Annotated in this window: 96 protein-coding genes, 1 tRNA gene and 3 riboswitches; of the genes, 81 read left to right on the forward strand and 16 right to left on the reverse strand. The window is 29.8% G+C overall.

What is annotated here, in order from left to right; genetic code table 11:
* The coding region (locus tag T514_RS0121985; protein ID WP_027626666.1) for a transposase at positions 1-253 on the reverse strand (253 nt) is incomplete at its 3' end.
* 126 nt (positions 254-379) lie between these two features.
* A complete protein-coding gene (abc-f, locus tag T514_RS0121990; protein ID WP_027626667.1) occupies positions 380-2,296 on the reverse strand; it encodes a ribosomal protection-like ABC-F family protein in 1,917 nt (638 codons plus the stop codon).
* A 173-nt stretch (positions 2,297-2,469) separates the two neighbouring features.
* Here abc-f and T514_RS0121995 point away from each other — a divergent pair, with 173 nt between their 5' ends.
* The 15 genes from T514_RS0121995 to T514_RS0122065 all read left to right on the forward strand — a co-directional run bounded on the left by T514_RS0121995 (position 2,470) and on the right by T514_RS0122065 (position 19,703).
* Positions 2,470-3,099, forward strand: a complete 630-nt coding sequence (locus T514_RS0121995) for a redox-sensing transcriptional repressor Rex (RefSeq protein WP_027626668.1) — start codon at positions 2,470-2,472, stop codon at positions 3,097-3,099.
* Positions 3,100-3,385: 286 nt separating this feature from the next.
* Positions 3,386-4,165, forward strand: a complete 780-nt coding sequence (locus T514_RS0122000) for a short-chain-enoyl-CoA hydratase (RefSeq protein ID WP_027626669.1) — start codon at positions 3,386-3,388, stop codon at positions 4,163-4,165.
* A 13-nt stretch (positions 4,166-4,178) separates the two neighbouring features.
* Positions 4,179-5,318 (forward strand): acyl-CoA dehydrogenase, encoded by a 1,140-nt coding sequence (locus T514_RS0122005; RefSeq protein WP_027626670.1) that lies wholly within the window; start codon positions 4,179-4,181, stop codon positions 5,316-5,318.
* Between the two features lie 18 nt (positions 5,319-5,336).
* Positions 5,337-6,116: an electron transfer flavoprotein subunit beta/FixA family protein gene (locus T514_RS0122010; RefSeq protein ID WP_027626671.1), complete on the forward strand. Its 780-nt coding sequence runs from the start codon at positions 5,337-5,339 to the stop codon at positions 6,114-6,116.
* Positions 6,117-6,133: 17 nt separating this feature from the next.
* A complete protein-coding gene (locus tag T514_RS0122015; protein WP_027626672.1) occupies positions 6,134-7,138 on the forward strand; it encodes an electron transfer flavoprotein subunit alpha/FixB family protein in 1,005 nt (334 codons plus the stop codon).
* A 112-nt stretch (positions 7,139-7,250) separates the two neighbouring features.
* A complete protein-coding gene (locus T514_RS0122020; protein WP_027626673.1) occupies positions 7,251-8,099 on the forward strand; it encodes a 3-hydroxybutyryl-CoA dehydrogenase in 849 nt (282 codons plus the stop codon).
* A gap of 120 nt (positions 8,100-8,219) precedes the next feature.
* A complete protein-coding gene (locus T514_RS25380) occupies positions 8,220-9,224 on the forward strand; it encodes a sigma-54 interaction domain-containing protein (RefSeq protein ID WP_051542257.1) in 1,005 nt (334 codons plus the stop codon).
* Between the two features lie 260 nt (positions 9,225-9,484).
* Positions 9,485-10,654: an iron-containing alcohol dehydrogenase gene (locus T514_RS0122030; RefSeq protein WP_027626674.1), complete on the forward strand. Its 1,170-nt coding sequence runs from the start codon at positions 9,485-9,487 to the stop codon at positions 10,652-10,654.
* A 194-nt stretch (positions 10,655-10,848) separates the two neighbouring features.
* A complete protein-coding gene (locus tag T514_RS0122035) occupies positions 10,849-11,739 on the forward strand; it encodes a sulfide/dihydroorotate dehydrogenase-like FAD/NAD-binding protein (RefSeq protein ID WP_027626675.1) in 891 nt (296 codons plus the stop codon).
* Positions 11,739-13,124, forward strand: coding sequence for an NADPH-dependent glutamate synthase (gltA, locus tag T514_RS0122040; protein ID WP_027626676.1), 1,386 nt, complete (start codon positions 11,739-11,741; stop codon positions 13,122-13,124). Before T514_RS0122035 ends, gltA begins: the two co-directional genes overlap by 1 nt.
* A 222-nt stretch (positions 13,125-13,346) precedes the next feature.
* The gene (locus tag T514_RS0122045) at positions 13,347-14,267 is read left to right on the forward strand and encodes a DNA-3-methyladenine glycosylase family protein (RefSeq protein ID WP_027626677.1); all 921 of its coding nucleotides are present in this window, start codon (positions 13,347-13,349) and stop codon (positions 14,265-14,267) included.
* Positions 14,268-14,490: 223 nt separating this feature from the next.
* Positions 14,491-15,978 carry a 4Fe-4S dicluster domain-containing protein gene (locus T514_RS0122050; RefSeq protein WP_027626678.1) on the forward strand — a complete coding sequence of 496 codons (1,488 nt, stop codon included), beginning with the start codon at positions 14,491-14,493 and terminating at the stop codon, positions 15,976-15,978.
* A gap of 348 nt (positions 15,979-16,326) precedes the next feature.
* Entirely contained in the window at positions 16,327-17,031 is a 705-nt protein-coding gene (locus tag T514_RS0122055; protein WP_027626679.1) for an MIP/aquaporin family protein, read from the forward strand.
* Between the two features lie 115 nt (positions 17,032-17,146).
* Positions 17,147-18,643 carry a glycerol kinase GlpK gene (gene glpK / locus T514_RS0122060; protein ID WP_034870048.1) on the forward strand — a complete coding sequence of 499 codons (1,497 nt, stop codon included), beginning with the start codon at positions 17,147-17,149 and terminating at the stop codon, positions 18,641-18,643.
* A 316-nt stretch (positions 18,644-18,959) separates the two neighbouring features.
* Positions 18,960-19,703 carry a TVP38/TMEM64 family protein gene (locus T514_RS0122065; RefSeq protein WP_027626681.1) on the forward strand — a complete coding sequence of 248 codons (744 nt, stop codon included), beginning with the start codon at positions 18,960-18,962 and terminating at the stop codon, positions 19,701-19,703.
* Between the two features lie 11 nt (positions 19,704-19,714).
* On the opposite strand, the gene T514_RS0122070 is transcribed toward T514_RS0122065, so the two are convergent.
* Positions 19,715-20,350, reverse strand: a complete 636-nt coding sequence (locus T514_RS0122070) for a TIGR01906 family membrane protein (protein ID WP_034870052.1) — start codon at positions 20,348-20,350, stop codon at positions 19,715-19,717.
* 330 nt (positions 20,351-20,680) lie between these two features.
* Here T514_RS0122070 and groES point away from each other — a divergent pair, with 330 nt between their 5' ends.
* Both groES and groL read left to right on the forward strand, forming a co-directional pair.
* Entirely contained in the window at positions 20,681-20,965 is a 285-nt protein-coding gene (groES, locus tag T514_RS0122075) for a co-chaperone GroES (RefSeq protein ID WP_027626683.1), read from the forward strand.
* A 56-nt stretch (positions 20,966-21,021) separates the two neighbouring features.
* Positions 21,022-22,650 carry a chaperonin GroEL gene (groL, locus tag T514_RS0122080; RefSeq protein WP_027626684.1) on the forward strand — a complete coding sequence of 543 codons (1,629 nt, stop codon included), beginning with the start codon at positions 21,022-21,024 and terminating at the stop codon, positions 22,648-22,650.
* 195 nt (positions 22,651-22,845) lie between these two features.
* On the opposite strand, the gene T514_RS0122085 is transcribed toward groL, so the two are convergent.
* Positions 22,846-23,574 carry a tRNA lysidine(34) synthetase gene (locus T514_RS0122085; RefSeq protein ID WP_027626685.1) on the reverse strand — a complete coding sequence of 243 codons (729 nt, stop codon included), beginning with the start codon at positions 23,572-23,574 and terminating at the stop codon, positions 22,846-22,848.
* Between the two features lie 192 nt (positions 23,575-23,766).
* A riboswitch (cyclic di-GMP riboswitch) is annotated at positions 23,767-23,849 on the forward strand.
* A gap of 80 nt (positions 23,850-23,929) precedes the next feature.
* Here T514_RS0122085 and T514_RS0122090 point away from each other — a divergent pair.
* The 17 genes from T514_RS0122090 to guaA all read left to right on the forward strand — a co-directional run bounded on the left by T514_RS0122090 (position 23,930) and on the right by guaA (position 40,278).
* The gene (locus T514_RS0122090) at positions 23,930-24,304 is read left to right on the forward strand and encodes a response regulator (RefSeq protein ID WP_027626686.1); all 375 of its coding nucleotides are present in this window, start codon (positions 23,930-23,932) and stop codon (positions 24,302-24,304) included.
* Complete coding sequence (locus tag T514_RS0122095) at positions 24,285-24,929, forward strand: chemotaxis protein CheC (RefSeq protein ID WP_242850648.1); 645 nt, start codon at positions 24,285-24,287, stop codon at positions 24,927-24,929. The genes T514_RS0122090 and T514_RS0122095 overlap by 20 nt, the downstream gene beginning before the upstream one ends.
* Positions 24,922-25,866 (forward strand): sensor domain-containing diguanylate cyclase, encoded by a 945-nt coding sequence (locus tag T514_RS0122100; RefSeq protein ID WP_027626688.1) that lies wholly within the window; start codon positions 24,922-24,924, stop codon positions 25,864-25,866. Before T514_RS0122095 ends, T514_RS0122100 begins: the two co-directional genes overlap by 8 nt.
* 191 nt (positions 25,867-26,057) lie before the next feature.
* A riboswitch (cyclic di-GMP riboswitch) is annotated at positions 26,058-26,141 on the forward strand.
* A 94-nt stretch (positions 26,142-26,235) separates the two neighbouring features.
* Positions 26,236-26,757, forward strand: a complete 522-nt coding sequence (locus tag T514_RS0122105; RefSeq protein WP_084284835.1) for a prepilin-type N-terminal cleavage/methylation domain-containing protein — start codon at positions 26,236-26,238, stop codon at positions 26,755-26,757.
* A gap of 102 nt (positions 26,758-26,859) precedes the next feature.
* The gene (locus T514_RS0122110; RefSeq protein WP_027626690.1) at positions 26,860-27,384 is read left to right on the forward strand and encodes a type II secretion system protein GspG; all 525 of its coding nucleotides are present in this window, start codon (positions 26,860-26,862) and stop codon (positions 27,382-27,384) included.
* Positions 27,385-27,504: 120 nt separating this feature from the next.
* Positions 27,505-27,987 carry a type II secretion system protein GspG gene (locus T514_RS0122115; protein ID WP_027626691.1) on the forward strand — a complete coding sequence of 161 codons (483 nt, stop codon included), beginning with the start codon at positions 27,505-27,507 and terminating at the stop codon, positions 27,985-27,987.
* A gap of 41 nt (positions 27,988-28,028) precedes the next feature.
* Positions 28,029-28,649, forward strand: a complete 621-nt coding sequence (locus T514_RS25975; protein ID WP_051542258.1) for a type II secretion system protein — start codon at positions 28,029-28,031, stop codon at positions 28,647-28,649.
* Between the two features lie 79 nt (positions 28,650-28,728).
* On the forward strand, positions 28,729-29,148 hold the full coding sequence (locus tag T514_RS0122125) for a type IV pilus modification PilV family protein (protein WP_027626692.1): 420 nt from the start codon (positions 28,729-28,731) through the stop codon (positions 29,146-29,148).
* An 8-nt stretch (positions 29,149-29,156) separates the two neighbouring features.
* Complete coding sequence (locus tag T514_RS0122130) at positions 29,157-29,576, forward strand: hypothetical protein (protein ID WP_027626693.1); 420 nt, start codon at positions 29,157-29,159, stop codon at positions 29,574-29,576.
* A 68-nt stretch (positions 29,577-29,644) separates the two neighbouring features.
* Entirely contained in the window at positions 29,645-30,901 is a 1,257-nt protein-coding gene (locus T514_RS0122135; RefSeq protein ID WP_027626694.1) for a prepilin-type N-terminal cleavage/methylation domain-containing protein, read from the forward strand.
* Positions 30,902-30,930: 29 nt separating this feature from the next.
* Positions 30,931-32,607, forward strand: coding sequence for a GspE/PulE family protein (locus tag T514_RS0122140; RefSeq protein WP_027626695.1), 1,677 nt, complete (start codon positions 30,931-30,933; stop codon positions 32,605-32,607).
* A gap of 12 nt (positions 32,608-32,619) precedes the next feature.
* The gene (locus tag T514_RS0122145) at positions 32,620-33,810 is read left to right on the forward strand and encodes a type II secretion system F family protein (RefSeq protein ID WP_027626696.1); all 1,191 of its coding nucleotides are present in this window, start codon (positions 32,620-32,622) and stop codon (positions 33,808-33,810) included.
* A gap of 31 nt (positions 33,811-33,841) precedes the next feature.
* Complete coding sequence (gene pilM, locus T514_RS0122150; protein ID WP_027626697.1) at positions 33,842-35,299, forward strand: type IV pilus biogenesis protein PilM; 1,458 nt, start codon at positions 33,842-33,844, stop codon at positions 35,297-35,299.
* Between the two features lie 13 nt (positions 35,300-35,312).
* Positions 35,313-36,221: a hypothetical protein gene (locus T514_RS0122155; protein WP_027626698.1), complete on the forward strand. Its 909-nt coding sequence runs from the start codon at positions 35,313-35,315 to the stop codon at positions 36,219-36,221.
* 1 nt (position 36,222) lies between these two features.
* Positions 36,223-36,999 carry a prepilin peptidase gene (locus T514_RS0122160; RefSeq protein ID WP_034870112.1) on the forward strand — a complete coding sequence of 259 codons (777 nt, stop codon included), beginning with the start codon at positions 36,223-36,225 and terminating at the stop codon, positions 36,997-36,999.
* 70 nt (positions 37,000-37,069) lie between these two features.
* Positions 37,070-37,167: riboswitch (purine riboswitch) on the forward strand.
* A 109-nt stretch (positions 37,168-37,276) separates the two neighbouring features.
* Positions 37,277-38,731, forward strand: a complete 1,455-nt coding sequence (gene guaB, locus T514_RS0122165) for an IMP dehydrogenase (RefSeq protein WP_027626700.1) — start codon at positions 37,277-37,279, stop codon at positions 38,729-38,731.
* A 14-nt stretch (positions 38,732-38,745) separates the two neighbouring features.
* The gene (gene guaA / locus T514_RS0122170) at positions 38,746-40,278 is read left to right on the forward strand and encodes a glutamine-hydrolyzing GMP synthase (protein WP_027626701.1); all 1,533 of its coding nucleotides are present in this window, start codon (positions 38,746-38,748) and stop codon (positions 40,276-40,278) included.
* 75 nt (positions 40,279-40,353) lie between these two features.
* Here the strand turns inward: guaA and T514_RS0122175 are convergent, their stop codons facing one another.
* Complete coding sequence (locus T514_RS0122175) at positions 40,354-41,412, reverse strand: tyrosine-type recombinase/integrase (RefSeq protein WP_027626702.1); 1,059 nt, start codon at positions 41,410-41,412, stop codon at positions 40,354-40,356.
* A gap of 34 nt (positions 41,413-41,446) precedes the next feature.
* Positions 41,447-41,944, reverse strand: coding sequence for a helix-turn-helix domain-containing protein (locus T514_RS25980; RefSeq protein WP_051542259.1), 498 nt, complete (start codon positions 41,942-41,944; stop codon positions 41,447-41,449).
* Between the two features lie 169 nt (positions 41,945-42,113).
* Here T514_RS25980 and T514_RS25395 point away from each other — a divergent pair, with 169 nt between their 5' ends.
* The 6 genes from T514_RS25395 (at position 42,114) to T514_RS0122215 (ending at position 45,301) form a co-directional block, all read left to right on the forward strand.
* On the forward strand, positions 42,114-42,311 hold the full coding sequence (locus T514_RS25395) for a helix-turn-helix domain-containing protein (protein WP_034870055.1): 198 nt from the start codon (positions 42,114-42,116) through the stop codon (positions 42,309-42,311).
* A gap of 65 nt (positions 42,312-42,376) precedes the next feature.
* Positions 42,377-42,577: a hypothetical protein gene (locus tag T514_RS25400; RefSeq protein ID WP_034870057.1), complete on the forward strand. Its 201-nt coding sequence runs from the start codon at positions 42,377-42,379 to the stop codon at positions 42,575-42,577.
* An 84-nt stretch (positions 42,578-42,661) separates the two neighbouring features.
* On the forward strand, positions 42,662-42,952 hold the full coding sequence (locus T514_RS0122195) for a hypothetical protein (RefSeq protein ID WP_027626703.1): 291 nt from the start codon (positions 42,662-42,664) through the stop codon (positions 42,950-42,952).
* Between the two features lie 108 nt (positions 42,953-43,060).
* Positions 43,061-43,519: a hypothetical protein gene (locus T514_RS0122200; protein WP_027626704.1), complete on the forward strand. Its 459-nt coding sequence runs from the start codon at positions 43,061-43,063 to the stop codon at positions 43,517-43,519.
* A 325-nt stretch (positions 43,520-43,844) separates the two neighbouring features.
* Positions 43,845-44,000, forward strand: coding sequence for a hypothetical protein (locus T514_RS27120; protein ID WP_169735844.1), 156 nt, complete (start codon positions 43,845-43,847; stop codon positions 43,998-44,000).
* A gap of 149 nt (positions 44,001-44,149) precedes the next feature.
* Positions 44,150-45,301, forward strand: coding sequence for a hypothetical protein (locus tag T514_RS0122215; RefSeq protein ID WP_027626705.1), 1,152 nt, complete (start codon positions 44,150-44,152; stop codon positions 45,299-45,301).
* Between the two features lie 573 nt (positions 45,302-45,874).
* Here the strand turns inward: T514_RS0122215 and T514_RS25405 are convergent.
* From T514_RS25405 to T514_RS0122230, 3 genes are all read right to left on the reverse strand, one after another.
* Positions 45,875-46,354 (reverse strand): PadR family transcriptional regulator, encoded by a 480-nt coding sequence (locus T514_RS25405; RefSeq protein WP_051542261.1) that lies wholly within the window; start codon positions 46,352-46,354, stop codon positions 45,875-45,877.
* Positions 46,355-47,158: 804 nt separating this feature from the next.
* Positions 47,159-47,722: a ParM/StbA family protein gene (locus tag T514_RS0122225; RefSeq protein WP_027626706.1), complete on the reverse strand. Its 564-nt coding sequence runs from the start codon at positions 47,720-47,722 to the stop codon at positions 47,159-47,161.
* Positions 47,706-48,356: a reverse transcriptase-like protein gene (locus T514_RS0122230; RefSeq protein ID WP_027626707.1), complete on the reverse strand. Its 651-nt coding sequence runs from the start codon at positions 48,354-48,356 to the stop codon at positions 47,706-47,708. Before T514_RS0122230 ends, T514_RS0122225 begins: the two co-directional genes overlap by 17 nt.
* A gap of 244 nt (positions 48,357-48,600) precedes the next feature.
* Between T514_RS0122230 and T514_RS25410 the strand changes: the two genes are divergently transcribed.
* The 21 genes from T514_RS25410 to T514_RS0122340 all read left to right on the forward strand — a co-directional run bounded on the left by T514_RS25410 (position 48,601) and on the right by T514_RS0122340 (position 72,447).
* On the forward strand, positions 48,601-48,825 hold the full coding sequence (locus T514_RS25410) for a DNA-binding protein (RefSeq protein ID WP_394903505.1): 225 nt from the start codon (positions 48,601-48,603) through the stop codon (positions 48,823-48,825).
* Positions 48,826-48,916: 91 nt separating this feature from the next.
* Complete coding sequence (locus T514_RS0122240; RefSeq protein WP_027626708.1) at positions 48,917-52,225, forward strand: DEAD/DEAH box helicase family protein; 3,309 nt, start codon at positions 48,917-48,919, stop codon at positions 52,223-52,225.
* Positions 52,226-52,246: 21 nt separating this feature from the next.
* On the forward strand, positions 52,247-53,800 hold the full coding sequence (locus T514_RS0122245; protein WP_027626709.1) for a class I SAM-dependent DNA methyltransferase: 1,554 nt from the start codon (positions 52,247-52,249) through the stop codon (positions 53,798-53,800).
* A gap of 2 nt (positions 53,801-53,802) precedes the next feature.
* Entirely contained in the window at positions 53,803-54,924 is a 1,122-nt protein-coding gene (locus T514_RS25415) for a restriction endonuclease subunit S (RefSeq protein ID WP_051542262.1), read from the forward strand.
* A gap of 35 nt (positions 54,925-54,959) precedes the next feature.
* Positions 54,960-56,054: a toll/interleukin-1 receptor domain-containing protein gene (locus tag T514_RS0122255; RefSeq protein WP_027626710.1), complete on the forward strand. Its 1,095-nt coding sequence runs from the start codon at positions 54,960-54,962 to the stop codon at positions 56,052-56,054.
* Positions 56,055-56,086: 32 nt separating this feature from the next.
* Complete coding sequence (locus T514_RS0122260) at positions 56,087-56,749, forward strand: TIR domain-containing protein (protein WP_027626711.1); 663 nt, start codon at positions 56,087-56,089, stop codon at positions 56,747-56,749.
* Positions 56,750-56,769: 20 nt separating this feature from the next.
* On the forward strand, positions 56,770-57,168 hold the full coding sequence (locus tag T514_RS0122265) for a hypothetical protein (RefSeq protein WP_027626712.1): 399 nt from the start codon (positions 56,770-56,772) through the stop codon (positions 57,166-57,168).
* A gap of 322 nt (positions 57,169-57,490) precedes the next feature.
* Positions 57,491-58,249 carry a PBECR4 domain-containing protein gene (locus T514_RS0122275; protein WP_027626713.1) on the forward strand — a complete coding sequence of 253 codons (759 nt, stop codon included), beginning with the start codon at positions 57,491-57,493 and terminating at the stop codon, positions 58,247-58,249.
* 567 nt (positions 58,250-58,816) lie between these two features.
* Entirely contained in the window at positions 58,817-59,071 is a 255-nt protein-coding gene (locus tag T514_RS0122280; RefSeq protein ID WP_027626714.1) for a hypothetical protein, read from the forward strand.
* On the forward strand, positions 59,072-59,476 hold the full coding sequence (locus T514_RS0122285; RefSeq protein ID WP_027626715.1) for a hypothetical protein: 405 nt from the start codon (positions 59,072-59,074) through the stop codon (positions 59,474-59,476).
* 134 nt (positions 59,477-59,610) lie between these two features.
* Entirely contained in the window at positions 59,611-60,204 is a 594-nt protein-coding gene (locus T514_RS0122290) for a hypothetical protein (RefSeq protein ID WP_027626716.1), read from the forward strand.
* Positions 60,205-60,467: 263 nt separating this feature from the next.
* Entirely contained in the window at positions 60,468-61,157 is a 690-nt protein-coding gene (locus T514_RS0122295; protein ID WP_027626717.1) for a response regulator transcription factor, read from the forward strand.
* Positions 61,147-62,259, forward strand: a complete 1,113-nt coding sequence (locus T514_RS0122300) for a sensor histidine kinase (RefSeq protein WP_027626718.1) — start codon at positions 61,147-61,149, stop codon at positions 62,257-62,259. Before T514_RS0122295 ends, T514_RS0122300 begins: the two co-directional genes overlap by 11 nt.
* Positions 62,260-62,368: 109 nt before the next feature.
* Positions 62,369-63,232 carry an ABC transporter ATP-binding protein gene (locus tag T514_RS0122305; RefSeq protein ID WP_027626719.1) on the forward strand — a complete coding sequence of 288 codons (864 nt, stop codon included), beginning with the start codon at positions 62,369-62,371 and terminating at the stop codon, positions 63,230-63,232.
* A 2-nt stretch (positions 63,233-63,234) separates the two neighbouring features.
* On the forward strand, positions 63,235-64,452 hold the full coding sequence (locus T514_RS0122310; protein ID WP_027626720.1) for an ABC transporter permease: 1,218 nt from the start codon (positions 63,235-63,237) through the stop codon (positions 64,450-64,452).
* A gap of 4 nt (positions 64,453-64,456) precedes the next feature.
* Complete coding sequence (locus T514_RS0122315; RefSeq protein ID WP_027626721.1) at positions 64,457-65,572, forward strand: hypothetical protein; 1,116 nt, start codon at positions 64,457-64,459, stop codon at positions 65,570-65,572.
* 586 nt (positions 65,573-66,158) lie between these two features.
* Positions 66,159-66,737 carry a TerD family protein gene (locus tag T514_RS0122320; RefSeq protein ID WP_027626722.1) on the forward strand — a complete coding sequence of 193 codons (579 nt, stop codon included), beginning with the start codon at positions 66,159-66,161 and terminating at the stop codon, positions 66,735-66,737.
* Positions 66,738-66,828: 91 nt separating this feature from the next.
* A complete protein-coding gene (locus T514_RS0122325; protein ID WP_027626723.1) occupies positions 66,829-67,407 on the forward strand; it encodes a TerD family protein in 579 nt (192 codons plus the stop codon).
* A gap of 34 nt (positions 67,408-67,441) precedes the next feature.
* Entirely contained in the window at positions 67,442-68,056 is a 615-nt protein-coding gene (locus tag T514_RS0122330; protein WP_027626724.1) for a TerD family protein, read from the forward strand.
* A gap of 298 nt (positions 68,057-68,354) precedes the next feature.
* A complete protein-coding gene (locus T514_RS0122335) occupies positions 68,355-69,653 on the forward strand; it encodes a TerD family protein (RefSeq protein WP_027626725.1) in 1,299 nt (432 codons plus the stop codon).
* Positions 69,654-69,681: 28 nt separating this feature from the next.
* Positions 69,682-72,447 (forward strand): calcium-translocating P-type ATPase, PMCA-type, encoded by a 2,766-nt coding sequence (locus T514_RS0122340; RefSeq protein WP_027626726.1) that lies wholly within the window; start codon positions 69,682-69,684, stop codon positions 72,445-72,447.
* Between the two features lie 196 nt (positions 72,448-72,643).
* Here T514_RS0122340 and T514_RS0122345 read toward each other — a convergent pair whose 3' ends face one another.
* Genes T514_RS0122345 through T514_RS25420 form a run of 4 tightly spaced genes read right to left on the reverse strand, consistent with a single transcriptional unit; the run spans position 72,644 to position 76,963 of the window.
* Positions 72,644-73,441: an HAD family hydrolase gene (locus T514_RS0122345; protein WP_027626727.1), complete on the reverse strand. Its 798-nt coding sequence runs from the start codon at positions 73,439-73,441 to the stop codon at positions 72,644-72,646.
* A 23-nt stretch (positions 73,442-73,464) separates the two neighbouring features.
* Entirely contained in the window at positions 73,465-74,580 is a 1,116-nt protein-coding gene (locus tag T514_RS0122350; RefSeq protein WP_027626728.1) for a cysteine protease StiP family protein, read from the reverse strand.
* On the reverse strand, positions 74,581-75,936 hold the full coding sequence (locus T514_RS0122355; RefSeq protein WP_027626729.1) for a phosphoribosyltransferase domain-containing protein: 1,356 nt from the start codon (positions 75,934-75,936) through the stop codon (positions 74,581-74,583).
* Positions 75,839-76,963, reverse strand: a complete 1,125-nt coding sequence (locus T514_RS25420) for an HpcH/HpaI aldolase/citrate lyase family protein (protein ID WP_051542263.1) — start codon at positions 76,961-76,963, stop codon at positions 75,839-75,841. Before T514_RS25420 ends, T514_RS0122355 begins: the two co-directional genes overlap by 98 nt.
* A 665-nt stretch (positions 76,964-77,628) precedes the next feature.
* Here T514_RS25420 and T514_RS0122365 point away from each other — a divergent pair.
* Positions 77,629-78,975, forward strand: coding sequence for a glucose-6-phosphate isomerase (locus T514_RS0122365; RefSeq protein WP_027626730.1), 1,347 nt, complete (start codon positions 77,629-77,631; stop codon positions 78,973-78,975).
* Positions 78,976-79,054: 79 nt separating this feature from the next.
* Entirely contained in the window at positions 79,055-79,528 is a 474-nt protein-coding gene (locus T514_RS0122370; protein WP_027626731.1) for a YaiI/YqxD family protein, read from the forward strand.
* Positions 79,529-79,752: 224 nt separating this feature from the next.
* Here the strand turns inward: T514_RS0122370 and pulA are convergent, their stop codons facing one another.
* Positions 79,753-81,900, reverse strand: a complete 2,148-nt coding sequence (gene pulA, locus T514_RS0122375; protein ID WP_027626732.1) for a type I pullulanase — start codon at positions 81,898-81,900, stop codon at positions 79,753-79,755.
* 134 nt (positions 81,901-82,034) lie between these two features.
* On the opposite strand from pulA, the gene T514_RS0122380 reads away from it, so the two are divergent.
* The 13 genes from T514_RS0122380 to gatB all read left to right on the forward strand — a co-directional run bounded on the left by T514_RS0122380 (position 82,035) and on the right by gatB (position 99,142).
* Positions 82,035-84,041 carry a triple tyrosine motif-containing protein gene (locus T514_RS0122380; RefSeq protein ID WP_027626733.1) on the forward strand — a complete coding sequence of 669 codons (2,007 nt, stop codon included), beginning with the start codon at positions 82,035-82,037 and terminating at the stop codon, positions 84,039-84,041.
* Positions 84,042-84,110: 69 nt separating this feature from the next.
* Positions 84,111-84,752 (forward strand): lytic transglycosylase domain-containing protein, encoded by a 642-nt coding sequence (locus T514_RS0122385; protein WP_027626734.1) that lies wholly within the window; start codon positions 84,111-84,113, stop codon positions 84,750-84,752.
* Between the two features lie 223 nt (positions 84,753-84,975).
* Positions 84,976-85,692, forward strand: a complete 717-nt coding sequence (locus T514_RS0122390) for a pseudouridine synthase (protein WP_027626735.1) — start codon at positions 84,976-84,978, stop codon at positions 85,690-85,692.
* Between the two features lie 320 nt (positions 85,693-86,012).
* Positions 86,013-86,315, forward strand: a complete 303-nt coding sequence (locus T514_RS0122395; RefSeq protein WP_027626736.1) for a YerC/YecD family TrpR-related protein — start codon at positions 86,013-86,015, stop codon at positions 86,313-86,315.
* A gap of 237 nt (positions 86,316-86,552) precedes the next feature.
* Positions 86,553-87,875: an amidohydrolase gene (locus tag T514_RS0122400; RefSeq protein WP_027626737.1), complete on the forward strand. Its 1,323-nt coding sequence runs from the start codon at positions 86,553-86,555 to the stop codon at positions 87,873-87,875.
* A 191-nt stretch (positions 87,876-88,066) separates the two neighbouring features.
* Positions 88,067-89,590, forward strand: a complete 1,524-nt coding sequence (locus T514_RS0122405; protein ID WP_034870063.1) for an AbgT family transporter — start codon at positions 88,067-88,069, stop codon at positions 89,588-89,590.
* Positions 89,591-89,769: 179 nt separating this feature from the next.
* Complete coding sequence (locus T514_RS0122410; RefSeq protein WP_027626739.1) at positions 89,770-90,954, forward strand: M20 metallopeptidase family protein; 1,185 nt, start codon at positions 89,770-89,772, stop codon at positions 90,952-90,954.
* Between the two features lie 180 nt (positions 90,955-91,134).
* Positions 91,135-93,360, forward strand: coding sequence for a DNA helicase PcrA (pcrA, locus tag T514_RS0122415; protein ID WP_027626740.1), 2,226 nt, complete (start codon positions 91,135-91,137; stop codon positions 93,358-93,360).
* Positions 93,361-93,375: 15 nt separating this feature from the next.
* Positions 93,376-95,385, forward strand: coding sequence for an NAD-dependent DNA ligase LigA (gene ligA / locus T514_RS0122420; protein WP_027626741.1), 2,010 nt, complete (start codon positions 93,376-93,378; stop codon positions 95,383-95,385).
* A 35-nt stretch (positions 95,386-95,420) separates the two neighbouring features.
* Entirely contained in the window at positions 95,421-95,693 is a 273-nt protein-coding gene (locus T514_RS0122425) for a hypothetical protein (protein ID WP_027626742.1), read from the forward strand.
* 202 nt (positions 95,694-95,895) lie between these two features.
* Positions 95,896-96,186 (forward strand): Asp-tRNA(Asn)/Glu-tRNA(Gln) amidotransferase subunit GatC, encoded by a 291-nt coding sequence (gene gatC, locus T514_RS0122430; protein ID WP_027626743.1) that lies wholly within the window; start codon positions 95,896-95,898, stop codon positions 96,184-96,186.
* A gap of 31 nt (positions 96,187-96,217) precedes the next feature.
* Positions 96,218-97,675 carry an Asp-tRNA(Asn)/Glu-tRNA(Gln) amidotransferase subunit GatA gene (gene gatA / locus T514_RS0122435; protein WP_027626744.1) on the forward strand — a complete coding sequence of 486 codons (1,458 nt, stop codon included), beginning with the start codon at positions 96,218-96,220 and terminating at the stop codon, positions 97,673-97,675.
* Between the two features lie 36 nt (positions 97,676-97,711).
* Entirely contained in the window at positions 97,712-99,142 is a 1,431-nt protein-coding gene (gatB, locus tag T514_RS0122440) for an Asp-tRNA(Asn)/Glu-tRNA(Gln) amidotransferase subunit GatB (RefSeq protein WP_027626745.1), read from the forward strand.
* A 114-nt stretch (positions 99,143-99,256) separates the two neighbouring features.
* Here gatB and T514_RS0122445 read toward each other — a convergent pair whose 3' ends face one another.
* A complete protein-coding gene (locus T514_RS0122445) occupies positions 99,257-99,478 on the reverse strand; it encodes a hypothetical protein (RefSeq protein WP_027626746.1) in 222 nt (73 codons plus the stop codon).
* A gap of 145 nt (positions 99,479-99,623) precedes the next feature.
* Between T514_RS0122445 and T514_RS0122450 the strand changes: the two genes are divergently transcribed.
* Positions 99,624-100,103: a hypothetical protein gene (locus T514_RS0122450; RefSeq protein WP_027626747.1), complete on the forward strand. Its 480-nt coding sequence runs from the start codon at positions 99,624-99,626 to the stop codon at positions 100,101-100,103.
* An 85-nt stretch (positions 100,104-100,188) separates the two neighbouring features.
* Positions 100,189-101,697, forward strand: coding sequence for a peptide ABC transporter substrate-binding protein (locus tag T514_RS0122455; RefSeq protein ID WP_027626748.1), 1,509 nt, complete (start codon positions 100,189-100,191; stop codon positions 101,695-101,697).
* 287 nt (positions 101,698-101,984) lie between these two features.
* Here the strand turns inward: T514_RS0122455 and T514_RS0122465 are convergent, their stop codons facing one another.
* Positions 101,985-103,382, reverse strand: coding sequence for a hypothetical protein (locus T514_RS0122465; protein ID WP_027626749.1), 1,398 nt, complete (start codon positions 103,380-103,382; stop codon positions 101,985-101,987).
* A 212-nt stretch (positions 103,383-103,594) separates the two neighbouring features.
* On the opposite strand from T514_RS0122465, the gene T514_RS0122470 reads away from it, so the two are divergent.
* The 3 genes from T514_RS0122470 (at position 103,595) to T514_RS0122480 (ending at position 104,866) form a co-directional block, all read left to right on the forward strand.
* Positions 103,595-104,200 carry an XTP/dITP diphosphatase gene (locus T514_RS0122470; protein ID WP_027626750.1) on the forward strand — a complete coding sequence of 202 codons (606 nt, stop codon included), beginning with the start codon at positions 103,595-103,597 and terminating at the stop codon, positions 104,198-104,200.
* A 2-nt stretch (positions 104,201-104,202) separates the two neighbouring features.
* On the forward strand, positions 104,203-104,676 hold the full coding sequence (locus T514_RS0122475) for a metallophosphoesterase family protein (RefSeq protein ID WP_027626751.1): 474 nt from the start codon (positions 104,203-104,205) through the stop codon (positions 104,674-104,676).
* Positions 104,677-104,790: 114 nt separating this feature from the next.
* Positions 104,791-104,866 (forward strand) — tRNA-Pro (locus tag T514_RS0122480).
* Positions 104,867-104,885 lie beyond the last annotated feature (19 nt).

Below are 104,885 nucleotides of genomic sequence, written 5' to 3' on the forward strand. Positions count from 1 at the left end.
CCATTTCTCCATATTTACTACGAATAGTTTTTTGTTTCTTTCCATTGCGTGCATTTTCTACATCAGTACGCTCATATGGAGAATACCCTAAATGGTTATCCATCTCAGCTGCAAGCATGCTTTCAATAGTACCTCCAAGAAGGTCTTTTAATGCGTCTTGAATGTCCTCAGCAGATTGAATGTCATACTCCCTAATTAAATCAGCAATAATATTCTTTTTTCCCTCTGTTAATCTTTCTTTTCTTTTACCCATAACAAAACAGCCTCCTATGATATTTATATTTTATCATAGAAAGCTGCTATATTTTGTAATTTACAGACTTTTTTTCACAGGCTCAGTAAATCTCCATAAAGTAGAGATTTACTTCATTTTTTATTTTTAAGATATAAAGTTTTCCCATTCTTCATATAGATTTTCAATGTCTTTTTGAATATTTAATATCTCTTTATTGATCTCTTCACTTTTTGTAGGATTAGAGTATACTTCTTCCTTGCATAATTGTTCTTGCAGTTCTACTAAATAATTTTCTTTATTAGCTATTTCATCCTCTAAAGATTTAATTTTTAATTTCTTCTCTTTCTCAAGTTTTTCCAATTCCCTTTTTTTCTTTTTTTCCTGTTGAATTTGTGTTTTAGTTTTTCCTTCTAGCTCTTCTTCATAAACAAATCTATGAGGATTATTTTTTTTCTCAATATAATAGCTGTAGTTTCCTAGATATTCTTTAGCTTCGTCTTCTTTTAATTCGTATATTTTATGAATAACCTTATTTAAAAAATATCTATCATGAGATATAACTAAAACAGTACCATCATACTCAGATATAGCATCTTCTAAAGCTTCACGAGACATTATGTCTAAGTGATTTGTAGGTTCATCAAGTAGCAAAAGATTAGATTCTGACAACATTAGTTTAAGAAGGTTGATTCTACATTTTTCTCCACCACTTAATTTGGATATTTGTTTGAAAACATCTTCTCCTCTAAATAGAAAAGCTCCTAGTGCAGTTCTAACTTCTGTAGTAGTCATTTTAGGAAAATCATCCCAAACCTCATCTATTATAGTTTTTTCAGGGGTTAAATCTGATTGTTCTTGATCGTAATAACCTATAAAGACATTTTTGCCTAGAACTTTTATTCCGTTGTCTGGATTAATTTTATCCATTATTATTTTAAATAATGTAGTTTTACCTCTACCATTGTCTCCAATTAGAGCAATTTTTTCTCCTCTTTTTATATCTAAGTTAATGTTGCTAAATAGGTGTTTATCTCCAAAGCTTTTGCTTAAGTTTTCTATGTGAAGTACATCGTTTCCGCTAGTTATCATAGTTTTAAATTTTATTTTTGCAGCTGTAGGATCTTTATCAGGAGCTACTATTCTTTCTATTTTATCTAAAGCTTTTTGTCTACTTTCTGCAGCTTTTATGCTTTTTTCTCTATTAAAGGATTTATATCTTTCTATTATTTCTTCTTGTCTTTTTATTTCTTCTTGTTGTAAATTATAGGATTTTAATTGTGTTTCATAATCTTTTTTCTTTAGTTCTATAAATTTAGTATAGTTTCCATCATAAAAATGAATGTGTGAATTTAATAACTCCATAGTTTTATTTGTTATGGCATCAAGGAAATATCTATCGTGAGATATTATTATTATGGTACCTTTATAGGAACGTAAATACTCTTCTAGCCATTCTATTGCTTCTAAGTCAAGATGGTTAGTAGGCTCATCTAAAAGTAAAATGTCAGGATTGTTAAGTAGGAGTTTACATAAAGCTACTCTAGTTTTTTGTCCTCCACTTAATATGTTTATAGATTTAAGGTAATCTTCTTCTGAGAATCCTAATCCTTTTAATACTCTATTTATTTCACCTTTATAAGTGTAGCCGCCCCTATTATTATATAATTCAGTAGCTAAAGTATAATCTTTAATTATCTTATTATGATACTCTGCCTTAGAAGCATCATAAGGTTCATTCATTTTCATTTCTAAATCTTTTAGCTTATTTTCTAATGCTATAAGTTCATTAAATACAGATAGCATTTCATCATAAATAGTGTTAGTAGAGTCTAATGATAGGTGCTGAGATAAATATCCTAATCTTTTGTTTTTATCTATAAATAGTTCTCCACTATCATAATCCAACTCATTTGTAAGTATTTTGAATAAAGTAGATTTACCAGCTCCATTAGGACCTATCAATCCTATCTTATCTCCTTCATTTATGCTAAAAGTAATATTTTCTAAAACTACGTCTATACCGTAGCTTTTATTTAAATCTTTACAACTTAAAATTATCATATTTAATATTCACCTCTTTACTTTTATTATTTTACTATGTAAAGCCAGAATTTTGTAGTAAAAGTTTTAAAAAAAAGTCTGTCGTACTTTTTTTATAGTATGAAAAGTGATAATATGATACAATATAAAATTGATGTTATATTAATATTAAAATTAACATAAGAGGTGTGATAATGGACAAGAAAAAAAATATTTCAATGGCAGTTATTAAAAGATTGCCTAAATATCATAGATATTTGTCTGAATTTCTAAAAAATGACGTGGATAGAATTTCTTCCAAAGAATTAAGCAAAAAGATTGGCTTTACAGCTTCTCAAATAAGACAAGATTTTAACTGTTTTGGAGATTTTGGACAACAAGGATATGGATATAATGTAAAAGAATTATATGCACAGATAAGCAATATTTTAGGGCTTACTAGACAATATAATATTATTATAGTAGGAGCAGGAAATATAGGTCAGGCTGTGGCGAATTATTCTAATTTTGATAAGTTGGGATTCAAGCTTAGAGCTATATTTGATATAAATCCAAAATTAGTAGGAATAAAGATAAGAGATATTGAAATAAAGGATATAGATAATTTAGAAGATTTCTTGAAAGAGAAAAGTATAGATATAGGGGTAATATGTGTACCAAGAAGAAGTGCACAGGATGTATGTGATGTATTTACAAAGAATAGAGTAAAGAGCATATGGAACTTTGCACCTGTAGATCTAATTGTGCCTGAAGGTGTGTTTACAGAAAATGTTCATTTAAGTGATAGTTTATTAACATTAAGTTACTTGATGAATCAAGAATAATATGAAACTATTTGTTTCATATTGGAAGTTTTGCTTGACTTTAAGGTGAATAGTTTATTTATCCTTAAAGTCAAATTTTTGTCTAAAAATCATTTGAGTATTTAAATTTACTTAAATAGTGAAACAAATTAAAAAATTAATAAAAGTATAGAAAGTTTATTGTTGAAAAATAAATCATTAAAGTATATAATAAAAATGTTGGTATATGTATTTTATTTTTTATTGCGGTTTGTTATAATATTAACAAAATGCTATAACAATTATAATTAGGGAGGAACAGTTTATTATGGAATTAAAAAATGTTATCCTTGAAAAAGATGGAAAAATTGCCATCGTTACTATTAATAGACCTAATGCTTTAAACGCTCTAAATTCAGAAACTTTAAAAGAATTAGATATAGTAGTTGATACACTAGCAAATGATGATGAAGTTTTAGCAGTAGTACTTACTGGAGCAGGAAAAGCTTTTGTGGCTGGAGCAGATATAACTGAAATGAAAGATTTAAATACAGTTCAGGGAAGAAGATTTGGTATTCTTGGAAATAAAGTATTCAGAAAGTTGGAAACTTTAGAGAAACCAGTTATAGCAGCAGTTAATGGCTTTGCTTTAGGTGGTGGATGCGAAATTTCAATGGCTTGTGATATAAGAATAGCTTCACAAAAAGCTAAATTTGGACAGCCAGAATCAGGTTTAGGAATTACTCCAGGTTTCGGAGGAACTCAAAGACTTCCAAGACTTGTTGGAATGGGAATGGCTAAACAATTAATTTACACTGGAGACATAATTAATGCTGAAGAAGCCTTAAGAATAGGACTTGTAAATAAAGTTGTAGAACCAGAAAAATTAATGGATGAAGCTAAAGAAATGGCTAATAAAATAGCTAATAATGCACCAATCGCTGTAACACTTTGTAAAGCAGCTATAAACAAAGGAATGCAGTGTGATATAGATACAGCTATAGCGTATGAAGCAGAAGTATTTGGTGAATGCTTTGCTACTGAAGACCAAAAAGAAGGTATGACAGCATTTGTTGAAAAAAGAGATAAATGCTTTAAAAATAGATAGGAGGTAAGAATAAATGAATTTTGCATTAACTAGAGAACAAGAATTTGTAAAACAAATGGTTAGAGAGTTTGCTGAAAATGAAGTAAAACCAATAGCAGCAGAGATTGATGAAACTGAAAGATTCCCTATGGAAAATGTTCAAAAAATGGCTAAGCTTGGAATGATGGGAATACCATTTCCAAAGGAATATGGTGGAGCAGGTGGAGATGTATTATCCTACATCCTATCAGTAGAAGAATTATCAAAAGTTTGTGGATCAACAGGTGTTATTCTTTCAGCCCACACTTCATTATGTGCTTCATTAATATATGAACATGGTACAGAAGAACAAAAACAAAAGTATTTAGTTCCACTTGCAAAAGGTGAAAAAATAGGTGCTTTTGGTTTAACTGAACCAAATGCTGGTACAGATGCTGCTGGACAGCAGAGTATAGCTGTAGATATGGGAGACCATTATTTATTAAATGGTTCAAAAATATTCATCACTAATGGTGGAGCAGCAGATACTTTCGTAGTATTCGCTATGACTGATAGAAGCAAAGGTGTTAAAGGAATATCTGCATTCATACTTGAAAAAGGAATGCCAGGATTCTCAATTGGTAAAGTTGAAGATAAATTAGGAATTAGAGCATCATCAACAACAGAACTTATATTTGAAGATGTTAAAGTTCCAAAGGAAAACTTAATAGGAAAAGAAGGAAAAGGCTTTGGTATAGCAATGAAGACTCTTGATGGAGGAAGAATTGGTATAGCAGCTCAAGCTTTAGGAATAGCAGAAGGTGCTTTTGAAGAAGCTAAAAACTACATGAAAGAAAGAAAGCAGTTTGGAAAACAGCTTTACAAATTCCAGGGATTAGCTTGGATGATGGCTGATATGGAAGTTGCTATAGAATCAGCAAGACTTCTAGTATACAAAGCTGCTTGGAAGAAACAGAATAAGATGCCATACAGTGTAGAAGCAGCTATGGCAAAATTACACGCAGCTAACGTTGCTATGGACGTAACAACAAAAGCTGTACAGTTATTCGGTGGATATGGATATACTAAGGATTATCCAGTAGAGAGAATGATGAGAGACGCTAAGATTACTGAAATATACGAAGGAACTTCACAAGTTCAACAATTGGTTATTTCAGGAAACATATTTAAATAATAAGGAGGGTTCACGTAAATGAATATAGTTGTTTGTTTAAAACAAGTTCCAGATACTAACGAAGTAAAAATAGATCCAGTTACAGGAACTCTTATTAGAGAAGGTGTTCCATCCATAATTAACCCAGATGATAAAAATGCTTTAGAAGAAGCTTTAAGATTAAAAGATGAAAATGGTGCAAAGGTTACTGTAATAAGCATGGGACCTCCACAGGCTGAAGTTGCTTTAAGAGAATCTTTAGCTATGGGTGCTGATGAAGCTATATTAATATCAGACAGAGCATTCGCAGGAGCTGATACATTAGCAACATCAAGAGCATTAGCAGCAGCAATAGAAAAATTAGATTACGATATCGTATTTGCTGGAAGACAGGCTATTGACGGAGATACTGCTCAGGTTGGACCAGAAATAGCTGAACATTTAAATCTTCCTCAGATAACTTATGTTGAAGAAGTTAAAGCTGCAGGAGAAGAATTAGTAGTTAAGAGAGCATGGGAAGATGGTTATGAAAACATCAGAGTTAAAATGCCAGTTCTTTTAACAGCTATAAAAGAATTAAATGAGCCAAGATATATGCATGTAGGACATATCTTTGGAGCATTTGATAAAGAAGTAAAAGTTTGGAGTGCAGATTTCTTAGGAGTAGATAAATCCCTTCTTGGACTTGCTGGTTCACCAACAAAGGTTAAGAGATCAGCTACTAAGGAAGCTAAGGGCAAGGGAGAAATAATCAATCAACCTGCTAAAGAAGCAGCAGCACATGCAGTTGCAAAATTAAAGGAAAAACACTATATCTAATATAGGAGGGATTTGGAATGAATATAGCAGATTACAAAGGCGTATGGGTATTTGCTGAACAGAGAGACGGACAGTTACAAAAAGTTGCTTTAGAACTTTTAGGAAAAGGTAGAGAAATAGCAGATAAAATAGGAGTAGAGTTAACAGCTGTACTTCTTGGAGATAACATAGATGAAATTGCAAATGAATTAGTTGCATATGGTGCTGATAGAGTATTATACGCTCAGAGCCCATTATTAAAACACTATACAACTGATGCATATACAAAAGTTATTTGTGATTTAGCAAATGAAAGAAAGCCTGAAATAATTCTTGTTGGCGCTAGCTTTATTGGAAGAGATTTAGGACCAAGAGTAGCAGCAAGATTAAATACAGGACTTACAGCAGATTGTACATCACTTGATACAGAAGAAGGAACAAACCACCTTCTAATGACAAGACCAGCATTTGGTGGAAACTTAATGGCTACAATCATGTGTACAGAACATAGACCACAGATGTCAACTGTAAGACCAGGAGTTTTCGAAAAATTAGCTAAAGATACTTCAAGAAAAGGTGAAGTTGAAAAAGTAACTGCTAGCGTAGAAGCTTCAGACATCAGAACTAAAGTAGAAGATGTTGTAAAACTTGCTAAGAACATAGCAGATATCGGAGAAGCAGAAGTATTAGTATCCGGTGGTAGAGGAGTAGGAGCAAAAGAAAACTTCGAAATGTTAAAAGAATTAGCAGATTTAATGGGCGGTAGCTTAGCTGGATCAAGAGCTGCTATAGATAATGCTTGGTTAGATAAAGCTTATCAGGTAGGACAGACAGGAAAAACTGTTAGACCTAAAGTTTATATAGCTGTTGGTATTTCAGGAGCTATTCAGCACTTAGCTGGTATGCAGGATTCTGACTTTATAATAGCTATAAACAAAGATGAAAGCGCTCCAATCATGCAAGTTGCTGATCTTGGAATAGTAGGAGATTACAAGAAAGTAATTCCTGAATTAATAGCTCAAATAAAAGCTACTCAGAACTAATAGAAATTAAAAATACATGTTTGTACTATTAATTAGTGCAAACATGTATATTTTAATATAATTTATGTGCATTATATTAATGCAAAAATTATTATAAGGAGGGTTACATACAATGAAAAAGGTATGTGTACTTGGTGCAGGAACAATGGGAGCAGGAATAGCTCAGGCTTTTGCTGCAAAAGGATATGAAGTTGTTTTAAGAGACATTAAGGATGAATTTGTTGAAAGAGGATTAAATGGAATCAACAAGAGTTTATCAAAATTAGTTGCTAAGGGAAAAATGGCTCAAGAAGATATGGATAGCATACTTTCAAGATTAACAGGAACAGTAGACATGAACATGGCTGCTGACTGTGATTTAGTAGTTGAGGCTGCTGTTGAAAGAATGGATCTTAAGAGAGAAATATTTGCAGAATTAGATAGAATCTGTAAGCCAGAAACAATATTAGCTTCAAACACTTCCTCACTTTCAATAACTGAAATAGCTACTTCAACAAAGAGACCAGAGAAGGTTATAGGAATGCATTTCTTTAACCCAGCTCCAGTTATGAAGCTTGTTGAAATAATCAGAGGAATGGCTACTTCACAGGAAACTTTTGATGCTGTTAAAGAAGTATCAGTAGCAATTGGAAAGGATCCAGTAGAAGTTGCAGAAGCTCCAGGATTTGTTGTAAACAGAATATTAATACCAATGATCAATGAAGCAGTTGGTATTTATGCAGAAGGTATAGCTTCAGCTGAAGATATTGATAAGGCTATGATGCTTGGTGCTAATCACCCAATGGGACCTCTAGCTTTAGGAGATCTTATAGGATTAGATGTATGCCTTGCAATCATGGACGTATTATATAATGAAACTGGAGACTCAAAATACAGAGCTCATTCATTATTAAGAAAATATGTTAGAGCTGGTTGGTTAGGAAGAAAGAGTGGAAGAGGATTCCATAACTACGCAAAATAGTTTAAAAAAAGTCATTGGGGTATCCCAATGGCTTTTTTTCAAATAATAAATAAAATATAATAATGAATTCTGTATTTGTCATCTGTGCTCTGAAAAAAGTAGTTAAGGGTGGGGAATTACATGTTTTATGAAAAAGATAACTTTAAGTTAATAGATATGAATGATAAAAGCAACAATTTTAGAACTAGATATATGTTTGATAATATAGTAACTGTAAATAAAGAAATGATAAGAATCATTGACCAAGGAAAAAAAATTGCAAGTAGTAAATCTACTGTTCTTATAGAAGGGGAAAGTGGAACAGGAAAAGAAGTATTTGCTCAATCTATTCATAATTATAGTAGTAGAAAAGATAAACCATTTATTCCCATTAATTGTGGTGCTATTCCTAATAATTTAATTGAAAGCATTTTTTTTGGTTATGAAGAGGGAGCTTTTACTGGAGCTAAAAGAGGAGGGGCTATAGGTAAATTTGAAATGGCTGACGGAGGAACTATTTTTTTAGATGAAATAGGAGAATTGTCTTTATTTGCTCAAGTAAAGTTGCTGCGCATATTACAGGAAGAATATATAGTAAGAATTGGAGGGAATAGAGCAATACCTGTTGATGTGAGAATTATTGCAGCTACAAATAAAAATTTAAAGGAGGAAGTAAGAAAAAATAGATTTAGGGAGGATCTTTATTATAGGCTTAGAGTTATTCCTCTAACTATTCCACCATTAAGGCAAAGAAAAGATGATATTAATCCTTTAGTGGAACATTTTTTGAAGAAAAAATCATTAGAAATAAATAAACAAGTGCCTAAAATTAGGGAAGATTTACATAAAAAAATTTTAATATATGATTGGCCAGGAAATGTAAGGGAACTAGAAAATTATATTGAAAATCTTGTTAATTTTGATGGAGATAGTAGTTTTGATTTGGAAGAAGATAAGGTAGTAAAAGAAAGTAATCATCTAAATACATGTAGTGATTATTTATGTTCACTTGAAGAGTTGGAAAAAAGGGCAATAACATACTGTATGGATAGATTTGATAATAATGTATCAAGGGTTTCAAAGGTATTAGGTATTAGTAGAAATACTTTATATAACAAATTAAATAAATATAATATTAATAGGTAATTTAGAATAAAAAAATAATTTATATAGGGAAATAGTTAAATATGAAAATTTTAAATATGTTAAAAAAATGAACAGTGGTAGATTTTTTAACAATGTTATTTAGTATAGATGCTAAAATAGTTAACAGTTTAACAGAAAATAAATTCAGAACATTTTTAAATCATTGATAATTAAGGGATTTGTCAATGGCATGAATATTGCTTTAAATATAAATGTTAAAAAAATATCAAAGCATAGTATGAGAATGGGAGGAATGACAAATGAATAGATTTACTATTCCAAGAGATATTTATTATGGTAAGGGTTCTTTAGAAGTTTTAAAGAATATAAAGGGTAAAAAGGCTGTTATAGTAATAGGTGGAGGCTCTATGAAAAGATTTGGGTTCTTAGATAGAGTGGAAGCTTATCTAAAGGAAGCTGGAATAGAAACAAAATTAATTGAAGGAGTAGAACCAGATCCATCAGTAGAAACTGTAATGAATGGTGCACAAGTTATGAGAGAATTTGAGCCTGATTGGATTGTTTCAATAGGTGGAGGCTCTCCTATAGATGCAGCTAAAGCTATGTGGTTATTCTACGAACATCCAGAGTTTACTTTTAAGGAGGCTGCTGAAAAGGTATTAGCTTTACCTGAATTAAGAAATAAAGCAAAATTCATTGCTATACCATCTACTAGTGGTACAGCAACAGAAGTTACAGCTTTTGCTGTTATAACTAACTATAAAGAAGAAATAAAGTATCCTTTAGCCGACTTTAATTTAACACCAGATATTGCCATAGTAGATCCTGAATTAGCAGAAACTATGCCACAAAAGCTTACTGCTCATACTGGAATGGATGCGTTAACACATGCAATAGAAGCTTATGTAGCAGGATTAAGAACAAACTTTACAGACCCATTAGCTATGCAAGCTATTGCTATGGTAAAAGACTATCTTATAAAATCTTATGAAGGTGATAAAGAAGCTAGAGAAAGAATGCATGAAGCTCAATGTCTTGCAGGAATGGCATTCTCAAATGCATTACTTGGGATAACTCATAGTATGGCTCATAAAATAGGAGCTGTATTCCATATTCCTCATGGTTGTGCTAATGCTATTTTCTTACCTTATGTTATAGATTTCAATAAACAGGCATGCAAAGATAGATATGCAACTATTGCTAGATACTTAGGCTTAAGTGGAAGTACTGAGGACGAATTAGTAGATTCTTTAACTGATATGATTAAAGAATTAAATAAGGAATTAAACATACCATTAACATTAAAGGATTATGGCATAGATGAAAATGAATTTAAAGATAAGGTTAACTTTATGGCTCATAATGCAGTATTAGATGCATGTACTTCTTCAAATCCAAGAAAGATTAACGAAGAACAAATGGTTAAGATGTATACTTATGCATATTACGGCAAAAAAATAGATTTCTAAAATATTAAAAGTAATTAAATAGTTTAACTTATAGAAAACTCTCTTAATGTAGCACTTAAGAGAGTTTTCTGCAAGGTTTATAATATTTTTAATATTTAATTTAAATAAGGTTGATAATTTGCATATAATTTATATATAATTAGTATTGTATATCTTAAGCAGAAATATTTATAAGAAGATACGGAGGAATAAGAATGTATAAAATTTTAGAAAAAAGAATATTAGCTCCGAATATTTATTTAATGGATGTAGAAGTTCCTAGGGTAGCTAAATCAGCTCAGCCAGGACAATTTGTTATAGTAAGAGTTGATGACAAGAGTGAAAGAATTCCACTTACTATTTGTGATTATAACAAAGAAAAGGGAACAGTAACTATAGTATTTCAGGTAGTAGGATCTTCCACTATGAAAATGGCAAAGTTAGAAGTAGGAGAGTATTTTCAAGATTTTGCAGGACCATTAGGTCAGCCTTCAGAACTTGTACATGAAAGTGTAGAAGAATTAAAGAAGAAAAATATTGTATTTATAGCAGGAGGAGTAGGTACAGCACCAGTATATCCTCAAGTTAAATGGTTAAATTCTTTAGGAGTAAAGGTTGATGTAATAGTTGGAAGCAAGTCAAAAGAATTTCTAATTTTAGAAGAAGAAATGAAAAAAGAAGCAGGGAATTTATATATAACAACAGATGATGGTTCTTATGGAAATAAAGGATTAGTAACAGACATATTAAAGAACCTAGTAGAAAATGAAAATAAAAAATATGATCTAGTGGTAGCTATAGGCCCTATGATTATGATGAAGTTTGTAACAAAACTTACAAAGGAATATGGAATAAAAACAGTAGTAAGTTTAAATACTTTAATGGTAGATGGTACAGGAATGTGTGGTGCTTGCAGAGTAACTGTAGGAGGACATACTAAGTTTACATGTGTAGATGGACCAGAATTTGATGGTCATCTTGTAGATTTTGAAGAAGCTATAAGAAGACAAACAATGTACAAAACAGAAGAAGGAAAACAATTGTTAGAACAACAAGAAAGAGAAGAAGGACACGTGTGCCATGTGGGTCTTGGGGGTGAAGAATAATGGATAGAATGAAGAAGATACCTGTTAGAGAACAAAATGCAGATGAAAGAATAAAAAATTTTAATGAGGTATGCTTAGGATATTCAGAAGAGGAGGCAGTTAATGAGGCATCAAGATGCTTAAATTGTAAAAATCCGCTTTGTGTATCTGATTGTCCTGTTTCTATAAGTATACCTAGATTTATTCAATGCATTAAGGAAAAAGATTTTAAAAAGGCTGCAGAAATAATAAATGAAGCAAGCTCACTTCCAGCTATATGTGGAAGAGTATGTCCTCAAGAAACACAGTGTGAAGGAAAATGTGTGTTAGGTATTAAAGGAGAACCAGTAGCAATTGGAAAATTAGAGAGATTTATTGGTGACTGGTCAAGAGAAAATAATATAGATCTATCAGTAAAGTCTGAAAGAAAAAATAAAAAAATAGCTGTAATAGGAAGTGGTCCAGCAGGACTTTCATGTGCTGGAGACTTAGCTAAAATAGGTTATGATGTAACTATATTTGAAGCCCTACATGAACCAGGTGGAGTTTTAGTATATGGTATACCAGAGTTTAGGTTGCCTAAGGATACTGTAGTTAAACATGAAATAGAGAACGTAAAAAAATTAGGAGTAAAGATTGAAACAGATGTAATTATAGGGAAAACTGTAACTATAGATGAACTTATGCAGGAAGAAGGATTCAGTGCTGTATTTATTGGTTCTGGAGCAGGATTACCAAAGTTTATGGGAATACCAGGAGAAAACTACAATGGAGTTTTTTCAGCTAATGAGTTTTTAACTAGAAATAATTTAATGAAGGCATTTAGAAATGATTATGATACTCCAATAAAATCTGGAAAGAAAGTAGCTGTTGTTGGTGGCGGAAATGTGGCTATGGACGCAGCTAGAACTGCAAGAAGATTAGGATCAGAAGTTCATGTAGTATATAGAAGATCAGAAGAAGAACTTCCAGCAAGAAGAGAAGAAATTCATCATGCTAAAGAGGAAGGAATAATATTTGATCTTTTAACTAATCCTATAGAAATAATAGGAGATGAAAATGGTTGGGTTAAAGCCATGAAATGTATAAGAATGGAGCTAGGAGAACCAGACGCATCAGGGAGAAGAAGACCTGTAGAGGTAAAAGGATCAGAATTTATTATAGAAATAGATACAGTTATAATGTCTTTAGGTACTTCGCCAAATCCTCTTATAGCATCGACTACTAAAGGATTAGATGTAAATAAGTGGGGATGTATTTGTGCTAGTGATGAGACAGGAATAACCTCAAGAGAAGCTGTATTTGCAGGTGGTGATGCTGTAACAGGAGCAGCTACAGTTATTCTTGCCATGGAAGCTGGTAAAAAAGCAGCTAAGGCTATAGATGAATTATTAATGAATAAATAGGAACAATAATAAAAAGATTATAAAGCAAATTTTTTAGAGTATAGAGGGAAGAGCACAGAGTACAGATAAGGAGAATTTTTTTCCATTGATATTATGAAAAAAATTTTAAATTAAAGTTTTTTGTAGTGTTAAGGGAAGAAAAGACTCAATATCTGTTAGCTGTTCTCTGTAATCTGTACTCTTAAAAAATTGGAAACAATTTTTTAAAAGGAGTGATATTAAATGGATTTTGAATATGTTGAAGAATTAGTAGAAAATGATGTTAAAGCTGTTATAGTTAAAAATGTACAAAATTTTGAATTACCACATATATTTGAATGTGGTCAATGTTTTAGATGGAATAAACAAGAGAATGGAAATTATATTGGAGTTGCATTTGGAAAAGTTATAGAGATAGAGAAAAAAGATAGTGATGTAATAATATATAATACAGATAAAAAAGAATTTAGCCAGATATGGGTAAATTATTTTCATTTACATAGGGATTATTCAGAAATTAAAAGTATACTAAGTAGGGATAATTTATTAAAGAAATCTGTAGATTTTGGATATGGAATTAGATTATTGCAGCAAGATCCTTTTGAACTTATAGTATCATTTATAATATCAGCTAATAATAGAATACCTATGATAAAAAGGGCTATAGAAAATATAAGCAAAAAATGGGGAGAGGCAATATCATATAAGGGGAATATATATTATAGTTTTCCAACTATAGATAAGTTAAGTGAGGCAACTGAAGAAGAATTAGAGGAGTGTGGAACAGGATTTAGAGCTAAATACATAAAAGATACTGTAGAAAAAATACATAATAACATAAATCCTCAATCTGTTGAGTATAATGAACTATTTGATATAAATTGGATTAAGGTTCAAGATGATGATAAATGTCATACTTCTTTACAAAATTTTATGGGTATAGGACCTAAAGTAGCGGATTGTATTATGTTATTTTCTATGGGAAAATATTCAGCATTTCCAGTAGATGTTTGGGTGAAAAGGGCTATGCAACATTTTTATTTGGCACCAGATGTATCCTTAAAAAAGATACGGGATTTCGCAAGAAATAAATTTGGTGAACTATCAGGTTTTGCCCAACAATATTTATTTTATTATGCTAGAGAAAATCATATTATAGTATAAAAATATGTACTAAGGAAGTGGAATCGAAAGCTAGTTTCATATAATGTAGATAAATGCATAAATTTCTCTTAAAAAGGAATTAAAATATGTATTAATTTTTTTTGAGTTTCTGTTATAATAGTATATGTTAAGAAATTAACGAAGTTAGTCAACTGTACTAATACAAAAAGTAATGATTTTCAAAGTTGAATCACTTTTTTGAAAATTAGGAGGAATTAAAATAATGATAACATTTGAAACTCAATTAAAAAAGTTAAAGTATCTTGTATTAAAAGAAATAGCTAAAATGACTTTAGAAAATAGACTTAACAAAGAGGAATTAGAAAAAGTTCCTTTTGAAATAATACAGGGTGATAAAGCAGAATATAGATGCTGTGTTTACAAAGAAAGAGCTATAGTTTATGAAAGAGCTAAACTTGCTATGGGTTGCTTACCAAATGGACAAATGGCTGATGAATTTGTAAATGTAGAAGATGATGATCAAATTATATATGTAATTGACGCAGCATGTGACAAGTGCCCAATAAATAGATTTGTTGTTACAGAAGCTTGTAGAGGATGTATACAACATAAGTGTATGGAAGTATGTCCAGCAGGTGCCATAACAAGAGCAGCAGGCAGAGCTTATATAAATCATGAAACATGTAAAGAATGTGGATTATGTAAAGAAGTGTGTCCATACAATGCTGTAGCAGAAGTTATGAGACCTTGTAAAAGGGTATGTCCAACTGGAGCTTTAGAAATGAATCCTAAAGACAGTAAGGCTAGAATAAATAAAGAAGAATGTGTAAACTGTGGTGCTTGTATGGGTGCATGTCCTTTCGGAGCTATATCAGATAAGAGTTATATTGTAGATGTGACTCGTGCTTTAATGGGAAAGAAAAAGGTATATGCAGTAGTAGCACCTGCTATAACAGGACAATTTGGACCAAATGTATCTGTAGGACAAATAAAAGCAGCATTTAAAGAAGTAGGATTCCAAGATATGATCGAAGCTGCTTGTGGTGCTGATGCAGTAGCAGTTCATGAAGGAAATGAATTTATTGAAAGAATGGAAAAGGGAGACAAGTACATGACAAACTCCTGCTGTTCAGGGTTCTTAAGTTATATAGAGAAGAAATTCCCAGATCAGATTGAGAGAGCTTCAAGTACTGTATCACCAATGGTTGCAGTAGGAAGAATGATCAAGAAAATGGACAACGAGGCTGTAGTAGTATTTGTAGGCCCATGTACTGCTAAGAAGAATGAAATAAAAAGACCTAGTGTAAAAGATGCAGTAGATTATGTTATGACCTTTGAAGAAATAGTAGCTCTTATGGGAGCATATGATGTAGAAACTGAAAAATGCGAAGCACTAGAGATAAATGATGCTTCAGTTTTAGGAAGAGGCTTTGCTCAAGGTGGTGGAGTAATAGCTGCAATTCAAAATTATATGAAGAGCAAGGAAGTATCAATTGACTTTAAGCCAGTTAGAGTAAGTGGACCAGCTGAAATAAAGAGAGCAATGATTATGGCTAAGGTAGGAAGACTTTCAGGAAACTTTATAGAAGGTATGATGTGCGAAGGAGGCTGCATTGGTGGACCAGCTACTATGGTGCCTATTGTAAAATCAAGAGCACAATTAATGAAGTTTAGCAAAGAAGCTGCTACAAAAGATGTTGTGGATAATGAGAAATTAAAGAACTATGAAGGAATTAATTTAGAAAGATAAGTAATATAAAAAATTAATAAATAAAAGCCTTGCACAATGTAAGGCTTTTATTTATTTTATACTTATTATAAATTTATATATACGTTTTTAGAGATCGATTGTTGAAGAAAAATGTAAAAAAATACTTGAAAAGTTTTCAGAAATATTGTAATATTAGAGTAATACAAATGAATAAATTAAGGCAGAGATAAAAGAGCCGTTTTTAATATGAGTGAGATAGTATCAAAATTAATTTTTGATATTAAATTCAGTCTTATTAAGTGGCTCTATTTTTGTGCCTTAAAAAAACGTTTACAATGGTAGGACTAATTTAAATATTATATTAACAGATAAAAAGGAGGAATGAAAATGTCCAATTTTATGGCAGAATTTTTAGGAACAATGCTTTTGGTTTGGTTAGGTGATGGTGTAGTTGCATCAGTAGCACTTAATAAAAGCAAAGGTAAGGATGGTGGTTGGATAGTTGTAACACTTGCTTGGGGACTTGCAGTTGCTATTCCTGTATACATCTTTGGAGGGATTAGTGGAGCTCACTTGAATCCAGCAGTTACCATAGGAAATGCAGTAGTTGGTAATTTTGAATGGGCTCAAGTGCCTTCTTACATAGGAGCGCAAATGTTAGGGGGGATTGCAGGAGCTACATTAGTATGGTTAACTTATTTACCTCATTGGAAAGAAACAGAAGACAAAGCCACAAAGCTGGGTGTTTTCTGTACAGCACCAGCAATAAGAAATACTGGTGCAAACTTTCTAACAGAGTTCCTAGTAACTGGATTATTGGTTTTTGGATTAATGGGATTAGGACAAGCTAAAATGGTAGATGGAATTAGTGGATTAGTAGTTGGATTATTTATAGTGGTAATAGGACTTTCTCTTGGAGGACCTACAGGATATGCTATTAACCCAGCTAGAGATTTAGGACCACGTATAGCACACGCTATTTTACCTATAGCTGGTAAAGGGGATTCCGATTGGAAATATGCATGGATACCAGTAGTTGGACCAATACTTGGTGGAATAGTAGGAGCAGTAATTTTTAAGATGTTATTTTAAAAAACGTTTAAAGTTAAATCAATGTTAAATAACTACTCTTATAAATTATTACTATTTTTGTGAAAAAATTAGATCGTTAATAACTCTAAAATAATTGTGTAGGAGGAAACATTTTATGGAAAAGAAATATATAATGGCGTTAGACCAAGGCACTACAAGTTCAAGATGCATAATATTCGATAAAAAGGGTGAAATTGTAAGTGTAGCGCAAAAAGAGTTTAAACAAATATATCCTAAAGGGGGATGGGTAGAACATGACCCATTGGAGATATGGGGAAAACAAGCAGGAGTTGCAGGAGAGGCTCTTATGACAGCTAGGATTTCGCCAGAGCAAATTGCAGCAATTGGTATTACGAATCAAAGAGAAACCACAGTAGTTTGGGATAAGAAAACAGGAATGCCAGTATACAATGCTATAGTATGGCAATGTAGAAGAACTGCTTCAATGTGTGATGAATTAAGGCAAAAAGGAATAGATAAGAAAATAAGAGAAAAGACAGGCTTGGTTTTAGATGCATATTTTTCGGCTACAAAAATAAAGTGGATATTAGATAATGTTGAAGGCGCTAGAGAACAGGCTGAAAAAGGGGAACTGCTATTTGGAAATATGGATACATGGCTAATTTGGAACTTAACAAATGGAAAAGTACATGTAACAGATTATACCAATGCATCAAGAACCATGTTATATAATATACATGAGCTTAAATGGGATGAAGAACTTTTAAAAATTTTTGATATACCAAAATCAATGTTTCCAGAAGTAAAGCCTTCTAGTTGTGTTTATGGCGAAACGGATGAAGTTTTATTTGGAACATCTATTAAAATAGCTGGAGATGCAGGAGATCAGCAAGCTGCATTATTTGGACAAACTTGTTTCAAACCAGGTATGGCTAAAAACACATATGGTACTGGATGTTTCTTATTAATGAATACAGGGGAAAAGGCAGTTGATTCAAAGAACGGACTACTTACTACAATAGCGGTAGGAATTGATGGCAAGGTTGAATATGCTCTTGAAGGAAGTGTATTTATTGGAGGAGCAGTTATCCAATGGTTGAGAGATGAACTTAGAATGATAAAAAGTGCTGCAGAATCAGAAAGATATGCTACAGCAGTAGAAGATTCAAATGGGGTATATGTGGTACCTGCATTTGTTGGCATAGGTGCACCATATTGGGATCAATATGCAAGAGGAACAATAGTTGGTCTTACAAGAGGTGCTAAGAAAGAGCATATTATAAGGGCTGCTGTTGAATCAATGGCATATCAAACATATGATCTTCTGAAAGCTATGCAAGAAGATTCAGAAATACAACTTAAATCTTTAAAAGTAGATGGTGGAGCATGTGCAAATAATTTCTTGATGCAATTTCAGTCTGATATATTAGGAGTAAATGTAGATAGACCAGAGGTAATTGAGACTACAGCTCTTGGAGCAGCCTATTTAGCAGGACTTGCTGTAGGATATTGGAATGATAGAGAAGAATTAGCTCAAAATTGGGCCATATCAAAGACATTTGAAGCTTCGATGGAAGCAGATAAAAGAGAAAAATTAGTTGCAGGATGGCATAAAGCAGTAAATAGATCATTAGAATGGGAAGAAAAATAATATAAACAGAGTGCGATGGGAGTATTAGAGCGGATAGTCATCGGATAAATTCCTACAATAATAAATAAGGTGTTAAATATGAGCAAAAATTAAAAAATAGATTAACTGAGATTATAGGGACTTAATTTAAAGGGTAACATATACTCTTTAGATTGAGTGCCCTTTTTTATTAAAAAATGATTTTTGGGTTTTATGTCGAATTATATATATGTAAAAATATTTGTAGGAGAGGTATACTATTATTGTTAATAATAGTATTTTAAAAAATTAAAAGTAAATACTAATTACAATATTAATAGTTTTAAGGGTGAAAGACATTATGGAGAATTTTGCGAATAATATAAAATGTTTTTTAAAAAAAATTTACAAGTATTTATCACAATATAAGGGGCATATAGTTTTAAGTATATTTGGTCTGTTATTCATTTATATTGGCTATGAATATTATATAAAGTATTTCCCCACATTAAGGGATCCAAATAAAATAAAAGATGCCATAATGGCTTATGGTAAGTATAGTGTGCCTGCTTTTATTGTATTACAAATGATACAGGTTATAGTGTTTTTTATACCAGGGGAAATAATTCAAATAGCAGGAGGATATATTTTTGGAACTATTTATGGAAGTATAATATCTTTAGTAGGAATAACTCTAGGAGGTGTAGTGGTATATCTTATATCTAGGAGATATGGGAAGCCTTTTGTGCAAAAGATTATATCTAAAAAACAACTTAAGTTTTTTGATAAGATATTAAAATTTGGCAGCATAAATTATGTAGTATTTCTTCTTTATTTAATACCAGGTATACCTAAAGATGCTTTAGCTTATATATGTGGTATATCAGAGATTAATTTTAAGGATTTTGTAATCTATTCAACAGTAGGAAGAATACCGGGAATAGTTATGTCAGCTTATTTTGGAGCTAAAATAGGTTCAAGGAATATACCATTATTGGCTACTATAGCTATAGTTATGATAATGTTATTTGTAATTGGAGTATTTAAAGGAGAAAAGATTATAAGAAACTTGTCAAGAAAAGAAAAAAATAACGAAATATAAAGAACTCTAATTTAAATGTTAGGGTTCTTTTTATATATAATAGTAGATATTAAACTAAAAATTATTATAAATATATTAATTGCCATAGCACAATGAAGAAAAAATCTTTCAGGTAACATTTTTATTACTGGATCTTTGTTTATATCAAAAATCCAGTAGTTATTGTTAAAAAGAAGTTTATGAAATATGTTAAATGCATTATGAAAATTAATAAAGAAAATTATAATAAGTAATATAGGTATTAATAGTAATGTCCTACTTACATGTTTAAAAATTGAGAAGTCTTTAAATTTAATACAATAATATATTCCTATTAAAGAAATAAAACTAGTTATATAAAATAAATAATCTATTTTTGTGAAAAGAGTTTTTACTTCATAAAAGTGAATTTTCCCCTCGGGTGAAGAGGAAAGTGTAGGAATATTAAAATTTATATTATTTTTAGAGGTTATAAAATTTATAAGATAGTTATAATTTAATTTAATATCATTAGTGTTAAATCCAGAGTCTTCTGGAATGTTTAAATAATTAATATCAAAATAATAAAGTGGTTTAAGACTTACTGTTAATTTTATAGAAAGAATTATAAAAAATAATATAAAACTATTAATAAAAATAAATTTAAATGATAATTTTAATTTTTCCATAATGTTATAAGCTCCTTAGGAACAGCATTATGTGTTATTATGTACAAATATTATTAAAATATAATAGCTAATTGTATCTATAAATGAAAAAATATTTTATTATTATATAAAATAAAGAAAATCATAGCAATATAATAAGATAAGTAGGTATCTGCATATAAATGCACTTAATAGTTATTAAATAGCAAATATAGTATTCTTTTAAAGTTGATATTATAAATGCTATTATTTATTATAATAATTGTATTAGCACTCATAACTAATGAGTGCTAACAAAAAAGTTATTATTAATATACCATATATTTTAAAATATATTAAGGAGGGGTTTAAATGAAAGTTAGACCACTTGGAGACAGAGTTGTTATTAAAAGAATTGAGGTTGAAGAAACTACTAAAAGTGGAATAGTTATTCCAGGAGCAGCAAAGGAAAAGCCACAAGAAGCTGAAGTAGTAGCAGTAGGACCAGGCGGAATGATTAATGGAAAAGAAGTTAAAATGGAAGTTAAAGTAGGAGACAGAGTGTTATTCTCTAAATATGCAGGTAATGAAGTTAAAGTTGATGGAGCTGAATACACAATTTTAAAGCAGGACGATATATTAGCTGTATTAGAATAATTTAGATTAGAAAATATTAAATTTAAAAAGAATATAATACTGAGGAGGTATTTGATATGGCAAAGAGCTTATTATTCGGTGAAGAAGCAAGAAGATCTATGCAAAAAGGTGTTGACAAACTAGCTAACACAGTTAAAGTTACACTTGGACCTAAGGGAAGAAATGTTGTTTTAGATAAAAAATTTGGTGCACCACTTATTACTAATGATGGTGTTACTATAGCAAGAGAAATAGAATTGGAAGATGCATATGAAAATATGGGTGCTCAACTTGTAAAAGAAGTTGCTACAAAAACTAATGATGTAGCAGGAGATGGAACAACTACAGCTACATTATTAGCACAGGCTATAATAAGAGAAGGATTAAAGAACGTTACAGCTGGAGCAAATCCAATGCTAATTAGACGTGGTATCAAGATGGCTGTTGACAAAGCAGTAGAAGAAATAAAAAATGTTTCAAGACCAGTTGAAGGAAAAGAAGATATAGCAAGAGTTGCTGCTATTTCCGCTGCTGATGAAGAAATTGGTAAGCTTATAGCTGATGCTATGGAAAAAGTAGGTAACGAAGGAGTTATAACTGTAGAAGAATCAAGAAGTATGGGAACAGAATTAGATGTTGTTGAAGGTATGCAGTTTGACAGAGGATATTTAAGCCCATATATGGTTACTGATGCAGAAAAAATGGAAGCTATATTAGATGAGCCATATATATTAATTACAGATAAGAAAATATCAAATATTCAGGACTTACTACCAGTTCTTGAGAAAATCGTTCAGCAGGGAAGAAGATTATTAATCATAGCTGAAGACATAGAAGGAGAAGCATTAGCTACATTAGTTGTTAATAAATTAAGAGGAACATTTAATTGTGTAGCAGTTAAAGCTCCAGGATTTGGTGATAGAAGAAAAGAAATGCTTCAGGACATAGCAATTCTTACTGGTGCAGAAGTTATATCAGAAGAATTAGGAAGAGATTTAAAAGAAGTTACATTAGATATGCTTGGAGTAGCAGAATCTGTTAAGATAACAAAAGAAAACACTACTATAGTTAATGGTAGAGGATCTAAAGAAGAAATTCATGATAGAGTATCTCAGATAAAAGCTCAGATAGAAGAAACTACTTCAGATTTTGATAGAGAAAAATTACAGGAAAGACTTGCAAAACTTGCTGGTGGAGTAGCTGTAATTAAAGTAGGTGCTGCTACTGAAACTGAGTTAAAGGAAAGAAAATTAAGAATAGAAGATGCTTTAGCAGCTACAAAAGCAGCTGTTGAAGAAGGTATAGTTCCAGGTGGTGGAACAGCTTATGCAATGGTAATTCCAGAAGTTGAAAAATTAACTTCAGATGTTGCTGACATAAGAGTTGGTATAAACATCATAAGAAAAGCTCTTGAAGAACCAGTAAGACAGATAGCTTACAATGCAGGAGTAGAAGGTTCAGTTGTAATCGAAAAAGTAAGAAATAGCGAACCAGGTACAGGATATGATGCATTACATGATAAATATGTAAACATGATTAAAGTTGGTATAGTTGATCCAACTAAGGTTACAAGATCAGCACTACAGAACGCTGCATCTGTTTCATCAACATTCTTAACAACAGAAGCTGCTGTTGCTGATATTCCAGAAAAGAATAGTACTCCAATGCCAGGAGCACCAGGAATGGGAATGGACGGAATGTACTAAAAAAGTGTTACACACTTTTTAATTGACAGTTGACAGAGGACAATTGACAGTTAAGGAGGATTTTCTTCCACTACTCTACAGAAAATCTTTAATTTAAAAATTTTTCGTAATGTAATGGAGGAAAATTATCCTTATCTGTACTTTGTGCTCTGTTATCTGTACTCTTAAAAAAAGTGCAAAGCACTTTTTTTATTTTTACCACATATTTTTCAAGTCTACATTTGTTAATGATGTTAATATCTTTTCTTGAGCATCTGGATATAATTTTTCTAAGGAAATAAGTAAATTTTTCATTTCCTCCCTTGTTGTTTTTTCATCTTCGGGACATAAGTTTTTAATTATAGGAAAGTTATTATCTTTTACAAACTTTTCAATGAAATCTTCCCTAATCTTAACTAAGGGCCTTATAATGTTTATATCTTTATCTTTATAGTAAATATTAGGATGAAAAGTTCCTAGTTTGCCTACTTTTAAAACATTCATAAATAATGTTTCTATTACATCATCACTATTGTGTCCTAAAGCTAATTTATTAAAATTATTTTCTTTAGCTACTCTTATTAAAGCACCTTTTCTTAATTTTGAGCATAATGAACAGGGATTTTTTTCTTTTCTTTCATTGAATACTACATCTGCTATATTAGTTTTTTCTATTATTAATAGTATATTATTTTCATCACAAAATTGTTTTAAAGGGGAAAAATCCATACCTAAATCCATATCTATAGTAATACCAGTTAAAGTAAAATCTTTTATGGCTGTTAGTTGAATTAACCTTAATACAAATAATAGAAATACACTGTCTTTTCCACCAGATAATCCTACAGCTACTTTATCTTCTGGCTGTATCATTTTATAGGTTTCTATAGTATCTCTTACGTCTCTTAAAAACATTCTATTATATTTTCTTTCAAAAATTATCATAAATTAAAGTCCTCCTTTATCATAATAATTTTAAATATATAATATAATAATTAAGTTGTCTATCTACAATTAAAGATTAATAAGAAATTATTATAAAAAATTATAAAGTAACTTTGAAAATTAATTTGAATACCTATTGCAACAAATTATATTAAATGATAATATTTAACTGTTATAATTTAGAGAAGTTTTAAATATGAGGGGAACTGTGAAATACATATTCAACTTGGGCATCTAATATGTATGGAGTTAGTGATGCAACCCACCCTATGTTCATATATTTTTATGAATATAGGGTTTTTTATTTTTTAGAATATAAATTATTAAATAATTTTAAATAGGAGGTATAGTTAAAATGGACATTTTAATTATTGATGATTCTGTTTTTTCTCAAAGAATAATAGCTAACTTAATTGCAAAGCATTTAGATAATGTAAATACTTATTTTGCAAAAGATGGAGAAGAGGGACTAGAAAAATACAAAAGTATTAAACCAGACTATACATTTGTAGATTTATTGATGCCTAAATTAAATGGAGAAGAATTAATAAAATTAATAAATGAATATGACCTTGATGCAAAAATAATAGTGGTTTCAGCAGATGTTCAGAAAAGTATAAAGGAAGAAATAAATGCACATGGAGTAATAGAATTTATAAATAAGCCTTTTACTGAAGAAAAGGCAAAGACTATATGTGAAATAATAAGGAATGAAAAAAATGAGGGATAGAGCGTTAACAGAGGATATATTAAAAGAATTATTTAATATAAGTGTAGGAAAATCGGCAAGTATTCTCTCAGAAATAATTAATAAAAAAATATTGCTGACTGTACCTAATTTAAAGATTTATAATTTGAATGATAAAAAAATAGACATAGATGATTCACTTCCTAAAGCATTAAAGGGAACTATAATGGTATCTTCCATATGTTTCCGGAAAGAGTTAAAAGGAAAGGCAAGCTTAATTTTTCCAGCTGACAAAATGAGAACCTTCATAAATCTTTGTTTAAATGAAAACAATAAAAATGAATTTTCTGATATGGATTTTACGGATATAGACTTTGATGTTATAAAAGAGATAGGGAATATAACATTGAATTCAATTATTGGAGAGATAGGAAATTATTTAAACATAAAATTAAGTTATACCTTGCCAGAAGTAAGAGTATTTAATAAAAGGGACTTTAAATCAAGCATAGAGAGCAAAGATTATATCCATATATTAATGTTATATATAACCTTTAAAATAGACAGCTCAGAAATAGTAGGGGCTATAATAATTAATCTTACTTTGAGTTCATTAAACGATCTATTAAATAAAGTAGGAATGATAGAAGATGATTTCTGTGGATAGAATTTTATATCATATATTAGGCAATATAAATGAAGGAATAATAATATTGAACGAAGATTTAAAAATTCTATTTTGGAATGATCACATGAAACGTTTAACAAATATTAATGAAGAAGATGTACTAGATAATTGTATATATGATGTTATTCCGACTCTAAATAAAGGTTATGTTAAAAAATTAATGAATGGTGTAATTAATGAAGGAAGAAACATTTTCCTTTCAGCAGCTATGCATAAAAATATACTTAATAATAATAAAGATTTAAATTTAAAGATAAGTAAAATAGAGAGAGATAATCTAAATTTTATACTTATTGAGTTTATTGATGTAACTAATCAATTTTTACGTATTAAGCAATTAAAAAAATATATTGGTGAATTGTACTTTTTAAATAAAGAATTAAAAGACAAAGAAAAAACTATTAATAAATTAGCTTATTATGATGGAATAACAGGTTTAGCAAATAGAATGTTGTTTTATAAAATTGCAGATAAGCTTTATGCAAATGCACAAAGAAGCAATAAACTTTTAGGTTTAATGTTTATAGATGTAGACAAATTTAAAAGTATTAATGATACTTATGGACATATAAAAGGTGACGAAGTTATTGTTAATGTAGCTGATATATTAAAAGAATATACTAGAAAAGGTGACATTATTGCCAGATTTGGTGGAGATGAATTTTTAGTGTTACTACCATTTGTAAAAAGTTATGATGATTGTGAAGCTGTAGCTTCAAGAATTATTAATAGGGAAAATAAATTTTTAAGTTGTGGACAAGAAGAAATAAAAATATCCCTAAGTATAGGAATTAGTTTATTGAATTATGATGGAAATACTATTGATGAGCTGGTATTAAAGGCAGATAAAGCAATGTATATAGCAAAAAGTAAAGGCGGAGACACCTATTTCTCATTTTCAAACTGTAGTAATTAATTACAAGTTTGTAAATTTTTAAAGAATCCATTGAAATAATTTCCATTAGGTGATAATATTCCATTATAAACAGAATTTCTAGGAGTTTTACTCCTTAGAAGTTGTTATTCAGGGACGTAATCGTCCTTTACTCCCACTTTAAAGAGGATGGGATATTAGAGCAGGTAGTCATCGGATAAAAGTATAGCTTTTACTGTTAGGGGGACAAAGAAGTACATGCTTATTTTGGGCATCTTGTATGTATGGAGTTAATGATGCAACCCACCCTACATTCATAATTTTTTATGAATGTAGGGTTTTTTATTAGTGGTATACAGCATATACTGTAAAAATAGTTTTGTAATTAATATTATGAAAGGATGGGGGATTATGAAAAATAAGAAAAAAGGTTTCACTCTGGTAGAGCTTTTAGTGGTAATAGCAATAATAGCAATATTAGCAGCAATAATAGCACCAAATGCATTTAAAGCTATAGAAAAGAGCAAAGTAGCTACAGCAGAGTCAGACTACAAGGCAATAAAAACAGCGGCATTAAGTTATTACTCTGATATGGGAACATGGCCGAATGACAAGAATAAAGGTGGAGATCCTGGTTTTATGGAGAACAACAGTGATAAGGACAATAAAATTAACTGGAATGGACCATACTTGGAAAAATGGCCAACTAAAAACCCATGGGGAGGAGAGTATTATTTCATAGTTACAAAAGATTTAAACACCACTAATTTAAAATTAGAAAATGGTACTAAGGTGTTAAAGCTAAATAATGTTAACTCTAATGCAATTAATAGATTAGAGGCGGATTTAGATGGTGATAAGAATGGGAAAGAAGGGATAGTTAGGTATGATGCAAACAATATAGTATACCTAATAATTTCTGAACAGCAATAATTTAAGGAAATTATTTTTGAAGCATATATAATGGAGCATAAAATGTTTTTTAGTAAAGAGTAAATATTAAAGGTGAAATTTTTAAAGTGAGGGGGTAGTTCTATGATTAAGAAAGTAAAAAAAGGTTTCACTCTGGTAGAACTTTTAGTGGTAATAGCAATAATAGCAATATTAGCAGCAATAATAGCACCAAATGCATTTAAAGCTATAGAAAAGAGCAAAGTAGCTACAGCAGAGTCAGACTATAAGGCAATAAAAACAGCAGCACTTAGTTATTATGCAGATACAGGAGATTGGCCTAAAGGACAATCTAATAATGATCCAAATTTAGTAGATGAGCCAAGTGAGGAGAGTTTGAAAAAAGTATGGAATGGACCTTACTTAGAAAAATGGCCAACTAAAAATCCTTGGGGAGGAACTTACACATTCAAGAACAATGAAGATGGTAATGTTCCAGTGGAGGATGATAAAGACAAGAAAAATTATAAGTATATTGAATTAACTAAGGTTCCTACATCAGCAAGAGATAGACTTGAAGCAGATTTAGATGGAGGAAATGGTAATGAAGATACCGGTGTAGTTAGATACAAGGGAGATACAGTATACTTAATAATTTCTGAACAGTAATAAGAAAAGAGCATTAGAGCAGATAATGCTCTGATACTCTTTTTAAAAAATTTTAGTGGTGCTTATAAAGAATAACTTAAAAAGATAGATATCAAATTTTTAATGTGAAGAGGTATATTTATGGGTAAAAAGATTAAGAAAGGATTTACCTTGGTAGAGCTTTTGGTGGTAATAGCAATAATAGCAATACTGGCAGCAATAATAGCGCCAAATGCATTTAAGGCTATTGAAAAGAGTAAAGTAGCTACAATAGAGTCAGACTATAAAGCAATAAAGACAGCAACGTTGAGTTATTATGCAGATACAGGAAGGTGGCCAGATAATTCTGACAATAGAGGCTCAGATCCAGGACTTGTGAAAGAGCCTAAAGATGGAGTAGATGGATGGAATGGACCCTATATTGAAAAGTGGCCTAATAAAAACCCTTGGGGACAAAAGTATCTGTTTCTTAGTAATGTTACAAATGGAACAGGTGAGACTTGGATTAGAATGTATAACGTTCCTAAAAAAGCTGTAGACAGAATTAAGGCAGATTTAAATGGAGGGAATGAAATAGTCAGAGGCGATGAGAAATGTTTAGATTTAATAATTTCTGAACAATAAATTATTAAATCTACAAATTAAAAAATGATGGGGGAACAGGCATGGTTAAAAGAATAAAGAAAGGATTTACTTTAGTAGAGCTTTTAGTGGTAATAGCAATAATAGCAATACTAGCAGCAATAATAGCACCAAACGCATTTAAAGCTATAGAAAAGTCTAAAGTAAGCAGAACTTTAAGTGATATGAAAGCTTTTAAAACAGCAGCACTACAGTTTTATGCCGATGTAGGATTTTTTCCTGCTGATGTTAATCAAGGAACAGATCCGGGTTTTGGATGTACAAAAGGTGATTTAAAGAATATTAAATATATCGACAAGTCAATAGAAGATATGGGCTTTTCTAAGAATGATTATAAGGAAAAAATAAACTCAAATTGGAATGGACCGTATTTAGATTCTCCACTTTCCAAAGCTACAGCTTGGGGTGGAACATATGATTATGAAGCATGGGCATCTTCAAGTGATAATGCCAATGGAGCGGATGCAGGTATATATATCACTATTCATGGGGTAACAGAAAATGGTGCAAAACAATTGGTTAAGCAAAGTCCTTTTGAGGTTGTTAAAAGTGGCAATAATAATGAAGATGGAGTACAAAAAGATGATATAACTGATAAGAAAAAAGTTACATTAAAAATAGCAGACTGGCCCAATAAAAAGTAGTAATTTTCGAATGTTTTCAATATATGATATTTCACAATATAGGTAAGGAAAAGTTAAAATATAATAAAGGGCTGGTAGTATGTTTAAATTTAAAAAATGTAAAAAAGGATTTACCCTAGTAGAAGTAATAATAGCCATGGTATTGATTTCAGGTACTGTGGCTATTTTTTCAAAGGTGGCTTTTTCTGGGTTAAAAGCAGGTAATAGCAATAAGGAAAGTTTGCAAGGTACTATTATAGCTCAAAACTATTTAGAACAAATAAGAGCTGCTAGAGATAGAAAAGATATATTATTAGATGAGTACATTGATAGTTTACCTAAAGAAGAAATAAAAGATAATATAAAATATAGTATTTTAGTAACTAGTACAGAGATTGAGGAAAATGAAAAAGGCAAACTTGTAGAAATAATAGTAGAAGTAAAGCCTCAAAATGGCAATAGTATTGAAATTGGGATAAGACTCTTGTGGCAGAAAAATGATAAGAGTTTAAGTAGGTGAGGTACAAAATGAAGTTTAGATCTTTAAAAAAGAGAGGGGCTGCTTTACCGTTAGCTATATTTTTAGGAATACTTTTAGTATCTCTTAGTGCAGTGATTTTAACTACAGTAAATAATGAAATAAAAATAAATAAGGCTTCTCAAGAAAGAATAATTGCTAAGAATTTAGCAGAAGGGGCTGTTGAACATGGATTATATGAATATAATACTATGCTAATTAAAGATAAAGAAGTAAAAAGTTTTAAAGGAAGTAGTAGCATAAAGCAAATAGGAAGCTATAGTTACAGTTACAAAGCTCCAGTTAAAGGTGAAGAAAAAACAGGAGTATTTATAGGGGAAGGAAGTACAAGAAGAGGATCTAAATATAAAATAATAGCTAGTTTAGAAATAGAAAGCGGGAAAATTATACAGTGGAAAGAAGAAAAATAATGAGTGCCATTTAATATGGAGTAGACAAATATTTTTTGTATGTCATGAATAGATAGGGGTGAATAAGAGTGAGTGAATTAAAGAAAATGTTAAATAATAAAAAAGGATTTACCCTGGTAGAACTTATGATTTCTATAGTTATACTAACTTTTATAATTGGAACGGCATATTCTCTTATAAACTCCTCTTCTAGATTGGTTTTGAGACAAGTTAATACAACTAATGCTCAAAATGATATTAGAACAACAGTAGATTGGATTACTAGGGATTTGAAAGAATCTGTAAGTTTTAATAGACTTAATGAAGGAAATATACTCTATATTGTAGAAAAAGGAAATAGTACAGTAAAATATATAAAAGCTGAAACAGGAAAGATTTCAAATAATAAGATTTATAAAATTATAAGAAAAAGTGATAATGAAGAGTTTGTTATGCTAGAAAATATTCCTGAAGAAGGATTTAATATAGAAAATAAAAATAGTCTTTATCATGTAACTATTAAAATAAAGGATAAGTTAAACAATGATAAAATAATAGAATTTGATGTAAGTAGTAAAATCAATTCAGCTATTGCTGATAGACCAGGAGATGATGAAGGAGATGGAGATCCGAGTAAGCCTTATATAGATATAGATAACAATGGCAAGTTTGATGGAAGTGATTATAACATTGAATTTATTAATGGGGTTTATGATTGGAAAAAGGATGAGAAGTATGTAAAAGGAATTCTAGTTTTTCCTTCGGACTTTATTGTTAAGAGTAATTCAATAACTTGTATTGCAAGAGATGGTATTAGAGTAGATAAAGATGTTACATTAGAAGCTAGTAAAGATGGAAATATAAAGTTAATAACAAAGAATATAATAATGAATAACACAATAATAAGTACTGATACACAAGGAAATAAATCAGGAGGCATAGATATTCAGGCTAATGGAACAGTAAGTTTTAATTATGCTCAGTTAAAGGTTAAAGGAAAAGGAAGTAACAGGGCTGAAGGAAACATAAATATAAGTGCAAAGGGCAGTATTGAAGGAAATTATTCTAACATAATATGTAATAGTGCAGGAAGTGGAAGTAGAGAAATAAATATTCTTTCTAATGGTAGTATTATATTAGCTTATTGTAAGCTACAATCTAACTCTAATGGTAATGCAAGTTCAACAATAGATATAACAGCTAGTGGAAATGTGAATTGTAGTTTTTCAAATTTATCTGCTAATAGAAATGGAAATAGTAACTCTAATATAAAAATATCATCTGTTGGAGGTACTGATAAGAGTTTTGTTAATGAGGAAGGTAATGGGACAATAATCATAAAATAAATTTTAAAATATGAAAGGAGGATTATCTTATGGTCAAACCACGAAAAAGACTAGGAGAACTACTTATAGATTCAGGTCTTATAACTGAAGTGATATTGAAAAAAGCCTTAGATATACAAAAAGAAACAGGAGAAAAATTAGGAGAACTTCTTGTAACAAAGGGTTTTGCAACAAATGAACAAATAGTAGAAGCTATAAGAAAGCAATTAGGAATAGATTATATAGACTTAGATAAGGTAAGCATAAGACAAGAGGTAATAGATATAATACCAGAGGTAATGGCTAGAAAGCATGAACTATTACCTATAGATATTATAAATGGTAGGTTATTAGTTGTTATGAGTGATCCTCTAAATTATTTTGCTATAGAGGAAATTAGGGTAGCTACAGAATATGCGGTAAAAACAGCTATATCATTAAGAAATTCTATTCTTGAAAATATAGAAAAATATTATGGAAAAAGCAAGGCAGAAAAAGCAGCAGAAAACTATGGAAAAATTTATGGATATAGAAAATCAAACAATGAACCTATAGAAGAATATGAAAATAGTTCCTCTGCTCCTACAATTAAATTCATTAACACTATAATCGATAATGCTATATTAAATAATGCTTCAGATATTCATATAGAGCCATATGAAGGAGAAATGAGAGTAAGATATAGGATCGATGGTGTGCTAAGAGAGATAATGAAAGTTGATATAGGCATGTTAGAGGCGGTAGTAAGTAGAATAAAAATAATGTCAGACCTTAATATTGCAGAAAAAAGAATACCTCAAGATGGAAGAATTAACTTTAAATCTAAGCAAAACAATATTGATTTAAGAATATCTATAGTGCCTACTATTTTAGGGGAAAAAGTAGTTATGAGGATTCTTGATAAGAGTAACTTTTCATTAGATTTAGAAAGGGTTGGGTTAGATTCAGATGAACTAGACAAACTAAAAAATATAATAAGCAAGCCATATGGCATAATACTTGTGTGTGGGCCAACAGGAAGTGGAAAGACCACAACTTTGTATACTATATTAAATAGATTAAATGATAATGATAAGAACATTGTTACTATAGAAGATCCAGTAGAATACAATTTAAAAGGAATAAATCAAATGCAGGTAAATAATAAAATTGGATTTACTTTTGCATCAGGACTTAGAAGTATACTTAGACAGGACCCAAACATAATACTTGTAGGTGAAATAAGGGATAATGAGACCGCGGAAATATCCATAAGATCCGCTTTAACAGGTCATTTAGTTCTATCAACAATACATACCAATAATGCTGCTGGGGTAGTAACCAGATTACAAGATATGAAAATGGAACCTTTTTTAATTTCATCTACAGTTATAGGGATAATATCACAAAGGTTGGTTAGAAAAATTTGTCCTAATTGTAGTGAAGAGTATATTAGTGGTTCAAAGGAAATGAGATTATTAGGTATTAATGAAAAAGTAAAACTTAAAAGGGCCAAAGGGTGCAGCATTTGTAGTGGAACAGGCTATAAAGGAAGAACAGGTATTTTTGAAGTAATTGAAATAAACAAAGAGATAAAAGAATTAATTGACTACAAAAGAGGAGAAGGAGCTATTGAAAAAGAGGCACAAAAGAATGGTACAGTACTTCTAAGGGAAGCTTGTATAAGAAAGGTTTTAGCAGGAGTAACTACTGTTGAAGAGATGCTTAGAGTAACCTATGGATATTAGAAGGTAATAATTATGATAAGATTTGTTTATAAAGCTACTGATAACAATTTTAATATAATAAAGGGTTGTATAGAAGAAAAATCTATGGAGTCTGCTATAGAAGAAATTAAATTAAAGGGCCTAAAAATTATATATATAAAAAAGAAGAAAGGTCTAAGTGAAATAAAAATTGGCAGAACTACACTTAAGGATGAACTTATAAGTTCTTTTTGCGGTCAAATGGCAGTAATAATAAATACTGGGGTAAGTATTTTAAAAGGGCTTGAAATAATTGAAGAACAAGACAAAAAATTAAAAAAGGCTGCGGAGGCTGTTATTATAGGAGTAAGAAAAGGAGAAACATTGGGAGATTCTATGAGAAATTCAGGATTCTTTCCTAATATCTTAACGGATATGGTGTCTTCTGGTGAATTAAGTGGTAATACAGATGAGATACTTACTAATATGGAAAGCTATTATCAAAAGGAAGCCACTATGAAAAGTAAAGTAAAAAGTGCAGCTATATATCCGTCTATTCTTTTAATATTAACTGTTGCAATGATGCTGTTTTTTAATTTCTTTATTCTTGGGAAGATAAGTGAAATATTTGAAGGAAATAGTGATTTACCTGTAGTCACAATATTTTTAATTAAATTTATGAATTATATAAATAATAATTTTTTATTATTTATAGGAGAAATAATAATTTTCATAATGGTTTTAAAATACATTTTTAAAATTCCTCATGTAAAATTATATTTAGATAGGGTAGTTTTAAAAATTCCTGTAATAGGGGAGTTAAAGAGGAATATAATCACTGATAGATTTTCTAGAAGTATGGCTATATTTACAAAATCAGCAGTTCCTATAATTAATTCATTAGAAAATATACAGCTCATAGTTGGTAATAGTTTTGTTTCTAAAAAGGTAGAGAATGCTAAAAAAGAAATCGTAAATGGGGCTAAAATAGCGGATTCCTTTGAAAAAGAAATGATATTTGATCCAATTACTATTCAAATGATACGAATAGGGGAGGAAACAGGAAAGCTAGAGAGTATGTTTTTTAAATTAACTGATATATATGATAAAAAAGTGGACAATGGTATTAATAAGGTAATGTCTCTAGTAGAACCTGCATTCACATTAATTATTGGTTTTTTGGTGGGTATTGTAATAATCGGAATAGCTTTGCCTATATTTCAAATGTCAAATAATATTAAGTAGATAATAAACTCTTATAATGGGGGAATTTAATTTGCTAGCAAAAAATAAGATAGTATTTAGATTTAATGAAGGGTCTATAGATATTGTGTTATTACAGTATAAACTTGGAAAATCTATAATAAAAAAAGTAAAAACTATTACAAATGAGAGTTTGAAAAATAATCATTTTAGTACTGAAGAAAATATAAATTTTACTAAAGTATTTTTAAAGAAAAATAAAATGATAAATAAAAAAGCTATAGCAATTATAGCTCTTGATGGAGTAATTACAAGATTAGTAGAAATACCTTTTATGAAAAAAAAGGATATTGAAAGTTTCATTAAGAATAATATAGATGAGTATTTTACAGTAAATATGAATGAGTATTATTATGATTATAAAATAGCTCAGATGGAAAAGGATAAGGTAAAGAAATTTCATATACTTTTAATAGTTATTCCAAAAGCAAAATTAAATAATATATCATTTTTTATGAAGAATTCAGGGATTAATATAGAAAGAATAACTATTTATCCAGATTGTATAGGGGATTTATTTAATTTAAGAGAAGATGAAAATGTAGCTGTAATAGATTTTATCAGAGGAAGAACTAACGTAACTATATTAGAGGGAAATAGGATATTTCTTCATTCTAATTTTCCTATGGAAATGTTAGATAATGTAGAAGAAAGTTATGAAGAAAGTTATGAAGAGTTATTGGATAATATAGGATATTTTTTAAATTTTTATTCTACAAGACATTTTGGTAATAAATTAGATAAAATTTATTTATTAGGACAAGCTTTTTATAAAGAAAGTTTCATAAGCACGTTAAATGAACAGTTTAATATATTTATTGAACAAGGCATTACAGATATTGTGAAGAATACTGCTATTTGTGATGATGTAGATATGAGTATAAATGAATATGGAGATGTATTAGGATGTAATTTAAGACTTAAAGAGATTTATAATAAAACCATAAATTTTAATAATGTTATAGAATCCGATGTAAGTAAAAGAAAAGAAAGAAATATAATTACTAATATGATTATATTTTTTTCAATAATTACAATAGCTTGGATATCTGTAGCACAGTATTATATAAATAATGAATTACCTAAGTATAATACTACTAATTTAGATAAAGAAATCAAGAGATTAGAAAAGGTTAATAAAGAATATGATTCTTTACAGAGCAGAAAGTCAGAATATGAAAAGAAGGAAAAGGCTATTGATATTATAAATAAGGATGAGTTTAAATACACTTATTATCTTCAGGAATTAAAAAAAGGATTGCCTTCAAATGTATTAGTAAGTGATGTGTATGTAGATAAAGAAAAGGTAGATATAACAGTAAATATAAATAATAGTACATTAGATAAGGTAAAGCTAGTTATAGCAATAAATAATATAGGAATCTTTGAACATATTGAACTAGACTCCATTAAACTAGATAATAGTGAGAATGAAGCAAAGTTTACATTAAAAATTAAAGATCCTTTATAAAGGTGTGATTCTTATGAACAAAGAAAAAAAGTTAAAAATATTTTTAGTAATATTAATTTTTTTACTTATTAATTATGTTACATATAGGTGTTTTTTCTTTTCTAGATATAATAATTTGTTAGCACAAAAAGAAGAGTTCACACAAAAAGAGGACAAGATAAAAAAATTAAAATTAACAGAGAAGAAAATAAAAGAGATAAAAAAAGAGAATGAAAAGCTAAAAAAAGATATAGAATTAATGAATAAACTTACATCTAACCAAATAGATACGCCTCAATTAATATATGATTTTTATTATTCATGTATTAAGTATGGTATAAACGGAGAAGAAATGAAGTTCGATCTATTTACATTAGATAATAAGTATGAGAAGGATGGAAAAGATGAAAAACAAGAGAAAAATAAAGCAGAAGATAAAAATAAGAAGAGTGTAAACAGTTCAAAAGAAAAAGATAATTCTTCTGAGATAAATTATATATCTGATGATATTGTTAGATTATCACTAACCTTAAAAGTAAGCGGTAATAAATATAAGATAGAGAAATATATAAATAATTTAAATGGTATTACTGAAAGAAAGCTGAATGTAAAAAGTGTAAGGCTTTTTTCAAAGATAGAAGAAGAAAGCAAAAGGGAAGATGAATTGATAATCAATAATAATTTAGAAAACAAGGAAGATATAAATTTCAATAATGGGGGGAATAAGGATAAAGAGGATTTTGAGGAAAATAATAATTCATTAAAAAAAGATAGTTTTATTTTAGTAAAGGACGAGGTAATATCATGTGAAATAGTATTTTATCAGTATATAAGGGTAAGTGAAGAAAACTATGATTCTATTAAAAATTATAGCTTTTATAATAAAAAAATAGGGTTTAGATCTATAGGAGATATGTTTGGAAGTAAAAAAAGGAGTAGATAATATGGGAAACTATTTAGTAATTTATTATGTTTTTTCTTTTATAATGGGGAGTATAATAGGTAGTTTCTTAAATGTATGTATATATAGAATACCTAGAGAGGAGAGTTTAGCATATCCCTCTTCTCATTGCCCAAAGTGTAATAATAAATTGAAATGGAGAGATTTGATTCCAATAATAAGTTATATGTTTCTAAAAGGTAAGTGTAGATATTGTAAAGAAAAAATAGGAGTTAGGTATCCTTTGATTGAGCTTTTTACAGGAATAGTATATTTAATAGTGGCCATTGAATATGGGGTCTCATTAAACTATTTAAAATATGTAACATTACTTTCTATATTAATTGTTATTAGTTTCATCGATATGCAGACAATGGATGTATACTTTAGCATTACAGTAACAGGTGTTATTTTTGGATTGATTTTTTTAGTTACACAAGGTATCTTGCAAAATTATATTTTAAAAGATTATATATATTATATTTTAGGAGGCATAGTTCCTGCAGGAATAATATCATTAATAATATTATTAACAGGAGGTATGGGCTGGGGAGATGTAGAGATATGCTTTATTTCAGGTATATTTCTTGGATTAAAAAGGTCTCTTCTTATGTTTTTATTATCATTTATAATAGGAACCGTAATTTCTCTAGGGCTTATTTTGTGTGAAAAAAAGACAAGAAAGGATCCTATTCCTTTTGGTCCATTTATTGCATTAGGAACATTATGCACATTAATCTTTGGAGATAATATATTATTATGGTATTTAAGTTTTATATAAAAAATTAAAAGTTTTGCATAAAATGATTGACAAACTTCAAAATTACAAATAAAATAATGTAAACAAGTTGTTTAATAATGTATATTCTACTCATATATTCCCTGAATATGGCAGGGAGTATCTACCGGGAGCCGTAAATTCCCGACTATGGGTGAAATTTGAGTCTGCCTATGTAGACATGCTAATTTCACTTATGGTTATAAGAAAAATCAGCATGTTTTTTTTCATATAGGTAAATATAAATATAGTGTTAAATTATAATAAAGGAGTGGACACAATGGCAATCATATTAAAAAAGGGTTATACTTTTGATGACGTTTTACTTATGCCTAACAAATCTGAAATATTACCTAAAGATGCAAGTTTAGCTACAAATTTAACTAAAAAAATAAAATTAAATATACCGCTAATGAGTGCAGGTATGGATACCGTTACTGAATCAAAGATGGCTATTGCTATAGCAAGAGAAGGTGGCATTGGTATAATACATAAAAATATGACTATAGAACAGCAGGCAGCTGAAGTTGATAGAGTAAAAAGACAAGAAAATGGAGTAATTACAGATCCATTCTTTTTAGCACCAGAAAATACTATACAAGATGCTTTAGACTTAATGAGCAGATATAGAATTTCCGGAATTCCAGTAACAGTAGATGGCAAATTAGTTGGCATAATAACTAATAGGGATATAGTATTTGAAACAGATTATTCTAAAAAGATTTCCGAGGTTATGACAAAAGAAAATTTAATAACTGCCCCAGAAAATACTACTATAGATGAAGCTAAAGAAATATTAATGAAACATAAGATAGAAAAACTTCCATTAGTAGATGCGGATAATAATTTAAGAGGACTTATTACTATAAAAGATATAGAAAAAGTAAGAAAATTCCCTAATAGTGCTAAGGATGAAAAAGGAAGACTTTTATGTGGTGCGGCTGTAGGTATAACAAAGGATATGTTAGAAAGAGTAAAAGCTTTAGTAGATGCTAATGTAGATGTAATAACTCTTGATACTGCTCATGGTCATTCTCAAGGAGTATTAAATGGAGTGAAAATAATAAAAGAAAAATATCCTGAACTTCAAATTATTGCAGGAAATGTTGCAACAGCTGAAGCTACAAGAGATTTAATTCTTGCAGGAGCTGATTGTGTAAAGGTAGGTATAGGACCAGGTTCTATTTGTACTACTAGAGTTGTAGCAGGAGTAGGAGTACCTCAATTAACTGCAGTTATGGATTGTGTAGAAGAAGCTAATAAATATGGAGTTCCTATTATAGCAGATGGTGGACTTAAATATTCAGGAGATATAGTGAAGGCTTTAGCAGCTGGTGCTAAGATTTGTATGTTAGGTTCAATGTTTGCAGGTTGTGAAGAATCACCAGGAGAAACAGAAATATATCAGGGAAGAAGCTACAAGGTATATAGAGGAATGGGTTCATTAGCGGCTATGGCTTGTGGTAGTAGAGATAGATATTTCCAAGAAGAAGGCAAAAAGTTAGTACCAGAAGGAGTAGAAGGAAGAGTACCATATAAAGGACTTGTTTCAGAGACTATATTCCAATTAATTGGTGGAATACGTTCAGGTATGGGATATTTGGGAGCTAAAACTTTAGAAGATCTATATAAAACAGCAAGATTTGTTGAACAAACATCATCAGGACTTAGAGAAAGTCATCCACATGACATATCAATAACAAAAGAAGCACCAAACTATAGTGTTAATCAATAATTTGGAGGTTAATTATGGAAAGAGAATTAGTTCTTGTAGTTGATTTCGGAGGACAATACAATCAGCTTATAGCTAGACGTGTTAGAGAAAATAATGTTTACTGTGAAATAATCCCATATAATTATACAATAGAACAAATAAAAGAAAAAAATCCTAAGGGAATAATTTTTACAGGTGGACCTAACAGTGTTTATGGAGATAATACTCCAAAAGTAGATAAAGAAATATTTAATTTGGGAATTCCTGTGCTTGGTATATGTTATGGACAACAGTTAACTTCATATACTTTAGGTGGAAAAGTTCAAAGTGCGGAAATTAGAGAATATGGAAAAACTGACGTTAAATTAGATAATACTTGTCTTTTATTTAATGAAATTGAAGAAAGCGGAGTATGCTGGATGAGTCATACAGACTTTGTATCAGAAGCTCCAGAGGGTTTTAAAATAGTAGGAACAACTTCACAGTGTCCAGTAGCAGCTATGGCTAATGAAGAAAAGAAAATATATGGTGTACAGTTCCATCCAGAAGTTGAACACACTCCTTTTGGTAGAAAAATGTTATCAAACTTCTTATTTAGAGTATGCGGATTAAAGGGAGATTGGTCAATGACTTCCTTCGCAGAAGAAAAAATAGCTAAGATAAAAGAATTAGTTGGAGATAAGAAGGTAATTTGTGCACTTTCAGGTGGAGTTGATTCATCTGTTGCAGCTGTACTTGTACACAAAGCTATTGGAAAACAGTTAACTTGCATATTTGTTGATCATGGCTTACTTAGAAAAGATGAAGGAGATCAGGTAGAAAGAGTATTTAAACAGCAGTTTGATATGAACTTAATAAGAGTAAATGCTCAAGATAGATTCTTAGGTAAACTAAAGGGTGTATCTGATCCTGAAAGAAAGAGAAAAATTATAGGTGAAGAATTTATAAGGGTATTTGAAGAAGAAGCTAACAAACTAGGAGAAATACATTTCTTAGTTCAAGGAACTATATATGCAGACGTAGTTGAAAGTGGAACTAATACTTCAGCTACTATAAAGAGTCATCACAATGTAGGAGGACTTCCAGAAGACCTACAATTTAAACTTATAGAGCCTTTAAGAGAATTATTTAAAGATGAAGTTAGAGCTGTTGGAGAAGAGCTTGGAATACCTCATAAATTAGTATGGAGACAGCCTTTCCCAGGACCAGGTCTTGCTATAAGAGTTTTAGGTGAAGTTACGGAAGAAAAATTAGAAATAGTAAGAGAAGCAGATGCTATATTCAGAGAAGAAGTAGCTAATGCAGGTCTTGAAGAAAAGATATGGCAGTACTTTGCTTGTCTTCCAAACATTCAATCTGTAGGAGTTATGGGAGATGAAAGAACATATTGTCATACAATAGCTTTAAGAGCAGTAACATCTTCAGATGGAATGACTTCAGATTGGGCAAGAATACCTTATGAAGTATTAGATAAAGTTTCAAGAAGAATTGTAAATGAAGTTAAATTAGTTAACAGAATTGTTTACGACGTAACTTCAAAACCACCTGCTACTATCGAGTGGGAATAGGATATATAAAGTTCGCAAGCCTTATGAAATAAGGGTTTGCGGACTTTTCTTTTATGCTGTGATTCTAATTTGATTCTACTTTAATTTTTCAAGGGCATCTACTACTTTATTTTGCTTATTAGGATACAAATGAGAGTATGTATTTAATGTAGTTTCTATCTTTTCATGGCCTAACCGTTCAGCTATTAATAAAGGTGTGAAGCCAAGCTCAACCAATAAGGAGGCATGGCTATGCCTCAAATCATGGAGCCTGATTCTTTTGACGTTGGCTTTTTTACAACCTCTATCCATTTCATGATGCAAGAAGTACTTAGTGAAGGGGAATATCCTATCATTAGGCTTAACATCATAGAGGGTGTTAGTATAGCTCTTCAAATCTTCACATAAGAAATCTGTTATTGGTATAACTCTATTGCTCTTTGGTGTTTTAGGAGCTGTTACTACATCCTCTTTTCCCAATCTTTGTATAGATTTATTAATAGTTATAGTCTTGTTATCAAAATCTATATCAGCTAGAGTAAGAGCCATTAATTCTCCAATCCTCATGCCTGTCCAATATAAAGTTTCAAAAGCTATTTTTGATTGAGGCTTGTCTTCGACACACTCTATAAATTTCATATATTCATCCTTTGTCCAAAACAACATCTCTTCAGCATTTTTCTTACCCATACTGCCGGCTTTATGACAAGGATTCTCTTTTAAATCATAGTACTTAACAGCATAATTAAATATAGCAACTAACTGATTGTTAATTGCTTTAAGGTAGGTTTCAGAATAGTCCTTTTCATCCTTCATCAACTTATTTTGCCACTTTCTTATATGTGTAGCCTTTATTGTATTTATAGGCATGTTTTTAAAGTAAGGAAGGATCTTTAACTCTATCATATATTTCTTATTAGCTATAGTAGATTTCCTAAGCCTATTCTCCATATCTTCAAAATATAATTCCACTAAAGACCCGAAGGACATATCCGGATTGGCTTGCTGTTTACTCAGAAACTCTCTTTCCCACTCTAATGCTTCTCCCTTTTTTTTAAAACCTCTTTTAAGTTTCTTCTTCTTTTCACCTGTCCAAGTAGTGTAATAAAACTGTACATACCAGGTGCCTTGTTTTTCATCTTTATAAGCAGGAATAATAATCACCCCCATAAATAGCAGGATAATAATATTATTGATATTTTTTTATTATTTCCATCAACATGAATCGCATATAGGACTTAAAATGCTCACGTAAATTTTCAAAATCATGAATAGGAACTTTTACAGTAGTATTATTATATGTTATTAAATAACATGTTTCTTTTATATCACAATTAGCGCAATATCTTTCTGTGTCATTAAGTTTGCAGCTAATAACTTCTGGGTTATCTTCTTTAATGCAATTAATCTCTTCTAAATTACAGCCAAGTAATTTTAGTTCTTCTTTAAATAATCTTAATTCATCTAACTGTTTTTGAAGTTTATCATATCCAAGCAGATAGGTAACAGTTGTATCTAAAGTTTCTGCAATCTTTTCTACAATACTATGAGGTATTTCCACATCTCCGCTTTCATATTTTTGTATTGAACTAAGTGATTTATCTAATATGTTGGCTAATTGAGTTTGGGTAATATTTTTGCTTTTTCTTTTTTCTTTTATGCGGCTGCCTATGGTTTCTTTATTCATTCTTCTCACCACCTTCTTAAAATAATATATCATTATGCGTAATTAAATTCAATAAAAAATATAAAAAAATATTTACAAGTGTAATTTAATTATATATAATTTAATTAAGTTAATATTAATTTAAAAAATAATAATACGTATTTTAATTATGTATACAAGAGGTGATTACATGAGAATTGATAACAAAAAAATTGAAATTGCTATGGCTAAAGCATGCCTTAGTGTAAATGAACTGTCAAAGCAGTCAGGAGTTAACATCGTTACGTTAACTAAATTAAGAAAGGGTAATCAGGAATTAATGCCTAAAACAGTGGGAAAGCTTTCGAAAGCACTAGGCGTTCCAGTAGAAGAACTTATTCAAAAATAAACTTGAAACATATTGATATTTAAAAGTATCAATTTGGGTAATACGTATTAGGAGGCATGAGGAAAATGAGCTATTTAACAGTTACAGATGTTAGAAGGATTTTAGGAATAAGCGCATCAAAAGCATATGTGATAATTAGACAGCTTAATAATGAATTGAAGGAAAAAGGATATATTGTTGTTGCTGGAAAGGTACCTAAAAAGTATTTTATGGAAAAGTATTATTGTGATGTAGATGAATTAAAACAACAACTGAAAGCTATGTAATCATAGAGAGCAAATAGCTTTCTTAGATGTCAAATCCGACATGTAGTTTAATGGAATTATATTTACATAGAGAGGATGGTAGCAATGTTAATTAAGACAGGTAAGGACAGATTTGAAAATTTAGATTATGATTTTGCAGAAAAAAACCAAGGCATTATGAATTCAGACAACTATAAAGACTTATTTAATTTTGATGCATCTTATGATAGTGATTCAGATAAAGTTTCTGAGTTTATGGATAAATTAATAAAATTTATAAGAGCTGAGAAATCAGATTGGGGTAATAAGGAGATTTATTTAAGTTTTGATGATATAGAATATCTGGTTACCAGTGCAAAGATTTTGCATGATAGATATGCTGCTGGGCGATTTTAGTTAAGCTGATACATTTAATTTTTATAAGCGTGTATGGATTAAAGGCTCTTTTGCAATTTTGCAGAGGGGCCTAAATTCAACTGTAAAACTACAAAAGGGGTAATACTCATGCATTATATATTTGAACATAAAGAGGATTGTGCTGTTGTTTCACCTGTACTTGCAAAAGCTATTGGTCTTAATGAAGCTATAATTCTTCAAAAACTTAATGATTTGATGGAACATAAGAAAAACGATAGTAGGTATTTTAAAGAAGGTTCTATTTGGATCAATCAATCTGTATCGGAATTATGTGAGAGGTACTTTCCTTATATGAGTTTAAGTACTGTAAAAAGAGCTATAACCAGATTGAAGAAGCAGAATTTAATTAAGATAAAGAGATTTTATAGTGAAGAAGCAAAGAATAATACTAACTGGTATTCCTTAAATCATGAAGCTATTGAAAACATGATTGTAATAGAAAATAAGACTACAGAGCTGGAAGAGTCATTCGTTTTAGGAAAGGGTCAAAATGAACCAATAACTGATGAGTTATTGATTAGGGAATTAGAAGAGATAGAAATATAAAGATTAGTTAACAAGAAGCTTATGAAAGAAAAAATAACAGGTTCAAAATGATCTAATTTATGGATGAATAAAGTAAGATGAGGTATCTTGATATTTTTAAAAGTGATGAAAAATCATTAATAGATAATAGACAAGTTTCAAAGATTATAGGTGAGTAGTATGAGCATTAATTTGGAGGTATCAGAAATTATATAAAAACTACTATGACTCTACAATTTTGCAGAGTCATAGTAGTTTTGTATAAAGTGTTCACATAAATATTTAAAATAAAGATAAGCTTTTTTATTTATTAACTAAATTAGAATTATACTTAGTATTAAATAACATGATAGGAGAAAAGGTTTTTTATTTGCGCAGCATATATTACAAAGTTTATGAAATACAGGAACAACTTAAGTTAAGAGAATTAAATTGTACACAAACATATGCTGATGCTTTAAGGTTCGCTGCGGAAATAGAAGATAGAAGACAAAATAAATAAGAGTTAAATTTCCAGTAAAAGAGTATTTTCTCTATGGGGTGACCCTTATTACTATATAGGTATACTATATAAAGCTAGTAATATCAATGGCTTTGAAGCATTTTGAGTGCTTCAAAGCCTAACTGGAAATAAGAATAGGAGGTACTGATATGGCAATAGATAAAGTAAGCACATATATAACCAATGTATCTCTAGTTAAGGATAAATTATTTAAAGAGAGATATAGGGAGAATTGGTTTTATAAAGAGAATTATAATAGATGTCTTTCTTATTATTACAAGTATATAGATGGAATCTTCCTCAAATATATGCCTATGCATAAGGATGATCTTCTTTATATTGATTTTAATCCGGTTTATCTTCTTCAAAATGATAATATAGCTTCTATATACTCCTGCAATATACAGCAGCTGCATAGTATTATTAGAGATAAATTGAAATTGGTAATAGATATAAGTGTAGTGCCTAATCTTAGATATTGGATGGTTTCTTATTATGAGAATAACATAAATATCATTAAAGACAGCGATGAGATTAATGCACTATATAATGTGATTTCGAAGCTAGAAAACATAGGTAAGTTGAAGAAAGATATAAGTGAAGGAGGTGGCACTATATATTTTTTTAATGGGAAAGATATGGAGAACAGTGATTTCATAATTAGGATATACTTAAAGCTTAGACAAATATCTAATACAAATCCAGAAAAGCAAATAGATGATTATTATGATAGTGATTTAGTATGTTTAAAAGCTGGACAGGATATATTACGCATAGAAGTTTCTTTAAAAAGAGACAGAATATATAAGCTTTTTAAACCTATTGTAACAAAGTTTACGAGTGATGGCAAAGCTACTGAGCTTGAAATAGAACCTTCCTCAAGACCTGTAGCTATATTAGAGGAAGTATTCGATTTTAACAGCCAGGTAAATATTATGAATAAGGTTTTAAAACTACTTCATTTAGATAAGACAATGACTACAAAGATTAAACTTTTCTCAGTTATAAATGGTAGTAGTTTAAGTAAAAATGAGAAGCATACAGCTAAATTGGTATTGAATTATTTAAATAAAGTACCACATATTAAAGTACCTGCAGAATCTACAATATTGAAGTATAAAAGATGGATATTATCAAAAGGATATCATTATATATATGCTGATGTCGAGATAAAGCCTATTTCCATAGACGATATAATAAAACACCTCCCAAAGAAACAACAGGATTGTATAAAAGTATATAGAAATAGTAATATTTATTATGACCTTTGGAGTAGCTATATGCCCTCTAGAATATATTGAATTAGCATAGGTAATATAAAAATATCTTTTAATTAAATAGGTCTTAAATAAAGCGTATAACGCTTTAAATAGCATAATATATAAGGAGAAGCCCCCTCACAAATATAAATATGAGGGAGCTTTTGTTTTTATAATTACTACTAAGTTACATTGCTGTTGAGAAGCAGGTATTATATATAGCTTGGCTCATTTTGAACCTGCCATAAGTATTACATAGCAATGTCTATAATTATTAATCATATTTGTGTCATTTTGATACATAGGTTCATTTTGATCATCAGTATACCTTAGTGCAAAGAGAGTAGCTATAAAGATAACATCACAAAACACCAGAGGGTCATTTTGAACCAATTCTATGTTGATATATGTCTATAAAGATTTTTAGATAAATATTTATCTATATATATTTGTCTATAAATGTTTGTCTACATTATAGACATTTGTAGATGATTACATAGGAATAGCCTTTTTGCTATTACTTTAAGAGAATAATATTTTTGATTTATGATATAGCAGGTGGAATGGTACTTTCAGGGTTTACTGCTTAAGTCACTATAATAGCATAAACGTATTTTAATAAGTAGTTGTATCCTTTTGATCCTCATTGAAATCATATATTTCTTCAATAAGCTTAGTAAAGAAGTTATAGGATTCAATTATCATAGGCTTAAACTCCTTCATTTTTATTTCTAATTCTTCTCTTCCAAGCTCAGTAATGGCATAATACTTCTTATCTTCCTCTATCTTTATGTTCTCAATAAGGTTGTTTGCTGTGAGCTTGTTTAAAATAGGATATAGAGTTCCATGTGATGGCTTCCAAACAGCAGATCCTATTGTGTCTTGCAGGAAGGATAGTATTTCTTTGCCATATAGAGGTCTGTTTTGTTTGGCTAATACATGAAGGATGTAGAAAGATAAGAAGTTTGAACTAGACATCTTAGTAGGGAAAAGTCTTGTGTATTCAGCCTTATAGTCATGCTTAGGATTAATCTTCTTAAGACCTTTCTGATTAATTAGAGTTGAAGTTTTAATAGATTTTTCAGTTGATTTCATTATGAATCCTCCTTTATATATAAATATTAATGGTTATTCAATACTTTAAATAAGGGTGAGCTTTATGAAGGTTTAAGCATACTTATAAAAAGTTAAAAAAGAACCACCAGTGCCCTGCTAAGGGCTAAATCTTTAATCTGCAAAAGGAAGATGAATAGTTAAAAAATGGTTTATGGTATAAGCCAAATTAGATGAAGCTGTTGTGAATTAAGCCGAAGGCTTTGGATAGGTCAAAATGAACCATGTAATTCTATAGAGGGGTGGGGCATGAAACTAAGAATTGGATTTTGATTTATATAGCCTGGTACCGAGAGAAAATATATGTGATTTTATAACTATATAAGTGAGTTGAAGCTAAATATTATACAGATAGATATTTATAATTTTAAGTATTTTGGTATAATATTAATTGGATAGAGCCGTTGGCTTCTGTCAGTGCTGTAATATTAATCCGAGAACAAGTAGTTGGAGCTACTTGTTTTCTTTTTAGTTATATATTTTTTTAAGATAAAACATATTGATAGTTGCTATTAGATAAACTATGTAGGGGTGCGTCAAATTCGACTCAGGGTATAGCATATATGAGGACACGTCTTTAAAAAGTTTCAATTAATATTATTAATACAGATAATAAATGCAAGAAACCAAACCTGTAATTAATTATGATAGAAATGGTTATGTCGGATTTGACATTTAACTTATACAGGAAAACATTTAGAAGCTAATTGCTTTCCTGTGTAAATTAATTTTTAATAGGCATTTTGAATAAAGTTATTACCATTTAATTGTACTTAAAAATATTATCTAATCTCTTCTTTTGAGATATTTATCTGGTAATGTACAAGCCTGCTTAAATACTCGGACTTCTAATATTTCTATGTTATAGTTTTTGATTTCTTCCCCAATATTAATGGATACTGTTTGCTTATTGAGCTTCATTATTTCTTCCTTTAGTTTTTCGTTATGATCGCGAAAGTACATTGGGGATAAGCCTAAACCAAGTCTTACCTGTATATTTTCTTCACCTTCAAATCCTAATGCAATAGCAGTAAGTATACAAATCTTATATTCATCACTACTATAATCAGTTAAAATAATATTCTGAGGTCTCGAACTATCACCAATTGTATAAGTCTTATCCATCCAAGTAACCTGGAAAGAGTCTAAGCTTGAATTAGAAGTCTTTTCGCCAAGATAGACATTACTTGGAAATATAATACCAGTGTTTGTCTTTACAAATGATTTACCTATATCCACAGCCAGTACAGTGTCAAGTTTTTTTGTTAGTTCCTCTCTTTGATCTTCGTTAAGTAGAAACATTAATTCATATACACTCATTCTCTTATCTCCTTTATGATTTTTTGACATTAAAGTTGTTCCTATGAAAATTAAAACTTTCAGCAGCAATGATATGCTTGCACTTTTTTCTTTGCCACCAATGTTGCAGCTTAAAGAAGCGGCAGGTACATGTGCAAAGCTCTAAATCAACAGTATAATATATATTTTTATCTTTACTACTTTGAGCTAAAAAAATATTATCGTTGATGTATTTAACATTGATTTTCTTTGATCTATACTCAGTATACTTATCTAAGAATGGTTCTTGGCTTAGATAGTGAGCTTTGCGATTAAGATTTCTTGGAATCCATTTTAATTCTATATTTTGAAAATTAGACATAAGATTGATGATATTAAGCACATATTCAGGTGGCTTTCTTTTGGTCTTTTTCACACCTCCAATTAGTATTTTATTCACTTTATCAATTACATCTTGGTTGTCCCCACAAATAGTAATAATATCATCCTTTTTACAAAGTTCTGCAAGCTTTAATAAAGACTTAATAATGGCTTGACCTTCGGCAAAATTAGAATCCCCAAAAGGTCCAATACATTCAGAAAAAAGAAACTCTTCAGATGTTGTTGTGTTCACTATTTGAATACCTATAGTCATTCCTATTGCTTCATTGTTGCTTGCATCAAAATTACAAATCAATTCGTTCATCAAACACCTCCTTAGTTATTAAAATAATATTTTGAATATGATACAGCAACTTAACAATACATCATATTACATTAAAAGTCAACAATGTAAAATATATGTCAAATACGACAGTTTTTAATAAATTATATGTAAACAGGTGAGATCAAATTAGCAATATTTACAATATTTGTGTGATATGTTGAATGTTTTCGTCAAAACGAATAAAATATTATTATATACACCAAAAAGTAGAGGTGCACTAAATATGATCGAATATATAACTACTCAAGAGGCAGCAGATAAATGGGGAATTACTGCAAGGCGGGTTCAACTATTGTGTTCACAGGGGCGTATTGAAGGAGCAGTTAAAAAAGCTTCTGTTTGGCTTATACCACAGGAGGTTGAGAAACCTGTAGATGGACGAGCTGGACGTAAGGCTTCCAGAAAGAAAGAGGATATTAGTAAAAATAAAGGGTTTAACGCAGAATAACACTATTAGTTCAAATAAACAGCTGTTTTATAATTTAAAATAAGTAGCTGTATCTATTTGAATTAACCAAGTTAAGATGAGGGGGATTTAGATGTCTAATTTTACTTTTTTAAATAAGAAATGGACAACGTTAGCAAAGTTAGGTAGCCAAGCAGAAAATTATATACATACAGATAATAACGCATCAATGTTAAAGATGCGTATGTTTGGAGAGCAAATAATTGATCATATACTTACAGCTTTGAAAGTTGAAATACCTAAATTTGCAACTCAAGATGATAAAATTAAGCTTTTAAGAGCTACAGGTATTAATGGAGCTATTCCGGACCTTTTTGACATAGTAAGACGTTATGGCAATAAGGCTAACCATGAAGGGTATGAAAATAAAAAGGATGCTTTAGAGTGTTTAGTTTCTATGTATAAGGTAGCAGCATGGTTTTATATTAAAGTAACAAAGGATACTTCAATAAAACCATTAACATATAAGATACCAAAACCAGTTACAACTAAAGTTTCAGTATATAATATTGAAGATTATGCTAAGGAAAAGGAAGATATTAAGGAAGAGCATACTAAGGAAGTAAAGGCCGTTGAGGAAGAAACAAAAACAGCAGTTGTAACTGAAGACGATAAAGTTGTGGAAAAAGAAGTTGAAGTTAGCTTAGACCTTAATGAAGCTGAAACTAGAAAGAAGCTAATAGATATAATGCTTAAGGATGCTGGATGGGATGTTAACAATACTGAATTTGTTAAATTAGAGCTTCCTCTAGAAAACCATAAAGAAGCAGGTAAAAAAGGTTTTGCTGATTATGTACTGTTTAATAAAAAAGGCAAACCAGTTGCAGTTGTTGAGGCTAAAAAATCGTCAGTTGATCCTATTATAGGTCGCCAGCAGGCAGTTGAGTATGCTAATACTATTGAAAGAGACTATAAAGTTAGACCTATAGTTTTCTATACTAACGGTTATGAAATATATATGTGGGATGATATGTATAGCCAGCCAAGACAGATTTGGGGATTCTATACTTTAGAAGATTTAGAAGAGTTATTCTTTAAGCATAAGTATAAGAAGAATTTAAATAAAGTTGAAATAGATAAAAATATTGCAGGCAGACCGTATCAAATAGAAGGTATTAAAAGAGTATATGAAAGATATTCTAATGGTCATAGAAAAGCTCTTTTAGTAATGGCAACAGGAACAGGAAAGACAAGAACGGTTATAGCACTTACTAAAGGTATGATGGAAGCAAACTGGGCTAAGCGAGTTTTATTCTTAGCAGATAGAGATGAACTTGTTAGGCAAGCTAAGGAGGACAAGAATAGTTTCAAAACTTTTATGCCGGAACAAATATCCTGCAGATTTACCGGTAAAAACTCAGAAAATAGAGAAGCTACTCTTTATTTTTCAACATACCAAACTATGATTAATTATTACAGCAAGTTTAGTGTAGGTTTCTTTGATCTTGTTATTTGTGATGAGTCTCATAGAAGTATATATAAGACCTATAGAGATATATTAGAATACTTTGATGCTCATATTATAGGACTTACAGCAACACCTGTAGACTTTATAGAAAGAAATACTTTTGATTTATTTAATTGTGAGACTCAAGATCCAACTTTTAATTTTTCTGTAGATCAGGCTTGGAGCCATATACCACCATATCTTATTGAGCCAAGAGTAATTGATGCTACAACTGACTTTTTAAGAAAAGGGATAAAGTATAGTCAAATGACAGAAGAGCAAAGAAGACAGGTAGATGAAGAAGGCTATGATGGTGAAGTTTTTGAGTTTGATAAAGATGCTCTGGAAAAGCAAATAACCAATAAGGATACCAATAGATATATATTAAAAACCTTGATGGATAATGGGATTAAGGTTGGAGATCACTTGGGTAAGACAATCATATTTGCAAAAAATAAAAATCATGCCAATCTTTTAGATTCTTTATTTAATGAAATGTATCCTCAATATAAAGGAAAGATGACTGCCGTTATTTATTCAGGTATTAAGGATAAAGAAATACTTATAGAGAACTTCAAAAATGAAGAATTCCCTAGAATAGCAATATCAGTAGATTTATTAGATACAGGAATAGATGTACCTGAGATAGTTAACCTGGTATTTGCAAAGCCTATTTATTCAAAGGTTAAGTTCTGGCAAATGATAGGTAGAGGAACTAGAAGATGTGATGATTTGTTTGGAGATGACGTAGATAAAAAAGAATTTGCTATCTTTGATTGCTACAAGAACTTTGAATTCTTTGAGATGAATTCAAAAGGATTTGTACCAAGTCCTCAAAAAACCTCTATGCAGGTTAGATTTGAACTTATGTGCAAGCTTTTAGAAGTTTATAAGTCAAAAAACAAAGTGGATATATGTAATGCTTTTATAGAAAAGCTGAAAGTAGATATAGATGAACTTCCATCAGAGAGTATTGAAATAAAGAAGAATAGAAAGAAGATAGAGCAAGTTAAAAAAGAGGAATACTGGAGTCATTTGAGTGAAGATTTCATTAAGAAGCTGAAATTAGAGATAGCTCCACTGATACAATGGATTGAAGCAAAGGACAATCAAGATGCTATCTTATTTGATAACTCAATTTATAGAATACTTCAATACTTTGCGACCAATGATAAGGATTCATTAGTTAGAGAAATCAATGCCACAATGGAGAAGCTGGCAAGATTAAAAACAAATATAAATCAGTTTGATGGTAAGAGAGAACTTATAAAATCACTATTAGAACCTTCAGGATGGGATAATCTTAGTTATGAAAAGCTAGAGCAAATAAGAATAGACTTAAGAGATTTAATGAAACATAAGGGATCTACAGCAGGGCATTTTGTAGTGATTGATATAAAAGATACTGGAGCTGTAGTAAAAGAAATAAGTGCTGGTTCTGTACTTTATGGTGCTAATATGGAACCTTATGAAAAAAGAGTAAGAACAGCTATCGAAGATAGATTAAAGGACCAGCTAGTAATTCATAAAATTAGAAAAGGGGAAAAGCTTTCTCAAACTGAGATTGATGGTATCTATTCAATATTTGGAGATGATTTTGTTTATAGTATAGATGAGCTTTCAAGTAAAACAGATATAGATAAAGAAGATATAGTTGGTATAATAAGAAAGTTTGTTGGTGTTGATGAGGCAGAATTAAATAAAAGGTTTGAAGAGTTCATTCAAAAGCATCATAATAAGATGAGTGCAACACAGATTAAGACTTTAGAAATAATTAAGAATGATATTGCCAAGAATAAAGGAATATCCTTTGCAGCATTATTTGCAGCTCCATATACATCCTTTAATCCAAATGGAGTTGATGGCATATTTGGAAGAATGGCTGATGAGGTATTTGATTTGATAGCACCATTCAAAGTAAGTGTTATATCTTAAATGTAGAGGGGAACTGAAGAAATGTTAAATGCAGAAATTAAGAGCAAAATTGATAAACTATGGAACAACTTTTGGTCAGGGGGAATATCTAACCCTCTGACTGTAATAGAGCAAATATCATATCTTCTATTTATAAAGAGATTAGATGATATAGATAATGCTAATGAAAAGAGAGCGAATAGAATAGGTAGAACACATAAATCATTATTTATGGAATTAACTGAAAAGTTAAAAGAAGATGGGAAATTTGAAGCAGATTTTAGCTGGGAACTATTAAAGTGGAGCCAATTTAAGCATTTAGAAGTAGAAAAAATGTTTGATGTTGTGTCACAAAAGGTATTTCCATTTATTAAATCTATGGGAGGAGAAGAATCAAGCTTTACAGCAGAAATGAAGGATGCTGTATTTATGATACCAAAGCCTTCCTTACTTCAGGAGTCAGTTAGACTTATAGATGGAATAAACATGGATGATGCAGATACAAAAGGTGACTTATATGAGTATTTATTATCAAAGCTTGCTACATCAGGAGTAAATGGACAGTTTAGAACTCCAAGACACATTATAAGAATGATGGTTGAGCTTATGGACCCATCAGCTGAAGATAAAATATGCGACCCAGCATGTGGTACGGCGGGCTTCTTAATTAATTCATTAGAATATATACTTGAAAAATACACAAGACCAGAAAGTGTGTTTACTGATGAGGAAGGAAATCTTCATAACAGAATTGGAGATATGATGAGCAATGAGGAATGGGAGCATTTTAGAACAAAAATGTTCTATGGCTTTGATTTTGACCCATCAATGGTTAGAATAGCTTCAATGAACCTTATGCTTCACAGCTTAGATAATCCTAATGTTAGACAAATGGATTCATTGTCAAAGAGGTATGAAGAAGAAAATAAGTATACTCTAGTACTCGCTAATCCTCCTTTCAAGGGAAGCATAGATGAGGGAGATATAAATCCAACCCTTGCAAAAGGAGCTAAAACAACTAAGACTGAATTATTATTTATGAAGCTTATAAATAGAATATTAGACTTAGGAGGAAGATGTGCTGTTATAGTACCTGATGGAGTTTTGTTTGGATCGACTAAGGCACATAAGGATATAAGACAAAGCTTAGTAGAAGAAAATGCATTGGAAGGGGTAATATCTATGCCTTCAGGAGTGTTTAAACCATATGCAGGAGTATCTACAGCTATACTTATATTCACTAAAGGTGGAGAAACAAACAAAGTATGGTTCTACGATATGCAAAGCGATGGATACTCACTAGATGACAAGAGAAATAAGCTCGATAATGATGGAGACATTCCAGATATAATTGAAAAATGGAGAGCTATAAAGAAGGATAACTCAATGGAGCCTACTAAAGAAGATAAGTGGTTCTGGGTAGAAAAAGAAGATATAGCTGGTAACGACTATGACCTTTCTATAAATAAGTATAAGGAAATAGAATATGAAGAAGTTGTGTATGATGCACCAAGTGTTATTTTGGAAAGAATAGAGGCCTTAGAGGAGGAGATTTCTAAGGGACTTTCGGAATTAAAAGGAATGCTTGAGGTGTAGAAATGAAAAAATTACTAAATGAAATTTGTAAACCTAAGCAGTGGAAGACTATATCCACAAGCGATTTGTTAAAAGAGGGATATTCAGTTTATGGAGCAAATGGTGTAATAGGATTTTATAATGAATATACACATAAGGAACCTACATTAATGATAACTTGTAGAGGTGCTACATGTGGAACGCTTAATATTTCTAAGCCATTTTCATATATAAATGGGAACGCAATGGCATTAGATGATTTAGACAAAGATGTTGATATGAAGTTCTTATATTATTATCTTAGTAATAGGGGGTTAAGAGATACAATATCAGGTTCTGCACAACCTCAAATAACAAGAATAGGATTATCTAAAGTTGAGATAGAATACCCTAATATTGAGATTCAATTAAAAATTGTCGATGTATTGGATAAGGCACAAGGATTAATTGATAAGAGAAAAAAACAATTAATTGCATTAGAGCAATTAGTTAAATCGAGGTTTATCGATATGTTTGGGAATCCTGCTACCAATTCAAAAGGATGGGTAGTTGAAGAACTTTCAGAGTGTTTAATTAATATTGAAAATGGAAAAAGTTTTGTATGTGAGAACTTTAGTAGAGAAGGCGAATATCCAGCTATATTAAAATTAAGTGCTGTAACATATGGAACTTATGATTCTTCTGAGAATAAGGCATTAACAGGTGAAGATTTATTTGTTGGAAGCGTTGAAGTGAAAAATGGAGATTTATTATTTACAAGAAAAAATACTCCAGAATTAGTAGGAATGAGTGCTTATGTTTATGAAACTTCTCCTAAATTAATGATGCCGGACTTAATATTCAGACTTAATACAAATAAAAAGTGTAATAAGGTCTACCTGTGGAAGCTAATTAATCATGATTTTTTTAGAGAAAATATTAAAGCATTATCTAACGGCTCTGCGAAGTCTATGTCTAATATATCAAAGGAAAGATTAATGAAATTAAATATTCCACTACCGCCAATAGAACTTCAAAAGCAATTTGCAGATTTCGTAAAGCAAGTCAACAAATTGAAATTTGAAATGGAAGAGAGTTTAAAAGAGTTAGAGAATAACTTTAATTCACTAATGCAGAGAGCATTTAAGGGAGAATTATTCAATTAATAGTTTAATAAATGGGGATTAAGGGGGGAATATATATGGCTATACCAAAGGTATTTATATCATATGCTCATGATACGGAACAATTTGCAGATAAGATATTAGAGTTTTCAAATACCTTAAGAAGGCATAACATAGACGCAAATATTGATCAATATGAGGAGAGTCCACCAGAAGGATGGCCAAGATGGATGGATAATCAAATTGAGAATTCAGAGTATGTACTTATAGTATGTACACAGTTGTACTATGATAAGGTAATGAATTTTAAATCAGGAGAAGGAAAAGGTGTAAATTGGGAGTTAAATATTATATATCAACATTTATATGAATCATGTTGTAACAACACGAAGTTTATACCAATAGTATTTAATGATTATGGTACAACAAAGATATTAAAGCCGCTACAAAATTCAACATATTATTATGTAGACAGAGAAAAGGATTTTAAAAAGCTATGCAATAGACTAAAAGGTATAAAGAATACTATAAAGCCACCACTTGGCCAGGTAGAGGAGAATATATTACAACCAAAAGAAAGAAAAAATATGTTTGTTACGTCGATGATTGACATAAAGGTTTGGGATAAAGCTAAGTGGAGTGGTGTAGCATATATGTTTGATCCAGAAAATGAATCTCCGCCTTTAATGGCGTTGCTGTACAAAGATAAAGAAAGTGCAAGTAAGATATTTGAAGATTGGAAAAAGCTTTGTGGTGAAGATGTATTTAAAGATATAGAAATCTCTATCATTGAAAAAAAGAATGTTGGTATTGCAGATGGGTATTTTGTACACATAACCACTAATATGGATGAATGTATAAAAAGATCAGAAAAACAAGGGTTTTTAATGGACGAAACATTGTATACAGTGATCTCAAGATATCAATATATGGATATCGATATGTTTAGAAATAATCTAGCTATATTTAAAAAGCAATTAGAAAGACAAAAAGAATTTTATATTGCACCGGCTGTAGTATGCAATGAGAATAAAACAATTACAATGGACAACATAGAAATCGGAACACATCTAAAAATTAAGATGAATAATATTAAGTTTATGAATTTTGATGATATAACTGAAAATGATATTGAATATTCAGTTGTTGCAATGCCAAATTATAAATTTTAAGTATTATAAATTATAATGGGAGATGGTATGGTATGGGGAGAAAAATATTTGTATCATATAAATATGCTGATAATAGTGTTAAAATGGTAAATGGTAAGTATGATACTAAAGTAAGAGATTATGTAGATATATTACAGGAAAAAATAGGGGAGGATCATATAAACAAAGGTGAAAAAGATGGGGAAGATTTAAGTGATTTTAAAGAAAGTACAATTGCATCTAAACTACGTGATAAGATATATGACAGTAGTGTAACTATAGTTTTAATTTCAAAAAATATGAAAGACTATTTTGCACTAGAAGAAGACCAATGGATACCTTGGGAAATATCTTATTCATTAAAAGAACATACTAGAAATGGAAGAACAAGTTCTACTAATGCAATATTAGCAGTAGTTCTTCCTGATGAATATGGAAGTTACAGTTACTATATTGAGGACAATAGCTGTGGAACTTGCACATGTAGAATGCTAAATACACCAATATTGTTTAAAATTTTACAAAAGAATATGTTTAATCAAAAGAATAAAACTCAGAAAGAATGCAGTACTAAAACGGTATATACTGGTTATTCATCTTATATTTATAGTGTTAAGTGGGATGATTTTATTGAAGATGTTAACAAATATATAGATATTGCAGTTGAAATAAATGAAAATATAGACGATTATGAAATATTTAAACTAAATAAATAGCGTAAAGGAGGTTGTGTTAATTGGATAAGAAAATCAAACATCTAGAAATGATTCAGGAAATTATAAAAAGAATGGCTTCAAATTCATTCTTGCTAAAAGGTTGGTCAATAACATTAGTAGCTGCTATTTTTGCGCTTGCAGCTAAAGATAGTAATCAGAAATTTTTTCTTATAACATATATTCCTTTAATAATTTTTTGGATGTTAGATACGTATTATTTACAACAAGAGCGAAGATACAGAAATTTATATGATAAAGTTAGAAATTTGGAAGATGAAGAGATTGACTTTTCAATGAAAATAACAAGTGATTTGTTATCGGATAAGACCACGTATGTCAAGTGCTTTTTATCAATATCAGAATGTATATTCTATTTACCAACAGTAATTTTAGTTGGAATAGTAATTAGTTTTATATAAAATATATCAGCTTCTTATAATATTTATATGAAGCTTTGGTTAATAATATAATCTTTAAATTAATAGGTATATAAATTAAAAAGTAGTTGCATTCTTGTTTAATTATAGTATAATAATATTAACAAGTAAAATAATCAATTTAATTAAATGTTTTTGGATGTATATTAATTTTTATGAAAATAAATAATATAAATGCAGGCTCACTAGCTGAGGAAATCGTAATGGCCGATTCGGGCACTCCCCTGTTAAAAAAATAATCGTGAACGGTAGCCATTGGTAAAAACTCCTTAACGGGAGTTTTTATTTCGTTTAAGGAGAAAATATGGATATAACCAATATACAAAAGTGCGCTAGCTTTTATAAAACAGAATATATGGAGAAATTTTATATAATAACGACTTTTTATGGAAATGGTTTTGTGTTGGTTGCTGAAAAAGGCAATTTTCCTCATTTGATGGGTATTAATAAAGCAGTATATAAATCAAATGGTTACAGGAATCCAAACAGGCTATATGAAGATATAATAAGTGGTATAAGAGTATCAAATAAAATAATACCTAATAATATTGCTACTACTTCAAAAATGTATAAGAAAGCTTTAAATTTTATGAAGTCTACAGATATATTCTGGCATAATGCAGGCCCACTAGCTGTTAATTACAATGAGACTTTGAGTTCAACTAAATTAAGTAATGTTTCGTTATTGTTAGTAGATATAAAATTAGGTTACATGACTGGTTGGATTGAAAACACAGATATATTATTAAATGCTGAAAGTAAATTAAAAAAGTATTGTTTTTGTACATGGATTGACGAAAGTAGTGGGACTCAATTACAAAAAGAAAAGTACATGCCTTCCCAAAATATAGAGATTATTAAAAATGTTTTAGCATTTGATAAAGATTCAAAATTAGTTCAACAGAAGACATATTCGTATACTAGAGATCAAAAGAAAGAAATTTTACTATCTGTTGAACGTAATGGGAGTAACTTATTGTTAGATAGTATAAACGAAAGATATTATAAGGAGATTGCGATAGAGGAAACAATTCATTGTAAAATTAATGGAATTACATATTAGAATAAGACTAAATAGATAAGTTAAAATTTTTACATTGTTTGATATTTAGAATTTTATATCTACGAGTTGTAAAAAAGAGAATTATTTGCAACTTATCTTATATTTATATTGGAAATCTCATTAATAGAAAAGAGACTTCAAAATCTATGTTATAGTGATTCTAAGATGATTCTATTAACTTTCAAATACCTTAATCATCTCAAATAATAGAAGTAAAATAAATAATAAAAGCCTCAATAACAAGCAGTTATTAAGGCAAGATAAACTTCAATAGTAGAGTGGGAATAAAAGATAAAATCTATATAAAGCTTTGTAAATCAATATAATAGTGGAGTAAAACCAAGTTCGATTAATAGGGAAGCGTGAGAGTGCCTTAAATCATGTATTCGGATTTGTTTTACTCCACTTTTTTATATGCTTTTTCTATAAATGATATGTTGCAGAGCTTGTGAATGTTTATTTTGAAGAAATAGAATCAAAGTATTTTGATGAGAAAAAAATATATGATAATATTGAAAAATACACCATAATTTGTTACTATTAATATGATTTAGCAGGGGCGATATTATGAGTAAAATTATAAAAAAAATCATATATTGTTTATCAATATTCATATGTAGTATTATAAGTTTGATAACATTTTCCGCAAGTATATGTTCATTTAAGTCTAATAACAAATACATAGGAATAATGATGATTATGGTTACATTCGGCTTGGTATATATTATATATTCCTGTATAAGATATATGGAACAACTAACTAGTAAGGCGAATAATCCTTATTTAAGTGATGAGGACTTAGCTAAAATTGAATCAGGATAGTTGATAACTATACAAACAAATGAATTTATATACAAACCTAATGAAATATGCCATTATGGTTCAAAAGCTCAGAGAATAATTACTAAAAATGAAGTTGTTGTCTATCAAAGCAGGTCATCAGAAGTAAATTATAGAGGTGGTTCAGAAGCAATAAGAACAAATGTAAATTGTTTTACTAATGGTAGCTTATTTATAACTAATAAAAGGGTATTGTTTATTTCCCTTGAAAACGGATTTGAAATACCTTTAAAAAAATTAACAGCAATTCAGATTGTGAAGGATAAGATTGTGAAGAATCACATTGTGAAGAATGGGTTAACATTTCAAGCATATGATAAAGATTATTTAATTATATTGGAAAAACAAGAATACCCTTATAAAATAGTTAATATATTAGTTGAGTAGAATATAGGTTTAAGCACTCTTGAATGGAGTGCTTTTATTATTATCTAAAAGTAATGTTAGATAATAAAAGAGAATATTGAAAAATTATGTATAATTTGTTATTATTAGAATAATATAACTGGAGGTGTGGTTGCATGAAAAAAATATTAAGCACTATTTTTATTGTAATATTCATGATAACAATGAGTGGATGTGGAACAGGAAATTCTACACAAACAACTTCTAAAAATAATGCAGAGGAAAAAGCTCAAGCAAGTAAAAATGAAGCTAAAAAAGAAGAACCTAAATTTCAATCCATTAAAAAAGATACTATAAATAAAATAGAGAATTATTGTGAATTTAAAATAACTAATACTAAATTTGGAAAGAGAATTAATCCACCTAACCCAAGAGATATGTATACTTATTATGAAGCTAAAGAGCCTGGGACAATCTATCTTGACACCACAATAGACATAAAAAGTCTTTTGACAGAAGGAAGAAGATCTAGTGAATTTTTATCAGTTAAGGTGATTTATGATAATAAATATGAGTATAAAACATTCTCTACAATAGAGGAAAAAGGTGGTACAGATTTTACTTATACAAACATAACATCAATAGAACCGCTGAAAAAGGGAATAATTCATTTCATAGCTGAAGTTCCTGAAGAAGTTCAAAAAGATAATAAACCATTGATGGTTGTTATAAATTTAAATAACAAAGAATTTAGCTATACTATTAGATAATATAAGCTTATTTTATAATACAAGTGATAGAGCACTTACTTTAATGTAGGTGCTTTTATTATTGTTAAAAGTAATGAATAAATATAGTTAATAGTGGTATATGGATTACTAATAATTTAAATACTTCATATGGTAATAAATCCATGGTTAACATGATAAAGATGCAAAATATTGTGGATATGATAGTTACATTTGATATAATTATACTTATATGGCATAAACGCTAGTATAAGTTTTGGATATCAATAATATGGAGGAGTTATATGGATAAGATTTTAATTGTAGAAGATGATAAAGACATTAGAGATATATTAAGAATTTATCTTGAAGGTGAATTCTTCGAAATATGGGAAGCGGAAAATGGTAAGGAAGCTTTTGAGATTCTTGAAAATAAAAAGCCAGATTTAGTTATTTTGGACTTAATGCTGCCAGATATAGATGGGCTAAATATTTGTAAAAATATACGCACTAAGTATAACTATCCTATAATAATGATCACTGCAAAAACAGCAGATCAAGATAAAATAATAGGACTTACTTATGGTGCAGATGATTATATTACTAAACCGTTTAATCCTTTAGAAGTTTTAGCAAGAGTTAAAGCACAGCTTAGACGATATAAGCAATATGGTGAAGACATAAGGGATGATAATACTATATATTATAAAGGGTTAATATTAGAGAGGAAGAGTAGGCAGGTTAATTTAAATAATAAAGAACTTAAATTAACACCTACAGAATTTAATCTTCTTGAAATATTATTATTAAATAAAGGACAAGTCTTAAGTGGAGAAAAATTGTTTCATTTATTGTGGGAGCATGAGTATTATTCGAAATCTACAAATACAATAACAGTTCATGTTCGAAATTTAAGAGAAAAGATGAAAGATTCTTTTGAGCATCCAGAATATATTAAAACTGTTTGGGGGGTAGGGTATATAATTGAAGCGTAAGAAATGGAAATGGAATTATTATATTTTATCATTTTGTGTGTTTATAGGGTTAATGTTATTTATTGATAATAAATTGGAAGGAACTGTAGCAGAGTATTTTGAAAGAACAATGTTATTTGACAGAGAAAAGGTGTTGTTTTGTGGAAGTATGGAGATTACCAGGGGAACCTTTTATTGGCCACGACTTAGAGGAATATTGACCGATATGGCTATTGGAGGTTTTGTTCTTTTAGAGATTGTTGTTTATTGGACATCAAGATACTCACAAAATAAAGAACAAAAAAGGATAATAAATGAGTTAGAGCAAAGAATATCTTTGCTAACCAAAGGAGAGATACCTGAAAAAGTTCAAGAACTAAAACTAATTGATTCTCAAATAAATAAAATTATAAGCGAGAATGAACTTGTAAAGCAGGAGATGTTAATGGAGATGAGCAAGAAAAATGATCTTGTAACTTATTTAGCGCACGATTTAAAGACTCCATTAACAAGTATTATTGGTTATCTTACAATTTTGGAGGAATCTGAGGTTCCAGAGAATGTGAGGCAGAGCTATATAAAAAAACTTTTAGAAAAATCCTATCGTCTTGAGGATCTAACCAATCAGTTTTTTGATATCACTCGCTTTAATCTTCAAGAAATTCCTTTGAACAAAAGTTCATTGGATGCAAAATTTTTCTTAGAACAGTTGACTGAAGAACTATATCCTTTACTTATGAAGAAAAGCTTAAAGTTTGATATAAATCTGCCTGATGGTATGATGATTTATGTAGATGGTCAATTATTTGCTCGAGTGTTAAACAATTTATTAAAGAATGCTATAGCATATAGTCATAAGGATTCTATTATAAAAATAAATGGGACAATAGAAGAAAATAGTATAAAATTATTTATAGAAAATGATGGGGATGTAATAAGTGAGCAGGAATTAAAACTTATATTTGAAAAGTTTTATCGAAGAGATCAGTCAAGAAGCCAAGCCGCTGGATCAGGACTTGGTTTGGCAATTGCCAGAGAAATTGTACAAAAGCATCAGGGTTCAATAGACGCGGAAAGCAAGAATGGACATACTGTATTTATTATTACTCTGCCTAATTCTTAATAAAATCTTTATAAACACTAAATAAATTATGAATAAACCTTTCTTTTATCTTAGTTATACTGAGGATAAAAGAAAGGTTTTTTGTTGTCTTGATAAGGAGGAAAAAGATATGAAATTATTTGTTCATAATATTTCTAAGAAATTTAAAGATTTAAAGGCTGTTGATGATGTAAATATTGAGTTTACTCCAGGAATTTGGGGATTTTTAGGGCCAAATGGTGCAGGAAAAACCACATTGATGAGAATGATGGTTGGAAATATGAAGCCTAGTAAGGGAAAAATAATGTTAGATGGTGTGAGTATTGATGAACTAGGGGATGCCTATTTGGATAAAATAGGGTACTTACCTCAGCAATTTGGATATGATAAAAACCAATCAGTTGAGGATTTTCTCAATTATATTGGAGCATTAAAAGGCATTGATAAGAAATTAAGAAATGAACGAATCGGTGAATTATTAAATCAATTTAATTTATCAGAAGTTAGGCAGAAGAATATTGATAAGCTTTCAGGAGGTATGAAGCGTAGAGTTGGGATATGTCAAGCTATGCTAAATAATCCTGAGATTTTAATTGTAGATGAGCCTACTGCTGGGCTAGATATTGAAGAGAGGAGAAAATTCCGTCAATATTTAGCTAAAATAAGCAAAGAAAAAATTGTTATTTTGTCTACACATATTGTTTCAGATATTGAGTTTATTGCTAATTATCTTGTACTTATGGAAAAAGGTAAAGTGATTGCAGCAGGAGAAAGCCATTCTTTAATTGGAACACTTGGAGGTAATGTATTTGAGACAATTGTTGAAGAAAATGATGTGGTGAGGCTAGAAAATGAATATAGAATTATGAATTTCCGTAATGAAGGTGGTGGTCGGGTTACAATTCGTTATGTTGCAGATACTCCATTGGCAGATAGTAAAGTAGTTTCACCTTCTCTTAATGACTTTTATCTTTCAAAGGTGAAGGAGGTATAAAAGTGGATGTATTTTTTCAAGAATTAAAAAGACAGTTTAGGTTTAAAAGGCTAACCACATATGTTCTAATTTCAATTACGTTGGCAGTACTATGGACACGGTTTATCGTAGGGGGAGCTGTTGAAAATTTTATGCAGACAGGATGTTACAAAGGTTATAAAGGTAAAGCAGCAATAGAAGTGGCAGCTAAGGATAGAAACGTTACCGCAGGAGAAATGACTGAAGATAAATTTCAAAGAGGTTGTGATGTGTTTCTCAATTCATTAAAGGGTGACGATGAAGAAGATATTGTGATGAACAAAGACTTATTGCAATATGCTATCTATGCTGACGCATTGGTTACGCAAGAGATTGAATTGAGAGAGGTAAGGGGGGAATCTACAAAAAATATTTTGCATATTCCTAAGGATGCAGGAAGACATTTTTATGAAAATGAAGACTTATATTATCGTAATTATATTGATAAGAAAGCACATAATGAAAGTGAAAAGATATTGGCTTTGTCAATGTGGAATAAGGTGAAAAAACCTTACACCTATTATAGTGGATTCAAACAATGGGGAGAAGGAATTGAACATATACAATTATTTTCTTTTGTGATTTTAATTATGGTGGGGATTTTTGCAGGTTCAATGATAGTAAAGGACAAAGAAAGCGGAATAGATGAAATTATAACTACTACAGTGAGGGGTAGGAAAAGTCTCACTGTAGCAAAGATTGTTATACCTTGGATTATGGCGTTTATTATATATCTTTGTGGAGTTGGTGTTTATGTTGTGATGCTGAAACAGCTATTGCCTGTGGATGCTTTAAACACATCAATGCAGATTGTTAATCTAAGTTTTCTTCCTTATAACATAGGTGAATTACTTAGAAAACTGTTTGTTTGGGGATTAATTGGGGTTTTAACTATAGCAAGTTTTTCTACTTGGATTTCGTCTATATGCGAAAAATCATCAAAAGCAATGGGAATTTCAATATTAGCAGTATTAGGAACATTTCTGTTTGCTTTATTTATTGATATGCATTCTTCTATTGTAGATGTAATTAGAATATTGTTACCAGGGGGAATAGTATTTTCATACCCTAGATTTACAAAATTTCCAATCATAACGGTTTTGGGAAAAGCTTTTTGGATACCGTTGATTTCACTCGCAGCAAGCGGAATTATATTTTTATTTAGTACAGTATTCACTGTTATAAACTATATAAGGAGATAAAGAGATGATATATCAGGAATTAAAACGTCGACTTTTTACTAAATTTCTTCTTTTTTCAATAATAGGCATATTCGTTATAACAGTTGGTTTAAGCGCAATACTGTTAGGCGGGGAGAAAAGTCTACCTGAAGTGCTGAAAGAAGAGGCTATTTATTCTGGCGAAATGACAGAAAGTAAATTATGGCTTGGGCTTAGCAAGGTAAGAGATGAAAAATCAGAAGAAATAAGATATGCAACCCTTGTATCTTTTATATATGGTTTAATTAGCAGTTATCCGGGGGTGTTGTATACTGAAGGCAGAGTTAAAGACTTTCCAGATGCTTATGGGAAAGATTTTTATGAGTGCTGGAGAAAAAAATCTATGGCCCTTATAGAAAAAATTCCTCAAAAGTATCATGGAAAAGCATTGACAGAACTGAATAAAGTAAAAACACCTTTTATTAAATATCCAGGTAGTTATTATTGGAGCATAGCACTTGACAATCTGCAGATTATTTATGTAGTAATTCTCTTTATGGTAACATTTTTTGCAGCATCCACCTATTCTGATAGTATAGAAGATGGAAGTATGGAAATTATCTATGCAACAAAGTTTGGCAAAAAGATGATGGGTGTTCGCCTTATACCAGTCATAATATATGGTTTGTTATTAACTTTGGTTGCAACATTTGGCACAATGTTAATATTAGGTTCAGCTACAGGTTTTCAGGCTTTGAAGAGCAGCTTCAAAGTGATTACACTATTTTCTATAGGAAACTTCACATTAAGAGATGGAATAATTCTAATGTTTATAAGTGAAATTTTAGGAGTGTTGGCTTTAACCACAATTATGGGGTGGATATCTTATAAGGCGGGAAAGACAACCTTAGCTATAGCAATAGGAATTGGGATGAATATTTTCTATATTATTACGGCTTTCTTTGTCAAAATACCATTTAGATTCTTTCAACTTATATTAAATGCTCTTCCAATGGCATCATCACAGGTGATATATGAGATACCTGGATTTCGTTTTGACATGTGGCTTTGGAGACCATATGCTATTATGCTAGATATGGTTTTAATGTTTATTGTATTTGGCATGCTGCTTAGTCATGCGGTTTGCAGAGATGAAATATAATGAAAGAATTTTAATATAGCTTTTGTTTTTTCAAAAATATCTTTTAAATAATTTATTATTTAAAAGATATTTTTTATTACTGTAGTTTCCTTTTTATAATTGTAAAAGATATGTTTTTACAGTGATATAGAAGTTGTGATGGATGGTAATTATAAGTCGAATGATGTAAATTTAGTACGAACGATTTTTATAGAAATATGCAGTTGAAAAGAGGGTATTTGCATTTCGATGAAGAATACAAGTAATTGACAATATTAATTAAAATGTGATACAAACTTATAAAAAAGTTTAAAAAATTCATTGAAGGAATAATGTAGTAAATATGAAAATCTATATGACTTTTATATATTTCATGTCATGTAATGACAAGATAGAGTTATTTTTATAGGTATACAGATTGGATAGTTTTACTAAGAGACAATATGCTAAAAACCTTCCTGTGGTATTTTGATTTACGTGGTGTACTTCTATTTATGCTACAGTAGAGGAAAATATAAAGGCCTAACAGCTTAAAGGTTAGGTTATCAATGTTTGTGAATATGGAAGACATTGATTTAAAAATTAATAAGAAAAGAGGTAAGGTAATATGGCAATTAGTTTACAGAAAGGTCAAAAAGTAGATTTAACTAAAACTAATCCAGGACTTAAAAAAGTTATTGTTGGTTTAGGCTGGGATACAAACAAGTATGATGGAGGTCATGATTTTGATTTAGATGCAGCTGCGTTTTGTCTTGGTGAAAATGGAAAAGTAACTGTTGAGACAGATTTTGTATTTTATAATAATGCTAAACATCCATCTCAAGCGGTTATTCATTTAGGTGATAATTTAACAGGGGCTGGAGACGGTGATGATGAACAGATTAAAGTTGATCTTACATCTGTACCAGCTAATATACACAAGATAGATTTCACTGTAACTATTCATGAAGCAGAATCAAGAAAGCAAAATTTTGGACAAGTTTCGAATTCGTTTATAAGAATCTATGATGAGGAATCTGGAAAAGAGTTAATAAGATATGATCTTGGAGAAGATTTTAGCATTGAAACAGCTGTAATAGTTGGTGAGCTTTACAGGAATGGGTCTGAATGGAAGTTCAATGCTATTGGAAGTGGATTTCAAGGTGGACTTGCAGCACTTTGCGGTAACTTTGGGATAAACATATAGATTAAAAAATGACATATAAATCTTAACTAGGAACATTTATATATTTTAGATATTTATTAAATTAAAGCATAATAGGGGGATAATGATATATATGGCAATTAGTTTACAGAAAGGTCAAAAGGTTGATTTAACAAAAGGAAATGCAAGTTTAGTTAAAGTTGGTGTAGGGCTTGGCTGGGATACAAATAAATATGATGGTTCATATGCATTTGATTTAGATGCAGCTGCATTTTTACTAGGTGAAAATGGAAAAGTATTAAATGATGAAGACTTTGTATTTTACAATAACTTAATACATAATTCAGGAGCTGTTGAGCATATGGGAGATAACCTTACAGGGGATGGAGATGGGGATGATGAACAAATAAAAGTAGATCTATCTTTGATTCCATCAAATATTAGTAAAGTAGCATTTACTGTTACAATTCATGAGGCAGAGGAAAGAAGACAAAATTTTGGACAAGTTTCAAATGCGTTTATAAGGATTTTTAAAGAAGAAACAGGAGAAGAGTTAATAAGATATGATCTTGGAGAAGATTTTAGTGTTGAAACTGCTGTGGTTGTAGGTGAATTGTACAGACATAAAAGTGAATGGAAGTTTAATGCCATAGGAAGTGGTTTTAAAGGTGGCTTAAGAGCGTTATGTTTAAATTTTGGCATTAATGTTTAATGAAAAACCGGGGAAAAGAAATGGAGGCAAGAAAATGAGTGTAAATTTACAAAAAGGACAAAGAGTAGATCTTGCAAAAAGTGGAGATAGTTTATCAAAAATAGTAGTTGGGCTTGGCTGGGACCCAGTGAAAGAAAGTAAAAGTAAAAGTAGTGGAATGTTTGGTGGATTATTTGGAGGAAGAGAAGCAGATATAGATTGTGATGCTTCCGCATTATTGCTAGGTGAAAATGGTAAGCTTATAGGACCAAACTATGTTGTATTTTATAATAATCCATGTAGTGATTGCAAAAGTGTATGGTCATCAGGTGATAATCTAACTGGTGGTGGAGACGGCGACGATGAACAAATATTTGTTGAATTATCAAAAGTTCCTGCTGAAGTTCATAAAATACTATTTACAGTTACAATATATGATTGTATATCAAGAAAACAGCAATTTGGAATGATTGAGAATGCTTTTATAAGAGTATTCAATCCTGCTAACAATCAAGAACTTATAAAGTATAATCTTTCTGAAAACTATTCAGGAAAGACTGGCCTTTTAGTGGGAGAGATATATAGATATAAAGGTGGATGGAAATTTGCAGCAATAGGCGAGGGAACAAATGACACTAGTATAGTAGATGTATGTAATAAATATCTATAATATCACTAAAACTTAATTAATATAGAGTTTGATAGTACTGTTCCATAAAGTTCATTTTAAAAGTAAAACTTAAAATTTTGTCAGGCCTCATTTATAATGATTTGCATGTTTCCATTTATGATGCGAAATCTAAATGAGGTTTTCGTCTCAAATGATATGTACAAAGCTGAATTAATTAATAAAGAAAATACAATTATATTTTATATGAGTCTAAATAGTAATTAAATTTGAAGTTTATTTTAAAAACAAAGCAGGAATATTTATAGAATAATCTAAACATAGAAAGTAGGTGCATAATTTGTCTATTTCTATACAGAAGGGTGAAAAAATAGATATTCTAAAGATAGTGAAAGAAATTAATGAAATCTATATAATAATTGACTATAAAGTGGATAATGAGGGTGAGTATGATATTGATGGAGCCGCATTTATACTTAGCACTAATGGTAAGGTGAAATCTGAAAAAGATTTTATATTTTATAATAATCCAGTTGGAGGAAATGGCTCAATAAGACATAGTAGAAATATATCATCATCAAATAGTGGAAAAGAAAGAATCAGTATAAAGTTGTCATCAGTACCTATAGATATTGATAAAGTATCATTTACAATAACAATACATGATGCTGAAAAAAGGAGGCAAAACTTTGGTAATGTAAACTATGTTTCAATTAAGGTATTTAATGCCCAAAATGATGAAGAGTTAATAAGATATGATATGAGCGGTTACCTAACTGTTGAAACTGCAATAGTTGCTGCAGAATTGTATCGAAGAAATGGAAGCTGGAAGTTTGGAGCAGTAGGTAGTGGATTTGTGGGAGGATTAGCAGCATTATGCCATAAATTTGGAGTAGAGGTATTAGAAAAAGATATGAATAACCCTAAGTCCATAAATAGAGATGAGTATAGTACTAAAAGAAAAGAAGAAAAGATATTTCCGAAGGTAGAAACACATGGTAATAGATCAGGTGAAACTAAAATTAATAAGAGTAAAATAGAGTTGAAGAAAAAAGGGGACACTGTTAAGCTGGAAAAGAAGAGTGGACAGACACTAGGAGACATTGTGGTGAATTTAAATTGGAATCAGCAGAAGATAAAAACATCGGGATTGTTGGGAGGTTTAGTTAGTGCTCAAAAGATAGACCTTGATTTAGGTTGTTTATTTGAGTTAAAGAATGGTAGAAAAGGTGTCGTTCAGGCTCTTGGTAATGCTTTTGGAAGTTATACAACCCCACCATATATATTTCTTGATAAAGATGATAGAAGTGGTTCTGTGGTGGAAGGTGAAAATTTAATGATAAATGGAAAGTTTCTATCAAAAATGAAAAGGATACTTATTTTTGCTTATATCTATAAAGGAGTGTCTAATTGGGAACAGGTAGATGGAGTTGTTACAATTAAACAGAAAGATAGTTCGGAAATAGTTGTACCATTAGATGATGATAGAAGAAATAAAAGAATGTGTGGAATTGCTATGGTTACTAATGAAAATGATGTAGCCTTTAAAATAGAGAGAGTAGTTCAATATTATTCTGGACATGTTGAATTAGATAGAGCTTATAGATGGAATATGAAGTGGACTTTAGGAAGTAAGTAGAGTGAAAAATTTAGGAAGGTGTACAATAATGAAATACTTTAATGTAAAGATAAAAGATGTTCTTAAAGAGTTTCAGGTAGATGACTCTAAAGGACTATCTGATATAGAGGTTAAAAAAAGAATAGAGAAATATGGATATAATGAATTTACAAAACAAGAAGAGGGGTCAATATGGGAGGACATATTAGACAGTATAAAAGAGCCAATGATGATTATTCTTTTAGTAGCTGCTGCAATAAGTGCTCTTATTGGCGAGATACATGATGCAATAGGAATAGTTTGTGCTGTATCAATAGGTATTGCTATTGGAATGGTAACTGAAGGAAAGTCAAAGAAAGCTGCTGAAGCGCTTTCAAAGATGACTGATAATATACAAGTTAAGGTTTTAAGAAATGAGCACATTGTTCAAATAAATAAGAATGAAATTGTGCCAGGAGATATTGTATTTGTAGAAACTGGTGATATGGTCCCAGCAGATGGAAGATTAATTGAAAGCATTGATTTAAAAGTCCGTGAGGATATGCTAACAGGCGAGTCAGAAGAAGTAGCAAAGGACGCTGAAGCTATTGTTGAAATGGAGTCTTTAAATGTAAAGGGTGAAATGAAAATACAGGATCCTAGTCCTGCAAAACAAATAAATATGGTATTTGGAGGTACCCTTATTGCCTATGGAAGAGGTACCTTTGTTGTTACAGTAACAGGTGACTCTTCAGAAATGGGCAAAATCGCACAGAATTTGGATAAAGGTGATTTGGAAACTCCTCTTCAAATAAAATTGGGAGACTTAGGAGGAAAAATCTCTAAAGTATCAAGTATTATTGCATTGGGATTGTTCTTAATTATGTTTACAAAACTTGTTATGGCAAAAACCTTGCATATTGATACATCAGGAATAATTCCATTCCTTAATTCAATAGATCCTGTTAAGCGAGCGTTTATAGTATGTATAGCTTTAATTGTTGCTGCAGTTCCTGAGGGACTACCTACTATGATTAATATAACTCTTGCAATCACTATGCAAAAAATGGCTAAGATAAATGCGTTGGTAACTAAAAAAGAAGCTTGTGAGACTATAGGTTCTGTAAGTGTTATATGTTCTGACAAGACAGGTACTTTAACTCAGAACAGAATGTCTGTTGAAGCTGTTTATATAGATGGTAGTTATGTTAATGAAGATGAAGCTGAGCATAAAAGTTACTTTGTTGAAAATTGCTTAATAAATTCTACTGCTCATTTAGAAGTAAAGGATGATGAAATCAGTTATTTGGGAAGTGCAACGGAATGTGCTCTTTTACTTCATCATCGTGATCATGATTATATGAAAAATAGAAATAGTGCTAAAATACTTCATCAAGTGCCGTTTAATTCAAAGAATAAAAAAATGATTACTGTTATGCATTGTAATGATAATGCTTGTACAATACTTATAAAAGGAGCCCCAGAAGTTATTCTTAAAGGATGTCATTATGAAAATATAGAAGATAATACTGTAAGGATAACAGACAAAAGAAGAAATGAAATACTAGCAGAGATAGAAAAGCTTCAGAAGAAGTCAATGCGTGTTCTTGGTTTTGCATATAAGACTGTTATGGAAGAAGTAGCTATGACCACTGAGGCTGGAGTAATGGAAAATGGACTTGTATTTACAGGTTTTGTAGGGATAAAGGACCCACTTAGAGTGGATGTTAAAGATGCAGTTGAAACAGCAGCTAAGGCTGGAGTAGAAACAAAGATGTTGACAGGAGACAACATTAATACAGCAATATCCATAGGTGAAGAATTAGGCTTACTTAATGATGAAAAAAGAGCTGTAGAAGCAACGTACATAGATACATTATCAGATGAAGAATTAAGAGAAGAAATTAAAAGCATTGCTATAGTTGCACGTTCAAAACCAGATACAAAAATGAGAATTGTTCAAGCTCTTCAAGATAATGGAGAGGTAATTGCTGTTACTGGTGATGGTATAAATGATGCACCTGCACTTTCTAAGGCTGATGTTGGAATAGCAATGGGAATAGCGGGTACAGAAGTTAGTAAGAATTCAGCAGATATAATACTAACAGACGATAGCTTTAGTACCATCGTTCAAGGAATAAAATGGGGACGTGGTATATATGAAAACTTCCAAAGATTTATACAGTTTCAGATTACTGTTAATATAGTAGCATTTTTAATTGCCATACTGTCAGTTTTATTTAATTTTGATATGCCATTTACAACTATTCAGTTGCTTTGGGTTAATATTATAATGGATGGACCTCCAGCTTTATCATTAGGATTGGAGACAGTAAGAGAAGTTGTTTTAAAGAAGAAGCCGGTTAATAGAAATGCAAGCATAATAACTAAGAGTATGATTACAAGCATGATTTTAAATGCGCTATATATGACTGGAATAATTGTAGTTCAAATGTCCTTAAATCCATTAGGTGCATCAACTAAGATAGTGGATGGTTCAAGCGAAATGAAGACTGTATTATTTGCTTTATTTGCATTCGGATCTTTATTTAACGCATTTAACTGTAGAGAATTTGGAACAGATAGTATTATTCCTAACTTTACAAAAAATAAAATTGCACTTCAGATAATCACTGGAACTGCTTTGGTTCAACTTATAATAACTCAAGTATTTTCAGGATTTTTCAATGCTGTACCATTAAGCTTTGGTATGTGGATTAAGGTAATTGCAGTATCTTCATTAGTAATTGTTATAAATGAAATAGTAAAGGCTATACTTAGAAAGTTTACAAATTCTAATAAGTCAGTAGATGACAATGAAAAAGTAGCTGCTTAGTTAAAGTATAACAAAAGTAACTGTTAAATAATTTAATGCTCTATAGAAAAGAGAAAATGCATTTTAAAAGTGAGACCAGTATAAAATATAATGGTCTCACTTTTAAATAATATAACATTGTGCAGAGTTGTTAATTTAAATAGAATAATAGTATTTAATGTAACTGCATAATATGTACGACTATATAAAGAAAATGTTAAGAAATTAGTTGAAGTATATTCTCTAGAAATTCATCACTTGACAGAATACCTTGTTCTTTTGTGTAATATATATTTTTATGATTCTTTAAGTTATCCTTATAACGATTTTTCAATTCTCCATGAGAAGGTATTATTCCATGTGTGGAGTTATTGAGTAAAGGCAAATCTAAATAGGAATCTCCGGCAGCAATAAGTTTATCTTCATTTTCAATTTCCATAATATATTTAATTGGAGACCACTTATTAATGAAATTTGGAATCATATATACTTTTTTAGTATTTCTAGTGACTAAATAGCCTTCTCTATTGGCAATTAAAATTAGTTTCTCAAAATCCTCAGAGGTTATTAGGTAGCTTTTTAAAACAGCATATAAAAATGAATTGTCACAGCATCTATATGAGTTTACATACTCACTATCTAAAAAGAATCTGCATTTATGGATTAATTCTATAGGAGGAATAAGGTTTTTCATTTGTGATAGTATATAATTTTGCCAGTGTAAATCTACTAGTCCATTTTTCAATATTATAGCTCCATTAGCTACTACTGCATATTTTAAAGGAATGCTATTATTAAAAATAGAAATTCTTTTAAACTGTTCTGTGGTTCTGGTAGTTGTTGGGATAAATAATATTTTTTTGTTTATAATATTTAATAATTTTAAAGATTTTTCAGTCATATGGGAAATCTGTTTTTCAGCTTTTGATTCTACTAATACAGTATTTGTAATATCTGGTTTTAAAAAAAAGTTTGAATATATAAGTGTTCTATCTAAATCTGAGGCAAAAATCATCTATAATCACATCCTTAATTTTGTTATATATCACCTAATTCCTTTGGTTTTATTATTCCACAGCAAGAGTAAGACATATCTTTATATATTTCCACAGGAACATTTCTATCTTCAGCAAGCTTAAGTATATGTTTTAGATTAGGATTATTAAAAGAATCTACAAGTATTTTCCAAGGGATTCTTCTTAGAAGAACTCTTGTAGTCTCTCCTACACCTGGCTTAACAAGATTGATGTTTTTAATATTAAATAGTTTCTGTATTTTACAAACATCTTCCAGCCCTTTATAGTTTGGCATAGATTCATTTTCTAGTATTAGGTCAGCGTTTTCAAATGTTTTTGGAGATTTATCTATTAAACCAAATTGCTCAGTTATAGTATCAATAAAAAGATTTGACACATCCATAGAAGCCAGTTCCTTATAATATTTAGCTCCGTGAAAGTCAGTTTTCGATATAAATGATTCATTTAACACTGTTCTGCTCATTAAACCAGAAACTGTTGAATTTAGACAAGCACTTGGTATAAGAAAATCCTCTCGTGTAGCATAAATATTAGTACAATAGGCAGGATCAGATAAAACAGCTAAATTAGTATTTAGCTTAATACCAGTATCCTTATAAAAATCATTACATGCCTTAATAAGTGTGTCTTGGATAACCCCTTTACCAGTCCATCCATCAATAAATTGAAGGGTAGAATCAGGATGTTTTTTTAGTATATACAATAGGGCATTTCTATCTATACCTTTATCTCTAATAATAGATATACTATAGTGTGGCAGGATTAAATTATACTTATGATTTATATAACGTTTTATAAGTATACCTATTGGTGTGCCTGCTCTAGCCAATGAAACTAAAACAATATTAGTCCCTATGTTTTTAATAATTTTATCACTAACAATAGATACAAGAATTGCAATTTTTGTCTTAGTTTGCTCTAAAGTTTCATAAAATAAATTCATGTATTCTTCTGTTGGATGGTATTCAATAGGCAGCATTTCAGAATAATGAGTACCATTTTGAATGGCGTTTTCTCTATATTCATTGCTTAATTCGGAGATAAGGCCTGTTATTTCTTTTAATAAGAATATTACATCATCCTTTGAATAGCTTCCTGATAATGTATTATTTAACATCTATATCACATTCCTTTTATATGTAGTTGGATTCCATGAAACAAAAATTACGTTATTAATATTGAAGTAACCAAATATCTTTTTAAAGTTTTTCTTTGCTTCTTCGTTAAAAGTTTTTTCAGAAAAAACGAATACCTGATCATAAAAGTTTCTAGGTATATTATATAAATAATTAGTAACATTGTTGTCATCATGTGAAGGAAAGGCTATTTTATTTTTTATAGCGTAATGATCACAATCCATTGAATATATGGGGCTTCTTGTTGTAGAGTGAAAAAATATTTTTTCTCCAAGTTCCGCACTTAATAAACATGGTATATAAATGAATTCTCCTGTACCAAGACATAGACAATTACCTTTAACCTGTTCTTTTTTTAATATTTCTGCAAGCTGTTTTATTTCTTTATTTATAAGGTGATTTTGCTCACTTGAAATGCCAAATCTTCCTGTAGACTCAATAAAACCTTCAACAAAATCAGGTGCATTAAAACATATGTCTTTATGTTTTGCTAGTGGTGAATGACTATAATCTACTTCTGGATCATCAAAAGCAAGTTCTCCAGATTTATTACATTCTATGGTTCCCTTTACTAGAGAACATACTTTAATATTTCTGGATTTTTCATTTTGGTACATTTTTATGTATTCATCATTACGCCAATCAAGAATAGAAATAATACCAAAAGTTTTAGAATCAGAAAGATTTCTTATTAGATTTAATGAGGTTTTTCCTGTGGTCAATTCATCATCAATGAGAACTATATCTTCAACTTCGTCAAATATATTAGAATTTAGTGGATAGATCATATGATCTGTAGCATGTGAATGTTCTTCACAAAAGAAAACGCTAGGTCTTATCTGAGTTATATTTTCTCTAGTGGTATGAATATAGTAAGAGTTTGAACTGCTACTAAATACAGATTGAGCAAGACCTGTAGCAGTTTCTGCAAAACCAACAAAAAGTGTTTTGTGTTTTAAAGGAATAGGGGAACTTAGTATTTTATTTACTTGTTCCATGAATTTAAGAGAAGTGCTTTGATTGTTTTCTATAGATATTAATGCTTGTACTAAAATATCTGTATCAGGATCATGAAAATTTTCTCTTTCTTCTGCCCAAAGTCGACATAGAATTCCGCCAATTATTTTTAGTATAATTGGACGGATAGCAAGGTGCTTTCCCAACACCTTACTTACAAAAAGAAAGTCACGTTTTAGATTTTTTCTAGCAGCCATTGTAAATAGATGATTTAAGTTAAGACTATACTTTGTTTCGTATATATTCAATAATATCCTTAGGTTCTGGCATATAGTTAGATTTACTGGATAGTTCAAGGATATCTTTGTATGTTTTTCCATAATTTAGTACCCCCATAATCTTAGAAAGTAATATAGTTTTATAAGCCCATTTAAAATGAGGTTTTACTTCATTCATTTTATTTTTGTAAGTGCTCTTAATAGCTCCATCTGACAAAGAATTCATTATGGCTTCGGCATCAAGATATTCTTCTTTAGATACAACCATAAGTGAGTTTACAATATCTATTTGAGTTGGGTGAATTACGGTTTTACCCACAAGACCGTTTAGCTTGTCTAACAATATCTCTCTAAAGAAACCACTGTTATCAAGATCAGTATTAAAATTAAAATGTTCATTTACAGGTGCAGATATTACATATCCATCAATTTGAAAAATATTAAGGATATCTAAGATACAATCCTTAATTACAGCTAGATCATAAATGGTGAAATCTCGTCCTCTTCTTAAACTGTAAATTCCTGAAAAATCTGTTCCACCGATTCGTATATTTAGAACTAGGTCTTTGTAAGTATTTAAGATGTTCTTTATACTTATAAGTTCTTCAATTCTAGAGGTTTTGAAAATTACCTCAGGAGTTTCAAGGATAGGTAATACATATAGTTTTCTACTGTTTAAAATATTATAAGATTTTATTGTAGAAAAATATTGTTCTCCAGATGTTGCTCTAAATTTTGGAATTATAAATCCACATAGACCTACAAGATGTGAATTTTTGAGCAGGGTTACAAGTTGATTAAAATTCCTCAATCTAACAAAAATTAATGGAATATTATCTAAGAAATCCTTACAATGTTTTGATATTTTATCAAGATCTTTAAAAAAATCAAGAACGTTTTTTTCAGCTTGTTCCAATTTGTCTGATGCAACAGAATCTTCTAAGCATATAACTACAGAACAAGCACTAACGGAAAGAATATCTTTAAGAAGGTTATTTCTGTCTGCACCCATATATATAGTTGCACCTAAAGCATGAGACAGAAGTTCTTTATCAGAATTTAAAGAAAAAGGGCATGGTTTTTTATAAAAAATAGAGTCTGGTTTGTTTATATAGTTAAAATATCTCATAATTTTATCATCCCACATTAATTTTATTTTAGAGTAAACAAAGTTCGCAACTTTAGAGGGAGTTTTTGCTTCATCTAAAGTTTAGAAATCGTTATCCAGGGACATATTCGATTTTTACTCTCACTTTGAAGAAGATGGGAGTAAAAAGCGGATAGCCATGGGATAAATCTGTTTTCGATGTTGTTTCCAGATATGTTAAGTATGGGTTTGAGTATATTTTTCAATGTACGAACCCTATGTTACTTACAAGTACTTTTATATTTATTTAATTAAATTTATCAAGTTTTTAGATATAAAGATAGGGTTATATATGAAATAAATGGTGTAAAACTAACTTTTTTGCCGAAAATTATTGTTTATACTTTTGGGCAATTAGTATTATTTATTCTAAATTAGTAATAATATGAATAATTCAGTAAAATTAGTATATTACATATTGGAAACTAAGTCAAATAATTCAATGAAGAGAATAGGATAAGCATATATAAAATTTTCAGTAAGTAAATCTATATCTTGATTTGTAAAAAATTACATAATATGGAAAAAGCCCTTGATTTAAAAATTTCATTATTATAAAATTTATATAGCAATGTTTGGTGCAAAAAATTATATTTATAGTATTTTTGACCAATACTAGATAGAGAATTTTGCAGGAGGGGATTTATATGAAAAAAGTAAGTTTAGATTTAAGCTATGTTAAACCTTATTTAAAAGAAGAGGAAATATTAAATTTAGATCCTTTTATAAAAGAAGCTCATAAAAGGCTTCATGAAGGTACAGGAGCAGGGAACGACTTTTTGGGGTGGGTTGATTTACCGGTTAATTATGACAAAGAAGAATTTGAAAGAATAAAGAAATCAGCAGAAAGAATTAAAGATAATTCAGACGCTTTAATAGTAATAGGTATAGGGGGATCATATCTTGGAGCCAGGGCAGCAATAGAGATGTTAAGTCATAGCTTTCACAATAATTTAAATAAGGAAAAAAGAAAGAATCCAGCTATATTTTACGTAGGAAATAATATTAGTTCTACTTATATGGCGGATTTATTAGAATTAGTAAGAGATATGGATTTTTCAATAAATGTTATATCAAAGTCTGGAACTACTACAGAGCCAGCTATTGCTTTTAGAATTTTTAAAGAATTAGCAGAAAATAAATATGGAAAAGAGGAAGCTAAAAAAAGAATATTTGTAACTACAGATAAAGAAAAAGGAGCATTAAAATCTTTAGCAGATAGAGAGAATTTTGAAACTTTTGTAATTCCTGATGATATAGGAGGAAGGTATTCTGTATTAACAGCAGTAGGACTTTTGCCTATTGCAGTAGCAGGAATTAATATTGAGGAAATGATGAAGGGTGCAGAAGAGGCAAGAAAGGATTTTATGGAATTAGATTTAAGTGAAAATCCTTGTTATAGATATGCTGCATCAAGAAGTGCTCTAAACAGAAAAGGCAAGAATATAGAGATTATGGCTAATTTTGAGCCTTGTTTACATTATTTTGGAGAGTGGTGGAAACAACTTTATGGAGAAAGTGAGGGGAAAGATAGAAAAGGCATATTTCCTGCAGCAGTTGATTTTTCTACAGATCTCCATTCTATGGGACAATATATACAGGATGGATTAAGAATAATATTTGAAACTTTTATAAATGTAGAAAGTCCAAGGAAAAATATAACCATTAAAGAAGAGAAGGATAATGTGGATGGGTTGAATTTCTTAGCTGGTAATACTATGGATTTTGTAAATAAACAGGCTTTTGGAGGAACAGTATTAGCTCATAATGATGGAGAAGTTCCTAGTATAGTTATAAATGTTCCAGAATTAACTCCATATTATTTTGGATATATGGTTTATTTCTTCGAAAAAGCTTGTGGTATCAGTGGATATCTTTTAGGAGTTAATCCTTTTAATCAACCAGGAGTTGAGGACTACAAAAAGAATATGTTTGCTCTTCTAGGTAAACCAGGTTATGAAGAGCTTAGGGAAAGTTTGAAAAGCAGATTATAGAGAGGAGAAAGTGAAAGCTGAAGAATGAAAAGTAAAGGATAGAATTAATATTCATTATTCACTTTTCACTAAAATAAGCGTGAAGATATTAGTAGATGCAGATGCATGTCCAGGAAGAGGACTAATAGAAAAAGCAGCAATGAAATATAAAATAGAGGTTATAATGTATTGTGATATGAATCATATTTTACATAGTGACTATAGCACAGTAAAATATGTAGAAAGTGGCTTTCAAAGTGTAGATATGGCTGTAGCTAATGCAACAAAATTAGGAGATATAGTAGTAACTCAAGATTATGGAGTTGCGGCTATGGTTCTTGGGAAAAAGGCTTATGCAATAAGTCCTAAGGGACGCATTTATAGTGATAAAAATATAGATAGATTACTATTTGAAAGACATATAAATGCAAAGGTTAGAAGAGGTGGAGGAAAAACTTCCAATCCTAAAAAAAGAACCGCTGAAGATGATGAACGTTTATATGAAAACATACTGTTATTAATAAAAAGATCACAGGAAGAAGCCGCAAGCTCTTTTTCAGATGATAGAGTATAGAGCAGAGATGATTAGGCGTTTCGTTCACTACATTACGGAAAAAACTAAATTATAAATAATAAAGAATAAATAAGGATAATTTCTTTCCATATTTATTCTTTATTATTTTTATTTACAAAAGTATGAAAAATACTTTTGTATTTTCTATAAGTAAGAATTTTTCGTAGCAATAGCGGAGAAAAATTATCCGTATCTGTGCTCTATAAAAGTGCATTTCACTTTTTTTAATCATTTGAATACAAAACAGTCATGCTAATAGGGTCTAATTGCATTTTAGATCCTTTTATTATTTTCAATGGAGAGTTACTAATTGTATCTCTAGTTCCCACTAGGTTCCATGAATTATATGGGATGTTAATTATTTCTGCATTTTTATTGGAGTTATATATTACAAGAATGTTTTTCCATGTATCACCATTGGCATAACCTTTTAAAATAAATGCTACAACATTTTGAGGCATATCATTTAAAAATAATAGATGAGAATTTATATCTTCCTTTTTATTCATTCTAAAGGCTGAATGTGATTTTCTTAGGCTTATCAAATCTTTATAATACTGAAATACATCCATAAATAAAGCTTTTCTGTCCCAATCAATCCAATTAATGTTATCAAGAGAAGTAAAACTGTTTTCTATCATATTCTTTGTTCTGCAGAATTCTTCACCAGAATGTAGAAAAGCTATACCTTGACTGGTTAATATAATTCCATTACAGAGTTTTTGAATATATTTTTTATTTTCTAGGCTTTCATTCTCACAACTAACACATATTTTATCCCAAAGTGTGTAATTATCATGGCAAGAAACATAATTTATAGTTTCGCAAGGGTTGTAGAAAATTCCAATATTAGATTCCTCATTTTTTATAGAAGCAGCAATGCAGTTTTTTAATAAAGATTCTAAATTAGATTTGCCAGTAGCATAACCTTTATCATTAGGAATAAATATATTTCCTTTTATGACATCCCTGATTACATCATTAAAATGTCCTATTTTAGGAAGTTTTAATGAGTTTTTCATGCAAGCTTTATTATCATCGTGTAAAGCTGTATTTAAGTTCCACCCTTCACCATAAAGCATTATATTAGGATCTATAGTATCTAATTCTTTTCTTATAGAGTTCATAGTTTCTATATCATGTAGCCCCATCAAATCAAATCTAAATCCATCTATATGATATTCTTTTACCCAAAATTTTACCGAATCAATTATAAATTTTCTCATCATTAGGTTTTCAGAGGCAGTATCATTACTACAACCGCTACCATTCGACATAGAACCATTCTCATAATATCTAAAATAATACCCGGGAAATATTTTTTGAAAGTTGTTGTCAATATGATGCCATAAATGATTAAAAACTACGTCCATATTTACACAAAAGCCATTTTTGTGAAGTTTCATTATCATTAATTTCAGTTCATATATTCTACAATAAGGATTAAAGGGGTTAGTAGAGTAACTTCCCTCAGGTACATTATAATTTTGGGGATCATATCCCCAATTGTATTTTGTAGGATTTTTTTCATCTATACTTTTATGAGAAAAATCGAATATAGGCATAAGTTGAATATGGGTTATTCCTAACTCTTTTATATGATTTAATCCAGTGGATATATTTTTGTCTGAAAATGTGTTATCTTCAGTAAGCCCTATAAACTTTCCTTTATTTTTAACTCCACTATTATGATGAATAGATATATCACGTATATTTGTTTCATATATTATTGAATCTGTAAAAGATCTAGTACGTGGTGAAATATCATAATTCCAATTCTCAGGATTAGTTTTAGATAAATCAATAATTGCTCCTCTTAAGCCATTAACCCCTATAGCTGTTGTATATGGGTCAACAGCTTCATAACAATTATCATATACGGTTATTTCATAGGTATAGTAGTAACCTTCTAGATCAGTTTGTATGGTGCAATACCACAAACCATTTAAAAGTTCGTTCAGTTTTACCCTTTCAGGCTTTTCATTAGGGGAAGGTTCACTTTCTTTATATATTAATAAACATATATTTTCAGCAGCTGGGGACCATACCTTAAATGTAGTACTGGTTTTAGTATAGTTATAACCTAAATGGCAATTGCAATAATATTTATCATTGAATTCCTTTGAAGAAAATAAGGTACTATAATTAGCTTTAACTTTTAGATTTTCATATATGACAAAACATTCTTTTTTTATATTTATTGTTGAATTTAAAAGGGCTGTAAACTTATTTCCACAAACCTCATAATGATTAATATTTAATATATTGTCACCATTTTTTATAATGAAATGATCAATTTTAAAATTTAAAGAATCATCTACAACAAAATGTATTTTGTTAAAACTTGTTACAACAACATTATATATAGTCACTAAATATTCCTCCTTTAAAGGTAACTATCATTATAATATTAGAAATTAATGGAAAAGTAAATAAAAACCTATTACAAAATATGGTATTATAGTATAATATATCATAGGGATATAGTAAACGGGGGATGAGTTAGATGGATGAAATAAATATTAACTTTAATTTAAATAGTCCTCAAGAAAAAGGTAAGGAAATAATAATATGCATTGAAAATACCTTACAGGATAATTTATTATATAAATTTTTTATAGGATGTAATGGTTTATGGGATACTTTACAGGATTTTTCTGAAAATAGTAGTGTTAGTTGGATTCCCGAAGAAAATGGCAAATATACAATAATGATACAAGCTAAGAAATTAGATAGTAATAAGATATTTGATTATGTATGTAGAAAGGATTTTATAATAGGGGAAGAAGACGAGAAGCTAATATATTCTATTAATATAGATAAAAATAAAGTAAAGATTGGTGAAAAAATTAATATAACAGTAAATTCTAATAAAGTTCCTATTATGTATAGATATTGGCTTAGGGAAGATTCAAATTGGAATATGATAAAGGATTATTCAGCAGAAAATACTTTAAGGCTAACTACAAAGAAACTTGGAAAAAGTGAAGTATTAGTAGAATGTAAGGAGATTGATTCTAAAAATAATTATGATGATTTTAGTAAAGTAGAGTTTAATGTAATGCCATTAAAAAATATAGAAATAAAAGATTTTAAATGTTTATCTACAGAACTATTATGTGAGTCAGATTTAGTTTTTCAAGTGGATGTAGACAGCGAAGATAATAGAACAATACTTTATAAATTCATTAAAATATATAGTGATGGTACATCTTTATGTATACAAGATTATTCTACTAAAAGAATAGTAAGTTATGTTGAAAATGAAGGTGGAGAATACAAACTTTTATGTTATGTAAGAGATATGTATTCACAAAGGGAATATGATGATAGAGCGATAATGAATTTTAAAGTAAAAAAATATAAGGAAATACAAATAAAAAGTTTTACAACAGATAAAATATCTCCCCAGATTTGTGAAAGTGAAATAGTTCTTAAATCAGTAGTATATGGTGGCAGAGAGTTATTATATAGATATATAATAGACGGAGATTATGGAGAAGATTCAGGCTATATAAGAAATGACACTTATTCATGGCTTACAAAGAAGCCTGGTGAATATAAAATAACATTACTGGTAAAAGATAGTTCTTATGATGGCAACTATGAAGCTAAGGAGGAATTGACTTTTATAATAGATGAGAAAAGCAAGGAGCCAATAAATATTGATGAAATAATATTAGATAAAGGAGACAAGATTTTAAAAAATGATGCTCTTACTATAAAAGTAAAGGCTTCAGGAGGAATGGATTTAAGATATAGTTTTATAGTAAAAAAGAATGATGATATAAAAGAACAAGTAGTAGATTATGGTACCACCAATTGGATAAGATTTATACCAAAAGAAATTGGTAAATATCAATTTGAAGTAAGAGTAAAAGATAAATTTTCTACAAGATTGTTTGATAGCCATTCTATAATATATGTGGATGTATTTGAGTATTTTCCAGCATCTATTGATTATGTATTGTGTCCAATAAAAGAAAGTTTTCTTTGTGGTGACAATATTACTGTGGAAGTTATTACTACAAATACAAAGGACACTTTAATAAAGTATATTTTGAAAATAAATGGGCATAAAGTTGAGGAAAGTGATTTTTCCTTTAGTACAAAATATATGTTTACGCCTAAATGTGGTGGATTATATATAATTCAAATATATGCCAAAAACAAAAATAGTAAGGAATTGTTTGATACTAAAAAAGATATTAAAATATTAGTTAATGAAGCTTTGCCAGTAACAGATACAAAAATAAAATGTAATAAGAATACAATAAGTGAAAATGAACCAGTTATATTTTCTGTTGAAAATAGTGGTGGAAAAGATAATATGTACGAATTTTATATAATGGAAAAAGAGGAATGGATTAAGGTGCAGGATTATAGTAAGAAAAATTACTATAGTTTTATTCCATTTTCAAAGGGAAAATATAATATATTAGCTTTGTGTAAAAGTAGCTATAAAAAATCAGCATATGAAGATTATGATATTTTTCAATTTCATGTGGAATAGACATATAAAGAAAAAATATTTCATCACGATAACAATATATGGTATTTAAAAAGATGGTGGTGAATTTAAATGGAAATAGATAATAATAAAAAAGTAGAACAGCTTCTTCAAACACAATTATTAACACAGGTACTTAAAAGTTCTCTAGGAGACTCTCCTACTTTTGATTTGGTATTAGAAAGTTTAACAAAGGCTATGGCAGATAAAAATGGAGGATTAAGTTTAGGTAGCATAGATTTAAAAGACATAGGATATGGTGGAAATGAAAAATTAGTTCAAGATATAAAAAATGCAGCTTCAAATATAAAAAGCAATAATCCTAAGGTGAATGAGATTGTAGCAAATATTTCTAGAAAATTTGGTGTAGATAAAGATTTAATTATGGCAGTAATAAAACAGGAATCTTCTTTTCAGCCTAATTGTGTATCACAAGCTGGTGCTATGGGACTTATGCAGCTTATGCCGGAGACTGCAAGCGAAATGGGAGTTACAAATCCTTATGATATAGAACAGAATATAAATGGAGGAACAAAATATTTAAGAGGCCTTTTGGATATGTATGGTAACTCAAAGGAATTGGCTTTAGCTGCTTATAATGCAGGACCAGGCACCTTACAAAATAGAGGAGTAAAAAATAAATCTGATATAGAAAGATTACCTTATGAAACTAGAGATTATGTAAGAAAAGTAATGAAATATTATGGTAAATAAAAACAGTCGAAAGACTGTTTTTGTTTTTTATAATAAGCTAAGAATTTTAATTTATAAAAGTTCTAAGAGAAGGAGATTTTTAAACCATAAATTAGAAAGGGAAGAGTTAATGATAAAGGAGGTTTTTCTTCTGTTGATACTACAAAAGAGTAGCTTTAGGTAGTATATAAATGATATATTATCATTATAATAAAAATATCTATATATATGGAGGTAATTGTTTGTGGAGAGATTAGATAAAGTTTTGGCTAATTTAGGATATGGAACAAGGAAGGAAGTAAAGGCACTAGTAAAAAGTGGTGCAGTTGAAGTGGATGAAGTTTTAGTTAAGGACTCTGGAATGAATATAGATCCTGAGAAAAGTGAAATAAAAGTTAATGGAGAAATAATAAGGTATAGAAAATATATATATTTAATGATGAATAAACCTGATGGAGTTGTATCTGCTACTTTTGATAATTATGATGAAACAGTTGTAGACTTATTAGATGAAGAATATCAGGTATTTAAACCATTTCCAGTAGGGAGATTAGATAAAGATACTGTTGGGCTGCTGTTAATAACTAATGATGGTGAACTGAATCATAGGCTTATATCACCTAAATGGCATGTGGATAAGGTATATTATGCTGAAATAGATAAAGTTGTGAATGAAGATGATGTTAATGCTTTTAAAAGAGGAATAACTTTAGATGATGATTATAAATGTTTACCAGGAAAACTTGAGATTGTTAAAGCCGATGAAGATGGATCACAGGTATATGTAACTATACAAGAAGGAAAATTTCATCAAGTTAAAAGAATGTTTGAAGCAGTAAATAAAAAAGTAGTCTATCTAAAAAGAGTTAAATTTGGTGGATTAGATCTAGATGAAACACTAGAAGAAGGAGAGTATAGAGAGTTAACAGAAGAGGAATTAAATGCACTAAAAGAGGTATAATGAATTTTTTATGAAGGCAACATGAATAAAATATGAATTATTTCAAGCATTTTAATAAAAACTTTACAATATATTTTGCAAATAACACTTGAATTTTTAGTATATTTTTTATATAATAATATTGCAAGAATAAATAAAAGAATGAATAGCCCCCTTTTATTTATTGAACAACCCACGCCCCAATGGGTTGTTTTACTTTTTTGAGCAATTTTAAAAAAGTGTATAAAAATTGCAGTTTCTATATGGATTAATATTAAGAATAATGTTAAAATTTATACAAGGAATTATTTATTATTATTTTTAATAAGGAGCTGAAATGCATGGGGGACTATAAATCTAAGGTAGATAGTGAAGAAATGGATTTTTTATATGAAGCCATTTTAACATTAAAAACAAAGGAAGAGTGTTATAGGTTTTTTGACGATATTTGTACCATAAATGAGATAAAGGCTCTAGAACAAAGAATGCAGGTAGCAAAAATGCTTAAAGAGAAGAAAACATATCAAGATATATCAAATGCTACAGGAGCTAGTACAGCTACAATAAGCAGAGTAAATAGATGTTTAAATTATGGTAGTGATGGATACAATATAGTTCTTGAAAGATTACAAGACAAACTTTAAAAAAGGATTAGAATATTATTAAGGATTGTTTTATAAAATTAAATTAGTAAACGTTTAAGAGTAGAAGAAGAGTTGGTATTATTATCAGCTCTTTTTTTATATAAATGGCAAAATGTTACTGGATCAACTGGGTAAAATTAATATTTTTTAAAGCTGCAGGAATTTATTAACATTTCAAGAATAATATAAGTCATAAATAAATATATATACATACTTACATGTTTAGGGGGATTTTTAATGAATAATATATATAAAGACATTGATAGAGTTGTTGATTTATTAGAAAAGGAGATTATAGAATTTCGTAGAGATTTTCATAAGTATGCAGAGGTTGGATGGACTGAATTTAGAACATCATCAAAAATAACAGAATATTTAGAAAAAATGGGTTTAGAAGTGAAATTAGGTGGAGAAATATTAAATAAAGAATCAATGATGGGAGTACCTTCTGAAGAGGAGCTAAAAAAACATATGCAAAGAGCTTTAGAACAAGGAGCAGTTAAGAAATATACGGAAAAAATGTATGGAGGATTAACTGGAGTAGTTGGAATATTAGATACAAAAATTCAAGGACCTACAACTGCATTTAGATTTGACATTGATGCAAATGATGGCATTGAAAATAATTCATTAGATCATAGACCGAAAAAAGAAGGTTTTCTTTCAGTTAATAGTGGAGCTATGCATGCTTGTGGTCATGATGGCCATGCTGCCATAGGATTAACAGTAGCAAAAGTCTTAAAAAGTATGGAGAGCAAATTATGTGGTAAATTTGTATTTATCTTTCAACCTGCAGAAGAGGGCGCAAGAGGAGCTTATTCTATAGTGAAAAGTGGATTGCTTGACGAGGTAGATTATTTTTTAAGTGGACATATAGGTTTTGCAGCCAACAAATTGGGACAAATAGTATGCAATACAGATGGATTTTTGTCCACAACAAAATTTGATGTGAGTTTTAAAGGAAAAAGTTCTCATGCGGGAGCTTCACCTCAAAATGGTAAAAATGCATTATTAGGAGCAGCGTCAGCAGCTTTAAATTTGCATACTTTATGTCAGCATGAGGAAGGCGCCACTAGAATAAATGTTGGGGTTTTAAATGCAGGTACAGGAAGAAATGTGGTTCCTGAATATGCAGAAATGAAATTAGAAACTAGAGGGGAAACAGATAGTTTAAATCAATATGTAACTAGTAGAGCTATTGATATTATAAAAGGTGCTGCTATGATGCATGGTTTAGAGTATAAGGTAAAAGTAGTTGGAAGAGCTCAAAGAGGAAAAAGCGATAAGGAACTTTCAAAGATAATTGAGGAGCAGGCTAAAAATATAGGAGAAGTTGATGAAATAGTAGAATATGCTAAGCTTACTGGTTCAGAGGATGCTACTTATATGATGAATAAGGTTCAAGAAAATGGTGGAAAAGCAGTTTATCTTATGTTTGGAACAAAAAAAGCAGCGGATCATCATAATAGTTCTTTTGATTTTGATGAAGGAGTTCTAAAAATTGCTACAAAGGTATATGTGCTTTCTGCTATTAAGATAAATGAAAGGGGGAGAATATAGGGGGACTATCTTTTAGCTTGAGCCTTTATTAATAAACAGAGTTCTTGGTTTCAGAAGGAGTTTTTACTCCTACTGAAGCTTAGAAATCGTTATCCAGGGACGTAGCCGCTCTTTACTCCCACTTTGAAAAAGATGGGAGTATTAGAGTGGGTAGTCATCGGATAAATTTATTTTTGCATTGGGGGGTTAAAATGAATACGGAAAAAAATATTATTGAAAAGAGAAACACTGGTGGTTTTTTAGGTTGGGTAGAAAGAGTAGGAAATAAAATTCCGCATCCATTTATATTATTCTTATGGCTAATAGTTATAGTTTGGATTGCATCTTTAATATGCTCACTAACCGGTGTTAGTGTGAAGAATCCTGTAGATGGTAAAGTAGTTGCAGTAAAAAATTTATTATCAGCGGCAGGAATTAGATACATGTTGGAAAGCATGATAAAAAATTTCACAGGATTTGCACCATTAGGATTAGTTCTTACAATGACACTTGGTATAGGACTTGCTGAACATGTAGGATTTATATCTGCTTTTATGAAGGATACAATACTTGGGGCTTCTCCTAAAGTAGTTACTTTTATGGTAATGCTTATAGGTATTTGTGGCAATATAGCCTCTGATGCTGCCATAGTTATAGTTCCTGCTATTGCAGCGGCAATATTTGCTTCTATGGGAAGGCATCCATTAGCAGGTATAGCTATAGGATATGCTTCAACTACAGCAGGATTCAGTGCAAATTTAATGATTGCTGGAACAGATGCACTACTTGCTGGAATCACAACAGAAGCAATCCATATTGTTGATAAAAATGCTTCAGTAACTCCAGTTTGTAACTGGTATTTTATGATGGCTTCTACCTTTATTTTAGCTATTATAGGTACTATCGTAAGTGAAAGAATAGTAGAGCCTAGATTAGGAACTTATCATGGTAAAAAGGAAATTACAAGTGATAAAATTACCTCAGAAGAAAAAAGAGGGCTTAAAAAAGCTGGGATTAGCGCACTTGTATATGTAGGCATATTGGTAGCAATATTAATTCCTAAAAACAGTTTTTTAAGAGATCCTAAGACTCATTCTTTAGTACCATCGCCATTTTTAAATTCAATAATTCCTCTTTTGTTAATATTATTTATAATTGTTTCCTATGTATATGGCAAGGAAGTTGGAAAGATACAAAAAGTTGCAGATATTCCTAAGTATATGACAATTGCTATAAAGGATATGGCCTCATATATAGTATTAGTATTTGTAATTGGACAGTTTATAGCGTACTTTAACTGGAGTAATTTAGGCTATGCAATAGCTGTAAATGGAGCTAATAGCTTAAAGTCAGCTAATTTTACGGGAATGCCACTGTTTATATTATTTATATTATTAGTTTCATTTATAAATTTATTTATAGGCAGTGGTTCTGCAAAATGGGCACTACTTGCTCCAATTTTTGTTCCTATGTTTGCTATGTTAGGATATAACCCTGCATTAACTCAAATGCTTTACAGAATAGGAGATTCTACTACAAATATTATATCTCCTCTATTTCCGTATTTTCCAATAATTTTAGGATTGGCAGCAGAATATGATGAAGATGCAGGAGTTGGAACTATTTTGTCTTTGATGATACCTTATAGCTTAATAATGCTTGCGACTTGGATTGTATTTGCCATGATTTGGTTTGGTATTGGATTACCATTAGGACCTGGTGCATCAATAAGATAAACAGAATTCTTGGCTTCAGAAGTGGTTTTTATTCCTAATAGAGTTATTAACAGGCTTCTAAGGAGTTTTATTCCTTAGAAGTCGTTATCCTTTAGGTGAAATTCGTATGGGGGTAAGATAGAACATTGAAGCCGATTGGACCAATGTTCAATGGTTAAAATTATAGGGGGGGAATGGATATGTTTAATGAAAAGGTTGAGGAATTAATAAATAAGGAACTAGATTTAATAATTAAGATAAGAAGAGACATACATGCTCATCCAGAGTTAGGAATGAATGAACATAGAACTGCCCAAGTAATTATTGATAATCTTAAGGATTTGGGGTTAAGAATAAAAACAGGTGTGGGAAGGACAGGGGTTGTAGCATTATTAGAAGGAAAAAATCCTGGAAAAACTTTGTTGTTAAGAGCGGATATGGATGCTCTTCCTATGGATGAACTTACTGATTTACCTTTTAAGTCTGAGAATAAGGGGGTTATGCATGCTTGTGGTCATGATATGCATACGTCAATACTTATAGGTACTGCAAGGGTGTTATCACAATTAAGAGAATATATAAATGGAAATATTAAGTTTGTATTTCAGCCAGCAGAAGAATGTAACCCTACTGGTGGAGCAAATTATATGATTGAAGATGGAGTGTTAGATAATCCTAAGGTAGATGGAGCAGTAGCACTTCATGTTTGGGATTTACCTTTAGGTAAAGTAGGGTTAAAACCAGGAGCAATGATGGCACAATCGGATAGAATATTTATAAAAATAAAAGGTAAAAGTGCTCATGGTGCAGCTCCCCATCAAGGAGCAGATGCTATTGTAGCAGCAGGGTATGTTATTACAGCATTACAGACTATAGTAAGTAGAAATATAAATCCATTAGATAGTGCTGTAGTTACCCTTGGAGTAATAAAAGGTGGATATAGATATAATGTAGTACCAGATGAGGTGAATATTGAGGGTACTGTAAGAACTTTTGCACCTCATGTATCGAAAGTAATGCCAAGAAGAATAGAAGACATTGTAAAAAATATATGTTATGCTTTAGGATGTGATTATGAATTCAAATATGTAAATGGGTATCCGCTTACTTACAATGATGAAAATTTAACAGAAATAGTAATGAAAGGGCTAAGACAGTCTATTGGAGATGAAAATGTTATTATTCCAGATAAGCCAGCTACTGGTGCGGAAGATTTTTCATTCTTTAGTAAACATATTCCTTGTACTTTTATGTGGTTAGGTTGTAAATCAGATATAAATGAACAATGTTTTGTACTTCATAATCCAAAATTAATATGTGATGAAAGAGCTATACCTATTGGTATAAAAGATTTATGCGGTGTAGCAATGGAGTTTTTAAAATAGAATAATGTAACATATTAAATTTAAAGGAATATGTAAAGATTGGTTTATTAAAAAAGCCAATCTTTTTAGCTATAGATAAAAAATAAAATTAAGGATGATTAAAGGGTAGTTAAAATGTTATAATATTAAACAAGTGATTAATTGAATAATACTAATAGCAAAATCAGGGAGTGAATATATATGGATTTAACGAAATTATTGAATAAGGAGCAGTATGAAGCGGCTACTACCGTTGAGGGCCCTTTACTCATATTAGCAGGTGCGGGCTCTGGGAAAACAAGAGTTCTTACTTATAGAATAGCCAATCTAATTAAAAATTTAAATGTTTATCCTTCCCAAATACTAGCGATTACCTTTACAAATAAAGCAGCTAATGAAATGAAAGAAAGGGTAAGAAACATAGTAGGGAATGAAGCAGATGGCATGTGGATATCCACATTTCATTCCAGTTGTGTAAGAATATTAAGAAGAGAAGCAGAAAAACTTGGATACAACAAGAATTTTGCTATATATGATAGTTATGATCAAAAGACTTTAGTAAAAACATGTATAAAAGAACTAAATATTAATGATAAAGATTTCGATGAAAGATATATGCTAAATAAGATAGGAGAAGCGAAGGACAACTTAGTTTCTCCAGAAGAATTTAAAAAGAAACATGAAAATAATTTTAAACTAAATAAAGTAGCAGATTTATATTTGCTATACCAAAAAAAATTGAAAAGCAGTAATGCCTTGGATTTTGATGATTTAATATACAAAACTGTAGAATTATTTAAAAAGAACCCAGAAATTTTAGAGTTTTATCAGAGAAAATTTAAATATATAATGGTAGATGAGTATCAGGATACTAATAGGTCACAGTATGAACTTGTTAGGTTATTAGCAGATGCCCATAAGAATATATGTGTTGTTGGAGATGATGATCAGTGTATATATGCTTGGAGAGGAGCAGATATACGAAATATATTGGATTTTGAAAAAGATTATCCAAATGCTAACATTATAAAATTAGAGGAAAATTATAGATCAAAGGCTAATATATTAAATGCAGCAAATGAAGTTATAAAAAATAACTGTAATAGAAAAAGTAAAGTACTTAGAACTAATAATGGATTAGGTGAAAAAATAAAAATATATAGAGCCTATTCAGATGTGGATGAAGCACAATTTGTAGCTTCGGAAATTAATAAAATAATAAAAGAAGAAAGTAAATGCTATAAGGATTTTGCTATTCTTTATAGAACTAATGCTCAATCACGTATTTTTGAGGAATCTTTTATGAGAAATAATATTCCATATAAGATAGTTGGAGGATTAAGGTTCTATGATAGAAAAGAAATAAAAGATATAATGGCATATCTAAAGCTTATAAACAACCCTCTTGATGATATAAGTTTAAAGAGAATTATTAATGTACCTAAGAGGGGCATAGGAGATAGTACATTAGATAAAATACAGGATTTTGCATCTTCTATGGAGGAATGTGTATATAGTGTATTGTTAGATGTGGATAACATTGGGTTATCCGGAAGGGCAACTTCATCCATTAATAAATTTGTTAGTTTAATAAATAGTTTTATTAGAAAAAAGGATGAGGTAACTGTATCTAAATTAATTGAGGAAATACTTCAATCTACAGGGTATTTAGCTGAATTACAAAAAACAAATGACATAGAGGATTTAAGTAGAATAGAAAACTTAAAGGAATTGGTTTCCGCAGCAGTAGATTTCGAATCTTATTCTGAGGATAAAAGCCTTTCTGCTTTCCTTGAGCAGGTTACTTTAGTATCAGATATAGATAATTTTGATGAAGAAGCAGAAACGGTTGTGCTTATGACAGTACATAGTGCCAAAGGACTTGAATTCCCAGTGGTATTTATGGCAGGAATGGAGAATGGAATTTTCCCAGGAGTACAATCATTAGATAATGAGGAAGAGATGGAAGAATCTAGAAGACTTTGTTATGTAGGAATAACTAGAGCAAAGGAAAAATTATACATGACTTCTGCTGAAAGAAGAATTATGTTTGGAAGAACTGTGGCTTATGAGCAATCATATTTTGTAAATGAAATTTCAAATGATTTAAAGGAATCTATAAGAGAAGGAAGAAAAAGTTTAAATAGAGAAAATTTTTATAGAAAAGAAAACGTATATTTAGATAGAAAATATTCAAGCGCTAATGAAAGTGCTTTGGATAATATTAGAGAAGAAAAGAATAGTGATTCTGATAAATTAACTATACAACAGGCTACGCCGGGAAAGAAAGTAAGACATAGTAAGTTTGGAATAGGAACTATAGTCAGTGCTACTCAAAATGGTGATGATATAAAATTGACAGTAGCTTTTGATAGAATGGGTGTTAAAATACTTATGCTTAGCGTGGCTCCTTTAGAAGCAGTTTAGGGGAGGAATTAAAAATTGTCTATTGAACAAACTAAAAAAGAAAGAATACATGAATTAATTGAGAGCTTAAATAAGTGTGCTTATGAATATTATGTGCTGGATAATCCATCAATATCTGATAGAGAATATGATAAACTTTACGATGAATTAGTAAAGTTAGAAAATGAAACATCATATATATTACCTTATTCTCCTACTCAAAGAGTAGGAGATAAGGTGTTGTCTGAATTTCAGAAATATGTACATAAAGGAAGGCTTTGGAGCTTAGATAAAGCGCAAAGTATCCAAACCTTGAGAGAATGGCATAATAGAAATGAAAAGGCAATATCACAATATAATGAAACTCATACAGATAAACTTCCTAATGTATCTTATATTGTTACGAAAAAGTTTGATGGATTGACAATAAACTGTACTTATGATGAAAGTGGTATTTTAACTAAGGCAGCTACTAGGGGTACTGGAATAATAGGCGAAGATATAACTGAACAAGCCAAAACAATAAAAACAATACCTTTAAAAATAAATAATAATCATTTAATTGAGATTCATGGTGAAGCTATAATGACCAAAAAGGCTTTCGAAGAATATAATAAAGTAGCAGATGTACCTTTAAAAAACTTAAGAAATGGTGCAGCAGGTGCTCTTAGAAATCTAAATATAAAGGAAACAGCCAAAAGAAATCTCTCTGCGTTTTTTTATGATGTAGGCTATAATGAGGGAAAGAATTTTGAAAGTTATATGGAAATGCTTAATTTTATAAAAGAAATGGGCCTTTATGTAGAACCGTATATTAAAAGATGTAATACAGTAGAAGAAATAGAGAAGGAAATAGAATATATTAATAATATAAGAAATGATTTAGAATATGATATAGATGGCATTGTTATAGCTATAGATGACATGAAAACAAGAGAAGTTTTAGGATATACAATTAAGTTCCCTAAATGGGCTATTGCATATAAGTTTGAAGCGGAAGAAACTACTACAAAACTTTTAGATGTGGAATGGAATGTAGGAAGAAGTGGAAGAGTTACACCTACAGCTATTTTGGAGCCTATTGAATTAGCAGGTGTTACTGTGAAAAGGGCTACTTTAAATAATATGGATGATATAAATAGAAAAGGTGTAAGAATAGGAAGTCAAGTATTTGTAAGACGTTCTAATGATGTAATACCAGAAATAATGGGTGCAGTTGAAGAAAGCTTAGAAGATAGTAAAGAAATAGAAGTTCCTAAATATTGTCCGTATTGCGGTAGTGAGCTTATACAGGAAGGAGTTCACTTCTTTTGTGAAAATACTTTATCATGTAAGCCTCAAATGGTTAAAAGTATAGTGCATTTTGCAAGCAGAGAAGGAATGAATATAGAAGGATTTAGTGAAAAAACTGCAGAACAGTTTTTTGAAAAATTAAATATAAAGTCTATACCAGATTTGTATAGAATAAAAAAAGAAGAACTATTAACCTTAGAGAAGTTTGGAGAGAAAAAAGCTAATAATATTATTAATGCTATAGAAAAAAGTAAAACTCCAGAATTATCTTCATTTATTTATGCATTAAGTATACCTAATGTAGGTAAAAAGACTGCTAAAGATTTAGTTAAACATTTTAAGACCTTAGAAAATATTCAACAGGCTACTTTTGATGAATTGTTATCTATAAAAGATGTTGGAGAAATAGTAGCAAAAAGTATCATAGAATTTTTTAAACAGGAAAAAATAATAAAAAGTATGAATGAGCTGCTAGAGTTAGGTATAGTACCTATTACTGATGATCTAGAAATTAAAGAAGAAAGTCCATTTAAGGATAAAACTGTTGTTGTGACAGGTTCTTTAATTAATTATAGTAGAACAGAGATAAAAGAAAAACTAGAATCACTAGGAGCTAAGGTTTCGGGTAGTGTAAGTAAGAAAACAGATTATGTATTGGTAGGCGACGATCCAGGATCAAAATTTGATAAGGCCAAAGAATTAGGTGTGAAAATTATAAATGAAGAAGAATTTGAGCAACTAATCAATGGCTAAATTCCAATGAAAAAGTAGAATTGGAGGAGTTTATGATGCGAAAAGCCATAGGAGCATTAGGATGGTGTGCAGTGTTTTTAACTACTATAGCATTAATACTAACCATGCTTACTACATGCCAGTTTATTTACATTAAATATTTTAATAGTTACTTCACATTACAATGGTGTATTTTTTTTACAATGATTGTATGGTCTTTAAAATTAATTGATTTAAAAAGTAGTTTAAATAATAAAATATTATATCCTGTATTATGCATTATTTTTGCAGCAGGTACAATGTTTTTTATATTTATGAAGGTATATTAGTAAGGTAAAAGATATCAATATCCGCTGGTGTTATTGATATCTTTTTGTATGATTTTAAGTATATAAAAAATAATTTTTATGATACAATATAGTTGTTATTCACAAAATAGTATAACTTTATAATATTAAGTTTAAAATTATTGTATTAGTTAATATTTACTAATATATTATTTATTTTATAAAGAAAGTGAGGGAATATACAATGGCTGTTTCAAAAAAAGATGTAGAATATGTTGCAGAACTAGCTAGAATAGAATTGATGGAAGATGAAAAAGAAGGAATGATAGAGGATTTAAATAAAGTGTTAGCTTATATGGAAAAGCTAAATGAGTTGGATACAGATAATGTTGATATAATAGTTAATCCATACTATATTGAAAATAAGTTTAGAGAAGATGAAGTGCAAGAATCAATGAAATTAGATGAAGTAATGGAAAATGCACCAGAAAAGCTTGAAGAATACATATTAGTGCCAACAATAATAGAAGGCTAGTTAGTTAACCCAAAAGGAGGTATTGTACATAATGGAGTTATATAACCTTACAGCCCACGAGCTGAAAGATATGATTAAAAAGAAAGAAGTAAAAGCTGAAGAAGTTGTTAATAACTATGTAAATAGAATACAAACTTTGGATACAAAGTTAGGAGCGTTTTTATATACTGGAGAAGAAGAAGCTTTGGCTATGGCAAAAAAAGTGGATGCTAAAATTGCTTCAGGTGAAGAGTTAAAAGGTTTAGGAGGAGTTCCAGTATCAATTAAAGATAATATAAGTGTAACTGGTATGCAAAATACTTGTGCATCAAAGATGTTAGAGGGATATACTGCACCATATGATGCTCATGTTGTAGAAAGAATAAAAGGAGAAGATGGTGTAATCTTAGGTAAATTAAACATGGATGAGTTTGCCATGGGATCATCTACTGAAAACAGTGCTTATAAGAAGACTAGAAATCCTTGGGATACTGAAAGAGTTCCGGGAGGATCATCAGGTGGTTCAGCAGTTTCAGTAGCAGCATTAGAAACACCATTATCTCTTGGAACAGATACAGGTGGATCAGTGAGACAGCCAGCAGCACTTTGTGGTATCGTAGGTCTTAAACCAACTTATGGAAGAATATCAAGATACGGGGCAGTGGCTTTTGGTTCTACTTTAGATCAAGTTGGAATTTTTTCAAAGGATGTAGAAGACTGTGCGCTTCTTACAGGAAATATTGCAGGATTAGATAGTAGAGATTTTACTACTGCTAATATACCTGTACCAGATTATAGCGCTTTTTTAAATAAAGACATAAAAGGAAAGAGAATAGGAATTCCTAGAGAATTCTTTGGAGAAGGCTTAGATAATGATGTACGTAAAGCTGTAGAAGAGGCTATAAAAGTTTTACAAAGTAATGGTGCAGAAGTTAAAGAATGTTCCCTACCATTAACAGATTATGCTTTAGCAGCTTACTATATTATATCTAGTGCTGAAGCATCATCAAATTTAGCTAGATTTGATGGAATAAGATATGGACATAGAACAGATAAGTATACAGATGCTGTTGATATATACTTTAAATCTAGAGATGAAGGCTTTGGAAAAGAAGTTAAGAGAAGAATAATGCTTGGAACATATGTATTATCAGCAGGATATTATGATGCATATTATAAAAAAGCTTTAAAAGTAAGGAACTTAATAAAAGAAGATTATCAGAGAATATTTAAAGAGTTTGATGCAATAATATCACCAACTTCTCCAACAACTGCTTTTAAGATTGGTGAAAAAACAAATGATGTATTGTCCATGTATTTATCTGATGTATATACTGTTCCAGTTAGTGTAGCAGGATTACCAGCTATATCTATACCTTGTGGAATGGTTAATGGGCTTCCAGTTGGATTGCAAATGATAGGAAACTATTATAAAGAAGATACTCTTTTCAATTTAGCATATAGCTATGAGCAATCCACAGAGTGGCATAAGATGAATCCTGAATTATAATTTATTAGTTGTTGAGAAAAGGAGTGGAAAAGACAGATGGAATTTGAAGCGGTAATAGGTCTTGAAGTTCATGCGGAACTTTCTACAAAGACTAAGATATATTGTGGATGTACTACAGAGTTTGGAGGTAAGCCAAATACTCATGTATGCCCTGTATGTTTAGGACTTCCTGGTTCACTACCTAAGTTAAATAAAAAGGTGGTAGACTATGGAATAAAGGCGGGTTTAGCTCTTAATTGCAAAATAAATAAAGTTAGCAAGATGGATAGAAAAAATTATTTTTATCCAGATTGTCCTAAAAATTATCAGATAACTCAAGACGAAGTTCCACTTTGTGGTGAGGGTTACATAGAGATAGAGTTATCTAATGGAGAAAAGAAAAGGATAGGTGTTGAAAGAATACATATAGAAGAGGATGCTGGAAAACTTTTGCATACTAAAGTAGGAACTTTAGTAGATTATAATAGAGCAGGTGTACCTCTTATAGAAATAGTTTCAAAACCTGATATGAGAACTCCAGAAGAAGCTACATTATATTTACAAAAATTAAGAAGTATTCTTTCATCTATAGAAGTTTCTGATTGTAAGATGGAAGAAGGCTCATTAAGATGTGACGGTAATATTTCTATTAGACCTAATGGAAGTAAAGAATTTGGAGTAAGATCTGAAATAAAAAATATGAACTCTTTTAAAGCTTTGGAAAAAGCACTTTCTTATGAATATGGTAGACATGTAGAAGCCGTAAGTAACGGAGAAAAGCTAGAACAGGAAACTAGAAGATGGGATGAAGCTAATAATGTTACAGCTGCTATGAGAAGTAAGGAAAAAGCAAATGACTATAGATATTTTCCAGAAGGGGATTTAGTTACTATAAATGTATCTGATGAATGGATAGAAGACATAAGAAAAACTATTCCAGAACTTCCTCATGAAAAAGCAGAGAGATTTGTAAAAGAGTATGATATACCAAAATATGATGCAGGTGTATTAACGTTAACTATGACAATGGCTAACTTCTTTGAAGAAACTGCCAAAGTTAGTGGAGATGCTAAAGCTGCATCAAACTGGTTAATGGGAGATATATCAAGATTGTTAAATGAAAATGCTATGAGTGTAGAAGAATTGAGATTTACACCTAAACATTTAGCAGAATTAATTAAATTAATTTCCTCAGGAACAATTTCAAACAACATAGGTAAAAAGGTTGTTGAAGAAATGTTTAAAACAGGAAAGGCTCCAAAGTCAATAGTAGAAGAAAAAGGATTAGTTCAAAATAATGATGAAGGAGCTATACTTGATGTTGTAAATAAAGTAATAGCTGAAAATCCAAAATCCATAGAAGACTATAAGAACGGTAAAAAGAGAGCTATTGGTTTCTTAGTAGGTTTAGTAATGAAAGAAACAAAGGGAAAAGCAAATCCTCAAATAGTTAATAAACTTGTTAATGAACAGGTTGCAAAACTATAATATAAAAAACCTTATGGTGAATTCCGTAAGGTTTTTTGTTTATCTTTAAGCATCTGTATTTTATGCTCTATTGGTTACGTTCTAAAAATGTGTAGTACTCATTTCTATTCTTTTCTATACTCTAAAAACGTCTTCATTTTTCGATATATCATTATCCTTAAATTTAATAGCGTTATTTTTAGACAAATTATAGATATGTAAATTAAGTTTTTCTAATAAATAATTTTTATACTTTAATTGGTTAAATATTTGTTTCAATGTTATGAAGCTCCAAACAGCAACTGAAGTTAATACACACATAGTTATTATAGCTATTATTTCTATTGCTAGAATCATACAAAATTCCCTCCGTATTGTGATAATTTCTAATATTATACTTATAAGTTTAGTATATAACACAGCCTTATATAAGTAAATGCTATGGCAATAAAAAAGTACATATTACATATAATGTAATATACCTAGTATTATGGAGGGGGAAATGATAAATATATATGACAAAGTATATTTCAAATTAAGGGAAAAAGAAGTTCACAAAGCTAAAGTTATAATAAAGAGATTAGATATAGAAGAAGTAAATAAGAGAATCTCAAAAATATGTTGGAGTAGTGGAATAGAATATGAGATTATATTAAAAAATTCAGAAATACTACTATTATTATTAAAAGGAAATAAAGATAAGGTTTTATTAAAATTTGAGAAAAAGGATATGGTTTTTTTAGAAGAGTTCGATAGTTACCTAAATTTTTTTTATAAATATTCTGCTAATAAAGGGGTGTATATAACCACTGGAGTATTTGAAGAAAAAATAAAAAATAGGTGCAGTATTATATCTATATATAAAAAGATTAAATTGGTAGACAAATATAATTTAATAAAAGATCAGTTGGGTATAAAAGGAAAAGCTACAGATGAAATTAAGGGAGGAAAACTTAATTTATATAAATACTTACCTAATTAAAGAAGATATATTTTGATTAAATTTCCTCTTACCAGGAAATAATTATTAAAAGTATTAAATTATCATAAATGGTAGGAGAAAGTTAATGAAAAAGTTAATTAGTATTTTTTTAGTAGTTATTGTTTTGTTTAGTGGTTGTGTAGAGAAAAAAACAAGTGTTAATTATATTAATAGCAGAAATTATCCTATATATGGTGTAACTGATTTACCAGAAGATTTAACATTACTAAATAATTTAAACATAAGATATAATGATATATTAGTCAATTTATTTGAAGGATTAGTAAAAAAGGATATAGAGGGTAAGGTTATACCTGGATTGGCAAAGAGTTGGAGTGTAAACAAAGATAATACAGTATATACTTTTAAAATAAGAGATGATGCAAATTGGAGTAATGGTGATAAGATAACAGCAAGAGATTTTGTGGATTTTTTTTCACAAATATTAAGTGGTAATGTAAATAATATATATGATTATCAATTATTTTATATATTTGGAGCAGAAGATTATAGAAAAGGTAAAATAGATTTCAATAAAACTGGAATAAGAAGTGTTGATGATGAAGTACTGGAAATAAGATTAAATGTGCCCTGTAACTATTTATTAGATATATTATCCAGCCCTATATATGGATTAAGAAAATTAGATAATAATCTTAAAACTTGGGTTTTTAATTATGATAAGATAGGTTTCTCTGGGGCGTATAAAATTAAACATATTAAAAATGAAGAAATAGAGCTAGAAAAGAATGTGTACTATTGGGATAAGGAGAATGTTATAAGTGATAAGATTGTTATATTAGATAATAAAAATACTGAAAGTTCATTAGCTGCATTTCAATCTTCTAAAGTAGATTTTATTGTGTCACCACCTTTAAGTGAAATAAAAGCACTAAGGAGTAAAAATTTTATTATGGAGAGTTCATCTCATTCTGGGAAGGTATTAACATTTAATTTTAGTAGTGATAAGGTTATGAATAAAGAATTAAGAAATGCCATAAATAATTGTATAGATAGGAAGAAAATATGTGATGATGCATTAGATAATACAGGAGAGCCCTGGAAGTATAACATATCAGATAATAAGAAAGCTAAGGGTGATGAGAAATCTAATTACAGTAGTTTTAAAATTTTATGCTTAAATGATATAAAAAGTAAGAAAGTTGTTGAAGAATTAAAAAAAGAATTAAAGACAAATTTAAATATAGATTTACAAATAGTTTTTTGTGAAAATAATGAATTTATTGATAAGGTTAAGAAAAATGAATATGATATGGCTCTTATGGATTTTATAATGGAATATAAAAATCCAATAAGTTATTATGAAAAGTTTTTAAGCCATAATTATTTTAATTTTTTTAGTTATAAAAATAGAGAATATGATAATACAATATATAAAGCAAAAATGGAGATAAATGAGACTAAGCAAAAAGAATTATTTAAAAAAGCAGATAAAATATTAATTAGTGATCTTCCTGCTATTCCTTTATATATTGAAAGAAATATTATATGTAAAAATGAGAATATATATGATTTAGAAATGAATTATAATAGCAATATACTGCTTAATAAATTCTACTATAGTTCTAAGTAAACAAAAACTTCCCAGTTAGATGTTCTGGGAAGTTTTTTTGTTGGATTCTTTTTTTACAAAATAAGCACAATTATTTTGTAAATTAATGTTGTTGGAAAAGGTAGATACATTATCTAAAGTACAGGTACCATTTTTGCAGTAGATGCAATTTTCAGAGCAATTTATGTTCATCATAATTTATACCTCCTCACAATAGGTTTATTCTGATGAAGTATAAAATGCTGTATTTGTACTGACAGTTATATTATATGCACATATAATATTATTATTTTATTAAATTATTTACTCTATAGGTAACAATTATTATATAGATATATTATATAGAAAAATATGGGCATATTTTTTTCGCTATAAAAGGAAGTTTTACCTTGTTTAAACTCTTGTTTTTTTTCGTTGAAGCTAATACTTTTTATAAATATAGGTGCTAGATTATTGTTTTCTGGTGATGGAATAGAAGGCAATTTAAAATCTTTTTCTTCTAATAAATCATCAGAATTTAAAGAGAAATTTTTATATCTTTCTCTGTCATCTAAATTAGGTGTTTCAGGCCAACTTAATATTATACCTGAATTTACCAATTGTTTTTTAAAGATACTTGTTAATATATGAGCATAATCATTGTCAGAATCATTATCACATTCCTTAACATTCAACATAAGACTTAAAATATATAAACAAATTTCTATTGGAGAAAATTTTAAGGAGTTCTTTTCGCCATATTTTATAATAATTCCAAGTTCATCATTATATGATTTCATTAATTCTAAATATAATTTATCAGCAATATCTTTGCATGCAATATAGTTAGTGTTTTTATATAAAAGAATAGAGTTTATATAATAAGTACAGGTACTTTCTAATTTCATTACTGTACTTAATTGAGCAAGACTAAAATAGTTTTCAGTAATTAAATCAAAAATATCTAATAGTAGAACCTTAGCATCTTCGTTTTTAGAGTATTTATAAAAAATATTAAGGCCTAAGGATACTTTTAATAATTCATCAATAGAGAGACAATATAGATCTTGTTTAAATTTTGTAAACATGTTCATTATGTCAAGGGAAAAGTTTTTATATTCTATACTCTCTTTTGAATCATCCAATAGGGAGATTTTATAAAATGCTGCCATTAGCATTGCCTGATCTGAGAATTTAAATTTCTCATTTTTAATTTCTAATTTTAATTCATTTGATGAAGGATCAGAAAGGTCAATTTTATCTACAAATACTCCATCATCATTTCTCATATTACATGCATAAAATTGAAGCTGTTTTTTTGCTATATTAGCATAAATAATGCTTAGGGCATACTTGGAATCGTCTATGTTCTTGAAAAAATTATAGTAGTCTGATAACTCTAATAGTGATAATGTCATAAAGGCATTAGTAGTAATATTTATTTCTTTTTTTACCTTATCTTCATTCCAGCATAGTTTATCATTTATACTTTTTAATTTAGGGTTAGATTTTTTATATATACACAATAATGGATAGGTAGATTTTAATATATTCGTATTTAAATCTGATAGTTGCTTATTTTTTAATTCTTTAGTGTTAATTGTTATTCCACATCTGGAGTTAAATATTATATCCATCATGGATTCTTTTGATAAATGAAACAGTTGATTTTTAATATTGTCCTTATTTAAACTATTAAGCCTTAAAAATGGACCTATATACTTCAAATACAACACCTACTATTAAATTAATCCTTATATAAATAATATGATATATATATGAAAATAGTGCTAATTAATTTTTGCTATGGACAATAAAATCATTCACTAGTAAAATGATAAATGGTGACAAGAAAAAAATATTCAATTTGGAATTTTGAAAAAATAGCAAATTGTCGTATAATTATGTTGAAAATACTATGGCTAGGATGGTGCAAAAAATGAAAAAATTAATATTAGCTAGTAATAATGAAAATAAAGTAAAAGAAATTAAAGAGATACTGTCTCCATTAAATGTACAAGTTATTTCTTTAAAGGAAGCAGGGGTTAATGTAGAGGTAGAGGAAGATGGAAAAACCTTTATGGAAAATGCATATAAAAAAGCAAAAGAAATATATGACATTATAAATGACGAAAGTTATATGATATTAGCAGATGACTCAGGTCTAGCTGTTGACGCTTTAGATGGAGCGCCAGGTGTATATTCAGCAAGATTTGCTGGAGAGCATGGGAATACAGAAAAAAATAATGAAAAATTATTAACATTAATGGAGAACATAAATGATAGAAGTGCAAAATTTATATGCAATATGGTTTTAATTATTGATAAAGAAAATGTTATTAGAGTTCAAGGGGAAGTAGAAGGAGTAATTATAAAAGAAGAAAGGGGAGAAAATGGTTTCGGTTATGATCCTCTCTTTTATATTCCTGAATATAATATGACATTTGCCCAAATGGATTCAAAAACTAAAAATTTGATAAGTCATAGAAAAAAGGCATTGATAAATTTAGAAGAAGCAATTAGGAAATACTTACAGGGGGAATAAAAGTGTTAATAGGAGTTGTTAGTGATACCCACAGACATACTTGGATAATAGAACGGGTCATGGAGAAGCTACAAAATATAGATTTACTAATTCATTTAGGGGATAATATACAAGATGTAAAAGAGTTTGGAAAGTTTTATAAAGGAACAATTATAAATGTAAAAGGTAATTGTGATTATTCTGGGAGTGTACCTTATGATATAATAGAAGAAATTCAAGGCCAGAAGTTTTTTATAACTCATGGACATCATTATGATGTAAAACATAGTTTATCTAGATTAAAATATAAAGCATTAGAGGAAAAAGCTAATGTAGTCTTATTTGGTCATACTCATATTTCACAGATATCATATGAGGATGGTATATGGTTTATAAATCCTGGAAGCCCAGTTATATCAAGGGATGGGTTTAATAGCATAGCACTAATAGAGATAAAAGATAATAAGGTAAATGCTAGTATAAAAGCTATAAGGTAAAAAAAAATAAAAAAAAATTAAAATAACTATTGACGGATTAGAAAAATTCGTGTAGAATAATCTATGTCGTCGGGAGTTAAACGAAACAAACAAAACTTCTTGACGAAAGAAAATCGGGGTGTGGCGCAGATGGGAGCGCGCGTGGTTTGGGACCATGAGGTCGCAGGTTCAATCCCTGTCACCCCGACCAGCATATGCGGGTGTAACTC

Origin of the sequence: Clostridium lundense DSM 17049, from assembly GCF_000619945.1 — a bacterium.
Lineage (GTDB): Bacteria > Bacillota > Clostridia > Clostridiales > Clostridiaceae > Clostridium_AO > Clostridium_AO lundense.

Bases quoted from the DNA above. Each gene is read 5' to 3' on its own strand.
- T514_RS0122015 (WP_027626672.1), top strand. From the start codon at position 6,134: ATGAATATAGCAGATTACAAAGGCGTATGGGTATTTGCTGAACAGAGA.
- T514_RS0122410 (WP_027626739.1), top strand. From the start codon at position 89,770: ATGTTTAATGAAAAGGTTGAGGAATTAATAAATAAGGAACTAGATTTA.
- T514_RS0122230 (WP_027626707.1), bottom strand. From the start codon at position 48,356: ATGAACGAATTGATTTGTAATTTTGATGCAAGCAACAATGAAGCAATA.
- T514_RS27120 (WP_169735844.1), top strand. From the start codon at position 43,845: ATGATAGGAGAAAAGGTTTTTTATTTGCGCAGCATATATTACAAAGTT.
- T514_RS0122000 (WP_027626669.1), top strand. From the start codon at position 3,386: ATGGAATTAAAAAATGTTATCCTTGAAAAAGATGGAAAAATTGCCATC.
- T514_RS0122245 (WP_027626709.1), top strand. From the start codon at position 52,247: ATGTTAAATGCAGAAATTAAGAGCAAAATTGATAAACTATGGAACAAC.
- T514_RS0122355 (WP_027626729.1), bottom strand. From the start codon at position 75,936: ATGGAAAAACATACAAAGATATCCTTGAACTATCCAGTAAATCTAACT.
- T514_RS25410 (WP_394903505.1), top strand. From the start codon at position 48,601: ATGATCGAATATATAACTACTCAAGAGGCAGCAGATAAATGGGGAATT.
- T514_RS25980 (WP_051542259.1), bottom strand. From the start codon at position 41,944: ATGAATAAAGAAACCATAGGCAGCCGCATAAAAGAAAAAAGAAAAAGC.
- T514_RS0122395 (WP_027626736.1), top strand. From the start codon at position 86,013: ATGGGGGACTATAAATCTAAGGTAGATAGTGAAGAAATGGATTTTTTA.
- T514_RS0122055 (WP_027626679.1), top strand. From the start codon at position 16,327: ATGTCCAATTTTATGGCAGAATTTTTAGGAACAATGCTTTTGGTTTGG.
- gltA (WP_027626676.1), top strand. From the start codon at position 11,739: ATGGATAGAATGAAGAAGATACCTGTTAGAGAACAAAATGCAGATGAA.
- T514_RS0122215 (WP_027626705.1), top strand. From the start codon at position 44,150: ATGGCAATAGATAAAGTAAGCACATATATAACCAATGTATCTCTAGTT.
- T514_RS0122260 (WP_027626711.1), top strand. From the start codon at position 56,087: ATGGGGAGAAAAATATTTGTATCATATAAATATGCTGATAATAGTGTT.
- T514_RS0121995 (WP_027626668.1), top strand. From the start codon at position 2,470: ATGGACAAGAAAAAAAATATTTCAATGGCAGTTATTAAAAGATTGCCT.
- T514_RS0122405 (WP_034870063.1), top strand. From the start codon at position 88,067: ATGAATACGGAAAAAAATATTATTGAAAAGAGAAACACTGGTGGTTTT.
- guaA (WP_027626701.1), top strand. From the start codon at position 38,746: ATGGAAAGAGAATTAGTTCTTGTAGTTGATTTCGGAGGACAATACAAT.
- T514_RS0122005 (WP_027626670.1), top strand. From the start codon at position 4,179: ATGAATTTTGCATTAACTAGAGAACAAGAATTTGTAAAACAAATGGTT.
- T514_RS0122115 (WP_027626691.1), top strand. From the start codon at position 27,505: ATGGGTAAAAAGATTAAGAAAGGATTTACCTTGGTAGAGCTTTTGGTG.
- T514_RS0122195 (WP_027626703.1), top strand. From the start codon at position 42,662: ATGTTAATTAAGACAGGTAAGGACAGATTTGAAAATTTAGATTATGAT.
- pcrA (WP_027626740.1), top strand. From the start codon at position 91,135: ATGGATTTAACGAAATTATTGAATAAGGAGCAGTATGAAGCGGCTACT.
- T514_RS0122305 (WP_027626719.1), top strand. From the start codon at position 62,369: ATGAAATTATTTGTTCATAATATTTCTAAGAAATTTAAAGATTTAAAG.
- gatA (WP_027626744.1), top strand. From the start codon at position 96,218: ATGGAGTTATATAACCTTACAGCCCACGAGCTGAAAGATATGATTAAA.
- T514_RS0122385 (WP_027626734.1), top strand. From the start codon at position 84,111: ATGGAAATAGATAATAATAAAAAAGTAGAACAGCTTCTTCAAACACAA.
- T514_RS0122240 (WP_027626708.1), top strand. From the start codon at position 48,917: ATGTCTAATTTTACTTTTTTAAATAAGAAATGGACAACGTTAGCAAAG.
- T514_RS0122035 (WP_027626675.1), top strand. From the start codon at position 10,849: ATGTATAAAATTTTAGAAAAAAGAATATTAGCTCCGAATATTTATTTA.
- T514_RS0122140 (WP_027626695.1), top strand. From the start codon at position 30,931: ATGGTCAAACCACGAAAAAGACTAGGAGAACTACTTATAGATTCAGGT.
- T514_RS0122400 (WP_027626737.1), top strand. From the start codon at position 86,553: ATGAATAATATATATAAAGACATTGATAGAGTTGTTGATTTATTAGAA.
- T514_RS0122425 (WP_027626742.1), top strand. From the start codon at position 95,421: ATGCGAAAAGCCATAGGAGCATTAGGATGGTGTGCAGTGTTTTTAACT.
- T514_RS0122320 (WP_027626722.1), top strand. From the start codon at position 66,159: ATGGCAATTAGTTTACAGAAAGGTCAAAAAGTAGATTTAACTAAAACT.
- T514_RS0122450 (WP_027626747.1), top strand. From the start codon at position 99,624: ATGATAAATATATATGACAAAGTATATTTCAAATTAAGGGAAAAAGAA.
- T514_RS25975 (WP_051542258.1), top strand. From the start codon at position 28,029: ATGGTTAAAAGAATAAAGAAAGGATTTACTTTAGTAGAGCTTTTAGTG.
- T514_RS0122470 (WP_027626750.1), top strand. From the start codon at position 103,595: ATGAAAAAATTAATATTAGCTAGTAATAATGAAAATAAAGTAAAAGAA.
- groES (WP_027626683.1), top strand. From the start codon at position 20,681: ATGAAAGTTAGACCACTTGGAGACAGAGTTGTTATTAAAAGAATTGAG.
- T514_RS0122160 (WP_034870112.1), top strand. From the start codon at position 36,223: ATGGGAAACTATTTAGTAATTTATTATGTTTTTTCTTTTATAATGGGG.
- T514_RS0122085 (WP_027626685.1), bottom strand. From the start codon at position 23,574: ATGATAATTTTTGAAAGAAAATATAATAGAATGTTTTTAAGAGACGTA.
- T514_RS0122045 (WP_027626677.1), top strand. From the start codon at position 13,347: ATGGATTTTGAATATGTTGAAGAATTAGTAGAAAATGATGTTAAAGCT.
- T514_RS0122295 (WP_027626717.1), top strand. From the start codon at position 60,468: ATGGATAAGATTTTAATTGTAGAAGATGATAAAGACATTAGAGATATA.
- T514_RS25395 (WP_034870055.1), top strand. From the start codon at position 42,114: ATGAGAATTGATAACAAAAAAATTGAAATTGCTATGGCTAAAGCATGC.
- T514_RS0122445 (WP_027626746.1), bottom strand. From the start codon at position 99,478: ATGATTCTAGCAATAGAAATAATAGCTATAATAACTATGTGTGTATTA.
- T514_RS0122095 (WP_242850648.1), top strand. From the start codon at position 24,285: ATGAAAAAAATGAGGGATAGAGCGTTAACAGAGGATATATTAAAAGAA.
- T514_RS0122155 (WP_027626698.1), top strand. From the start codon at position 35,313: ATGAACAAAGAAAAAAAGTTAAAAATATTTTTAGTAATATTAATTTTT.
- T514_RS0122050 (WP_027626678.1), top strand. From the start codon at position 14,491: ATGATAACATTTGAAACTCAATTAAAAAAGTTAAAGTATCTTGTATTA.
- T514_RS0122340 (WP_027626726.1), top strand. From the start codon at position 69,682: ATGAAATACTTTAATGTAAAGATAAAAGATGTTCTTAAAGAGTTTCAG.
- T514_RS0122105 (WP_084284835.1), top strand. From the start codon at position 26,236: ATGAAAAATAAGAAAAAAGGTTTCACTCTGGTAGAGCTTTTAGTGGTA.
- T514_RS0122225 (WP_027626706.1), bottom strand. From the start codon at position 47,722: ATGTCAAAAAATCATAAAGGAGATAAGAGAATGAGTGTATATGAATTA.
- T514_RS0122315 (WP_027626721.1), top strand. From the start codon at position 64,457: ATGATATATCAGGAATTAAAACGTCGACTTTTTACTAAATTTCTTCTT.
- T514_RS0122290 (WP_027626716.1), top strand. From the start codon at position 59,611: ATGAAAAAAATATTAAGCACTATTTTTATTGTAATATTCATGATAACA.
- T514_RS0122145 (WP_027626696.1), top strand. From the start codon at position 32,620: ATGATAAGATTTGTTTATAAAGCTACTGATAACAATTTTAATATAATA.
- T514_RS0122020 (WP_027626673.1), top strand. From the start codon at position 7,251: ATGAAAAAGGTATGTGTACTTGGTGCAGGAACAATGGGAGCAGGAATA.
- T514_RS0122255 (WP_027626710.1), top strand. From the start codon at position 54,960: ATGGCTATACCAAAGGTATTTATATCATATGCTCATGATACGGAACAA.
- T514_RS0122200 (WP_027626704.1), top strand. From the start codon at position 43,061: ATGCATTATATATTTGAACATAAAGAGGATTGTGCTGTTGTTTCACCT.
- glpK (WP_034870048.1), top strand. From the start codon at position 17,147: ATGGAAAAGAAATATATAATGGCGTTAGACCAAGGCACTACAAGTTCA.
- T514_RS0122130 (WP_027626693.1), top strand. From the start codon at position 29,157: ATGAAGTTTAGATCTTTAAAAAAGAGAGGGGCTGCTTTACCGTTAGCT.
- T514_RS0122125 (WP_027626692.1), top strand. From the start codon at position 28,729: ATGTTTAAATTTAAAAAATGTAAAAAAGGATTTACCCTAGTAGAAGTA.
- T514_RS0122090 (WP_027626686.1), top strand. From the start codon at position 23,930: ATGGACATTTTAATTATTGATGATTCTGTTTTTTCTCAAAGAATAATA.
- T514_RS0122070 (WP_034870052.1), bottom strand. From the start codon at position 20,350: ATGGAAAAATTAAAATTATCATTTAAATTTATTTTTATTAATAGTTTT.
- T514_RS0122345 (WP_027626727.1), bottom strand. From the start codon at position 73,441: ATGATTTTTGCCTCAGATTTAGATAGAACACTTATATATTCAAACTTT.
- T514_RS25415 (WP_051542262.1), top strand. From the start codon at position 53,803: ATGAAAAAATTACTAAATGAAATTTGTAAACCTAAGCAGTGGAAGACT.
- T514_RS25420 (WP_051542263.1), bottom strand. From the start codon at position 76,963: ATGAGATATTTTAACTATATAAACAAACCAGACTCTATTTTTTATAAA.
- T514_RS0122030 (WP_027626674.1), top strand. From the start codon at position 9,485: ATGAATAGATTTACTATTCCAAGAGATATTTATTATGGTAAGGGTTCT.
- T514_RS0122325 (WP_027626723.1), top strand. From the start codon at position 66,829: ATGGCAATTAGTTTACAGAAAGGTCAAAAGGTTGATTTAACAAAAGGA.
- T514_RS25405 (WP_051542261.1), bottom strand. From the start codon at position 46,354: ATGAAATCAACTGAAAAATCTATTAAAACTTCAACTCTAATTAATCAG.
- T514_RS0122275 (WP_027626713.1), top strand. From the start codon at position 57,491: ATGGATATAACCAATATACAAAAGTGCGCTAGCTTTTATAAAACAGAA.
- gatC (WP_027626743.1), top strand. From the start codon at position 95,896: ATGGCTGTTTCAAAAAAAGATGTAGAATATGTTGCAGAACTAGCTAGA.
- groL (WP_027626684.1), top strand. From the start codon at position 21,022: ATGGCAAAGAGCTTATTATTCGGTGAAGAAGCAAGAAGATCTATGCAA.
- guaB (WP_027626700.1), top strand. From the start codon at position 37,277: ATGGCAATCATATTAAAAAAGGGTTATACTTTTGATGACGTTTTACTT.
- T514_RS0122365 (WP_027626730.1), top strand. From the start codon at position 77,629: ATGAAAAAAGTAAGTTTAGATTTAAGCTATGTTAAACCTTATTTAAAA.
- T514_RS25380 (WP_051542257.1), top strand. From the start codon at position 8,220: ATGTTTTATGAAAAAGATAACTTTAAGTTAATAGATATGAATGATAAA.
- gatB (WP_027626745.1), top strand. From the start codon at position 97,712: ATGGAATTTGAAGCGGTAATAGGTCTTGAAGTTCATGCGGAACTTTCT.
- T514_RS25400 (WP_034870057.1), top strand. From the start codon at position 42,377: ATGAGCTATTTAACAGTTACAGATGTTAGAAGGATTTTAGGAATAAGC.
- abc-f (WP_027626667.1), bottom strand. From the start codon at position 2,296: ATGATAATTTTAAGTTGTAAAGATTTAAATAAAAGCTACGGTATAGAC.
- T514_RS0122010 (WP_027626671.1), top strand. From the start codon at position 5,337: ATGAATATAGTTGTTTGTTTAAAACAAGTTCCAGATACTAACGAAGTA.
- T514_RS0122380 (WP_027626733.1), top strand. From the start codon at position 82,035: ATGGATGAAATAAATATTAACTTTAATTTAAATAGTCCTCAAGAAAAA.
- T514_RS0122110 (WP_027626690.1), top strand. From the start codon at position 26,860: ATGATTAAGAAAGTAAAAAAAGGTTTCACTCTGGTAGAACTTTTAGTG.
- T514_RS0122330 (WP_027626724.1), top strand. From the start codon at position 67,442: ATGAGTGTAAATTTACAAAAAGGACAAAGAGTAGATCTTGCAAAAAGT.
- T514_RS0122280 (WP_027626714.1), top strand. From the start codon at position 58,817: ATGAGTAAAATTATAAAAAAAATCATATATTGTTTATCAATATTCATA.
- T514_RS0122350 (WP_027626728.1), bottom strand. From the start codon at position 74,580: ATGTTAAATAATACATTATCAGGAAGCTATTCAAAGGATGATGTAATA.
- T514_RS0122455 (WP_027626748.1), top strand. From the start codon at position 100,189: ATGAAAAAGTTAATTAGTATTTTTTTAGTAGTTATTGTTTTGTTTAGT.